Annotated in this window: 106 protein-coding genes, 2 tRNA genes, 2 pseudogenes and 1 riboswitch (2 of these 111 only partly in view); of the genes and pseudogenes, 64 read left to right on the forward strand and 46 right to left on the reverse strand. The window is 64.9% G+C overall.

Features of this window, described 5'->3' with window-relative positions; translation table 11 throughout:
- Positions 1–184, forward strand: the 3' portion of a protein-coding gene (locus JG743_RS13480) for a winged helix-turn-helix domain-containing protein (RefSeq protein ID WP_202300953.1). It extends 158 nt beyond the left edge of the window; only the last 184 of its 342 coding nucleotides appear in the window; its start codon lies off the left edge, out of view; its stop codon occupies positions 182–184.
- 53 nt (positions 185–237) lie between these two features.
- Here JG743_RS13480 and JG743_RS13485 read toward each other — a convergent pair whose 3' ends face one another.
- The 8 genes from JG743_RS13485 to cobF form a co-directional block, all read right to left on the reverse strand.
- A complete protein-coding gene (locus tag JG743_RS13485; RefSeq protein WP_202300955.1) occupies positions 238–1,191 on the reverse strand; it encodes a D-ribose ABC transporter substrate-binding protein in 954 nt (317 codons plus the stop codon).
- Positions 1,192–1,223: 32 nt separating this feature from the next.
- The gene (locus JG743_RS13490) at positions 1,224–2,378 is read right to left on the reverse strand and encodes an ABC transporter permease (protein ID WP_202300957.1); all 1,155 of its coding nucleotides are present in this window, start codon (positions 2,376–2,378) and stop codon (positions 1,224–1,226) included.
- The gene (locus JG743_RS13495; RefSeq protein ID WP_202300959.1) at positions 2,341–3,921 is read right to left on the reverse strand and encodes a sugar ABC transporter ATP-binding protein; all 1,581 of its coding nucleotides are present in this window, start codon (positions 3,919–3,921) and stop codon (positions 2,341–2,343) included. Before JG743_RS13495 ends, JG743_RS13490 begins: the two co-directional genes overlap by 38 nt.
- Positions 3,918–4,577: a DUF2291 family protein gene (locus JG743_RS13500; protein WP_202300961.1), complete on the reverse strand. Its 660-nt coding sequence runs from the start codon at positions 4,575–4,577 to the stop codon at positions 3,918–3,920. The genes JG743_RS13495 and JG743_RS13500 overlap by 4 nt, the downstream gene beginning before the upstream one ends.
- A 323-nt stretch (positions 4,578–4,900) precedes the next feature.
- The gene (locus JG743_RS13505; RefSeq protein WP_202300963.1) at positions 4,901–6,655 is read right to left on the reverse strand and encodes a glycerol-3-phosphate dehydrogenase/oxidase; all 1,755 of its coding nucleotides are present in this window, start codon (positions 6,653–6,655) and stop codon (positions 4,901–4,903) included.
- Positions 6,652–7,428 (reverse strand): DeoR/GlpR family DNA-binding transcription regulator, encoded by a 777-nt coding sequence (locus JG743_RS13510; protein WP_202300965.1) that lies wholly within the window; start codon positions 7,426–7,428, stop codon positions 6,652–6,654. Before JG743_RS13510 ends, JG743_RS13505 begins: the two co-directional genes overlap by 4 nt.
- Positions 7,425–8,960, reverse strand: a complete 1,536-nt coding sequence (locus JG743_RS13515; RefSeq protein WP_202300967.1) for an FGGY-family carbohydrate kinase — start codon at positions 8,958–8,960, stop codon at positions 7,425–7,427. Before JG743_RS13515 ends, JG743_RS13510 begins: the two co-directional genes overlap by 4 nt.
- Positions 8,961–9,430: 470 nt before the next feature.
- On the reverse strand, positions 9,431–10,207 hold the full coding sequence (cobF, locus tag JG743_RS13520) for a precorrin-6A synthase (deacetylating) (RefSeq protein WP_202300969.1): 777 nt from the start codon (positions 10,205–10,207) through the stop codon (positions 9,431–9,433).
- Positions 10,208–10,419: 212 nt separating this feature from the next.
- On the opposite strand from cobF, the gene JG743_RS13525 reads away from it, so the two are divergent.
- The 6 genes from JG743_RS13525 (at position 10,420) to JG743_RS13550 (ending at position 16,031) form a co-directional block, all read left to right on the forward strand.
- Positions 10,420–11,448 carry a DUF4424 domain-containing protein gene (locus JG743_RS13525; RefSeq protein WP_202300971.1) on the forward strand — a complete coding sequence of 343 codons (1,029 nt, stop codon included), beginning with the start codon at positions 10,420–10,422 and terminating at the stop codon, positions 11,446–11,448.
- Positions 11,448–11,966, forward strand: coding sequence for a dihydrofolate reductase (locus JG743_RS13530; protein WP_202300973.1), 519 nt, complete (start codon positions 11,448–11,450; stop codon positions 11,964–11,966). Before JG743_RS13525 ends, JG743_RS13530 begins: the two co-directional genes overlap by 1 nt.
- Before the next feature lie 147 nt (positions 11,967–12,113).
- The gene (hflK, locus tag JG743_RS13535) at positions 12,114–13,229 is read left to right on the forward strand and encodes an FtsH protease activity modulator HflK (protein ID WP_202300975.1); all 1,116 of its coding nucleotides are present in this window, start codon (positions 12,114–12,116) and stop codon (positions 13,227–13,229) included.
- Positions 13,229–14,182 (forward strand): protease modulator HflC, encoded by a 954-nt coding sequence (hflC, locus tag JG743_RS13540; protein ID WP_202300977.1) that lies wholly within the window; start codon positions 13,229–13,231, stop codon positions 14,180–14,182. The genes hflK and hflC overlap by 1 nt, the downstream gene beginning before the upstream one ends.
- 5 nt (positions 14,183–14,187) lie before the next feature.
- Positions 14,188–14,373 (forward strand): DUF2065 domain-containing protein, encoded by a 186-nt coding sequence (locus JG743_RS13545; RefSeq protein WP_126053961.1) that lies wholly within the window; start codon positions 14,188–14,190, stop codon positions 14,371–14,373.
- A 143-nt stretch (positions 14,374–14,516) separates the two neighbouring features.
- On the forward strand, positions 14,517–16,031 hold the full coding sequence (locus JG743_RS13550) for a DegQ family serine endoprotease (protein WP_202300979.1): 1,515 nt from the start codon (positions 14,517–14,519) through the stop codon (positions 16,029–16,031).
- 45 nt (positions 16,032–16,076) lie between these two features.
- On the opposite strand, the gene JG743_RS13555 is transcribed toward JG743_RS13550, so the two are convergent.
- Both JG743_RS13555 and serB read right to left on the reverse strand, forming a co-directional pair.
- Positions 16,077–16,649, reverse strand: a complete 573-nt coding sequence (locus JG743_RS13555; RefSeq protein WP_202300981.1) for a GNAT family N-acetyltransferase — start codon at positions 16,647–16,649, stop codon at positions 16,077–16,079.
- On the reverse strand, positions 16,646–17,533 hold the full coding sequence (serB, locus tag JG743_RS13560; protein ID WP_202300983.1) for a phosphoserine phosphatase SerB: 888 nt from the start codon (positions 17,531–17,533) through the stop codon (positions 16,646–16,648). Before serB ends, JG743_RS13555 begins: the two co-directional genes overlap by 4 nt.
- On the opposite strand from serB, the gene miaA reads away from it, so the two are divergent.
- Positions 17,523–18,488 carry a tRNA (adenosine(37)-N6)-dimethylallyltransferase MiaA gene (gene miaA / locus JG743_RS13565; RefSeq protein ID WP_202302612.1) on the forward strand — a complete coding sequence of 322 codons (966 nt, stop codon included), beginning with the start codon at positions 17,523–17,525 and terminating at the stop codon, positions 18,486–18,488. The genes serB and miaA overlap by 11 nt on opposite strands.
- A gap of 102 nt (positions 18,489–18,590) precedes the next feature.
- A complete protein-coding gene (locus JG743_RS13570) occupies positions 18,591–19,382 on the forward strand; it encodes a GGDEF domain-containing protein (protein WP_202300985.1) in 792 nt (263 codons plus the stop codon).
- A 176-nt stretch (positions 19,383–19,558) separates the two neighbouring features.
- Here JG743_RS13570 and JG743_RS13575 read toward each other — a convergent pair whose 3' ends face one another.
- Positions 19,559–21,388: an ATP-binding protein gene (locus JG743_RS13575; protein ID WP_202300987.1), complete on the reverse strand. Its 1,830-nt coding sequence runs from the start codon at positions 21,386–21,388 to the stop codon at positions 19,559–19,561.
- A 153-nt stretch (positions 21,389–21,541) separates the two neighbouring features.
- On the opposite strand from JG743_RS13575, the gene JG743_RS13580 reads away from it, so the two are divergent.
- The 3 genes from JG743_RS13580 to JG743_RS13590 are packed head-to-tail and all read left to right on the forward strand — an operon-like array spanning position 21,542 to position 23,000.
- A complete protein-coding gene (locus JG743_RS13580) occupies positions 21,542–22,108 on the forward strand; it encodes a helix-turn-helix domain-containing protein (protein WP_202300989.1) in 567 nt (188 codons plus the stop codon).
- A gap of 4 nt (positions 22,109–22,112) precedes the next feature.
- Positions 22,113–22,421, forward strand: a complete 309-nt coding sequence (locus JG743_RS13585; protein WP_202300991.1) for a hypothetical protein — start codon at positions 22,113–22,115, stop codon at positions 22,419–22,421.
- Between the two features lie 51 nt (positions 22,422–22,472).
- Positions 22,473–23,000 carry a GNAT family N-acetyltransferase gene (locus JG743_RS13590; protein ID WP_202300993.1) on the forward strand — a complete coding sequence of 176 codons (528 nt, stop codon included), beginning with the start codon at positions 22,473–22,475 and terminating at the stop codon, positions 22,998–23,000.
- On the opposite strand, the gene JG743_RS13595 is transcribed toward JG743_RS13590, so the two are convergent.
- Positions 22,997–23,887 (reverse strand): LysR family transcriptional regulator, encoded by an 891-nt coding sequence (locus JG743_RS13595; protein ID WP_202300996.1) that lies wholly within the window; start codon positions 23,885–23,887, stop codon positions 22,997–22,999. The genes JG743_RS13590 and JG743_RS13595 overlap by 4 nt on opposite strands.
- Before the next feature lie 97 nt (positions 23,888–23,984).
- Between JG743_RS13595 and tmpA the strand changes: the two genes are divergently transcribed.
- Together tmpA and tmpB are read left to right on the forward strand one after the other, a co-directional pair.
- The gene (tmpA, locus tag JG743_RS13600; RefSeq protein WP_244673136.1) at positions 23,985–25,151 is read left to right on the forward strand and encodes a 2-trimethylaminoethylphosphonate dioxygenase; all 1,167 of its coding nucleotides are present in this window, start codon (positions 23,985–23,987) and stop codon (positions 25,149–25,151) included.
- Positions 25,148–25,738 (forward strand): (R)-1-hydroxy-2-trimethylaminoethylphosphonate oxygenase, encoded by a 591-nt coding sequence (gene tmpB / locus JG743_RS13605; RefSeq protein WP_202300998.1) that lies wholly within the window; start codon positions 25,148–25,150, stop codon positions 25,736–25,738. The genes tmpA and tmpB overlap by 4 nt, the downstream gene beginning before the upstream one ends.
- A 54-nt stretch (positions 25,739–25,792) precedes the next feature.
- On the opposite strand, the gene JG743_RS13610 is transcribed toward tmpB, so the two are convergent.
- Positions 25,793–27,595, reverse strand: coding sequence for an NAD(P)/FAD-dependent oxidoreductase (locus JG743_RS13610; protein ID WP_202301000.1), 1,803 nt, complete (start codon positions 27,593–27,595; stop codon positions 25,793–25,795).
- Positions 27,596–27,962: 367 nt separating this feature from the next.
- On the opposite strand from JG743_RS13610, the gene JG743_RS13615 reads away from it, so the two are divergent.
- The 11 genes and pseudogenes from JG743_RS13615 to JG743_RS13665 all read left to right on the forward strand — a co-directional run bounded on the left by JG743_RS13615 (position 27,963) and on the right by JG743_RS13665 (position 41,099).
- Complete coding sequence (locus JG743_RS13615) at positions 27,963–29,069, forward strand: DUF6600 domain-containing protein (protein WP_244673191.1); 1,107 nt, start codon at positions 27,963–27,965, stop codon at positions 29,067–29,069.
- Positions 29,070–29,374: 305 nt separating this feature from the next.
- Positions 29,375–31,156, forward strand: a complete 1,782-nt coding sequence (locus tag JG743_RS13620; protein WP_202301004.1) for an acetolactate synthase 3 large subunit — start codon at positions 29,375–29,377, stop codon at positions 31,154–31,156.
- 81 nt (positions 31,157–31,237) lie between these two features.
- A complete protein-coding gene (ilvN, locus tag JG743_RS13625) occupies positions 31,238–31,810 on the forward strand; it encodes an acetolactate synthase small subunit (RefSeq protein ID WP_202301014.1) in 573 nt (190 codons plus the stop codon).
- Positions 31,811–31,915: 105 nt separating this feature from the next.
- Complete coding sequence (locus JG743_RS13630) at positions 31,916–32,512, forward strand: LysE family translocator (protein ID WP_202301016.1); 597 nt, start codon at positions 31,916–31,918, stop codon at positions 32,510–32,512.
- 208 nt (positions 32,513–32,720) lie between these two features.
- Positions 32,721–33,998, forward strand: a complete 1,278-nt coding sequence (locus tag JG743_RS13635; protein ID WP_202301018.1) for an efflux RND transporter periplasmic adaptor subunit — start codon at positions 32,721–32,723, stop codon at positions 33,996–33,998.
- Entirely contained in the window at positions 33,995–37,159 is a 3,165-nt protein-coding gene (locus tag JG743_RS13640; RefSeq protein WP_202301020.1) for an efflux RND transporter permease subunit, read from the forward strand. The genes JG743_RS13635 and JG743_RS13640 overlap by 4 nt, the downstream gene beginning before the upstream one ends.
- A 69-nt stretch (positions 37,160–37,228) precedes the next feature.
- On the forward strand, positions 37,229–37,834 hold the full coding sequence (gene nthA / locus JG743_RS13645; RefSeq protein ID WP_202301022.1) for a nitrile hydratase subunit alpha: 606 nt from the start codon (positions 37,229–37,231) through the stop codon (positions 37,832–37,834).
- A complete protein-coding gene (gene nthB, locus JG743_RS13650; protein WP_202301024.1) occupies positions 37,831–38,490 on the forward strand; it encodes a nitrile hydratase subunit beta in 660 nt (219 codons plus the stop codon). Before nthA ends, nthB begins: the two co-directional genes overlap by 4 nt.
- Positions 38,477–38,824, forward strand: a complete 348-nt coding sequence (locus JG743_RS13655) for a nitrile hydratase accessory protein (protein WP_202301026.1) — start codon at positions 38,477–38,479, stop codon at positions 38,822–38,824. Before nthB ends, JG743_RS13655 begins: the two co-directional genes overlap by 14 nt.
- Positions 38,825–38,903: 79 nt before the next feature.
- A pseudogene (fusA, locus tag JG743_RS13660) lies at positions 38,904–39,803 on the forward strand (elongation factor G); the annotation flags it as partial.
- Between the two features lie 168 nt (positions 39,804–39,971).
- A complete protein-coding gene (locus tag JG743_RS13665; protein ID WP_202301030.1) occupies positions 39,972–41,099 on the forward strand; it encodes an ATP-dependent DNA helicase in 1,128 nt (375 codons plus the stop codon).
- A 12-nt stretch (positions 41,100–41,111) separates the two neighbouring features.
- Here the strand turns inward: JG743_RS13665 and JG743_RS13670 are convergent, their stop codons facing one another.
- Positions 41,112–41,516: an STAS/SEC14 domain-containing protein gene (locus JG743_RS13670; protein ID WP_202301040.1), complete on the reverse strand. Its 405-nt coding sequence runs from the start codon at positions 41,514–41,516 to the stop codon at positions 41,112–41,114.
- Positions 41,517–41,658: 142 nt separating this feature from the next.
- Here JG743_RS13670 and JG743_RS13675 point away from each other — a divergent pair, with 142 nt between their 5' ends.
- Both JG743_RS13675 and JG743_RS13680 read left to right on the forward strand, forming a co-directional pair.
- Positions 41,659–42,399, forward strand: a complete 741-nt coding sequence (locus tag JG743_RS13675; RefSeq protein WP_202301042.1) for a pyridoxine 5'-phosphate synthase — start codon at positions 41,659–41,661, stop codon at positions 42,397–42,399.
- A gap of 103 nt (positions 42,400–42,502) precedes the next feature.
- Positions 42,503–44,422, forward strand: a complete 1,920-nt coding sequence (locus JG743_RS13680; RefSeq protein WP_202301044.1) for a potassium transporter Kup — start codon at positions 42,503–42,505, stop codon at positions 44,420–44,422.
- Positions 44,423–44,476: 54 nt separating this feature from the next.
- Here the strand turns inward: JG743_RS13680 and JG743_RS13685 are convergent, their stop codons facing one another.
- Positions 44,477–45,370 carry an SDR family oxidoreductase gene (locus JG743_RS13685; RefSeq protein WP_202301046.1) on the reverse strand — a complete coding sequence of 298 codons (894 nt, stop codon included), beginning with the start codon at positions 45,368–45,370 and terminating at the stop codon, positions 44,477–44,479.
- 137 nt (positions 45,371–45,507) lie between these two features.
- On the opposite strand from JG743_RS13685, the gene JG743_RS13690 reads away from it, so the two are divergent.
- Together JG743_RS13690 and JG743_RS13695 are read left to right on the forward strand one after the other, a co-directional pair.
- Complete coding sequence (locus JG743_RS13690) at positions 45,508–45,918, forward strand: winged helix-turn-helix transcriptional regulator (RefSeq protein ID WP_202301049.1); 411 nt, start codon at positions 45,508–45,510, stop codon at positions 45,916–45,918.
- A gap of 76 nt (positions 45,919–45,994) precedes the next feature.
- Positions 45,995–47,233, forward strand: coding sequence for an FAD-dependent oxidoreductase (locus JG743_RS13695; protein WP_202301051.1), 1,239 nt, complete (start codon positions 45,995–45,997; stop codon positions 47,231–47,233).
- Here the strand turns inward: JG743_RS13695 and JG743_RS13700 are convergent.
- Both JG743_RS13700 and JG743_RS13705 read right to left on the reverse strand, forming a co-directional pair.
- Positions 47,181–47,901, reverse strand: a pseudogene (locus tag JG743_RS13700) (glutathione S-transferase family protein). The gene JG743_RS13695 and the pseudogene JG743_RS13700 overlap by 53 nt on opposite strands.
- A gap of 1 nt (position 47,902) precedes the next feature.
- Positions 47,903–48,208, reverse strand: a complete 306-nt coding sequence (locus tag JG743_RS13705) for a Rieske (2Fe-2S) protein (RefSeq protein WP_202301053.1) — start codon at positions 48,206–48,208, stop codon at positions 47,903–47,905.
- A 98-nt stretch (positions 48,209–48,306) separates the two neighbouring features.
- Between JG743_RS13705 and JG743_RS13710 the strand changes: the two genes are divergently transcribed.
- From JG743_RS13710 to ilvC, 3 genes are all read left to right on the forward strand, one after another.
- Complete coding sequence (locus tag JG743_RS13710; RefSeq protein WP_202301055.1) at positions 48,307–48,765, forward strand: MarR family winged helix-turn-helix transcriptional regulator; 459 nt, start codon at positions 48,307–48,309, stop codon at positions 48,763–48,765.
- A 160-nt stretch (positions 48,766–48,925) separates the two neighbouring features.
- Entirely contained in the window at positions 48,926–49,579 is a 654-nt protein-coding gene (locus tag JG743_RS13715; RefSeq protein WP_202301057.1) for a TetR/AcrR family transcriptional regulator, read from the forward strand.
- A gap of 25 nt (positions 49,580–49,604) precedes the next feature.
- Positions 49,605–50,624 carry a ketol-acid reductoisomerase gene (ilvC, locus tag JG743_RS13720; RefSeq protein ID WP_202301059.1) on the forward strand — a complete coding sequence of 340 codons (1,020 nt, stop codon included), beginning with the start codon at positions 49,605–49,607 and terminating at the stop codon, positions 50,622–50,624.
- An 88-nt stretch (positions 50,625–50,712) separates the two neighbouring features.
- On the opposite strand, the gene JG743_RS13725 is transcribed toward ilvC, so the two are convergent.
- Positions 50,713–50,997, reverse strand: a complete 285-nt coding sequence (locus JG743_RS13725; RefSeq protein ID WP_202301069.1) for a PilZ domain-containing protein — start codon at positions 50,995–50,997, stop codon at positions 50,713–50,715.
- A 154-nt stretch (positions 50,998–51,151) separates the two neighbouring features.
- Positions 51,152–51,733 (reverse strand): BA14K family protein, encoded by a 582-nt coding sequence (locus JG743_RS13730; protein ID WP_202301070.1) that lies wholly within the window; start codon positions 51,731–51,733, stop codon positions 51,152–51,154.
- A 165-nt stretch (positions 51,734–51,898) separates the two neighbouring features.
- Here JG743_RS13730 and JG743_RS13735 point away from each other — a divergent pair, with 165 nt between their 5' ends.
- Together JG743_RS13735 and JG743_RS13740 are read left to right on the forward strand one after the other, a co-directional pair.
- Positions 51,899–53,011, forward strand: coding sequence for an endonuclease/exonuclease/phosphatase family protein (locus tag JG743_RS13735; RefSeq protein WP_202301077.1), 1,113 nt, complete (start codon positions 51,899–51,901; stop codon positions 53,009–53,011).
- Positions 53,012–53,162: 151 nt separating this feature from the next.
- Positions 53,163–53,888: a hypothetical protein gene (locus JG743_RS13740; RefSeq protein WP_202301079.1), complete on the forward strand. Its 726-nt coding sequence runs from the start codon at positions 53,163–53,165 to the stop codon at positions 53,886–53,888.
- Between the two features lie 107 nt (positions 53,889–53,995).
- Here JG743_RS13740 and JG743_RS13745 read toward each other — a convergent pair whose 3' ends face one another.
- Complete coding sequence (locus JG743_RS13745) at positions 53,996–55,066, reverse strand: 1-aminocyclopropane-1-carboxylate deaminase (protein ID WP_202301081.1); 1,071 nt, start codon at positions 55,064–55,066, stop codon at positions 53,996–53,998.
- A 146-nt stretch (positions 55,067–55,212) separates the two neighbouring features.
- Between JG743_RS13745 and JG743_RS13750 the strand changes: the two genes are divergently transcribed.
- A complete protein-coding gene (locus tag JG743_RS13750; RefSeq protein ID WP_202301092.1) occupies positions 55,213–55,686 on the forward strand; it encodes an Lrp/AsnC family transcriptional regulator in 474 nt (157 codons plus the stop codon).
- Between the two features lie 27 nt (positions 55,687–55,713).
- Here JG743_RS13750 and JG743_RS13755 read toward each other — a convergent pair whose 3' ends face one another.
- The 4 genes from JG743_RS13755 to JG743_RS13770 form a co-directional block, all read right to left on the reverse strand.
- Entirely contained in the window at positions 55,714–55,956 is a 243-nt protein-coding gene (locus JG743_RS13755) for a hypothetical protein (RefSeq protein WP_202301094.1), read from the reverse strand.
- Positions 55,957–56,054: 98 nt separating this feature from the next.
- Positions 56,055–57,272 carry an ABC transporter permease gene (locus tag JG743_RS13760; RefSeq protein WP_202301104.1) on the reverse strand — a complete coding sequence of 406 codons (1,218 nt, stop codon included), beginning with the start codon at positions 57,270–57,272 and terminating at the stop codon, positions 56,055–56,057.
- Positions 57,273–57,372: 100 nt separating this feature from the next.
- Entirely contained in the window at positions 57,373–58,077 is a 705-nt protein-coding gene (locus JG743_RS13765; protein WP_202301106.1) for an ABC transporter ATP-binding protein, read from the reverse strand.
- Between the two features lie 4 nt (positions 58,078–58,081).
- Positions 58,082–59,368, reverse strand: coding sequence for an efflux RND transporter periplasmic adaptor subunit (locus JG743_RS13770; RefSeq protein ID WP_202301108.1), 1,287 nt, complete (start codon positions 59,366–59,368; stop codon positions 58,082–58,084).
- Between the two features lie 101 nt (positions 59,369–59,469).
- Between JG743_RS13770 and JG743_RS13775 the strand changes: the two genes are divergently transcribed.
- The 3 genes from JG743_RS13775 (at position 59,470) to JG743_RS13785 (ending at position 61,007) form a co-directional block, all read left to right on the forward strand.
- Entirely contained in the window at positions 59,470–60,375 is a 906-nt protein-coding gene (locus JG743_RS13775) for a PhzF family phenazine biosynthesis protein (RefSeq protein ID WP_202301110.1), read from the forward strand.
- A gap of 56 nt (positions 60,376–60,431) precedes the next feature.
- Positions 60,432–60,737, forward strand: coding sequence for a hypothetical protein (locus JG743_RS13780; protein WP_202301112.1), 306 nt, complete (start codon positions 60,432–60,434; stop codon positions 60,735–60,737).
- A 194-nt stretch (positions 60,738–60,931) separates the two neighbouring features.
- Positions 60,932–61,007: transfer RNA gene (locus JG743_RS13785), tRNA-Lys, on the forward strand.
- A 602-nt stretch (positions 61,008–61,609) separates the two neighbouring features.
- On the opposite strand, the gene JG743_RS13790 is transcribed toward JG743_RS13785, so the two are convergent.
- From JG743_RS13790 to cbiE, 8 genes are all read right to left on the reverse strand, one after another.
- Entirely contained in the window at positions 61,610–61,939 is a 330-nt protein-coding gene (locus JG743_RS13790) for a c-type cytochrome (protein WP_202301114.1), read from the reverse strand.
- 187 nt (positions 61,940–62,126) lie between these two features.
- A complete protein-coding gene (gene cobT, locus JG743_RS13795; protein WP_202301123.1) occupies positions 62,127–63,137 on the reverse strand; it encodes a nicotinate-nucleotide--dimethylbenzimidazole phosphoribosyltransferase in 1,011 nt (336 codons plus the stop codon).
- Between the two features lie 24 nt (positions 63,138–63,161).
- Complete coding sequence (cobS, locus tag JG743_RS13800; protein ID WP_202301140.1) at positions 63,162–63,938, reverse strand: adenosylcobinamide-GDP ribazoletransferase; 777 nt, start codon at positions 63,936–63,938, stop codon at positions 63,162–63,164.
- A gap of 3 nt (positions 63,939–63,941) precedes the next feature.
- A complete protein-coding gene (locus JG743_RS13805; protein WP_202301142.1) occupies positions 63,942–65,255 on the reverse strand; it encodes a cobyrinate a,c-diamide synthase in 1,314 nt (437 codons plus the stop codon).
- Positions 65,252–66,070, reverse strand: a complete 819-nt coding sequence (cobA, locus tag JG743_RS13810) for a uroporphyrinogen-III C-methyltransferase (RefSeq protein ID WP_202301144.1) — start codon at positions 66,068–66,070, stop codon at positions 65,252–65,254. The genes JG743_RS13805 and cobA overlap by 4 nt, the downstream gene beginning before the upstream one ends.
- Complete coding sequence (gene cobM / locus JG743_RS13815) at positions 66,067–66,831, reverse strand: precorrin-4 C(11)-methyltransferase (protein ID WP_202301146.1); 765 nt, start codon at positions 66,829–66,831, stop codon at positions 66,067–66,069. The genes cobA and cobM overlap by 4 nt, the downstream gene beginning before the upstream one ends.
- Positions 66,828–67,214, reverse strand: coding sequence for a cobalamin biosynthesis protein (locus tag JG743_RS13820; protein WP_202301148.1), 387 nt, complete (start codon positions 67,212–67,214; stop codon positions 66,828–66,830). Before JG743_RS13820 ends, cobM begins: the two co-directional genes overlap by 4 nt.
- Entirely contained in the window at positions 67,211–68,452 is a 1,242-nt protein-coding gene (cbiE, locus tag JG743_RS13825; protein WP_202301150.1) for a precorrin-6y C5,15-methyltransferase (decarboxylating) subunit CbiE, read from the reverse strand. The genes JG743_RS13820 and cbiE overlap by 4 nt, the downstream gene beginning before the upstream one ends.
- 1 nt (position 68,453) lies before the next feature.
- On the opposite strand from cbiE, the gene JG743_RS13830 reads away from it, so the two are divergent.
- Positions 68,454–69,221: a cobalt-precorrin-6A reductase gene (locus JG743_RS13830; RefSeq protein WP_202301159.1), complete on the forward strand. Its 768-nt coding sequence runs from the start codon at positions 68,454–68,456 to the stop codon at positions 69,219–69,221.
- On the opposite strand, the gene JG743_RS13835 is transcribed toward JG743_RS13830, so the two are convergent.
- The 9 genes from JG743_RS13835 to JG743_RS13875 form a co-directional block, all read right to left on the reverse strand.
- Positions 69,185–69,949, reverse strand: a complete 765-nt coding sequence (locus JG743_RS13835; RefSeq protein WP_202301161.1) for a precorrin-3B C(17)-methyltransferase — start codon at positions 69,947–69,949, stop codon at positions 69,185–69,187. The two genes, JG743_RS13830 and JG743_RS13835, sit on opposite strands and share 37 nt — an antisense overlap.
- Entirely contained in the window at positions 69,946–70,704 is a 759-nt protein-coding gene (locus JG743_RS13840) for a precorrin-2 C(20)-methyltransferase (RefSeq protein ID WP_202301163.1), read from the reverse strand. Before JG743_RS13840 ends, JG743_RS13835 begins: the two co-directional genes overlap by 4 nt.
- A complete protein-coding gene (locus JG743_RS13845) occupies positions 70,701–71,333 on the reverse strand; it encodes a precorrin-8X methylmutase (RefSeq protein WP_202301165.1) in 633 nt (210 codons plus the stop codon). The genes JG743_RS13840 and JG743_RS13845 overlap by 4 nt, the downstream gene beginning before the upstream one ends.
- Positions 71,334–71,335: 2 nt before the next feature.
- Entirely contained in the window at positions 71,336–72,808 is a 1,473-nt protein-coding gene (gene cobG, locus JG743_RS13850) for a precorrin-3B synthase (protein WP_202301167.1), read from the reverse strand.
- Positions 72,805–76,341, reverse strand: a complete 3,537-nt coding sequence (locus JG743_RS13855) for a cobaltochelatase subunit CobN (protein WP_202301176.1) — start codon at positions 76,339–76,341, stop codon at positions 72,805–72,807. Before JG743_RS13855 ends, cobG begins: the two co-directional genes overlap by 4 nt.
- Before the next feature lie 17 nt (positions 76,342–76,358).
- On the reverse strand, positions 76,359–77,396 hold the full coding sequence (gene cobW / locus JG743_RS13860; RefSeq protein WP_202301187.1) for a cobalamin biosynthesis protein CobW: 1,038 nt from the start codon (positions 77,394–77,396) through the stop codon (positions 76,359–76,361).
- Positions 77,397–77,398: 2 nt separating this feature from the next.
- Positions 77,399–77,827, reverse strand: coding sequence for a DUF1636 family protein (locus JG743_RS13865; protein ID WP_202301189.1), 429 nt, complete (start codon positions 77,825–77,827; stop codon positions 77,399–77,401).
- Positions 77,828–77,865: 38 nt separating this feature from the next.
- Positions 77,866–78,071: riboswitch (cobalamin riboswitch) on the reverse strand.
- Between the two features lie 59 nt (positions 78,072–78,130).
- Positions 78,131–78,823, reverse strand: a complete 693-nt coding sequence (locus tag JG743_RS13870) for a DUF6348 family protein (RefSeq protein WP_202301191.1) — start codon at positions 78,821–78,823, stop codon at positions 78,131–78,133.
- Between the two features lie 54 nt (positions 78,824–78,877).
- Entirely contained in the window at positions 78,878–80,074 is a 1,197-nt protein-coding gene (locus tag JG743_RS13875; protein WP_202301193.1) for a winged helix-turn-helix domain-containing protein, read from the reverse strand.
- A 333-nt stretch (positions 80,075–80,407) separates the two neighbouring features.
- Here JG743_RS13875 and JG743_RS13880 point away from each other — a divergent pair, with 333 nt between their 5' ends.
- The 23 genes from JG743_RS13880 to JG743_RS13990 all read left to right on the forward strand — a co-directional run bounded on the left by JG743_RS13880 (position 80,408) and on the right by JG743_RS13990 (position 105,116).
- Positions 80,408–80,773 carry an NADH-quinone oxidoreductase subunit A gene (locus JG743_RS13880; protein WP_006335683.1) on the forward strand — a complete coding sequence of 122 codons (366 nt, stop codon included), beginning with the start codon at positions 80,408–80,410 and terminating at the stop codon, positions 80,771–80,773.
- A complete protein-coding gene (locus tag JG743_RS13885; protein WP_202301195.1) occupies positions 80,764–81,345 on the forward strand; it encodes a NuoB/complex I 20 kDa subunit family protein in 582 nt (193 codons plus the stop codon). The genes JG743_RS13880 and JG743_RS13885 overlap by 10 nt, the downstream gene beginning before the upstream one ends.
- 4 nt (positions 81,346–81,349) lie before the next feature.
- Positions 81,350–81,955 carry an NADH-quinone oxidoreductase subunit C gene (locus JG743_RS13890; protein WP_202301197.1) on the forward strand — a complete coding sequence of 202 codons (606 nt, stop codon included), beginning with the start codon at positions 81,350–81,352 and terminating at the stop codon, positions 81,953–81,955.
- A 9-nt stretch (positions 81,956–81,964) separates the two neighbouring features.
- Entirely contained in the window at positions 81,965–83,155 is a 1,191-nt protein-coding gene (locus tag JG743_RS13895; protein WP_202301199.1) for an NADH-quinone oxidoreductase subunit D, read from the forward strand.
- The gene (locus JG743_RS13900) at positions 83,156–84,433 is read left to right on the forward strand and encodes an NADH-quinone oxidoreductase subunit E (RefSeq protein WP_202301201.1); all 1,278 of its coding nucleotides are present in this window, start codon (positions 83,156–83,158) and stop codon (positions 84,431–84,433) included. It abuts the gene before it with no gap.
- Positions 84,434–84,443: 10 nt separating this feature from the next.
- Positions 84,444–85,748: an NADH-quinone oxidoreductase subunit NuoF gene (gene nuoF, locus JG743_RS13905; protein WP_202301203.1), complete on the forward strand. Its 1,305-nt coding sequence runs from the start codon at positions 84,444–84,446 to the stop codon at positions 85,746–85,748.
- Between the two features lie 76 nt (positions 85,749–85,824).
- Positions 85,825–86,520 carry an NADH-ubiquinone dehydrogenase gene (locus tag JG743_RS13910; RefSeq protein WP_202301212.1) on the forward strand — a complete coding sequence of 232 codons (696 nt, stop codon included), beginning with the start codon at positions 85,825–85,827 and terminating at the stop codon, positions 86,518–86,520.
- A 75-nt stretch (positions 86,521–86,595) separates the two neighbouring features.
- Complete coding sequence (gene nuoG / locus JG743_RS13915; protein ID WP_202301214.1) at positions 86,596–88,677, forward strand: NADH-quinone oxidoreductase subunit NuoG; 2,082 nt, start codon at positions 86,596–86,598, stop codon at positions 88,675–88,677.
- A gap of 2 nt (positions 88,678–88,679) precedes the next feature.
- Positions 88,680–89,723 carry an NADH-quinone oxidoreductase subunit NuoH gene (nuoH, locus tag JG743_RS13920; protein ID WP_202301223.1) on the forward strand — a complete coding sequence of 348 codons (1,044 nt, stop codon included), beginning with the start codon at positions 88,680–88,682 and terminating at the stop codon, positions 89,721–89,723.
- Positions 89,723–90,214, forward strand: a complete 492-nt coding sequence (gene nuoI, locus JG743_RS13925) for an NADH-quinone oxidoreductase subunit NuoI (RefSeq protein WP_202301225.1) — start codon at positions 89,723–89,725, stop codon at positions 90,212–90,214. The genes nuoH and nuoI overlap by 1 nt, the downstream gene beginning before the upstream one ends.
- A 121-nt stretch (positions 90,215–90,335) precedes the next feature.
- Entirely contained in the window at positions 90,336–90,956 is a 621-nt protein-coding gene (locus tag JG743_RS13930; protein WP_202301227.1) for an NADH-quinone oxidoreductase subunit J, read from the forward strand.
- A 1-nt stretch (position 90,957) separates the two neighbouring features.
- On the forward strand, positions 90,958–91,266 hold the full coding sequence (gene nuoK / locus JG743_RS13935) for an NADH-quinone oxidoreductase subunit NuoK (RefSeq protein WP_202301229.1): 309 nt from the start codon (positions 90,958–90,960) through the stop codon (positions 91,264–91,266).
- A gap of 10 nt (positions 91,267–91,276) precedes the next feature.
- Positions 91,277–93,250 (forward strand): NADH-quinone oxidoreductase subunit L, encoded by a 1,974-nt coding sequence (nuoL, locus tag JG743_RS13940; RefSeq protein WP_202301239.1) that lies wholly within the window; start codon positions 91,277–91,279, stop codon positions 93,248–93,250.
- Complete coding sequence (locus JG743_RS13945; RefSeq protein WP_202301241.1) at positions 93,250–94,755, forward strand: NADH-quinone oxidoreductase subunit M; 1,506 nt, start codon at positions 93,250–93,252, stop codon at positions 94,753–94,755. Before nuoL ends, JG743_RS13945 begins: the two co-directional genes overlap by 1 nt.
- An 18-nt stretch (positions 94,756–94,773) precedes the next feature.
- Positions 94,774–96,210 carry an NADH-quinone oxidoreductase subunit NuoN gene (gene nuoN / locus JG743_RS13950; RefSeq protein ID WP_202301243.1) on the forward strand — a complete coding sequence of 479 codons (1,437 nt, stop codon included), beginning with the start codon at positions 94,774–94,776 and terminating at the stop codon, positions 96,208–96,210.
- Between the two features lie 4 nt (positions 96,211–96,214).
- Positions 96,215–97,036 (forward strand): biotin--[acetyl-CoA-carboxylase] ligase, encoded by an 822-nt coding sequence (locus tag JG743_RS13955; RefSeq protein WP_202301259.1) that lies wholly within the window; start codon positions 96,215–96,217, stop codon positions 97,034–97,036.
- A 34-nt stretch (positions 97,037–97,070) separates the two neighbouring features.
- A complete protein-coding gene (locus tag JG743_RS13960) occupies positions 97,071–98,741 on the forward strand; it encodes a ribonuclease J (RefSeq protein WP_202301261.1) in 1,671 nt (556 codons plus the stop codon).
- A gap of 113 nt (positions 98,742–98,854) precedes the next feature.
- Positions 98,855–99,259, forward strand: coding sequence for a methylmalonyl-CoA epimerase (gene mce / locus JG743_RS13965; protein WP_202301273.1), 405 nt, complete (start codon positions 98,855–98,857; stop codon positions 99,257–99,259).
- Positions 99,256–99,540 (forward strand): DUF1467 family protein, encoded by a 285-nt coding sequence (locus tag JG743_RS13970; protein WP_202301275.1) that lies wholly within the window; start codon positions 99,256–99,258, stop codon positions 99,538–99,540. The genes mce and JG743_RS13970 overlap by 4 nt, the downstream gene beginning before the upstream one ends.
- Before the next feature lie 521 nt (positions 99,541–100,061).
- On the forward strand, positions 100,062–101,390 hold the full coding sequence (gene proS / locus JG743_RS13975; RefSeq protein WP_202301277.1) for a proline--tRNA ligase: 1,329 nt from the start codon (positions 100,062–100,064) through the stop codon (positions 101,388–101,390).
- Positions 101,387–102,688, forward strand: coding sequence for a lipoprotein-releasing ABC transporter permease subunit (locus JG743_RS13980; protein WP_202301287.1), 1,302 nt, complete (start codon positions 101,387–101,389; stop codon positions 102,686–102,688). Before proS ends, JG743_RS13980 begins: the two co-directional genes overlap by 4 nt.
- Entirely contained in the window at positions 102,685–103,368 is a 684-nt protein-coding gene (locus tag JG743_RS13985) for an ABC transporter ATP-binding protein (RefSeq protein ID WP_202301289.1), read from the forward strand. The genes JG743_RS13980 and JG743_RS13985 overlap by 4 nt, the downstream gene beginning before the upstream one ends.
- A 497-nt stretch (positions 103,369–103,865) precedes the next feature.
- Positions 103,866–105,116, forward strand: a complete 1,251-nt coding sequence (locus JG743_RS13990; protein WP_202301291.1) for a site-2 protease family protein — start codon at positions 103,866–103,868, stop codon at positions 105,114–105,116.
- Positions 105,117–105,135: 19 nt separating this feature from the next.
- Here the strand turns inward: JG743_RS13990 and lipB are convergent, their stop codons facing one another.
- Positions 105,136–105,876 (reverse strand): lipoyl(octanoyl) transferase LipB, encoded by a 741-nt coding sequence (gene lipB / locus JG743_RS13995; RefSeq protein WP_202301293.1) that lies wholly within the window; start codon positions 105,874–105,876, stop codon positions 105,136–105,138.
- A 237-nt stretch (positions 105,877–106,113) separates the two neighbouring features.
- Here lipB and JG743_RS14000 point away from each other — a divergent pair.
- Both JG743_RS14000 and JG743_RS14005 read left to right on the forward strand, forming a co-directional pair.
- Positions 106,114–106,198 (forward strand) — tRNA-Leu (locus JG743_RS14000).
- A gap of 252 nt (positions 106,199–106,450) precedes the next feature.
- Positions 106,451–107,434: an acyltransferase family protein gene (locus JG743_RS14005; protein WP_202301295.1), complete on the forward strand. Its 984-nt coding sequence runs from the start codon at positions 106,451–106,453 to the stop codon at positions 107,432–107,434.
- Between the two features lie 138 nt (positions 107,435–107,572).
- On the opposite strand, the gene JG743_RS14010 is transcribed toward JG743_RS14005, so the two are convergent.
- The 4 genes from JG743_RS14010 to JG743_RS14025 all read right to left on the reverse strand — a co-directional run.
- Positions 107,573–110,257, reverse strand: coding sequence for a phosphoenolpyruvate carboxylase (locus JG743_RS14010; RefSeq protein ID WP_202301297.1), 2,685 nt, complete (start codon positions 110,255–110,257; stop codon positions 107,573–107,575).
- A gap of 68 nt (positions 110,258–110,325) precedes the next feature.
- Positions 110,326–111,294: a 2-hydroxyacid dehydrogenase gene (locus tag JG743_RS14015; protein ID WP_202301299.1), complete on the reverse strand. Its 969-nt coding sequence runs from the start codon at positions 111,292–111,294 to the stop codon at positions 110,326–110,328.
- 78 nt (positions 111,295–111,372) lie between these two features.
- Positions 111,373–112,272, reverse strand: a complete 900-nt coding sequence (gene sucD, locus JG743_RS14020) for a succinate--CoA ligase subunit alpha (RefSeq protein WP_202301301.1) — start codon at positions 112,270–112,272, stop codon at positions 111,373–111,375.
- A 14-nt stretch (positions 112,273–112,286) separates the two neighbouring features.
- Positions 112,287–113,250, reverse strand: partial view of a malate--CoA ligase subunit beta gene (locus JG743_RS14025; protein WP_202301303.1) — the 3' portion only. Its footprint extends 221 nt past the window's final position; only the last 964 of its 1,185 coding nucleotides appear in the window; the start codon falls outside the window, past its right edge; its stop codon occupies positions 112,287–112,289.

Below are 113,250 nucleotides of genomic sequence, written 5' to 3' on the forward strand. Positions count from 1 at the left end.
CATGAACCGTGTGTTCGGCAAGCCGCTGGTGTCGGCGCAGACCGGCGGCAAGAAGGGCGGCGGCGCGCAACTGACCGCGGTCGGCCTGGCGGTCGTCAGCCGCTTCCGCGCCATAGAGCGGGCCGCGACATCCGCGGCGGCGCAGCACATGGAGGCCTTGCAGGCGGAAATCGAAGCGGGATGAGCGGCCTGCGGAGATAGGCGAGGGGTGGCCCGAAGGACACCCCTCGTCCGACATCACTCCGAGAGCGTGAACGGAGCGGTGTATTTGTCGACATTGTCCTTGGTGATGAGCAGGCAGTCGAAGAGCTGCTTTTCGGTCGCGGCCCCGGTCTTGCCGGTCTTGATGAAGGAATCGGCCTGCTGAACGGCCTTGGCCGAATAGACGGCCACCGGCTGCAGAACCGTGTACTGCAATTCGCCCGCCTTGATCGCGGCAACCGCGTCCGGCGAGCCGTCGAAGCCGCCGACCTTGATGCTCGACAGTTTCCCGGCCTCCTTCAGCGCGGCTATCGCACCGAGCGCCATCTCGTCATTGCCGCTGGTCACGCCGATGATGTCGGGGTGCGCCTGCAGCAGGCTCTGCATCTTGTCATGGCCCTGGGTGCGGTCCCAGTTGGCGACTTCCGAGCCAACCTTCTTCAGGTCCGGATACTGGCTGATCACGGTCTCGTAGCCGTTGGAGCGCGTCGCGGCATTGTTGTCGGAGGGGGCGCCGAGCAGTTCGACAAAGTTGCCCTTCTCGCCGATGTCGGTCACCCATTGCTGGCCGCCGAGTGCCGCGCCCTGGGCGTTGTTCGACACGAGCTGGGCCTTGGCAAGGCCTTCCTGGTTGATCTCGGCATTGACCAGGAAGACCGGGATGTTGGCGGCGATCGCCTTCTTCACGGCGCCGATCGAGCCGCTGGCGTCGGCCGGGTCGAGGATGATGGCGACCGACTTGTTGGTGATGGCGGTGTCGATCAGCTTGCTCTCGGTGTTGGTGTCGGCCTTCGAGGCGCCGACGGTCGCGGTGTAGCCGAGCTTCTCGGCCTCGGCCTTGGCGACGTTGCCTTCGGTCAGCCAGTAGGGGTTGGCGGGATCGATGACGATGATCGAGATCAGCCCTTCGGCCGATGCGGCGGTCGCGGCGAGCACCGGAGCGGCCAGTGCGAAGGCCGAGAGCATCAGAATTCTTGCACGTCTGTACATTGAGTTCCTCCTTTGGTTAGCGATTGTGCCGGTCAGCCGGCAGTCTTCTCGAGAGCGGGATCGGCCGTTTTGGCCTTGTCCTTTTGTGGAGAAGTGGGCGAGCCGCCGGCCGGGCCCGGAAGCCTGGCGCGGGGGCGATACTGGATGGCGTTGAGCAGCACCGCGAGCACAATGACCGCGCCGGTGAACACTGTCTGCCAATAGGCGGAGACGCCGATGATGACGAGGCCGTCGGACAGGAAGCCGATGACGAAGGCGCCGACCAGCGTGCCACGGATGTTGCCCCGGCCACCGGTGAGCGCGGCACCGCCGATGACGACGGCGGCAATTGCCGTGAGCTCGTAGGAGGTGCCGGCCGTCGGTCCCGCCGAGGTCAGCTCGGAGGACAGGATCAGGCCGGCCACCGCGGCACAGATGCCGGACAGCATGTAGACCGAGATCTGCACCCTTTTTACCGGCACGCCGGAGAGCTCGGCGGCGCGCTCATTGCCGCCGGAGGCGTAAAGCCAGCGGCCGAAGGCGGTGCGGTTGAGGATGATGCTGCCGATCAGGGCGATGACCGCCATCGTCAGCACGCCGACCGGAATATCGAGCAGGCGGTTGAAGCCCAGCCATTCGAAGCCGGTGTTGCTGAGTTCCGGCTTGCCGCCGAGATCGTTGTAGGTGAGGCCGTTGGTCATCAGCAGCGCGGCGCCGCGCACCACGTAGAGCATGCCGAGCGTGGCGACGAAGGCCGGCACCTTCAGCCAGGCGATGAGCACGCCATTGCCCAGGCCGACCAGCGCGCCGAGCACGCAGACCAGCACCGCGACCACCCATACCGGCGGGTAGAGGATGACGCCGAGGGCATTGATCTGCACGCCCTGCATCAGGAACCCGGCGATCACGCCGGAGAAGCCGAGCGTCGAGCCGACCGACAGGTCGATGCCGCCATTGAGGATGACCAGCAGCATGCCGACCGCCAGGATGCCGAAGATCGCGACATGCGAGGCCATGGTCAGGAAGTTGCCCAGCGTGAAGTAATAGGGGGACAGCAGCGAGAAGACGATGATGATCGCAATCAGCGCGAAGAACGCGCGGCCTTCCAGCAACAGCTTGGCCGGGCTGAAGCGGGCCGGGGCCTTCGGACGGGAGCGGCTGCGATCGGGGCTAGCGTCGGTCACGATGGTGGCTCCTGTGTTGCGCATGATCGGAGATCACGGCTTCGCCCGACGCGGCCATGATCTCCTCCTTCGTGGCGTCGGCGCCGAACTCGGCCGAGATCCTGCCGCGATGCATGACGATGATCCGGTGGGCGATGCTCAGGCATTCGCTGACTTCGGAGGTCGAGAAGACGACCGCGAGACCCCTTGCCGCGCGCTCGCTGAGCAAGCGGAACACTTCCGCCTTGGCGCCGATGTCGATGCCCCGGCTCGGCTCGTCGAGCAGCATGACCTTGGGATTGGTGGTCAGCATCTTGCCGATGACGACCTTCTGCTGGTTGCCGCCGGACAGCGATCCGATCGGCGCGCCGCCGCCCGCCGTCTTGACGCGCACATCGCGGATGGATCCCTCGACCAGCGACCGCTCCTGCGATCTGGACAGGAACATTCCCCGGACGAAGGCGCCGATGCTTGCGAGCGAAAGGTTCGCGCCCACCGACATGGTCTGGACCAGGCCGTCGCGCTGGCGATCCTCCGGCACCAGCACCAGGCCCCTGGCGATGCGTTCGGCAATGCCGAGGCGGGAGATGTCGTCGCCTTCGAGCAGGACGCGTCCGCCCGCTGCCTGCAAGCGACCGGCAACGCATTCGAGCAGTTCGGTGCGCCCGGCGCCCATCAGTCCGTAGATGCAGACGATCTCGCCGCGGCGGACCTCGAGCGACAGCCTGTCGACGACCAGCCGTTCGGGGCTTGAGGCATCCGCGACGCTGACTTCGTCGATCGCCAGGGCGACTTCGCCAAAAGCATGGTCCGTCGGCGGCGAGCCGAGGTCGAAATTCTCGCCCACCATGTTGCGGACGATCCATTCGAGGTTGATGTGCCGGGCATTGGCCGTGGCGGTGATCGATCCGTCCCTGAGCACGACGGCGTAGTCGGTGATCTGCAGCGCCTCTTCGAGATGATGCGAGATGTAGACGATCGAGACGCCGCGCGCCGTCAGATCGCGGATCACCCGGAACAGTACCTCCACCTCGGTGGCGCTCAACGCCGAGGTCGGCTCGTCCATGATCAGGATGCGGGAGTCCACCGACAGCGCGCGGGCGATCTCGACGATCTGCTGCTGGCCGAGCCGCAGGTCCTGCACCAGCGTCATCGGATCGATGTCTTCCTCGAGATCGGCCATCAGCGCGCGCGTCTGGCGGGCCTCCTCGGCGAAATCGACACCGGTCGCGCCGCGTATTTCGCGGCCCATGAAGATGTTGTCGCGGACGCTGAGGTTGGGGGCGAGGCTGAGCTCCTGATGGATGATCGAGATGCCGCGGTCGCGGGCATCGGATGAAGAGGAGAAGGTGACCGACTGGCCGTCGAGTTCGATGCTTCCCGAAGTCGGCGTCGTTACACCGGACAGGATCTTCATCAGCGTCGACTTGCCGGCGCCGTTCTCACCGAACAGGGTGGTGACCTTGCCGCGGCGGATGTCGAAATTGACGCCCTTCAGGGCATGCGTGCCGCCATAGGTCTTTACGATGTTGCGGGCCGCAAGCACGGTGTCGCCAGCCGCAGGCTCGAATTCCGGCGCCGCATTCATTGGACGCTCAGCTTCACGGGGGTGACCAGCCAGCCCTTGGGATTGATCAGCTTGAAGACGCCGACCACCGAGATTGTCTTGCCGCCGAGCTTGCTGTTGTCGATGGCCGACAGCACCTGCTTCTTCATCTCGTTGTTCAGGGCCGAGCCGGCGTTCTGGTACTCGATCTGGTTGGTGAACTGGCCGAAGGTGATCGCGCCAGTGGCGTCGCGCAGGTCGGTGCCGTTGATCGCCGGGCCGGTCTGCACGCGAACGACCAGCGTGTCCGGAACGTCAGCGACCTTGATGGTGTAGATGCCGGACTTTCCCTCGCCGACGACACCGGAGAATTTGACCGAGAACTCGGTGCCGACATTGGCCGGCACGCCATACTGCTTCTCCGCCGCAGCCTTGTCCTTGGCGATGGCGGCCGCCAGCGTCGGGGCATCGACGGCGCGCTGCTCGACGCCGGCCTGCACATTCGGAAACTCGGCCTTGCCGAACGCTTCGGGAGAAAAGGCGGCTTTGCGCGAGTCTTCGGCCGAGCCGATCACGACGACCTTGGTGTCGAGGATCATCGCGCCGAGCACAACCAGAACCCCGGCCGCGATGATCATCCAGCGAACACCGGACGGTGCGCGCCGGTTCATCGGGGTGGTGGCAGGCTGTGAACTCATGCGGTGACGACCTGGCTGTGGAGGCGATCAGGGGACGTTCTTTGCTGTTTGGCGCGAAGTGCGACTGGAGCCGGTCCGCGCCGGCGGCCCGTCCGGGTTCTGATTTCCTCCAGCGCGCTCTCAACGCGTAATCGACCATACATCGATGTTAAATTACCGTCAATGACTGTGATACTTTGCCGATTTCGAGGCATGCATGCGCGTAACTCACGACCATTGATCGTACCAATATGTTGATTTTGTTCTATTTTTTCAAATGATGTGAATATCTCACGCATGCTGTGATGCTCTCGGTTTTGTGACGACAAGGCCCATGCCGGGCCTCAGGCTTCCCTGGCGCGAATGTCCCCGGCCTGCGGCTCCGCCTGCAGCCGCATCAAATTGGTGCCGTTGAGCTGCGCGACGACGGCATCGACCTCCGCGTTCGTTCTTTGAGCGCTCCAGCCAAGCGCCTGGCCAGCGACCCTGGCGACCTGCCGCAAGTCGCTCGCCGTCAGCGAGCCGCTTATCGCCAGGGTGGTGCGTCGCATCACGATGTCGGCCAGGTGCTCGACGAACTCGTTTCGGGCGATGTAGTCGATCTCGGAGAGGCTGTAGCCGTTCGAGTCCGGCAAACGATCCTCGTTGTTCGGCGTGCCGTGGTGGCGGGCTATCCGCGATGCCGTCGTGCCGTAGCGCGACAGCAACTGATCGAGGTGGTCCTCGTCGATGCCGGACGCCGAGGCGGCATCGGCCAGCCAGTTCGCCCGTGCCGCCGCATCCGCGGGAAAATCCTTGCCGCCGCCGATCGGCATCGAGCGCGTGCTGGCCTTGCGGCCGCGGCCGAGGCGGTCGAGCACGGTGTCGGCGACTTCCTCGGCGAAGCCGCGAAACGTCGTCCACTTGCCGCCGATCAGCGAGACGATCGGGAACGGGCGCGATGGTTCCGGCTCCGTCACCGGCGCCGAATGGTCGCGGCTGATCAGGCCGGGGATCGAGGCGTTGGACGAGGGCAGGGGGCGTATGCCGCTATAGGCATAGACGATCTGGTCGCGTTCGAAGCGCATGCCGGGCAGGAGCGCGCGCACGCTTTCGAGCAGATAGTCGATCTCCTCCGGCTCGCAGCGGACCGTGTCGGGGTTGTCGGCGGCAAGATCCGTCGAGCCGACAAGCGCCTTGCCGAGATAGTCGTAGACCAGGCAGATGCGGCCGTCGTCGGCCTCGAAATAGAGCATGCGTCCGGCGAGGCTCCGCACCAGTGCGTCATGCTCCAGGAGGATATGCGAGCCCTTGGTGCCGCCGATCATCTTCGACGGCGCGCCGAGCGCGGCGTTGACATGGTCGATCCACGGGCCGGCGGCATTGACGACCAGCTTCGGCCGCAGCGAAAACTCGCCGCCGCCATTGTCCCGCCTGAAGCGCAGCACGCCGTTGGAGGAAGAGACAAGCGAGGTGTAGTTGGCGGCCATGGAGCCGGCATTGGCTTCCAGCCCATCGGCGACCAGCTCCAGCACCAGCCTTTCCGGGTGGCTGATCTTGGCGTCGTAATAGGTGCCGGTGGCGACGATGGATCCGGTCAGCGCCGGCATGTCGCGCAGCGCTTCACCCCGTCCGACCAGCCGGTGGCGTGGCATGACCCGGTGACGCGAGCCGTAGAAATCATAGATCATCAGGCCGATCTTGATCAGGATGGCGCCGCGGCTGCGCGGCGCGCTGGTCGAGCCCAGAAGAGTGCGCAGCGCCGCCCACATGCCCTTGCCCCAGGAAAAGATCGGGATGACCGTGGGCAACGGGCTGACATAGTGCGGCGCGTTCTTGAGTAGCAGGTTGCGCTCCAGCGTCGACTGCGCCACCAGGCCGAATTCTCCGGTCTCCAGATACTTCAGCCCACCATGGATCAGGCGCGAGGGCGCAGCACTTGTCCCGGACCCGAAGTCCGCCTTGTCCACGATGCAGCAGCTGACGCCTTGCGCGCACAAATCGCGAAACAGGCCGGCGCCGTTGATGCCCGCGCCGAGGATGACGACGTCGATGTCGCCGTCTGTCGGCGCGCCGTCGCGCCGCGCCGCGCCGCCAAGGGGTTCGGCCGGTGGCTTCATGACCTCGCCGTATTGACGACGCGCAGTTGCACCCCTGCCTGTTCGAGCTTTTGCGCGTGCTTGTCGCTGATGCCGTCGGTGACCAGCACCGCCTCGAAGCTGGTGAGCTCGTCGAGCACGTGCAGGGCCACCTTGTCGAACTTGGTATGGTCGACCAGCAGCACGCGCTTGATCGCCGCGGCCATCATCGCCTGCTTCACCCGCACCACATGCTGATCCTGGATGAAGGCGGTGGTGCCGTTGATCGCCGAGGCCGAGCAGATCAGCAGATTGGCGCGCAGCCGCGAGATCGCGTTCTCGCAGACGATGCCGATATAGGCGTTGTAGGTGCGGTGGTACTGGCCGCCGAGGCAGATGAAATCGATGTCGTCGACATTGGTGAGCAAGGCAGCGGTCGAGACGCTGTTGGTGATCACCGTCAGCGGCTTGACCTCGAGCAGCAACGGCGCAACCGCGTTCGCGGTGGTCGAATCGTCGAGGATCACCGCTTGCCCAGGCTCGACATAGTCCATCGCGGCGCGCGCCAGCGCGTCCTTCTCGGCCCGCCCCACCGTTACCCGGTAACGGAAGGCGCTTTCGTAAAGGCCCGACGGCTGCACGGTGACCGCGCCATGTAGTTTTCTCAGCACGCCCTGATGCGCCAACTGGTCAATGTGGCGGTGGATGGTCATGCGCGACACGCCGAAATGCTCGACCAGATCGTCGATGCGCACCTGGCCGAGCTTGATGACGTATTCGGCGATCTCCTCGCGTCGTTCGTCGGCCTTGATCATGCTGTGCCCCCGATGGTTTGCCCCGCAAGGCTCTCGATTTCCGCCCATTTCGGCCTGAGCTGTTCGGCAATGCGGCCATAGATGGAATAGCGCTCGTCGAAGGTGGCGCTGCGTGCCGGGTCCGGCCGGTATTCGCGGCTCACCGAGCAGGCGGCGCGCGCGCCCTGTTGCGGCGAAGCGAACAGGCCGACCGCCGCGCCGGCGCAAAGGGCGGCGCCGAAGGCGGCCGCCTCATCGGTCGAGGTGACGGAGACCGGCGCGTTGAGCACATCGGCGAACATCTGCGCGAAGGCGGGATTGCGCGAGCCACCGCCGGTGAGGCGCACCTCGCGGACGGCAAAGCCGTCACGCAAGGCGTCGACATGGGTGCGGTGATTGAAGGCGATCCCTTCCAGCACCGCCTTCAGCATGTCGCCGCGATCGTGCCAGCCGCGCAGGCCGACGAAGCTGGCGCTGGCCGCATTGCCGTAGGGCGAGCCGAACAGAAAGGGATGGAAGAGCAGCGTGGAGGACTTCTTCAACGCGGCGTCGATCTCCGCCGCCAGCCTTTCGTGGATCGAGCCGCCCGTTCTCCTGGCCTCTTCCTGCTCGGCGCGGCAGAGCGTGTCGAGGAACCAGTCATAGTTCGCCGTCGAGGCCGGCGAGATCGACATGTTGTTCCAGCGTCCGGGATCGATAGCATTGCGGCAGAACCAGCGCGGGTCGACACGCGGCTCGGTCGAGACCACTTCATTGATCGAATAGGTGCCGGCGACGATGCTGACGATGCCGTCCTCATGGCCGCCGATGCCCAGCGCGGAGGCGGTGACGTCGTGCAGGCCGCAGGCGACCGGCGTGCCTTCGGCAAGCCCGGTCAGCGCCGCTGCCTCGGCGGTGACGTAGCCGGCGATGTCGGCCGGATGCAGGGCGGGGGGCAGGGCCGCCAACAATTCCTCCAGACCGAAGATGCGCATCGCCTCCGGCGCATAGTTTTGCGTGCGCACATTGGTGAAGGAGGTGCTTGCCTCCGTCAGGTCGGTGGCGATAGCGCCGGTCAGGCAGAAGCGCAGCCAGTCCTTGCAGCCGACAATGTGGCCGATCCGGCCGAAGCGCTCCGGGTCGTTTCTTTTCAGCCAGGCAAGGATGGCCGAAGGCGCCGATGCATGCGGAACCTGGCCGGTCAGGGCGAGCGCCTCGGAAAAGACCGGACCTTGTTCCCACGCCTCGACGATCTCGCCGGCGCGGCTGTCGAGGGACAGGATGCCGGGCCCGAGCGACCGGCGCTCCTTGTCCAGCAGATAGAGCCCGTCGCCATGCGCGGTCGCCGCCACCGCCTTGATGTCGCGCGCCGGCCTGCCGCTCAGCGCGATCGCTTCGCCGATCGCCTCGGCGGTTGCGTGCCACAGGCCCGTCATGTCGCGCTCGACCCAGCGCGGTCGCGGCATCGATTGCGGCACCCGGCGCCGCGCCACCGACAACTGCGAGCCGTCGACATCGAAGACCACCGCCTTCGTCACGGTCAGGCCGTTGTCGATCCCAAGCAGGCTGGCCATTTCTATCTCGTGACCTTCATGGGGACTTATCCTTGTCCTTGCTGGCCGCGGCCGTTTTCGCTGCCGCCTGATTTCGATGCCTTGCGCGAGCCAAGACGTATTGCGTGCCTTTACGACGGCAGGCGGCGTGCCTGCGCATCATTGTCGATGGCGTGAATTTCCTGTCGATGTGCTAGCGTCCCATGAGCGCATGGGCGGTGAAACGAGACGGCGACAGGCTGCTCCAAGGTACCAAACCAACACAAATGACCATACAGCGGTGTTAATTTAACGTCAATATGTGTGATATCTACCTGACTCTGCGCTTCAAGCGAAAACCTGAACGATGATGCGGGTAGCCTAAACCGCTGTTTTTGCTAAATGCGGTCGCATTCCGGACCGTCTCGCGCGGTTTGTTAAGCGCGGCGTGAATTGGCAGCGAACCGTGGGCTTTCCCGACATTCCGGGAACAGCAGCCAGATGGCGATGGGCTAGCTCTCCTCGGGCTCGCCGGGCTTGCGCAGCAGATAGGTGTCCATGATCCAGCCCTTCCTTTGCCGGGCTTCCTCGCGCACCCTTTCGATCTCCGCGCCGACATCGCCGAGGCGGCCGGACAGGATGATCTCGTCCGGCGTGCCGAGATAGGCGCCCCAGTGGATGACGAGGTTCTTGTCGTCCAGCGTGTTGAAGGCGCATTTTCCGTCGAGCATGACGACCGTGCTTCCGGCATTCTCGGGCATGCCCTCTTGCGTCAAGCGGCGGCCGGTGGTGATCAGCACGGGATCGCCGATGCGGTTCAGCGCCATTTTGTGGCTGGCGGCCAGCGCCTGGACGGCGGTGATACCGGGAATGACCTCGAGCGCGAAATCGACATTGGCACGCCGGCGCACCCGCTCGAGGATGCGCAGCGCGCTGTCGTAGAGCGAGGGGTCGCCCCAGATCAGGAAGGCGCCGCAGCCGTCTTCCGCAAGCTGGTCGCGGATCAGGCCTTCATAGATTTCGGCGATCGCCTCGTGCCAGTCGTCGACCGTGGCGCGGTAGGAAGGGGAGGGCTCGGCCCGCACCGGCACGTCGAATTCCACCCGGCGCGATTTCGGGTTGGTGACGAAGCGGTCGCAGATATCGCGGCGCAATTCGGAGAGATCGTTCTTTTTCGCGCCCTTGTCCGGAATAAACAGGACGTCCGCCCGGTTCAGGCCGCTGATGGCCTGGACCGTCATGTGCTCGGGATTGCCGGCGCCGATGCCGATGACCAGAAGCTTGCGCATGGGCGAACTCCTGCCCGATCGCGGCGCCGGTGTCCAGACAGCAGGGAGAAAGCGGCAACAAGACCGCTGAAGGGGCTTTGAAACGCCACATTGAAACGGCTATTTGTCTTGCGCAATTCCGGACGGAAAACCGCTACACACCTTTCCTGGAATTGCTCTAGATGTGGGCGCGCATCCGGCTGGGCCGGCCGTGCCGCCGAAGAGGGGGATCCATGTTCCGCACCATCCTGACCGCAGCGCTGGCTTTATCGGCCGCGCCGGCGTTCGCCAACGATTCGATTGCCGAGCTTGGAACCGGCGGACTGATCCTGTCGCGTAGCGATGCCGTCGCCATGGAGAGCGAGGACCTCTTCATCTCGCAGGAAAAGGTGACGGTCGACTATGTCTTCCGCAACAACACCGACAAGGATGTCGACGCCATCGTTGCCTTCCCGATGCCCGACATCGAAGGCGACCCGAACGAGATGCCGGCGATCCCCGAGGCGCAGAGCGACAATTTCCTCGGCTTCGAGGTGACGATCGACGGCGTCGATGCAAAACCGCAGCTCGAACAGCGGGCCTTTGCGCTGGGCATCGACATCAGCGCCGATCTCAAGGCGCAGAACGTGCCGCTCTATCCGTTCGGCGACGCCGCCAAGGCGGCGCTGGCGAAACTGCCGAAGGCGATCGCCGAGGATTGGGAGAACCGCGGCATCATCATCGAGGATACCGCCGACGACGGCTCAGGCATGCAGACCGCCTACGCGCCGTTCTGGCAATTGCGCTCGACCTATTGGTGGCGCTCGACCTTTCCGGCCAGCAAGGCGGTGCATGTCTCGCACCGCTACAAGCCGAGCGTCGGCGGGACCTCTTCGGTCAGCTTCTTCTATGACGGCCAGTTCCAGGGCCAGTATGCGACCTACAAGACCCGCTACTGCATGGACGAAGGCTTCGAGAACGCCGTGCGTAAGGCAGCCAAGGACAATCCCGACGGCTACCCGCAATATTTCGAAAGCAGGATCGCCTATATCCTGACCACGGGGGGCAACTGGGCCTCGGGCAGTATCGGCGATTTCAAGCTGACGATCGACAAGGGCAGCCCGAAGAACCTAGTCTCCTTCTGCGGCGACAATGTCCGGAAGGTCGGACCGACGACTTTCGAGATGACGGCCAAGGACTTCTATCCCGAGCACGACATCGACATCCTTCTGCTCGAGCCGTCGGACGACGCGAGCGGCGGCGACAGCGGGAATGGCGGCTGATGGACATCGCGATCTACGTAGCCATCGCCGAGAACGGGGTGATTGGGCGCGAAGGCGGCCTGCCGTGGCGGCTTTCCACCGATCTCAAGCGCTTCAAGGCCGACACGATGGGCAAGCCGATCATCATGGGCCGCAAGACCTATGAAGGCATCGGCCGGCCGCTGCCGGGCCGGCTCAACATCGTGGTGACGCGCGACAAAGCCTGGCGGGCCGAAGGCGTCGAAACCGCGCATTCGCTGGGCGAGGCGGTCACGCTCGCCAAGGTGCGCGGGCGCTGCATGGCCGGCGTCGACGAGATCTGCGTGGTCGGCGGCGGCGAGATCTACGCCCAGGCATTGCCGCTGGCCGACCGGCTGTATGTCACCCATGTGCTGGCCAGCGTCGAGGGCGATGCGCATTTTCCGCCGATCGACCCTGACCTGTGGCGCGTCGCCAGAGCCGAGGACGTTCCGGCCGGCGAGAAGGACAGCCACGCGACCCGCTATACGGTCTACGAACGCCGTCGCGACGCAAACTGAAGACGACAAAGGGTCGCTAGCGGTCCAAAACGGACGGCCGGCCGGCAGATCGCGTTGAAAGCGCGTCGTGGCGTCCCTATAGAAGGATGACATTGGAAATTGCGCCGTCAGGCCGGCGCTGAGGGAATTCCAAGCGAAAGGACATTCATGCCCTGGAACGACAAGAGCGGTGGCGGCGGCCCATGGGGCGGCGGCGGCAATCAGGGTCCCTGGGGGCAGGGGCCCAAGGGGCCCAGCGGCCCGCAGGGCTCACCTCCCGATCTGGAAGACATCATCCGCCGCGGCCAGGACAGATTGCGGCGTGCCCTGCCGGGCGGCGGCGGCGCCAGCCCCGCCGTATTCGGACTGATCGCAGCGGCGCTCGTCGTGCTGTGGGCGTTCAAGGCGGTCTACACCGTGCAGCCCGACGAGGTAGCGGTCGAGCTGCGCTTCGGCCAGCCGAAGGCAGAGCTGTCGCAGCCCGGCCTGCATTTCCACTGGTGGCCGGTCGAGACCGTCGAGACCGCCAACATCGCCGAGCAACTCGTCGATATCGGCGGCGGCGCGAGCGGCAGCAACAGTTCCGGGCTGATGCTCTCGGGCGACCAGAACATCGTCAACGTGCAATTCTCCGTCGCCTACCAGGTCTCCGACCCGAAAGCCTATCTGTTCGACGTGTCGGATCCGGACGGCATGCTGAGGCAGGTCGCCGAAAGCGCCATGCGTGAAGCCGTCGGCCGGCGGCCGGCGCAGGACATCTTCCGCGACGATCGCCAGGGCATTGCCGCCTCGGTGCGCGAGATCATCCAGACGACGCTGGATGGCTACAAGGCCGGCCTCAACGTCAACGCGGTCTCGATCGAGGATGCGGCGCCGCCGCGCGAAGTGGCCGACGCCTTCGACGAGGTGCAGCGCGCCGAGCAGGACGAGGACAAGTTCGTCGAGCAGGCCAACCAGTATTCCAACCAGAAACTCGGCCAGGCACGCGGCGCGGCCGCTCAGATCCGCGAGGACGCGGCAGCCTACAAGAACCGCGTCGTGCAGGAGGCCGAGGGTGAGGCGCAGCGCTTCATCTCGGTCTATGACGAATATGCCAAGGCGCCCGAGGTGACGCGCAAGCGGCTTTACCTGGAAACGATGGAGAGGGTGCTGAAGAATTCGAACAAGGTGATCGTCGAGCAAGGCAACGGACAAGGGGTCGTTCCCTACCTGCCGCTGCCGGCACTGCAGCAGAAAGCGCCGGCGCCGGGCACCTTTGGCGCCACGACGGGAGGAAACCAGTGATGGCCAACCGCCTCCCCATCATCGCCGTCATCGCCGCGGTCATTTTGTTCTTGATCTATTCCTCGGTCTTCGTGGTCAACGCGCGCCAGCAGGCGCTGGTGCTGAGGTTCGGCGAGATCGTCGACGTCAAGACCGAGCCTGGCATTTATTTCAAGGCGCCCTTCGCCTTCTTCGATGCCGACAGCGTGCAACTGATCGAGAACCGCGTGCTGCGTTTCGACCTCGACAACATCCGTGTCCAGGTGTCGGGCGGCAAGTTCTACGAGGTCGATGCCTTCATCGCCTACCGCATTTCCAACCCGCGTGTGTTCCGTGCCGCGGTGTCCGGCAGCATCGAGCTTGCCGAGCAGCGGCTGAGGACGCGTCTCGATGCGGCGCTGCGCCGTGTCTACGGTCTGCGCGACTTCGAGGCCGCGCTCTCCGAGGAACGCGCCGTGATGATGCGCGAGGTGCGCGACCAGCTCAGGCCCGACGCCACCTCGCTCGGCCTCGAGATCGAGGATGTGCGCATTCGCCGGACCGATCTGACGGCCGAGGTTTCGCAGCAGACCTTCGACCGCATGAAGGCCGAGCGTCTCGCCGAGGCCGAGCGGCTGAGGGCCCGCGGCAACGAGGCGGCGCAGCGCATCAAGGCCCGCGCCGACCGCGAAGTGGTCGAGATCGTCGCCGAGGCGCAGAAGGAATCGGAGATCCTGCGCGGTGAGGGCGAAGCCCAGCGCAGCGCGACCTTCGCCTCTGCCTACCAACGCGACCCGGCCTTCTTCGAGTTCTACCGCTCGATGAACGCCTATGGCACGGCGCTGGACAACACTGGGACGACGATGGTGCTGTCGCCGGAATCCGAGTTCTTCCGCTATTTCCGCGACCCGAACAGCACGGAGACACCGGCAAAGCCAACGGCGCCGCAGCCGGCGCCGGCAACGCCGCCGACGCAATCCGGCACCGTCCAGTAGCGCCGGTGCAGGATTTTCTTGCGGCAATAGGCCTGGTCCTCGTCGTCGAGGGCCTGGTCTATGGCGGGTTTCCTGGCTTGGCCAAGAAACTCGCCACCGAAGTCCTGTCGATGCCGGAGACGGCGCTGCGTATCGCCGGGCTGGCGGCGATCGCCATCGGTGTCGGCATCGTCTGGCTGGTGCGCGGCTGACGAAATTTCTTGGTGCCGGCGTAACGGACGATTTATCCTCTGCCGATAGCCATAGCCGCAAACGTGCCGTATTTCTTGCCAACATGTCGCAACACGGCGTTTTTGCGGAAGCGCTTTCTTTCAGAAACACCGGGAGGCCCTCGATGACACCCAACACCCTTCTGCGCGTGGCCAGGCGGACGCTTGTCGCCGGCGCAGCGGCGCTGCTCGTCGGCACCCTCGTTGTCCCGTCCACCGTCACGCCGACCGTCGCCGCCGACGGACCGGCTTCGGTCGCCGACCTCGCGCAAGGTCTGCTGGGCGCCGTCGTCAACATCTCGACCTCGCAGACGGTGAAGGGCACGGAGGGACCCGGCGCGGTGCCGATGCCGCAATTGCCCGAGGGTTCGCCGTTCCAGGATTTCTTCGACGACTTCTTCAAGAACCGCGGCGGCGACAAGGGCGGCGGCGGCCAGAAGGTGCAGTCGCTGGGCTCCGGCTTCGTCATCGATGCCGAGCAAGGCATCGTGGTGACCAACAACCACGTCATCGCCGACGCCGACGACATCGAGGTGAACTTCTCGGACGGCGTGACGCTGAAGGCGACGCTGGTCGGCACCGACACCAAGACCGACGTCGCCGTGCTCAAGGTCGATCCGAAGGGCCACAAGCTGACGGCGGTGAAGTTCGGCGATTCCACCAAGATGCGCGTCGGCGACTGGGTGATGGCGATCGGCAATCCGTTCGGCCTTGGCGGCACGGTGACGGTCGGCATCGTCTCGGCGCGCAACCGCGACATCAATTCCGGCCCCTATGACGACTTCATCCAGACCGATGCAGCGATCAACCGCGGCAATTCCGGCGGGCCGCTGTTCAACAGCGCCGGCGAGGTCATCGGCATCAACACGGCGATCATCTCGCCGTCGGGCGGCTCGATCGGCATCGGCTTCTCCATCCCCTCGCAACTCGCCTCGGGCGTCGTCGACCAGCTTCGCCAGTTCGGCGAAACGCGGCGCGGCTGGCTTGGCGTGCGCATCCAGCCGGTGACGGATGACATCGCCGAAAGCCTCGGCATGGCGACAGCCAAGGGCGCGCTGGTGGCCGGCGTCATCAAGGGCGGACCGGTCGACAACGGCACGATCCTGGCCGGCGACGTCATCATCAAGTTCGACGGCAAGGACATCCACGAGATGCGCGACCTGCCGCGCGTCGTCGCCGAAAGCCCGGTCGGCAAAGCGGTGGACGTGATCATCGTGCGCAAGGGTGTCGAGCAGACGGTGAAGGTGACGCTCGGCCGGCTCGAGGACGGCGAAAAGCTGGCGAGCGGCGAAGACGGCAGCACCGACCAGGACAGTGGCGACAAGGCGCCGGCGGTCTCGACGGCCTCCGTGCTCGGCATGACGATCGGCGAGCTCAACGACGAGACGCGGACCAAGTTCGGCATCGCCGCCGATGTCTCCGGCGTCGTCATCACCGACGTCACCAAGGATTCGGCCGCGGCCGAGCGCGGCATCCAACCCGGCGAGGTGATCACCGAGATCGCGCAGGAATCGGTTGCGACGCCGAAAGACGTTATGGACCGGATCGGCGCGCTGAAGGAGCAGGGACGCAAGAATGCATTGCTGATGCTGGCGTCGAAGACGGGTGAGTTGCGGTTCGTGACAATCCGGATGGATTGAGTCCGGAAAATCGCACAACCGACTGAGTTTAAATGAAAAGGGCGGCTAGCGAGCCGCCCTTTTTCGTGCCCGCCAGTCCTTGCGCGACAGAGCGTACAGGACATGTCGCTTGAGATGCGGGTGGCTGTCAGGGATGGATGGGTGGTCGAAATCGCGAGCCGGGTCAGGGCTCATGCCAAGACGCTCCATGACGGCCGTCGAGCGGCGGTTGGCCGCGACGGCGAAGGAGACGATTTCGTCGCGGTCAAGCGTTTCGAAGCCAAAGGCGAGCCAGGCTTCGGGGGCCTCGGTGACATAGCCCTTGCCCCAGAATTCCGGCGCCAGCCGCCAGCCGATCTCGACCGTATCGGAAGGCATGGACGGCACGTGAGCGGTCTCCAAGAGGCCGACAAAGCCAATGCATTCGCCCGTAGCAGCAATCTCGGCGGCGGCAAAACCAAAGCCGTCCTCGGCGATCCAGCCCCGAAATTCGTCCATCTTGGCATCCGTCTCGGCGCGGTCGCGGCGGAACGGAAAGAACTCCATCACGCGCTCGTCCGAATTGATGCGATGGAAGAGCTCGCGATCGCGGTCCTCCCAGTTGCGCAGGATAAGGCGCTCGGTGCGGATCGGCGTCACGCTGCGAATTCCTCGCGGCGGTAGCCTTGCAGATAAAGCAGCGCCGTCAGGTCGCCATGGTCGATGCGGACCTTGGCCTCCGCCGCCACCGCAGGCTTGGCGTGCAGGGCGACGCCGGTGCCGGCAAGGCGGATCATGTCGAGATCGTTGGCGCCGTCGCCAACGGCAAGCGCATCGGCCGGCGAGAGGCCAAGGCGGGCGGCAATTTCGAGCAGCGCCTCGGCCTTGGCGGCGCGGCCGAGGATCGGCTCAGCGACCAGCCCGGTGAAACGGCCGTGCTCCTCGATCAGGCGGTTGGCGCGGTTTTCCTCGAAGCCCAGCATGGCGGCGATGCGGCTGGTGAAGACATTGAAGCCGCCGGACACAAGCGCGGTCCAGGCGCCGTTGGCCCGCATGGTGCGCACCAGCGCGAGGCCGCCGGATGCCAGCGTCAGCCGGTTCTCGATGAGATGGTCGACCACGGCGGTATCGAGGCCTTTCAACAGAGCGACGCGCTCGCGCAGGGCCGGCTCGAAGGCGATCTCGCCGTTCATCGAGCGCGCGGTGATTGCCGCGACGCGGTCCTTGACGCCGATCTCGTCGGCCAGTTCGTCGATGCATTCCTGGTCGATCATCGTCGAATCCATGTCGGCGATGAGGATCTTCTTGCGCCGGCCGTCGGCCGGCTGGACGATCACGTCGACCGGGTGCGAGGCGAGCGCGGCGCGCAGGGCGGTGGCCGCTTCGCCGGCGTCGGCCGTCTCCGGCAGGACGAGATCGCAGGCGATGTCCTCGGCCAGCCAGCGAACAGCGCTTGCGCCGACCGACCGTGAGGCCATATTCGCAAGCGTGGCCGAGACGGCGCGGCCTTCGGGATGGGACACAAGCGTGGCGATCAGTGGCATCGAGACTTCCGGACAGGCGGGCGAGGGCCGCGTGAAGAACGCGATCCTGATAGCCGGGCCGACCGCCAGCGGCAAGTCGGCGCTTGCGCTGGATCTCGCCGAGCGCCAGGGCGGCGTCATCGTCAACACCGATTCCATGCAGGGCTATTCTGTGCTCGACGTGCTGACGGCGCGGCCGAGCCCGGCCGATCTTGCCCGCGCGCCGCATTGTCTCTACGGCCATGTCCATCCCTCGGTCGCCTATTCCACTGGCGCCTGGCTGCGCGACGTGACGAAGCTGATCGACGACGGGGCGCTCGCCGCACAGCCGGTGATTTTCGTCGGCGGCACCGGGCTCTATTTTCGCGCACTGGCGGAAGGGATTTCGGACATGCCGGACATTCCGCCGTCGATCCGCGACCGCTGGCGCTACGAGCTCAAGGAGCAGGGTGCAGAGAGGCTGCACCGCATCCTGATGCGCGAGGATTCTGCGGTCGGCATGCAGCTCAGGCCGACCGACGGCCAGCGCATCGTGCGGGCGCTGGAAGTGCTCGACGCCTCGGGCCGTTCCATCGCGGAATGGCAGGCGGCGCGCGGCCAGCCGCTGATCGACCGCGACAGCGCGCGTTTCCTGGTGATCGAGCCGGACCGGGCGGAGCTGGTCGGGCGGATCGAGACGCGGTTCGACCGCATGCTCGACAAGGGCGCGCTGGAGGAGGTCAAGCAGCTCATGGCGCTCGGCCTTGATCCCGACCTGCCGGCGATGAAGGCAATCGGCGTGCGCGAGTTGCAGGCGGCGATGGCCGGAGAGATGGGCTTCGCAGAAGCAATTGAGCGCGCCAAGATCGCGACGCGGCAATATGCCAAGCGCCAGGCCACCTGGTTCCGCCATCAACTGGGTCCGGAATGGCGGCGCCTGCATTCAGTCGGCGGCGCGATGCCCGCGATTGATCTCCGGCCGCTAATGCAATCATAAAACTAAAACAAAAACCGGACATTCTCGCTCAGGTTGTCCGGGTTAACCCTCCGTAAGGCCCTGCATGGCATAAGGTCCTTGGGAAGTTTCCACGGGGAGCAGATGCGTTTCCATAAGGCGGAATCCGCTTTTTTCGTCTTTATTTTCGTGATCCTGGCCGCCGGCCTGGTGACGCTGCACGCCTATGGTCTCCTGCAAGCCATCGCCACCGACCTGGATACGGCTTCCCGCATCGAAAAGATCAGGTATCTCAACAGACTGCTGTTCGCGACCGGCGTGCTGCTGGCGACCGCGCTGTTCTTCGGCGTGTTCTTCATCTATCCGCTGATCCGCCGGCAGGCGACGGAAGAAGGCAAGTTGCGCGCCATGACGGTCTCGCTCAGCGCGCGTTCGGAAACGCTGGAGCACGCGGCCCTGACCGACGGGCTGACCGGCATGCAGAACCGGCGCTATTTCGACGACGCGCTGAAGGAATATCTCGAGGAGTTCCGCCGCATCGAAAAGCCGGTCGGGCTGATGATCCTCGATCTCGACCATTTCAAACAGGTCAACGACACGCATGGCCACGATGTCGGCGACGAGGTGCTGAGGGCGGTCGCCGGCTGCCTGAAAGGCATGACGCGCTATCACGATGTGGTGGCGCGGCTCGGCGGCGAGGAGTTCGCCGTGGTGACGCCGAACATGGACGCCGAACTGCTGGCCAAATTCGCCGAGCGCATCCGCAAGGCGATCGCCAACATGTCGGTGCTGTCGGGCAATGTGCGCCTGAAGATCACCACCAGCGTCGGTCTCGCCGTCTGGGACCGCAAGGAAACGGCCGAGGACTTTTATCGTCGCGCCGACCGCCAGCTCTATGAGGCGAAGAGGCAGGGACGCAACCGCGTCTGCGCCTAAATCCCGGAGAGAATTCATGAGGCCGGCCGACTGACGCGGCTTTCTCGACTTCCGGTGCTCACGGACTTCATGTCCGCTCCGCTCCGGGTTCTCGAAAGCCAAGTCATTCAATCCGGCCTGATGAATTCTCTCTCGGGATTTTCCGAACTCCTGTTCCGAACCGAACGGAGAACAGATCAATCGTTCTGTGGGCGCATGCCGAAGGTTGCGGGTTTGAGGCCGTAGCGCGTGTCGAAGTCCTCGTCCGGCTGCATGCGCGGGGCGGCTGGCTTGCGATAGTCCGGGTCGCCGGCCTGGCGGGCCGTGTCGACGACCTCGGCGAAGGCCATCTGCTGCTGCGGCTTCGGCACGTTGCGCAGCCGCTCGACGATGGCGGCGAGATCGACGTCTTCGCCGGTTTCGGACGGCACCGCTTTTTCGCGCGTGCCGGTGCCCGGAATGAGCTCCTGCGCCAATTTCTCGAACTTCAATCGCATGGTCGTCGCCACGCCCTCGCCGAAGGCAATGGCTTCGCGCTGGCCCATCGAAGACAGGAAGGCCAGCGTCGAGGCCGAGGAATCGGCGATCGCCGAACGGATGATCGCCTGGTCCTGCTCGTTGGCCAGCCGCATGGCGAAGAAGGTCGAGCATTGCGACAGGATGGTCGGGTCGAGCTCGCCCGGGCGCTGGGTGACGACGCCGAGATAGCAGCCGTATTTGCGGCCCTCCTTGGCGATGCGCGACAGTGCGTGCCTGGTCGGCGCGAAACCGAGCCGGGGATCGGCCGGCATGTAGCGATGCGCTTCCTCGCACAGCAGCAGCAGCCGCAGCCGCCCCTCGCTCCACAAAGCGAGGTCGAAAGCCAGGCGCGCCAGCACCGAGCAGACGGAATTGACCACTTCGGATGGCATGCCGGCCATCTCGAAGCAGGTCACCGGACGGCCATGGTTCGGCACGCGGAAGATATTGCCGATCGTCTCGTGGATCGTGTCCTCGATCAGGCGCGAGTTGAACATGAAACGGTAGCGGGGATCGGACGCCGCCGATTCGATGCGCGTCTTCAGCGATTTCAGCGTCGGACGGTCGTTCTTGCTCTCGAGCATGCCCATGCGCTCGTCGATCTGCTTGATGAGATCGGCGATGCGGTAGGGCACCGGCGTATCGGCCGTCAGCGCGTCGCTGCCGCGCCTCAGATAGGTGCCGGAACCGGGGTTGCGATAGAGGTTCTTGGCGGCGGGGATGAGATCGCGCAGCACATCGACTTCCTCAGGCTCCGTCTCGCGCCCGCGAAACAGCACCTCGGCGAACTCTTCCAGCCTGAACATCCAAAAGGGCAGGTCCAGCGTCTTGGAATCGACCCTGACGCAATATTCGGGCAACGAGGCGGCGAACTCGTTGTGCGGGTCGAGGATGAGGATGCGCAGATCGGGCCGAGCCTCGATCGACTTGCGCAAGAGCAGCGACACGGCTGTGGACTTGCCGACGCCGGTGGTGCCGACGATGGCAAAGTGGCGCGCCAGCACATCGTCGATGGCGATGTTGGCGTCGATCGCCTCGTCCTGCGAGAGCGTGCCGATGGTAATCGAATGCCGCCCGGCAAGGTCGTAGACAGCCTGCAGGTCGCGGCTGCGGATGCGGTGCGCAATGGCGCCGATATGCGGATAGGTGGTGATGCCGCGGTCGAAGACCGGCTTGGCGCCCGGCTCTGGGCCGTCACGCACTTCGCCGATCAGCTCGATGCTGACCTCGATCGGGTTCTGGCCCTCATTGCTCCAGGCGCGGTCCGACTTGCCGATTTCATAGACAAGGCCGACGGTTCGCGTCGAGCCGAGATTGATCGAGATCATCTTGCCGACGGTCCATAGACCGGTGACCGTGCCTTCGACATCGTCGGCGTAGGCGCTGATGGTGGCGCGCGCGCCGTCGCATTGCACGACATTGCCGAGAATGCGCTTGTCGTTCTGTTCCCTGTTGCGGCGCTCCTGCGAGATCGCTTCCCCCACGGAGGCTTCGCGTTCGACAAACATAGATGGCCTGATCCCCATTCCCTCGGCGTTCAACCTACACAGTTGAGGTTAAGCCGGGGTGAGGTCGGATGGTGTAGGCGGCGTTAAGAGGACCGCGAAGATTCGATCAAACGCTCCCTTTCATTCGGTGTTGTGGTTCGGTATATTGAACGAATGAATGATATAGCGAATAACATTTCATCCAGCCTCGGCAACAGGATACGCTCGGAACGGACCTTGCGGGGCTGGTCTCTGGCGGAACTCGCGGAGCGTTCCGATGTGTCGAAGGCAATGCTCAGCACCATAGAGCAGGGCAAGACCAGCCCGACCGCGGCGCTGCTGGTGCGTATCGCGGCGGCCTTCGGCATGACGCTGTCCACGCTCATTGCCCGGGCGGAACTCAAAGGCGGCGGCCTGCTGCGCGAAAGCGAGCAGCCGGTGTGGCGCGATCCGGCCACCGGCTATGTCAGGCGGCACCTGTCGCCGGTGTCGGAGATGCCGCTCGAACTGATCAAGGTGCGGTTGCCGGCAGGCGCGAGCGTCAGCTTTCCCGCGGCGTCCTACGCCTTCATCAAGCAGCAGATCTGGCTGATCGGCGGGCGGCTCGATTTCACCGAAGGCGATGTCGTGCACAGTCTTCGGCCCGGCGACTGCCTGGCGCTCGGCGCGCCGTCCGACTGCACCTTCCATGCCCCGGGTCCGGACGCCGCCGACTATCTGGTCGCGCTGGTCAGGGGCTGACGGCATGGCTCGACGTCCCCGACGCTCGCACAATGGCGGGCCGCCGCTCGACGACTATGACGGTCCGCCCTGGGGCAAGGGCGATGCCTACATCTTCCTCGCCTGGCAGGCCGCCCATGCCAAGGCCTGGAAGGCGCCGAGCCGCGACGTCATGCTGATGCGGCTGGACAGGGCCGAGCGGCTCGGCCTGACCTACGAGGAATACACGCTCGAGATCCTGGAGCGCGGCCGACACCTCGGGGAAGACGACACCGAACGGATCGCCGAAATCCGCTGCGCCAGGAAGCGAAGGCGGTTCAGCCATTTCTCGTGACGCCAGGTTTTCCGCGCCACCGAAATTCACCTCCAGGGAATATTCCGCACCATGAGTTCCATAGAAATCAGCATCCTGAGTGAGGCGGCCGAGACGGAGAAACTGCTGGCTACGCTTCTTGTCGACACCGTGGCCGGCGGCGGGTCGGTGAGCTTCATGCACCCTTTGGCGCCAGATGCCGCGGAGGCCTTCTGGCGGAAGTCGCTTGCGGCGGCGGCGCGAGGCGAAAGGGTGGTACTGGGCGCATGGGATGGCGAGGTCCTTGCCGGCACGGTCACCTTGCTGCTCGACTTCCCTCCCAACCAGCCGCACCGAGCCGAGATCGCCAAGCTGATGACCCGCATCGACCGTCGCGGCCAGGGCGTGGCGACCCGCCTGATGCGGGCCGCCGAAGACATCGCCGTGGGGAGAGGCCGCACCTTGCTGGTGCTGGACACGGCAAGCGAGGACGGAGCTTCCGGCCTTTACGAGAGACTGGGATTCAGGCTGACCGGCGAAATCCCGGACTTCGCGCTGAAGCCGCATGGCGGATTGACCGGCACGCTGATCTACTGGAAGCGGATTGGCGGATTGGGCTAACCCGGCGCTGACCTGCCTCCGTCCAGGCGTGACAGCAGCCACAGGCGAAAGTCCTGTTCGGCGCGTGTCAGCCGCGCGGACGAAGCGCGTGTCAGGAAATGGCCTGAGCTGCTGGAAAGCTCGAAGCCGGAAAGCGCCACGAGCGCCTTGCTGGCAAGTGCCGAATCGATCAGCGGCCTGGAGCCCAGCAGGACGCCGGCGTCGGCCTTGGCCGCCTCCATGGCGGCGACGAAACTGTCGAAGCGATGCGAACGTCCGGGATGTCCCGGCACGCCGGCGGCGGCAAACCATTCGGCCCACATTTCGCGAGCCCCGGCGACCAGGAGCAAGGGCAGGGAAGTCCACTCCGCATTGCCGGCAAGGGCCGGGGAGGCCACCGGCACCAGCCGCTCGACCGTCAGCCTGTCCGCCTCGCGACCGGGGAAATTTCCGTTGCCGAAGCGGATGTCGAGCACCGAGCCCGGCTGGTCGTAATCGGTGGGGCGGTGAATGGTCACGACGTCGAGCTGGATCCGCGGCAGGGCTCTCGCCAGGTCGGGCAGCGCGGGCACGAGCACCAACAGGGCAAAGGAGATCGGCACCCGTATCGTCACGGTCTGGACGGCACGCGGCTCGAACAATTCCGTGGTGCTGTTACCGATGGTGGCGAAGGCCGACTGGATGTGTGGAAGGTAGGCGGCGCCTTCCGGCGAGAGCGCCACACCGCGGGCAAGCCGCAGGAACAGCCTGGTCTTCAGCCGTTGCTCGAGGGCGCGAATGTGCTGGCTGACGGCGGCTTGCGTGAGTCCGAGCTCGGCCGCGGCGGCGGTGAAGTTCGACTGCCGCGCCGCCGCCTCGAAACTGCGCAGCCAGTCGAGCGGAGGCAAGGTGTCGACAGCTCTAGCCATTAGAAATCCATAGTCATAGTCCGAAAAATGATAATTTGAGTTATGGCTTTGAAGTCACCATCATGCAACCGAAACCCTGCCGATACGGCGCGGAAAGATGGAGCTTCTGGATATGCTGACCAAGGCGCTGATCGGCGACGAGGGACGGACGGTCGAACTTGCCTGGGAGAACGGGACGCGCACCCGGTTTCATGCCATGTGGCTGCGCGACAATGCATTGGACGATAAAACGCGCAGCGCCGGCAACGGGCAGCGCCTGATCACCATCCTCGACATTCCGGCCGAGACGCGGATCGCGGCGGCCTCGATCAAGGGTGGCGCGCTGGAGATCGGCTTCGTGCCCGAGCAAAAGACCGTCAGCTTCCCGGAAGCCTGGCTGTACGCGCATGCCTATGACCGCGTCGAGCTGCGCAAGGGTGGCTGGACGGCCGACGTGGTTCAATGCTGGACCAGGGCGACGATGCAGAATTCGGTGCCGCGCGGGGCGTACGCGGCTGCCCGAAACGATCGCACCGTCCTCAGGGAATGGCTTTCGGCCGTGAGGACCTACGGTTTTGCGGTGATGGATGGCCTGCCGGCGGAATCGGGCGCGCTGTGCAAGGTGTCCGACCTGTTCGGCTATATCAGGGAGACCAATTACGGGCGCTGGTTCGAGGTGCGTGCCGAGGTCAATCCGAACAACCTCGCCTATACCAATCTCGGCCTGCAGGCGCATACCGACAATCCCTACCGCGATCCGGTGCCGACGTTGCAAATCCTTGCGTGCATCGAGAACACGGTCGAGGGCGGCGAGTCCAGCGTCGTCGACGGCTTCGCCGTTGCGGCCGCCCTGCAGGCCGAAGATCCGCAAGGGTTCCGGCTGCTGAGCTCCTACCCGGCGCGGTTCGAATATGCCGGCTCGTCGGGCGTGCGGCTCAAGGCCAAGCGTCCGATGATCGAGCTCGGACCGGATGGCGAGCTGATCTGCATCCGCTTCAACAACCGCTCGCTGGCACCGACGGTCGACGTGCCCTTCGCGGAGATGGACAAATATTACGCGGCCTATCGCCGGTTCGCCGAGCTGATCGAGGATCCGGCCTTCGAGGTGACGTTCAAGCTGGAAGCCGGGCAGGCCTTCATCGTCGACAACACCCGCGTCATGCATGCGCGCAAGGCGTTCTCCGGTTCCGGCAAACGCTGGCTGCAGGGCTGCTACGCCGACAAGGACGGGCTGCTGTCGACACTGGCGGCGATCGAGCACGATTTCAGGGAGGCGGCGGAATGAGCGGACAGGAGCTGAACGCGGGCAACATCGTCGAGTTCATCGCCGACATTTTCGAGCGGCGGGGCGCGGAGTCCTATCTCGGCGAACCGGTCACCATGTCCGAGCATATGCTGCAGGGCGCGTGGCTCGCCGAGCAGGACGACGCGCCGGAGGAACTGGTGGCGGCGGCACTGCTGCACGACATCGGCCACTACACCAGCGAGTTCGGCACCTATTCGCCCGACGATGTCGAGGACAAGCATCATGATGAAGCCGGCGGCGAGGTGCTGGCGCCGTTCTTCCCGCCGGTCATCGTCGAATGCGTGCGCCTGCACGTCTCGGCCAAGCGCTATCTCTGCGCGACGGACCCGACCTATTTCGGCAAGCTCTCGCCGGCATCCGTGCACACGCTGTCGCTGCAGGGCGGCCCGATGAGCGCCGAGGAGGTGGCCGAGTTCCGCAGAAACCCGTTTCATGAGGCAGCGGTGCGCGTCCGCATCTGGGACGAGGGCGGCAAGGTCGCCAACATGAAGACGCGGGCGTTTCGCGACTACGTGCCGCTGCTGGAACGGGTGGTGAGGAAGTTCGCCGCTGTAGGGGCCGCCTGATACAGGCGGGAGGTACGGCGTGGCCGCACCTCCTGTTGTGGCGTAGCGGCAGGCCTATCCCTTGTGATGAACCTGCTGAAGCCCGTAGACCGGCGTCGGGATGCCTTCGAGCCGTGCCTTCAACTGCAGCGACAGGAACTGCGAATAGTGGCGTGACTGATGCAGGTTGCCGCCGTGGAACCAGAGCGCCTCCTGCTGCGTCGGCTTCCACATGTTGCGCAGCTCGCCTTTCCAAGGGCCGGGATCCTTGGTGGTGTTGGAGCCGAGACCCCAGCATTTGCCGACCTTGTCGGCGACTTCCCGGGAGATCAGGTCGGCCGCCCAGCCATTCATCGAGCCGTAGCCGGTGGCGTAGACGATGAGGTCGGCCGGCAATTCCGAGCCGTCGGAGAACAGGATCGAATGCTCCCTGATCTCCTTCACCTCGACGCCGCTTTTCAGCTTGATCGATCCGTCGATGATCAGGTCGGACGCGCCCACGTCGATGTAGTAGCCGGAACCGCGCCTGAGATATTTCATGAACAGGCCGGACTCGTCGTCGCCCCAGTCCAGCATGAAGCCGGCCTTTTCCAGGCCCTTGTAGAAGGCGGCATCGCGCTTCTTCATCTCGGCGTAAGCCGGGATCTGGAATTCGTGCAGGATCTTGTAGGGCAAGGACGCAAATATCAGATCCGCCTTGGCTGTCGTCATGCCGCTCTGGACGGCCTTTTCGGAGTAGAGCGAACCCAGGCCTATCTCCATCAGCGTGTCGGATCTGGAGATATGGGTGGTCGAGCGCTGCACCATGGTGACGTCGGCGCCGGCTTCCCAAAGTGCCGCGGCGATATCGTGGGCCGAATTGTTCGAGCCGATGACCACGGCCTTCTTGCCGGCATAGGCATCGGGGCCGGGATGCTTCGAGGAATGGTGCCGATCGCCCTTGAAGCTCTCCATGCCCTTGAAGGCCGGCATGTTGGCCTTGCTGGACATGCCGGTCGCCAGCACCAGCTGCTTCGGCCTTAGTGTGATGTCCTTGCCGTCGCGGCGGACGACGACGGTCCATTCCTTCTTCTTGTCGTCATAGGAGGCGCTCCTGGCCTCGGTCGAGGACCAGTAATTCAGCTCCATGACCTTGGTGTACATTTCCAGCCAGTCGCCGATCTTGTCCTTGGGCGAGAAGACCGGCCAATTCCTGGGAAAATCAATATAGGGCAGATGGTCGTACCAGACCGGGTCGTGCAGGCAGAGCGACTTGTAGCGCTTGCGCCAGCTGTCGCCGGCACGTTCGTTCTTCTCGACGATGATGGTGGGCACGCCGAGCTGGCGCAACCGTGCGCCGAGCGCGATGCCGCCCTGGCCGCCGCCGATGATGAGCGTATGCGGCTGCGTCTTGAAACCGAGTTCGGCCGCTTCCTTCTCGCGCTCCTCCTTCCAGGTCGGACGGTTCTTGCCATGGCCGTGCTTGGCGCCCAGCGGCCTGGCGAAGCCGGCGGGCTCCTCGTGGCCCTTCAACTCCACCATGGTGGTGAGCAATGTCCAGATCTTGCCGTCCTTCAGCCTGATGTGGCCGAAGCCGCGCGCCACCGCCGTCTCGAAGCGGATCCAACCTTCCAGCACCCCGCCGTTCTCGCTGGCATCCTCGCCGTCGGCGATCGCCCAGTTCGAAGGTTTGGTCTTCGCCAACTGACTCACCAGCATGTCGCGCACCTGGTCGCGGCCTTCCATCGTCTTGATGTTCCAGGTGAAGGCGACGAGATCGCGCCAGTAGCAGTCCTCCTGGAAGCAGGCGACGGCCCTGTCGATATCGCCGGCGGCAAGTGCTGCGCCAAACTGGTCGAGCAGGTCGGAAAGCTTCTTGTTCGGGGCCTTGTCGAGCATCAGTTCCTCCGGTCTTGGGATCGCTTCTTGGTCGAGCGCTAGGGCCGGATCGCCCAGTCCGGCATGCGCAAGTATTTCGGCAAAACTGTTCTCGCGTCATGCCCTCCAATAGTTTGGCGTGTTTTCAATGGTTTGAACCGAAAAGGGGGAACATGGCGCGACGCTCCATCGGTCGCGCAATCGTGATCGGCTATTGCCGTATTGCGGCCATCGCGGCTGACGACAACGGTCACGGGGGCGAACGGGATGCAGAACTTTGGAGCGCATCATGCAGGCAAGCCCGATCCATCCACTCGCCCGGCGCGGGCTGGCGGCGGCCGTCGCGGTCACCTTGGCTTTGGGCGCGACCATCGCTGCCCCGTTGGCGGTGCCGTCCTACCTGGGCGCGCATGCGGCCGTGGTTTCCGTGACCGTCCGCGAGCGGCTCGCGACTTACGGCGGATGGCGCACTTCCAGCCGCTTCGGCGAAGTGTGGGTGCCGTCCGTCCGGTCCGAGTGGCGACCCTACACCGAGGGCAGATGGGTCTGGACCGACGAGGGCTGGTACTGGGAGTCGGCCGAGCCGTTCGGCGACATCGTCTTCCACTATGGGCGCTGGGCGTATGATTCTGAATTCGGCTGGGTCTGGCTCGCCGGCTACGAATGGGCTCCGGCCTGGGTGGTGTGGCGCCAGGGCGGCGATGACATCGGCTGGGCACCGGCGCCGCCGCGTGTTGCAGATGTCGCGTTCGACGAGGATTGGTGGTGCTTCGCGCCGGTGGCGGCAATCGGCGCGGCCGATCTCGTCACCGTCGTGCGGCCCGTCAGGGAAAACGTCACCATCATCCGCAACACGACCATCATCAACCAGACCGTGGTCGTGAACAACGCGCCGCGGGCGCGGCTCGGCAACCAGGTGGTCGCGATCAACGCAGGGCCGCGCCTGCCGCAGCTTCCCAAGGCGGTCGTGACGTCGATCAAGGCGGCGAAGATCGTCCCGCCGCGCAAGGGCGACTTTGCCGAGGCCCGGCTCGATCCATCGCAGGGCGAGGCGGTCAAGATGCTGGCCGGCAACGCCGCCTTGCCGACGCAAGGTGCGGCGCCAGCAATCGCGAACATGCCTGTCGTCGTGGGCCATGGGCCGAAAAAGTTGCCGGGCGTGAGGACGATTTCGCCGGCCGGATCGATTGCCGAGGATGCCTCCAATCCGAACAACAAGAAGCGCAAGGGGGTGATCGCCGGCAACGGCGTCGAGACGCTGCAGACCCAGATGGTCCCCGGCGGGAAGCGTGTCTATGTGCGGTCGAAACCCGCAGAGGTGCTGCCGCAACAACGTTTCGCCCATGCGCCTCCCAATCATCAGCAAATGATGGTGATGCATACGCCGCATCGCGGTCCGGAGAAGGTCGCGCCGCATCACCCGCCTATGGCGGTTGAGGCCAGGAAGGTACTGAAATGCGATCCGCATAGTCAGCATTGCAAGCCGCCGGGCTGATTGCCGATACGTCGGCTCTGCAAATCGACAGAGGCAAACCGAGGCTGGCTCCCGGCTGGCATGCGCGCCGCATCCTCAGTCTGGATCATTTTCCCCGTTGACAGGCCGGGTTTCCCGCCTCTACTGTCCGCCACCATGAAAACGGCACTCATTCTCGTAGGAAAGCGCGTGGGCAAGGCGGTGTAACCGCCGGGCGAAAACCTCCCATGCGCACACACAGGCTCCCTCGGGGGCCTTTTTTATTGCCCAAAATCCAACTAAACGACCAGCAATCGCCAGACGGCGGACAGTACGGGACCAGACCGATGAGCAACGAGCGAAACGAGCGGCGCGAAATGACGGGCGCCGAGATGGTGGTGCAGGCGCTGAAGGACAACGGCGTCAAGCACGTCTTCGGCTATCCGGGCGGCGCGGTCCTTCCGATCTATGACGAGATATTCCAGCAGGACGAGGTCGAGCACATCCTGGTCAGGCACGAGCAGGGCGCCGGCCATGCGGCGGAAGGCTATGCGCGCTCGACCGGCAAGGCCGGCGTTTTGCTGGTCACGTCCGGCCCCGGCGCCACCAATGCGGTGACGCCGCTGCAGGACGCGCTGATGGATTCGATCCCGCTGGTCTGCCTGACCGGCCAGGTGCCGACCTCGCTGATCGGCTCCGACGCCTTCCAGGAATGCGACACCGTCGGCATCACGCGGCCCTGCACCAAGCACAACTGGCTGGTGAAGGACGTCAACGAGCTCGCCGCCACCATCCACGAAGCCTTCCATGTCGCGACCACGGGGCGTCCCGGCCCGGTGGTCGTCGACATTCCGAAGGACGTTCAATTCGCCAAGGGCGTCTATGTGCCGCCGCAGACGGCGCCGCGCACCAGCTACCAGCCGAAGGTCCAGGGCGACCTGGAAAAGGTCAAGGCGGCGGTCGAGCTGATGGCGAGCGCAAAGAAGCCGATCATCTATTCGGGCGGCGGCGTCATCAATTCCGGCCCGGAGGCGAGCCATCTGCTGCGCGAGCTGGTCGATCTCACCGGCTTCCCCATCACCTCGACGCTGATGGGGCTCGGCGCCTATCCGGCCTCGGGCAAGAACTGGGTGGGCATGCTCGGCATGCACGGCACCTACGAAGCCAACATGGCCATGCATGATTGCGACGTGATGATCTGCATCGGCGCGCGCTTCGACGACCGTATCACCGGGCGGCTGACCGCCTTCTCGCCGAACTCGAAGAAGATCCACATCGACATCGATCCGTCCTCGATCAACAAGAATGTCCGCGCCGACGTGCCGATCCTCGGCGATGTCGGCCGCGTGCTGGAGGACCTGGTGCGGTTGTGGCGGGCGACCGCCAAGGCCGACAAGAAGGCGCTCTATCCGTGGTGGGAGCAGATCGCCAAATGGCGGGCGCGTGACTCATTGGCCTACAAGCCGAACGCCGACGTGATCATGCCGCAATACGCCATCCAGCGGCTCTATGCGCTGACCAAGGACATGGACACCTACATCACCACCGAGGTCGGCCAGCACCAGATGTGGGCGGCGCAGCACTACCATTTCGAAAAGCCAAACCGCTGGATGACGTCGGGCGGGCTCGGCACGATGGGCTACGGACTGCCGGCGGCGCTCGGCGTGCAGATCGCGCATCCCAACGCGCTTGTCGTCGACATCGCCGGCGATGCCTCGGTGCAGATGACGATGCAGGAGATGAGCACGGCGGTGCAGTACAATGCGCCGATCAAGATCTTCATCCTCAACAACCAGTACATGGGCATGGTCAGGCAGTGGCAGCAGCTGCTGCACGGCAATCGGCTGTCGCATTCCTACACCGAGGCGATGCCCGATTTCGTCAAGCTGGCGGAAGCCTATGGCGGCCACGGCATCCGCTGCGACAAGCCGGACGAGCTGGACGACGCGATCAAGGAAATGATCTCGGTGAAGAAGCCGGTGCTGTTCGACTGCCGCGTCGCGACGCTCGCCAACTGCTTCCCGATGATCCCGTCAGGCAAGGCGCATAACGAGATGCTGTTGCCCGACGAGGCGACCGACGAAGCAGTGGCCAACGCCATCGACGCCAAGGGCAGGGAACTGGTGTAGCCGGCGGGCCAGGCAGGGCGTCGGAAGAAGCCGTGCGCAAACAGAGAATTAGATCCAAGAGTTGAAATCGAGATTCATCCCATGAACGCACAGCTGCAACCGACCGGCTCCGCCTATTTCATCGCCAAGGAAACGGAAAAGCCGGAAAACCACACGCTCTCCGTGCTGGTCGACAACGAGCCGGGCGTGCTTGCCCGGGTCATCGGCCTGTTCTCCGGGCGCGGCTACAACATCGAGAGCCTTACCGTCTCCGAGACGGAGCATGAGAAGCATCTGTCGCGCATCACCATCGTGACGCGCGGCACGCCGCATGTGCTGGAGCAGATCAAGCACCAGCTCGAGCGCATCGTGCCGGTGCATCGCGTGGTCGACCTCACCGTGCGCGCGCACGAACTCGGCCAGGAGCGGCCGCTCGAGCGCGAACTGGCGCTGGTCAAGGTCGCCGGCACCGGCGACAGCCGGGTCGAGGCGCTCAGGCTGGCCGACGCCTTCCGCGCCAGCGTCATCGACGCCAACACCGAGCACTTCATCTTCGAGATCACCGGCAAGGGCACCAAGCTCGACCAGTTCATCGCCATCATGAAGCCGCTCGGCCTGGTCGAGATCTGCCGCACCGGCGTGGCGGCGATGAACCGCGGCCCGCAGGGCATGTGAGCTCGCACCGTTTCATCTTTCTCTCTGGTCCGGCAGTCGCCGGTCGGTGGCTTTTGCGCGCCTGCTAAAAAAGGACAATAAGACTGACGTTTCTGGGAGGATATCATGTCCCTCGACGCATTCCTTGCCCTTTTGGTCTATGCCCTCGTGACTTCGATCACACCGGGACCGAACAACCTCATGCTGCTGGCATCAGGGGTCAATTTCGGCATTGTCCGGACGGTGCCGCATATGCTGGGCATCAGCATCGGCTTTCTGGTCCTGCTGTTGGCCGTCGGCTTCGGGCTGGGCGCGGTGCTGACGGCGTTTCCGGCGTTGCACACGGCGCTGAAAATAGCGGGTGCCGTCTACCTGCTCTACCTCGCCTGGAAGATCGCCATGTCGCGCTCGATGGGCGACAAAGGCGCGGCGGAAGCGAAGCCGATGCGCTTCATCGATGCCGCCGCATTCCAGTGGGTGAACCCGAAGGCGTGGGTGATGGCGATCACCGCGATGGCCGTCTACACCAATCCAGACCACCCGTTCATCTCGGTTCTGCTGATCTCGATCGCCTTCACCATCGTCAACCTGCCCAGCGTCTCGGTGTGGGCGGGCTTCGGCACGGCCCTGCGTGGCTTCCTGTCGGATCCCGTGCGGCTGAAATGGTTCAACATCGCCATGGGTCTTTTGCTGGCGGCGACCTTGTGGCCGATGCTGCGCTGAGGCACGGGCAGCGGTTACTTCGTCGCATCGGAAAGCCGACTGCACAGCGATTGTGCACTGCACATTAAATCTTCGTAATGCCGTGTTTTGGCCCTTTTCCGCCAAAGCCTTGTCCTATCTATTTCGGCGAAATCCGCGGCAAGGCGCCGTGGATCGAGCTGAAATAGACCACCGGGTTCGGCGTGTCGGGTGAGAGGGCTGGTTGTCGATGCGCGGAAAAGTCGTCTTTGCGCTGATTGCGTTGGCCTGCGTCGCGGCGGCCGGTCTCTACCTTTCGCCGACGGTGCTGGGGAAGGTCCAGCAGCTGATTTCGGGCCAGCAGGCCGCCAAGGGTGGCGCGGACAAGACGGCCAAGGCACCGGACAATGCAAAGGGCGGCGGCGCTGGCGCGCATTCGGCCTCGATCGTCTCGGCGACCGCCACCACCGCCGATTTCCCGATCCGCCGCTATGCCATCGGCTTCGTCTCTTCGCCCGCGGTGGTCAGCATCAATGCCCGGGTCTCCAGTCAGATCGTATCGATCGCGGTCAAGGACGGGCAGATGGTCAAGGCCGGCGACCTGCTGTTCTCGCTCGATGATCGCTCGCTCAAGGCGCAGCTCGCCAAGGATCAGGCGACGCTCGTCAAGGACCAGGCCATGCTGGTCAGCGCGCAAGCCGACCTGCAGCGCGCCAAGGACCTTGTCGCCAAGCAGGCCGGAACGCAGCAGACCTACGATCAGGCGCTGGCCGCGCAAAAGGCGGCTGCCGCAACCATCGACGCGGACAAGGCCACCATCGACGCCGACACCGTGCAGTTGAGCTACGCGACGATCTCGGCGCCGATCTCGGGCAGGCTGGGCGCCGTCAATGTCTCGGTCGGCGATCTCGTCACCACCAGCAACGGCAACAGCAGCAGCTCGACCCCGCTGGTGACGATCACGCAGATGGATCCGCTGCAGGTGAATTTCACCCTGCCGGAGAGCAACCTAGCCCTGCTGCACAAGGCACTGGCCGACCCGCAGCAAGGCGACGTGACGCTGACCAAGGACGGCGATCCGACGCCGATCGGCAAGGGCACGCTCGACTTCGTCGATTCCAGCGTCGACACCGCCTCGGGCACCATCGCCACTCGCGCGAGCATTCCCAACCCGGATCTTTCACTGTGGCCCGGGCAATATGTGAACGTCGTGCTCGACGCCGGCACGATGCCGCAAATGACCTCGGTTCCGACGGTCGCGGTGCAGCCCAGCCAGAAGGGGCCGTTCGTCTACGTTATCAAGCCGGACAATACGGTGGAGATGCGCCCCGTCCAGGTGGCGCTGACCGAGGGTGATAACAGCGCCATCAGCCAGGGCCTCAAGGGTGGTGAGAAGGTGGTCGTCGAGGGCCAGACCAGACTGAAGGACGGCGCGGCCGTGCATGAGGGCAAGGCGTCCAGCAATGGCGGCGGCCAGGGCGCACCCAAGGTCGCGGAAGCCGGCAAGGCGGGCGGGGCCAGCCAATGATCTCCGAATTCTGCATCCGCAGGCCCGTCGCCACCCTTCTGATGTCGTTCGCTCTCGTGCTGGGCGGGCTGTTCGCCTACAAGTTCCTGCCGGTCGCGGCGCTGCCCAGCGCCGAATTTCCGGTGGTCAACGTCTCCGCCCAACTGGCCGGCGCCTCGCCGGAGACCATGGCCACATCCGTCGCGACGCCGCTGATCAAACAGTTCGCGACGATCGCGGGCATCGATTCCATCTCGACCACCAACTCGCTCGGCCAGACCTCGATCGCCATCCAGTTCGTGCTCAACCGCGACATCGACGCCGCTGCAGCCGACGTTCAAGCAGCGATCGCGCGCACGCAAAGATCGTTGCCGCCCGAGATGACGGCGCCGCCGAGCTATCGCAAGGTCAATCCGGCCGACGCGCCGATCCTTTTGATGTCGCTGGTCAGCGACACGGTTCCAATGACCGATCTCGATGCCTTCGCCGAGAACGTCATTTCGCCGTCGCTGTCGACCATCGACGGCGTGGCGCAGGTCTCGATCTTCGGCCAGCAGAAATACGCCGTGCGCATCCAAATCGATCCGACCGCGCTCGCCGCGCGCGGCATTTCGATCGACCAGTTGCAAACGGCGGTCGCCTCGGCCAACAGCAACACGCCGCTTGGCGTGCTGCAGAATGACAAGCAGCAACTGACCATCACCGCCAATACCCAGCTGACCGACGCGGCGGGTTTTGCGAATCTCATCATCGCCACCAAGGACGGTCACCCGGTACGGCTGGGCGATGTGACCCGCGTCGTCGATTCGGTTCAGACCACGACGACAGCGAGCTGGTATGACGGCACCCGCGCGATCATCATGGCCGTGCAGCGCCAGCCGGACGCCAACACGGTCGACGTCGTCGACAAGGTCAAGGCGATGTTGCCATCCTTCCAGGACCAGATGCCGGCGGCCGCCTCGATCAAGCTGCTCAACGACCGGTCGACTTCCATCCGCCAGGCCGTCGATGACGTGCAGTTCACCCTGCTTTTGACCATCGCGCTGGTGGTGATGGTGATCTTCGTCTTCCTGCGCCGCATCACGGCGACGATCATCCCGGCCGTTGCCGTGCCGATCTCGCTGATCGCGACGCTCGGCGCGATGTTCCTGTTCGGCTTTTCCATCGACAACATCTCGCTGATGGGGCTGACACTCGCCGTCGGCCTGGTCGTCGACGACGCCATCGTCATGCTGGAAAACATCTTCCGGCATATGGAGGAAGACGGGCTCTCGGCCTTCGACGCGTCACTGAAGGGCGCGCGCGAAATCGGCTTCACCATCATCTCGATCTCGATCTCGCTGGTGGCGGTGTTCATCCCGGTGCTTCTGATGGGCGGCGTCATCGGTCGCATCTTCAACGAGTTCGCGGTCGTCGTGACTGTCGCCATCCTGGCGTCAATGTTCGTCTCGCTGACGCTGACGCCGATGCTGTGCTCGCGGCTGCTTTCGGTCTCGAAGGCGGACAGGGAAGCCCACGGGGACGGCCACAGGCATGACTTCGTCACGCGCGGCTACGACTGGCTGCTGAGCTTCTGCCTGCGCCACACTTTCCTGGTGTTCCTCGTCTTCATTGGAACCGCGGCAGCGTCGGTCTGGCTGATCCAGGTCTCGCCAAAAGGCTTCTTCCCGCAGGAGGATATCGGCCAGATATCGGTGACGACGATCGCCCGCCAGGACATTTCGTTCGACGCCATGGCGAAGCTGCAGGGCCAGGTGGCCAGCGTCTTCTCGCATTCGCCTTATGTCGATCATGTGGCCTGGTCGGCGGGCAGCGGCAACAACGCGCTCAACCAGGGCCAGCTGTTCGTGCAGCTCAAGGACAAGGACAAGCGCCCAGACATCGACAAGGTGCTCTCCGATCTGCGCAAGCAACTGGGTGGCGTGGCCGGCATCGAGACCTATATGCAGCCGGTGCAGAACCTCAGGCTGGGTTCCCGGTCGTCGGCCAGCGCCTACCAGCTCGTGGTTCAGGGCCTCGATACCGGCCAGACCGATATCTGGGCACAGAAGCTGAACGACGCGATGGCGGCCGACCACACGTTTTTCACCGATGTCACCAGCGACCTGCAGAACAATGCCCTGCAGGCGTCGCTGGTGGTGGACCGCGACAAGGCCGCCCAGCTCGGCATCGATACCGATACGCTGCGCTCCGCCCTCTATGGCGGTTTCGGCACCGACCAGGTCTCGACGATCTTCGGCTCGGCTGACAGCTACGCGGTCATCACCGAGCTCGACCCGAAGATCGAATGGTCGCCGGAGCGTATGCTCGCCATCCAGGTGAGGACGGCGAGCGGCAGCCTGGTGCCGCTCGGCGCGTTCGCCCATGTCGACCGCACGGCCGGCGCGCTCACCGTCAACCAGCTCGGCCAGCTTCCGGCGGTGACGATCTCCTACAACCTGCCGCAAGGCGTGGCGCTGGGCGACAGCGTGACCCGCATCGACCAGTTGAAGGAGCAGATCGGCATGCCGACAACGATCGGCACCAGCTTTGCCGGCACCGCCAAGACCTTCCAGGATTCGCTCGCCAACCAGGGCCTGCTGATCGGCGGCGCGATCCTGACCATCTATATCGTGCTCGGCATGCTCTATGAGAGCTTCATCCATCCGCTCACCATCCTCACCGGCCTGCCGTCGGCGGTACTCGGCGCGGTGCTGGCGCTGCGGTTTGCGGGCATGGACCTTTCGGTGATCGCGGTGATCGGCATCCTGATGCTGATCGGCATCGTCAAGAAGAACGGCATCATGATGGTCGACGTGGCGCTGGAGCTTCGGCGACAGGGCATGTCCGCCAAAGAGTCCATCCACAAGGCCTGCCTGATGCGTTTCCGGCCGATCATGATGACGACGCTGGCGGCTCTCATGGGCACGTTCCCGATCGCGCTCGGCACTGGCGCCAGCGCCGAACTGCGCCAGCCACTCGGCGTTGCTGTGGTCGGCGGCCTGCTCGCCTCGCAGGCGCTGACGCTTTTCGTGACGCCGGTGATCTACGTCTATTTCGAGAATTTCTCGGGCTGGCTGCTCGGCTTCTCCTCGAAGAAAAGCCGGCCGTCGCCGCGGACAGACGAGCCCGCGGAGCAGCCCTCGCTGTTCGATCCGGAGGAAGGTCGAATTATCCAGCTCCAGAATGCCGCGGCCGAATAGTTCGACCTCAGCTTTCTGGCCCAAGCCGTCATGCTTGCGGCCACATGCCAGCGATTCTAGTCTGGGGTCATGTCCCATGATCATGACCATGACAACGAGCTCGATCCGTTTGCGGCGCGCGTGCGCGCGCTGGAGACGATCCTGACCGAGAAAGGCCTGATCGATCCGGCCGCGATCGACGTCATCGTCGACACCTACGAAACCAAGATCGGGCCGCGCAACGGCGCCAGGGTGGTGGCGAAGGCCTGGACCGACCCAGCCTATGCCGACTGGCTGAAGCGCAATGCGACGGCGGCGATCGAATCGCTGGGCTACACCGGCCGCCAGGGCGAGCACATGCAGGCCGTCTTCAACAGCGAGGACACGCACAATCTCGTCGTCTGCACGCTTTGCTCCTGCTACCCGTGGTCGGTGCTCGGCCTGCCGCCGGTCTGGTACAAGGCGCCGCCCTACCGCTCGCGGGCGGTGATCGATCCGCGCGGCGTGCTGGCGGAATTCGGCCTGACCTTACCCACCGACAAGAAGATCCGCGTCTGGGATTCGACCGCCGAGCTGCGCTACCTCGTCGTGCCGATGCGGCCGAAGGGCACCGATGGCTGGAGCGAGGAACAACTCGCCGGGCTGGTTAGCCGCGATGCGATGATCGGCACTGCGCTGGCGAGGGAGCCCGAATGAACGGACCGCAAGATCTCGGCGGGCAGATGGGGTTCGGGCCGGTCGCGCCCGAGAAGGACGAGCCCTATTTCCATGCCGCCTGGGAGAGGCGGGCGCTGGGCGTCACGCTGACCGCCGGCGCCATGGGCGCCTGGAATATCGACGAGAGCCGGCACGCGCGGGAATCGCTGCATCCGGCCGACTACTATTCGTCGAGCTACTACCAGATCTGGATCAAGGCGCTGGAAGTGCTCCTGAAGCGCCACGGCTTCGTTACGGAGAGCGATCTCAAGGCGGGCAAGGCGGTCGATCCGGCAGCGACTCCCAAGAGGGTGCTGAAGGCGGAGAACGTGCCGGCGGCGCTGGCCAAGGGCGGGCCTTGCAACCGGCCGATCGCCACGCCGGCGCGCTTCAAGGCCGGCGAACGGGTGCAAACGAAGAATTTCAACCCGACCGGCCACACGCGGCTGCCACGCTATGCGCGCGGCAAGCAAGGCACCGTCGAGGCGGTGCGCGACAACTTCGTCTTTCCCGACAGCAATGCGCATGGGCGAGGCGAGAACCCGCAATGGGTCTATACGGTGGTCTTCGACGGCACGGAGATCTGGGGCGAAGGCGCCGACCCGATGCTCACCGTGTCGATCGACGCCTGGGAAAGCTATCTTGAGCCGGCGTGAAGACCTGCCGGCGGGCTTCGACGAGCCGGTCTTCGCCGAGCCGTGGCAGGCCGAGGCCTTCGCCATGACGGTGGCGCTGCACGACAAGGGGCTGTTTTCCTGGAGCGAATGGGCGGATGCCCTGGCCGCCGAAGTGAAGAGGCCGGATGCCGCAAGCGACGGCCACGACTATTACGAGCACTGGCTGGCGGCCCTGGAAAGCCTGCTGTCGGCCAAGGGCGTCGCCGGCAAGAACGATGTCGATGCGCTTGCCGCGGCCTGGGAGCGCGCGGCACATGCCACCCCTCACGGCAAGCCGATCCTGCTGGAGAACGATCCTGGGTCGATCCCTTAGGGTGATGGCGACCAGCCAGACCCGGCTTGGATTTGGCCGACTACCGGTTGCAGACGTCTCGTCGACCTGCAACCATATGGTCATGATGGAAAAGTCCGCCGCGCCATGGCCTTTGCTGCAAATTGCGATCGAGCCAAAGAGGAGGGTCGATCAAGAGAAGCTGCTTGTCGCCTTGTCCGGACTTGCGGACGAAGGTCCCGAACTGCGCATTACACAGGACGAGGAATCCGGCCAGATAATCATCGGCGGCAGGGACGAACGCCACCTGGAGATCGTGGTCGGCCGCGTGATCGACGAGTTTGAGATCGGCGTGAATGTCGGTGCTCCGCAGGTGGCCTATCGCGAGACGATCACCCACACCCGCGAACAGGACTACACGCACAAGAGCATATTCGGCGGCAAGGGACAGTTCGCCCGCGTTAAGATTGTGTTCGAGCCGGACTCGTACAACGCTGACTTCGTTTTCACATCCAGGATTGTCGGTGACGCGGTTCCGAACCAATACGTGGCGGGGGTCGAAAAGGGGCTGCGCAGCGTATTGTCGGCGGGGCCGTTTGCAGGCTTCCCAATGATAGGCGTCAAGGCGACCTTGGTGGACGGCGCCTGTCACGAAACCGACTCTTCGGCTTCTGCTTTCGAGATCGCCAGTCGCGCCTGCTTCAGGGAAGCAGCGCCCAAACTTGGCGTGCGACTGCTCGAGCCGATCATGAAGGTAGAGGTGGTGACGCCGGAGGATTATGTCCGCGACATTGCCAGCGACCTGAAGAGCCGTCGCGGCAAGATCGAGAGTCAAGAAACCCGGGGGATGGAAGTCGTCGTCAATGCGCTCGTGCCGCTCGCAAACATGTTCAAGCTGGAGGATACGCTCCGGTCGCGTTCGAAAGGGCAAGCGCGCGTCAGTGTCAGCTATGCCGGATACGTTCCTGTCCCCCTTCCACCCGACGATCGCGACCCGCCGGCCGCGATGGCCCTTGCCTGATCTCCACGCCGTTCGAATCCAGCCGAGACGCGATAAGATTTGTTCCCTTTACGTTCTTGTTGGCGCCTGATAATTTGAACCGTCGTAGACGCCGAGTTCACCACCGGCGGCGGTCGATATGGTGGCGGCTGTCTTGTCTTTCCCTCGCGAATCCGGTCTGTCGAGCCGATGGAATTCTCCCCCCAACAGGACGAGGCTCTGAAAGCGGTCGCGCGCTGGCTCAAGGAAGGCCGGCCGCAGATCTTCCGGCTGTTCGGCTATGCCGGCACCGGTAAGACGACGCTGGCGCGCTATTTCGCCGAGCATGTCGACGGCCAGGTTCAGTTCGCCGCCTTCACAGGCAAGGCGGCGCAGGTGCTGCGCTCCAAGGGCGCAGTCAATGCCCGTACCATCCATTCGCTGATCTACAGGCCGAAGGGTGAGGAATCGGTCTCGGACGAGGTGACCGGCAAGACCTCGATCTCGCCGACCTTCTCGCTCAACCGGCAAAGCCCAATCGCGCGCGCCAAGCTGGTCGTCATCGACGAATGCTCGATGGTCGACGAGCAGCTCGGCCGCGACCTCATGAGTTTCGGGACGCCGATCCTGGTGCTCGGCGATCCGGCGCAGCTGCCGCCAATTTCGGGTGGCGGCTTCTTCACAGAGCACGAGCCGGATGTGCTGCTCACCGAGATCCACCGCCAGGCGCGCGACAATCCGATCATCCGGCTGGCGCTCGACGTGCGCGAAGGCCGCGAGTTCATGCGTGGCGACTACGGCACGGTGCAGGTCATCGGCAAGGAGGACGTCAACCAGGAGCTGGTGCTGAAGGCCGACCAGGTGCTGGTCGGCACCAACCGCACGCGCCGGCGCTATAACCAGCGGCTGCGCGAATTGAAGGGGTTCAACGCCGACTTCCCGCAGGCCGGCGACAAGCTGGTCTGCCTGCGCAACGATCCCGCCAAGGGCCTGCTCAACGGCTCGCTGTGGAAGGTCATGACCTCGTCGCGCGAGACGGTGAAGCCCGGCATCAATCTCCTGGTGTCGCCGGAAGAAGACGATCCGGATCGTGGTGTCGCCAAGATCAAGCTGCTCAAGGCCGCATTCGAGGATCCCGACGCGGAGATCCCCTGGCAGCAGAAGAAGCGTTTCGACGACTTCGACTATGGCTATGCGCTGACCGTGCACAAGGCGCAGGGCTCGCAGTGGAACGACGTCGTGCTGTTCGATGAAAGCTGGGCGTTCAAGGAAACGCGCCAGCGTTGGCTTTATACCGCGATCACGCGGGCGGCGGAGCGGCTGACCGTCGTCAGATAGGCCGATTTGGCATCAGCGGCGACCGATCGGCCTGGCGCCGAGCCAGCGCCAGGCATCTGCCTCGTCTTCCGCCTCGAAATGCCGCAACTCGAAGGGCAGGGGCGCGGCGAAGAAACCTTGCGCGTAAGGCACCCAGTCGGGCTCACCGACCGCGGCGCAGCGACGGACATGCTCCAGCGCGTGGGCCGTGCCCTGCTTGACGGTGTCATCCAACACATTGGCCCAGTCGACGCCTTCGTGGTCCACCATGCGCACCAGAACGTCGATTTTGGGGTGAAGCGCATAGGCCGCCTCGAGCAGGCCGAACAGGTTTTCCGCATCGGCTGGCGCGACATGGCCGACCACATCGATGGCGAACAGCGTGTCGCGATCGGTGTCGATACGGCGGATTGCCGGCACGGCGTCGAGAAAATTCAAGGCGCTATTCCATTGCTGGACATCGTTCCTCCCACTGGAACACCCGAAACCCTCTGTCTGTTCCCGCCAAAGACGCTATAGATGCGCGCGATCCGTGCCGGGGTTGCCTCTCGGCCGCCCAGAAGGAGCCAGACCCGAAGCCATGCCCGCCAAGCTCTCCGTGAACCTCAACGCCATCGCCATGCTGCGCAACCGCCGCGACCTGCCGTGGCCGAGCGTCATCGGGCTCGGGCGTATCGCCCTTGCCGCCGGCGCGCATGGGCTGACCGTGCATCCGCGACCCGACGAACGGCACACGCGGCGCACGGACCTGCCTCAGATCAGGGCGCTGATCGACGACGAGTTCCCGAAAGCGGAATTCAACATCGAGGGCCACCCCACCGAGGAGTTCCTGGCGCTTGTGGAACAGCACCAGCCTGACCAGGTGACCTTGGTGCCGGACGATCCGAGCCAGGCGACGTCGGACCATGGCTGGAACTTCATCGCCGACGCGGCGTTCCTCACTCCGATCGTCAAGCGGCTGAAGAAGGGGGGCTTTCGCGTGTCACTGTTCTCCGATTCGGATCCCGGTGGCATCAATGCCGCCCGCGACACCGGCGCCGACCGTGTCGAGCTCTATACCGGCCCCTACGGCAGTTGCCATTCCGATTCCGCAAAGGCGGCCAAAGAGCTGGAAAGATTGGGAAAAACCGCCGATGCGGCGTTTGCCGCCGGGCTGCAGGTCAATGCCGGGCACGACCTGACGGTGGACAATCTGCCGGCGCTGGCCAGGCGCATTCCGGCATTGGCCGAAGTGTCAATCGGACACGGGTTGACAGCCGATGCGTTGGAGTATGGCATGGCCGGAACGGTGGGGCGGTTCCTCGGGGCTTGCGGGTGGTAGAGAGGCTAGCCTCGCGTTGCCGGCATGGGAGCCATTACGCGACGGCACTTGATATTGCATCGCAGCAAGCGTAGAGCACCGCGCGTTTATCGGAGTGTCGTTTATGGCCCTTGCCAACACTGGTAGTGAGGCAGAACCCGTCGACCAATCGAGCCATCCAGAAATCGAGCAGCACAGCACCAAGGTTCTGATGCTGGGCGCACTGGGTGTCGTCTATGGCGATATCGGCACCAGCCCGATCTACGCGTTCCGCGAGGCGCTGGTGGCGTCGTCGGGCGGCGAAGTCGCTGAGCGCGGCGACATTCTCGGCGTCCTGTCGCTGATCATCTGGTCGCTGACCATCATCGTCACCATCAAATACATCATGTTCGTGCTGAGGGCCGACAACCGCGGCGAGGGCGGGGTGCTGTCGCTGATGGCGCTGGCGCGCGGCAGCTTCCCGACGCGGTCGGCAATCATCCTCGGCGTCGGCATTGTCGGCGCTTCGCTGTTTTTCGGCGATGCGGTGATTACGCCGGCGATCTCGGTGCTGTCGGCGGTCGAGGGCATGAACGTCGTAACTCCCGCGTTCCAGCCCTATGTGGTGCCGCTGACGCTGGTCATCTTGGCGATCCTGTTTTCGGTGCAGCGGTTCGGCACTGGCGGTGTCGCGTTGATCTTCGGCCCGATCACCGCGGTCTGGTTCCTGGCGATCGGCCTGTCCGGCCTCAACCACATCATCGACGATCCCGAGATACTGCTGGCGGTCAGCCCGCATTACATCGTCGCCTTCCTGATCCATTCGCCCGATGTGGCCTTCGTCACCATCGGCGCCATCTTCCTTGCCGTCACAGGCGCCGAGGCGCTCTATGCCGACCTCGGCCATTTCGGCCGCAAGCCGATCGTGCTCGCCTGGCTGGCGATCGTTTTTCCATGCCTGCTGCTCAACTATGCGGGGCAAGGCGCCTTCGTGCTGGCGAAGAACGGCGTTGTCGGCCATCCATTTTTCGAAATGAACGAGGGCTGGACGCTGATCCCGATGGTGGTGCTGGCGACCGCTGCGACCGTGATCGCCAGCCAGGCGGTGATCTCCGGCGCCTTTTCGCTGACCAGGCAAGCGGTGCAGCTCAACATGCTGCCCAGACTCGAGATCCTGCACACGTCGGAAAAGCAGTCCGGGCAGATCTACATGCCGCGCGTCAATCTGCTGCTGGCACTGGTGGTGATGCTTTTGGTGGTCGGCTTCGGCGAATCCAGCAAGCTCGCCTCGGCCTACGGCATCTCGGTGACCGGCAACATGCTGGTGACGACGGTGCTGCTCTACGTCGTCATGTCGCGCATCTGGAAATGGCAGTCGTGGCTGGCAATCAGCCTGACGGCGCTGTTCGCCTTCATCGACATCGGCTTTTTCGCCTCCAACATCGTCAAGGTGTTCGAGGGCGGTTGGGCGTCGTTGGCCGTAGCTTTCGCAATCATCATGGCCATGTGGACCTGGGTGCGCGGCAGCCGCTATCTCTTCGACAAGACGCGCCGCAACGAGATCCCGCTCGATTTCCTGGCCGGCAATCTGTTGAAGAAGAAGCCGCAGCTGGTGTCCGGCACGGCCGTGTTTCTGACCAGCGATCCGCTGAGCGCGCCGACCGCGCTGATGCACAGCCTCAAGCACTACAAGGTGCTGCACGAGCAGAACGTCATCCTGTCGGTGGTGACGGCGCCGCAGCCGGTGGTGCCCGACAGCGACCGCGTCAAGATGGAGACGGTCAACGAGCTGTTCATGCGGGTGACGCTGACCTTCGGCTATATGGAGCAGCCCAACATTCCGCGCGCGCTTGCCATCTGCCGCAAGCAGGGCTGGAAGTTCGACATCATGACGACGTCCTTCTTCCTGTCGCGGCGCTCTCTCAAGGCCTCGCCCAATTCCGGCATGCCTCTTTGGCAGGATCGGCTGTTCATCGGCCTGGCCCGCACGGCGGCCGATGCGACAGAGTATTTCCAGATTCCCACGGGCCGGGTCGTGGAGATCGGCACGCAGGTGGCGATTTAGTAGCGTCGCAAAGGCCGTGCCGCGCGGCACGGCCTTCGCACAGAATGCGTCGCCTCAGCCGGCGAGCGCGGCCTTGTTGGTTTCGAGGAACTGCTTCAGCGATTGCGGCTTGCGTCCCGACAGCGTCTCGATCGCGTCCGTCACCATGCCGATGCGGCCGGAGCGGGTGTTGGCGTCGAAGGAAACGATGACGCGGGCGAATTCCTCGGGAACGCCGGCCGCCTTCACGCCTTCGGTCAGGGCCTCGTCGGGCAGTTGAATGACGTCCAGCGGCTTGCCGGTGACCTCGCTGACAAGGGCGGCGATCTCGCTCGTCGTATAGGCTTGCGGGCCGGTCAGCGTGTAGATCCGGCTTTCGGTCGAGCTGGAAGCGAGGCCGGCGGCAATCGCGGCGGCCATGTCGTCGCGCGCGGCATGGGCGATGCGCCCGTCACCCGCCGACGTGTACCACTTGCCCGAGGCGATGGCGTGCGGCAGCGCCAGGAACAGGTTCTCCTGGTACCAGCCGTTGCGGAAGATCGTGTAGGCAATTCCGCTCGCCTTGATCGCCTGTTCGGTGCCGTAGTGGTCGCCGGCAAACAGTACCGGCGAGGCCGGCTCCGGGTTGGGCATCGAGGTGTAGAGCAGATGCGAAACGCCGGCCGCCCTGGCGGCGGATACCGCGGCCTGATGCTGCTTGAGGCGCCGGCCGCTCTTGAGGTCGAGGTCGCCGGTCGAGATGATCAGCACGCGGTCGGCGCTCTTGAAGGCCTGTTCCAGCGAAACCTGATCGTTGAAGTCGGCTGCCCTGACGGTGATGCCGAGAGCCGCGAGATCGGCGAGGCTTTCGGGATTGCGCGTGGTGGCGATGATGCGCGCCGGCGCAATCTTCTGCGCTTCCAGCAGATGGCGGAGGACGCCGCGGCCAAGCTGGCCGGATGCGCCGGTGACGAGAAGGGTTTCGGTCATGGGAAGATCCTGATTTTGCGCCGAAGCGGCGGGTGCTCGTTATGGTCTCAAAAAGAGACCAGCACTAAATTAGGAATTGACCCGTTGCCGTAAAGAAGGCAGTTTTCAGGGAGGTAGGCACACGCAGGGAACCAGCAATGGACGGCAAGATCGTCAATCTGAAATCGAAGATCGAGATCTACAAAGCCATGACGGACGGCGCCAATTTCGCCGATTGCCCGGTTCGCGACGTCATGCAAGGCATTAACGGCAAATGGAGCCCGTTGCTGGTGATGGCGCTTGCGGAAAAACCCTATCGCTTCGGTGAACTGCGGCGGCTGGTGCCCGACATCTCGCAGCGCATGCTGACCCAGACGCTGCATGAGCTGCAGCGCGATGGCTACGTCCATCGCGAGGTGTTCCCGACCAAGCCGCCAAGTGTCGAATACAGCCTGACCGATCTCGGGCGTTCGATGTTCGGACCCTTGTACCAACTCGTCCAGTGGGCCGAACTCAACCATGACGCGGTGCGCGAAGCGCGGGCCGAATTCGACGCCGCGCAGGCCTGAGCCGCGATGCGTCAGCGCGGTGGCTTGATTTAGCCATGCCGCTGAAGGATTGTCCGGCCTTCGGGCTGGGCGGGCAATGCAAGAATCTCTCGATATCGCTATTGCCGGCGCCGGGCCGGCCGGGCTGGCCACGGCGCTCTATCTCAACCGGGCAGGGCACCGCGTCACCGTCTTCGAGCGGTTCGATGAGCCGAAGCCGGTCGGTTCCGGGCTGATCCTGCAGCCGACCGGGCTCAGCGTGCTGGCCGAGCTTGGCGTGCTCAACGACATCCTCTCACTGGGCAGCCGCATCGACCGGCTGCATGGCGCCGACGCCGGCAGCGGCCGAACGGTGCTTGACGTCCGCTACGACGCCCGGCGCGGCGGCCGCTTCGGGCTGGCGGTGCATCGTGCGGCGCTGTTCGGCGTGCTGTTCGGCGCCGCCCGGCGCGAGGCGATCACCATCGAGACCAATGTCGAGATCGAGGCGCTAGAGACCGGCGAGAGCGCGATGCTGGTCTGCGGCAAGGGACGCAAAGCCGGCTCGTTCGACCTGATCGTGGATGCCAGCGGCGCGCGCTCGAAGCTGCGCCAGGGCCTGAACGATCCGGCCGAGGCGCGGCCGCTGGCCTACGGCGCGTTCTGGACCTCCCTCGGCTGGAAGGGCGAGGGCTTTGACGAGAACGCCTTGCTGCAGCGCTACGACAAGGCGAGCGTGATGGTCGGCGTGCTGCCGATCGGCCGGCCCGAGCCCGGCGCCGAGAAGATGGCGGCCTTCTTCTGGAGCCTGAAGCCGGCGGATGTCGAAAGCGTCCGAGCCGCGGGGCTCGACGCGTGGAAGGCGAGGGTGGTTTCGCTGTGGCCGCAATGCGCTGCCTTCACCAGCCAGATCGACAGTTTCGAGCAGCTGTCGCTGGCGCGCTACGGCCACCACACAATGCGGCTGCCCTTCGGTCGGCGGCTGGCGGTGATTGGCGATGCCGCGCATTCGACCAGTCCGCAGCTTGGCCAGGGCGCCAACATGGCGCTGCTCGACGCGGCGGCACTCAGCCACGCGCTGTCGCGGGCGGGCAGCATCGATGCGGCGCTGGAGGCCTATGCCAAGGCGCGGCGCTGGCATGTGCGCGTCTTCCAGGCGCTGTCGCTGGCCTTCACGCCGTTCTATCAGTCGGATTCCGTGGCGCTGCCTTTCATCCGCGACCGGCTGGTGGCGACGATCGCCAAAATCCCGCCAGCGCCACAGTTCCTGGCGTCGATGGTGGCCGGAACGGTGATCGATCCGTTCAGGCGTATCGGGCTTCAGGAAGCGCGGTGGCCTGATCGCCCTGCCGGATGATCTCAGACAAATGCGAAGCCTTGGCGCGCAGGAAGGCCTCGAGGCGCTGCGGGTAATCCTGGTCGACCGCTTCCTCCACCGACCGCCGTTCGCCCAGTGCCTGGCGCCAATGCGCGACCATCGGCTTTTCATCGAGGATGCCGAAATCGCCGATCCGGTCGAAGACGTCGAAATAGCGGAAGATCGGTCCGTAGACGGCGTCGACCAGTGAAAAATGCGCACCGGCGAACCAGGAGCCCTGGCTTGTGCGGCCTGTCAGTTCCGCCTCCAGCCGATCGAACATCGCCGACAGCCCGCTGGCTTCGGCTTGGAAAGCGGCCTCGCTGGAAGCGGAGTAGAACCGGCCGATGGCGTTCAGAATGGCCGAGCCGAACTCGATCCAGGCGCGGTGCCGGGCGCGGGTCAGCGGGATGCAGCGGATTGGCTTCGGTTTCCTCGAGGAATTCGAGGATCACCGCCGATTCGAAAATCACCGTTTCCTCGCCGTCCTGATGGACGCGCAGCAGCGGCACCTTGCCGAGCGGCGAGATCGCCCTGAACCAGGCCGGCTTGTCGGCGAGATCGATGGTGATGCGCTCGAACGGCACGCCCTTCTCGGTAAGTGAGATCGCCGCGCGCTGCACATAGGGGCACAGATGATGGCTGACGAGGGTGAGCTTGCCGGCCATCTTACTCTCCCCAGACATAGTTGAGTGCGCCGTCCTCGACGCGGGTCGAGAGGAACATCAGGCGTGCGTTTTTCGGCGCCGGGCCTTCGAGGCGGTCGCCGCTCGCCATGTCGAAGGATGCGCCGTGCCATTGGCAGACGAGCTTGCCGTCCTTGCAATCGAGGGGTCCGCCAAAATGCAGGCAGGCGTTCGCCGCCGCGCGGACGCGGTCGCCGCTGCGCCAGACATGCACCTCGCGGCCGAAGAACGGGGCAATCAGGCTGCCCGTCTCCGGGATGTCGGCGATCTTGCAGATTTCGTGCTTCATCGGATTTGCCTTTCATGCCGATGCAATTGCATCTATATAGATGCAGATGCATTGATCGTCAAGCTTGATGCAATTGCATCTACCTCCTATGATCGGGAATGACCGAGAAAGCCTCCCCTTCGCCGGCCGCTATCAAGGCCTGGGCCCGCCTGATGCGCGTTTCACGCCAGCTGGTGGAAAAGGTCGAGGATACGCTGAAGGAGAACGGCCTGCCACCGCTTGCCTGGTACGACGTGCTGCACGAGCTTGCCGAAGCGGGCGAGGGCGGGCTGCGGCCGTTCCAGCTGATCGAGCGGACCTTGTTCGCGCAATACAACATCTCGCGGCTGCTCGCCCGGCTCGAGGCCCACGGCCTGGTCGAGAAGCTGCCGGTGGCCGATGACGGCCGCGGCCAGACCATCCGCATCACCGGCAGCGGGCGCGAGACGCGCCGCCGGATGTGGGCCGTCTACGGGCGGTCGATCGCCGAGCTGGTGGGCGACAGGCTTGCGGTCGTGGAACTGGAAATGCTGGCGGGCCTGCTCGGGCGGTTGCGCGATCCGCCTGCCGGCGACTGAGCCAACCCAAACCTGGCGGTTTGCGCGCTGCATTCGGATACCAAAATGATTTTCTCCATTTTCTCCTTGCGTCGGGAGCAGGATTGCGCAATAAGCCGAACCGTAACGTACGGTACTCCGCTGGAAGCGGACGTGACCTCTCATCAGGCGAGAAAGAAACGTGTTGCAGGCGGGCGCCGACATCGACAGCAGCGAGACGCTGACGGAGCGGCAGCAGGCCGTTCTGGATGCAGCGCTGCGCCTGCTGGTCGAGGAGGGCGACAGCCTGACCATGACCGCGGTGGCGCGGCGGGCGAGCTGTTCTAAGGAAACGCTCTACAAATGGTTCGGCGATCGCGACGGGCTGTTGACGGCGACGGTGCAATGGCAGGCCTCCAAGGTGCGCGTGGCGCCGGTCGACCGCAAGGGTCTCGACCTTGCCTCGCTGACGGCAAGCCTCGAACGCTTCGCCTCGGACTGGTTGAAAGTGATCTCCAGCGATACATCGATCGCGCTGAACCGGGTGGCGGTCGGCCATGCCGGCTCCGGCAAGGACGATCTCGGCGCCATCGTGCTGCAGAACGGACGCTTCGCGCTGGCCAGGCGCCTGAAGCCGGTGCTGGAAGCCGGCCGGCAGGCCGGGCTGCTCGACTTCGCGGACGCCGAGACGGCATTCCGCAGCTTCTTCGGGCTGGTCGCCCGCGACGTGCAGATCCGTCTGCTGCTCGGGGACCGGCTGGAATTGACTGAGGCGACTATCGGCGGCGATGCCGTCCGGGCGACGCAGCAGTTTCTCGCTCTCTACGGAGCAAAAACCGGGCCGCAAGGCCTCTGATCTTCAAACGGGAAGGAAGACGAAAATGCGTGTCTATTACGATCGTGACGCCGATCTCAACCTGATCAAGGGCAAGAAGGTTGCCATCATCGGCTATGGCAGCCAGGGCCGGGCGCATGCGCTCAACCTCAAGGAGTCCGGTGTCAAGGAGATCGCCATCGGCCTCAAGGCCGGCTCGGCAACCGCCAAGAAGGTCGAGGCCGACGGGCTCAAGGTGCTGAGCGTCGCGGACGCCGCCAAATGGGCCGACCTGATGATGATGGCGACGCCTGACGAGCTGCAGGCCGACATCTACAAGAACGAAATCGCGCCGAACATCCGTGATGGCGCGGCGATCGCCTTCGCGCATGGCCTCAACGTGCATTTCGGCCTGATCGAGCCGAAGTCGACCGTGGACGTCGTCATGATCGCGCCGAAGGGGCCGGGCCACACGGTGCGCGGCGAATACCAGAAGGGCGGCGGCGTGCCGTGCCTGGTCGCCGTCAACCATGATGCTTCCGGCAACGCGCTCGACCTGGCGCTCTCCTACGCCTGCGGCGTCGGCGGCGGCCGTTCGGGCATCATCGAGACCAATTTCCGCGAGGAATGCGAGACCGACCTGTTCGGCGAGCAGGTGGTGCTGTGCGGCGGCCTGGTCGAGCTGATCCGCGCCGGCTTCGAGACGCTGGTGGAAGCCGGCTACGCGCCGGAAATGGCCTATTTCGAGTGCCTGCACGAGGTGAAGCTGATCGTCGACCTGATCTATGAGGGCGGCATCGCCAACATGAACTACTCGATCTCGAACACCGCCGAGTGGGGCGAATATGTCTCTGGCCCGCGTATCATCACCGCCGAGACCAAGGCCGAGATGAAGCGCGTGCTGAAGGACATCCAGACCGGCAAGTTCACCTCGGAATGGATGCAGGAATACCGTGCCGGCCTGGCGCGCTTCAAGGGCATCCGCCGCAACAACGACAGCCACCAGATCGAAGAGGTGGGTTCGAAGCTGCGCGCTATGATGCCGTGGATCGCCAAGAACAAGCTGGTCGACAAGGCCAAGAACTAATTCGAAATCTCAAGATTGCGCGATGGAGCCGGCGGAGCAATCCGCCGGCTCTTTCGTGCCAGCTTGTCGGTTAGCCAGAGGCGGAGCTTCAGCCGTAATGCCAGTGCGGCTTCGGCTCGGTGCCGGCGAACTCGACGCCGATGCGGTCGTCGCGGCGCCAGCGCACCACGGCCTTGTAGCCAATGCCGTCGGTCGGCACATAGAGCAGGAACTCGTCGGGCACGCGCGCCTCGATTGGCACTTTCAGCTCGGCGCCGCCGGGATGCATGTTGCGCAGCGTGCACTTGACCTCGGAATTGGCGATGCCGGTCAGGATCGACGCGCCTTTCAGCACGCGCTGCCTGCGCTTGTCCCTGTGTTCGTCCTCGGCCATGGCATTCCGCTTGCGGGCGATCCGCTCCGCCCATTCGATAGACCCGGCTGATGAACAGCGCGTTAGCGCCGGTGGTGTCTGGCGGGTGCCCCCAAGGCAAAAAACGGCGCCGCGAGGCGCGACGCCGTTTGAGCATTCTTCGATCCGTTGCCGCTCAGCTATACGGCGACCAGCACTGCTGGCGCGGCCCGTTATAGGGCTGGAACGTATTGTCCCAGGCCCGGTACGAACGGTAGCGGTCGTAGCACCACTGGATGTGCGCGTTGGACAGACGCTGCGTGCGGTAGATGCGGCGGGGCTGATAGTAGCGCGGATAGGGATCGTAATAGTTGCCGTAGGCCAGACTGCCCAAGCCCAGGCCGAGGCCCAGGCCCAAAATGGCGGCATCGGAGTCCCTGAAATGACGGCGATGATGGTGGCGTCTCCAGCGCCAGTCGTCGCCATCCCAGTTACGATCACCGTCCCAATTGCGGGAGAAATTGCGCTCGCGGAAATTGCCGGACCGCCACCGCCCATCGCGGTTGCGCCAGCGCCATTCCTCATCGGTGTATCGCCGGTCATTGTTGCCGCCAGCCCACTCGTCACGGACGGGCGTTACTCCAGGCGCAACGACGCTGGTCGGCACCGACAGGTCCGGTTGCAGGATCGGGGCGGCGAACGACGGAGCCGTCAGACCCGCCACAAGTCCCAGGGTCATCAGCCCTGATCCGAGGGAAGACAAAAAGAGCGTTTTCATAGCACACTCCGAAGATTTCAGGCCCCACGCCCAGAATACCCCGGGAAGAGGCCTATTCATGGACCTTGCCGTCTGAACGGCGGATGAACGGAAAGGTTCCGTCAACCATGACGGGCGCCTAGAGGCTCTTGTCTTCACCGGTACTTGCAGGCAATGGTCACGGCCATGTCGCTGCGCCTTGCTACCTTCAATGTCGAGAACCTGATGAACAGGTTCGATTTTTCCGGCTACCGCAACCAGCTCAATGAAGACCGGGCGCTGGCGCTGTTCGATATCCGGAGCGAGGCCGAGTACAAGATGCTGGAGCAGGCGCGCGCCATTGCCCAGTCCGACGATACGCGCCAGCTCACCGCGCTGGCGATCGCCGCCACCCGTGCCGACATCATCTGCATGCAGGAGGTCGACAACATCGAGGCGCTGAAGGCCTTCGAATATGGCTACCTGTTCAAGATGGTCGGGCAGGGCTACCGGCAGAAATACACCACGGCCGGCAATGATACGCGCGGCATCGACGTTGCCGTGATGATGCGCAGCGAAACGGCTGAGGGCCAGCCGATCGAATTCGTGCGCATGACCAGCCACGCCCATGTCACCTTCGAGCAGTTCGGCCTGTTCACGCCGGAACTGGCGGCGCTCGGGCACCAGGCCATCGAACGCATCTTCCGCCGTGACTGCCTCGAGGTAGACCTGAAGATCGGCGGCGTGCCGCTGACGCTCTATCTCGTCCATTTCAAATCGATGGGCTCGCCGCGCAACGGCCTCGACGGACGCGAGGCGACGATGCCGCTGCGCGTCGCCGAGGCGCAGGCGGTGCGCCGCATCATCGAGGAGCGCTTTGGCAAGGACCACGCCGCCGACAAGCGCTGGGCGATCTGCGGCGACATGAACGACTACCGGCAGCGCGTGAAGATCGAGGGCGACAGCGTCGACGGCTACCGTTTCCACGTGATCGACGAGAGCCAGTCCTGCATCAATGTCCTGACCGCCGGCGGCTTTTGCGAAAACGTCGTCGAGCGGCGGCCGGAGATGGACCGCTGGAGTTTCTATCACACGCGCGGGCCGGAAGAGCGTCACCTCTGCCAGCTCGACTACATCCTGTTGTCGAAGGCGCTGGCGGCGAAGAACGCGACCGCTATTCCCGACATCGTCCGCGCCGGCCAGCCTTGGCGCACCATATTTCCGGCGGGTCAGGAAGTGGAGCGCTTTCCGCGCGCCGGATGGGACCGGCCGAAGGCGTCCGATCATTGCCCGGTGGTGGTCGCGCTGGACATGGCCTGAGCTGTGTTGATATTCAGGTGAGGCCGGCCTGCAAATGGCGGTTTTCTCCGCTTCCGGTGCTCACGGACCTGATTGTCCGCTCCGCTCCGGTTCTCGAAAACCACCATTTTCGGCGCGGCCTGACCTGTATCTCAACACACCTCAGAGCAAGATGAATTTCGACCTGCCGCGCAATGTCATCCTGCCGGTCGACGATGTCGATGTCCGGCTCGATCCCGGACCACATCCGTTCGAGCGTGATAACGCCAAGGCGATCGCCGAGAACTGGCGGCGCGAGATGGGGGCCAACCCGGCGCTGTACGACGGCACGGTGGTGCTGCTTTCGGCGCTCGCCTATCGCGACAGCCGGCTCGTCGGGCGCTGCCACGCGGTGAAGTATTCGACCTTCATGCTGTGGCGCAAGAACCGCGACGTGGCCGGCGCCGAGCATGCCTATGCGCATGCCGTGCTGGTCGCCGGCGACAATGCGCTGGTGGCGATCCGCATGGGCGGGCACACGGTGAACGCCGGCCGCGTCTATTTCGCCGCCGGTTCGTTCGAGCCGGTCGATTTCCGCGACGGCCTGGTCGATGTCGACTTCAACATGATCCGCGAGGTGCGCGAGGAGACCGGCCTCGACCTGTCGGGCGCCGAGCGCGGCAGGCGCTACCATGCGCTGTCGACGCCGAGCGGCACCGTGATCTTCCGCCGCTACCGGGTGAGCGAACCCGCCGACGAGATCGCGCGGCGCATCAGCGCCTTCGTTGCCGCCGAAGCGGAGCCGGAGATCGATGGCCCGGTGATCGTGCGCCATGCCACCGACCTGCCGGACGGGCTGATGGGGCATATGAAGCCGCTGATCGAGTGGCACTTCGCTCACCGCGGCGAGAGCCCCTAAAGCGCGTCGTGTCGAGACGGATTCGGGCGACGCGCTTTAGGTCTTTGTTTTATGCAGGTCGTCTTCCCAAAACCGCTGCACACTTTTGGGCGACATGCATCTAGTCCTCAGGGGAAGAGCGGCGGCAACGCGTCGTCCAATGCGCTTTCTCGGGTGCCGCCGTCATCCTTGTAGTAATAGCTGTAGCCGTTGATGGCCGGCGCGCCACCGAGATGCGCGTAGAGGATTCTCGATCCCTCGGGAAAGAAGCCTTTCCTGGTCAGGTCGATCAGGCCCTGCATCGACTTTCCCTCGTAGACCGGGTCGGTGATCATGGCCTCCGTGCGGGCCGCCAGCCGGATTGCGTCGTTTGTCGCCTCCGACGGAACGCCATAGGCCGGATAGGCATAGTCGGGGTTGATCACGATCTCGTCCTCGCGCACGGCGCGGCCGAGCCCGACCAGGGTAGCGGTGTCGTCGACGATACGGCGCACCTGCGCGCGTGTCTGGTCGAGCGTCCCGGAGGCGTCGATGCCGATCACCCGATCGGCGCGGTCCTGCGCGGCGAAGCCGACGATCATGCCGGCCTGCGTCGAGCCGGTCACCACGCACACGATTATGTAGTCGAAGGTGAAGCCGAGTTCGGCTTCCTGGGTGGCAACCTCCTCGGCGAAGCCGACATAGCCGAGCCCGCCGAACTTGTGCACCGAAGCGCCGGCCGGGATCGGGTAGGGCCTGCCGCCGGCGTCCCTGACCGACTGGATCGCGTCCTCCCAGCTCCTGCGGATGCCGATGTCGAAGCCGTCGTCGACGAGCCGGCTGTCCGCGCCCATCAGGCGCGTCAGCAGGATGTTGCCGACCCGGTCGTAGACCGCGTCATAGTGGGGCACCCATTTCTCCTGGATCACCACGCACTTCATGCCGATCTTGGCGGCTGTCGCGGCTACCATGCGCGTATGGTTCGACTGGACGCCGCCGATCGACACCAGAGTGTCGGCGCCGGAGCGAAGAGCGTCCGGCACGATGTATTCGAGCTTCCGCAGCTTGTTCCCGCCCATGGCGAGCCCGGAATTGCAATCGTCACGCTTTGCGTAGACCTGCACCTTTCCGCCCAGCGCCGCGCTCAGCCGCGGCAGATGCTCGATGGGCGTCGGACCGAAGGTCAGCGGATAGCGTTCAAACTTCGCCAGAAGTGACATCGATCTGTCTCCGTTTTTTGTCGTTTTCGATGCGTTGATAGTAGGCTCAGTCCGGCGAAAGGTGCTCTCGAACTTGCCGACAGAATTTTCACATCTCCCGGATATCTGCGATATGATTGAGCTGTTCGTTCATATGAGCTGGCAAAATGGAAGAATCTTCCGAGACTCTGGACCGCATCGACGTCAGGATCCTGCGCGCCCTTCAGGCCGAGGGACGACTTACCAATGCGGAGCTGGCGGCGCGCGTGAACGTCAGCGCCGCCACCTGCCACAGGCGCACGCAACGCCTGTTCGAGGAGGGTTACATCACCGGGGTCAGGGCGGAAATCGCGCCCGCCACGGTGGGGCTTGGCGCGCTGGTCATGGTCGGCGTCGTGCTCGACCGCTCGACACCTGAAAGCTTCGCCGCTTTCGAGGAAGCCGTGCTCAGGCTCAAGGAGGTTCTCGACTGCAATCTCGTGGCCGGCGACTTCGACTATCTGCTGAAGATAAGGGTTCGCGACATGGCGGATTTCAACAAGCTCCACGGGCAGAAGCTGATCGCGCTACCGGGCGTAAGGCAAACCCGGACTTTCTTCGTCATGAAGGAGGTCAAGGAGAATGCGCGACTTCCGTTTTGACAGGCCGCGGCGCAAGAGCGGGCTGGGTCAGCGCTGCCCCTTGTCCTGCAAAGCCCTGCGATCGTTGCGGGCGGCGACGAAAAACAGGATGACGCCGAGGCCAAGCAACGCGCCCATCGCCATTCCCATGGTCTGGCCGACGACCTCCTGGAAATTCGCGGCGACACGATCGGGGTTCTGGATGCCGTAGCGGGCCAGGTACCACCACAGGCCAGCCAAGCCGGCCTCGATGATCGCCAACACCAGGATCAGCCGCGCCTTCTTGCTCATTTGCATCTCCCCCGTCTGCCAAGGTTACTGCAGTAGCATTGCCGGATGCGCGGCGACAGAGGGCAGCGAGGCCGCATTCCGGCAGCGGTTCAGCCGCCTCACTCGTGCCGCAGCGCCTCGATCGGGTCGAGCCTTGCGCCGCGCAGCGCCGGGAAGAAGCCGAACACCATGCCGATCAGCGCCGAGAACCCGACGGCGAGCAGGATGACGGCGGGGCTCGGCGCGAAGGGAATAGTCAGCGCCACCGACGCGATGGCGGCGAGCGAGAGCCCGATCACAATGCCGATGATGCCGCCGAGCAGCGACAGCACCGTCGCCTCGACCAGGAACTGGATCAGGATGTGCTTCTCATGCGCGCCGATCGCCAGCCTGATACCAATCTCGCGCGTGCGCTCGGTAACCGAGACCAGCATGATGTTCATGATGCCGATGCCGCCGACAAGCAGGCTGACGCCGGCGACGGCGCCCAGCATGCCGGTCATCGTGGTGGTGGCGCTGGCCATGGCATCGGCGATCTGCGTCATGTCGCGGATCGAGAAATCGTCATCGCGGTCGGGTGTGACGCGGCGCGTGTCGCGCAGGATGTCCTCGACGCGCGGCTGCAATTCGGTCGTCGGCGTCCGGTCGTCGGCGGCAATGTAGATGGAATCGATGTCGCGGTTGCCGGCGATGCGGCGTTGGTAGGCGGCAAGCGGCATCAGCACGACATTGTCCTGGTCCTGGCCGAAGCCGGTATAGCCCTTGGGCTCCAAGAGGCCGATGATTTTACAGGAGGTGCGGTTGACGCGGATGATCTCGCCTTCCGGATCGCCGGCGCCGAAGAACTGCTGGCGCACCGTCTCGCCGACCAGGCAGACGCCCGCTCCGGCACGGGTCTCGGAATCGCTGAACGGGCGCCCGGAGACCAGCTTCCAGTCGCGGGCGTCGAGATAGGCGCTGTCGGTGCCGGTTACGCCCGATGTCAGGCTCTCGGTGCCGAAGATGACGCGCACCTGCTTTTGCGAGGCGGGCGAGATGGCGCGGGCGCCGTCGAGATGCTTGACGAGCGCGGCAAGATCCTTCTCGGCGAGGGGACGCGTGACCTGCTCGGGCCCGCCCGGTCCGCCGGGGCCGGCCGGACGGCCGGAGCGGACGACGAGCAAATTGCTGCCGAGCTTGGAAATGTCCGACTTGACCTTCTGGGTCGTGCCGGAGCCGATGGTCAGCATGGCGATTACGGCGGCAACGCCGATGACGATGCCGAGCAAGGTCAGGAACGAGCGCAGCACATTCCTGCGGATCGAGATCAGCGAAAGGCGGACGGTTTCCCAGATCATGGCCAGAGCCTTCCATCCCGACAGAGCCGGGATGGGGCTCTATCTTTTTGGTTGGCCATGATCTTTCCCGAAAACCGGATTCCACTTTGCGGGATCATGGCTAGGCCGCTTCCAGCGTTGCGCTGTCCGAGGCTACGTGGCCGTCGAGGAAGCGGATCGTGCGCTCGGCATAGGCCGCCACGTCGGCCTCGTGCGTGACCATGACGATGGTCAGGCCGAGCTCGGCGTTGAGCCTGGTCAGGAGATCCATGATCTCGTGCGTGCGGGCGGTGTCGAGATTGCCGGTCGGTTCGTCCGCAACGAGCAGCGTCGGCCTGGTAACGATGGCGCGCGCGATCGCCACCCGCTGCTGCTGGCCGCCGGAAAGCTCGGCCGGCGTGTGGTGTTCGCGCCCGACCAGGCCGACCTCGGCCAGCGCCTGCATGGCGAGCTCGCGGCGCCCGCGCGCGGCGACGCCGCGATAGATCAGCGGCAGCTCGACATTCTCCGCCGCCGTGGTGCGCGGCAAGAGATTGTAGCCCTGGAAGACAAAGCCGACATAGAGGTTGCGCAGCATGGCGCGGCGGTTGCGGTCGAGCCGCCCGGCATCGATGCCCTCGAAACTGTAGGTCCCGACCGTCGGCGTATCGAGGCAGCCGATGATGTTCATCGCCGTCGACTTGCCGGAGCCGGACGGACCCATGATGGCGACGAACTCGCCCTTGCGGATGGCGAGATCGACGCCGGCCAGCGCATGCACGCGGGCCTCGCCCTGGCCATAGGTTTTCCAGACCTTGTCGAAGGCAATCAGCGTGGAGCCCGACACGGCATCAGCTCCGCTGCTGCGAGCCGGTGATGACCTGCGCGCCCTCGTCGAGACCGGACGTGATCTCGGTCAGCTCGCCGTCGGTGGAACCGACCTTGACGTTGACCGCGTGCGGTCGACCATTTTCCAGCACATAGAGCGTACGCGAGCCATCGGTCGGTCTCGGCGCTGCGTCGCGCTGACGGCCCGGACGGCCCAAGCGGCCGGTGAACAGGTCGCGCAGGCTCCACGTGCGGGCGGCGGGCGGCGCCGGCCGGTAACGGAAGGCGGTGGCCGGCACGGTGAGCACGCCCTTGGCCTGTTTGGTGACGACCGAGACGGTGGCTGTCATGCCGGGCCTGAGCAGCAGCTCGCTGTTGTCGACCTCCAGCCGTGCATTGTAGGTGACGACGCCGTCAGTGGTGACGGAGGCATAGGAGATGTCGCGGATCTCGGCGTCGAAGGGCCGCTCCGGAAAGGCATCGACGGTGAAGCGGGCGTGCTGGCCGGGCTTGACCGAGCCGATATCGGCCTCGTCGACCGCTGCCTGAAGCTCCATGTTTCTGAGGTCGGCGGCAATGACGAACAGCACCGGCGCCTGCAGCGAGGAGGCGACCGTCTGGCCGGGGTCGACCGAGCGCGTGAGCACGATGCCGTCGATCGGCGCGTAGATGGTGCTCTTGGCAAGGTCGGTCTGCTGCGCCTTGAGGTCGGCATTGGCGATGGCAAGGTTGGCCTCGGCGCTGTCGAGAGCCGCCTTGGAGCGGTCGCGGGTTGCGGTCGCCGCCTCGAGAGACTGGTCGGTCGCCATGCCGCGCTTGGTGAGCTCGTTCGCGCGTGTCAGCGCGTTCTCGTTCTCCTTCAGCGTCACGGTGGCGTCCTCGACATTGGCCGCGGCTGCCTTGGCGGAAGCCTGGGCGCGCTCGATCTGAACCTCCAGCTTGGCGGTGTCGAGCGTCGCCAGCACGTCGCCCTTCTTGACCTGCTGGTTCTCCTCGACCGCGACCGAGCGGACGACGCCTGAAAGCTCGCTGGAGATATCGACCTGCGTCAGCGGCTGTAGTGTGCCGGTGGCCGAGACCTGGATGGTGAGGTCGGCAACGGCCGCCGGCACCGTGGTATAGTCGATCTTGGCCGGAGAGCCGGCGTACCACTGATAGAAGGCACCCGCCGCGGCGACGGCGATCAGCGCCAGCAGGGCATACAGCCAACCGCGCCGGCGCGTCCTGCGCAGGCCGTTGCGGTCGAGGCCGAGCGCCGTCTCGATGGCGGAATCCGATTCCGTCTTTGGCGGATTGACAACCTGGTCCACGCTGGACCCCTATAATGCGCAATGTCCCTGTCTGTGCACAGATCAGGCTTTGCGGTTCGAATTACAAATTAAATTTCGCCCATGTTGGGATTGAGGCAAGAATGAAAACCCGGAATTACTTGCTCTACGATGTCTTCACGACCGAGCGGCTGGCCGGCAATCCCCTGGCTGTCGTCCTGGACAGCAAGGGGCTGGACACGGCGGCGATGCAAGCCATCGCGCGCGAATTCAATCTTTCCGAAACGGTGTTCGTGCTGCCGCCCGACAACGCCAAGCACCGTGCACGCATCCGCATCTTCACGCCCGACTATGAGATGCCGTTCGCCGGCCATCCGACCGTCGGTTCGGCGATCGCTCTCGCGGATATGGCCGGCGAGACCGCCGGCATCTTCGTGCTTGAAGAGAATATCGGCCTGGTGCGCTGCGCGGTGAGCAAGCATGACGGCGCCACCTTCGCCGAGTTTGACCTGGCGAAGCTGCCGGAGCCGCTGGAGCTCTCCGCCGACCCGGTGGCGATTGGCGCGGCGCTCGGCCTGGCACCGCACGAGATCGGCTTCGAGAATCACCGCGTCTCGTTCTGGTCGGCCGGCGTGCCTTACGTGACCATCCCCGTCGCCAATCTGGAAGCGGCGGCGCGGGTCAAGCTGGACAACCAGGCCTGGTCGGAGCTGGCGCCGCGCAAGAGCGAATGGGCTTTCGCCAGTCCTTACGTCTATTGCCGCGAGACGGTGAACCACGAGAGCGCCTTCCATGTGCGCATGATCGTGCCCGGCAGCCCCTCCTATGAGGACCCGGCGACCGGTTCGGCGGCGGCCGCCTTTGCCGGCGCCATCATGCATTTCGACGGCCCGACCGACGGCATTTCGCAGCTCTGGATCGAGCAGGGGCTGGAGATGAGCCGGCCATCGCGCATCCGGCTCGAACTCACTGTCGAGGCCGGAAAACTGGCCTCGGCCCGGATCGGCGGCAACGCCATCAAGGTGGCCGAAGGCAAGCTGTTCGTCTGAACGCGCGCATTGGTCCGGCTGCAGGAGCCGGCGCGTTCGGGCGAGAGGGGAAACAGATGGGTTGGGCGACAGGATATATTGCGCGCCTGCAGTCAGGAGAAACGGTCCAGTTTCGTCCGCGCGGCCATTCGATGAAAGGCAAGATCGAGAGCGGTCAACTCTGCACGGTCAAGCCAGTAACCGATGCGAGCGTGCTTGGCGTTGGTGACATCGTTCTGTGCCGTGTCGGCGGGGCTCAATATTTGCATCTGGTGAAGGCCATGAGAAACGGTCAGTTCCAGATCGGCAATAATCGAGGCGGCATCAACGGATGGATAAGCCCGAACGCAATCTTCGGCATTTTGATCGAAGTGGCCGACTGAAATCGCATCTGCACGTTTGGCGCCTGAGCGCGAACGCCGTCCTCAAAAACACGGTCATCCGAACTACCGGCTCCGGTTTCGCAAGAGCGCTCAAAATCAAAGGCAGGCGATTTGTCGGGAAATGATTCAAGCAGGGCTAGACACGGCGGAGATCGGCGGCTATATGCCGCCAACGCTGGGTTTACCGGCCGTGTGGGTGTGTAGCTCAGTTGGTAGAGCAGCTGACTCTTAATCAGCGGGTCCACAGTTCGATCCTGTGCACACCCACCAAATTCCCCTTCTAAATCAATTGGATATTGTTTCGCGAGGCCCGGATAGCCCCGCTGCAATCCCCAATTGGTAGACTCGCGCGCTGCATCGGCAGTTAGTGTCTCCATCAGCCAAAAAAGGGAGGGAGGCCTCGAACCGGGAGGAACGATGTTGCCTGTTCAAAAAGAAGACTTTCGAACGAACAGAGCCGACTATGTGATTGCGAGGTGTGGCCGATCGGCCGCTGACGATGATCGCGATGAGCTACTGGCAAGAAAACAGTCCCTGTGCCTAAGAGAGAGGCGAGCCGCCAGATTGGCCGCAAATCCATGTGAAAGCTTGCCACCGAGAGCCAGACCACTCGGTCGACACTGACGGTTCGTGGGTAACCTACGCGATCACGCCATACGAGAACGGGCCGCCTATTAAGCCCGCCACTGGCCGGCGCCTTACCCCCGCCCAACAGGTGCCGGCCATCTTTCCTACGGCCGGCAGAAGGGCTGCATAAGAGCATCGTCGGCCCGCTAATATCGCCATAGTGCGATGACTATCGCTCGCTCCAGGTTCTATATGAGGCGCTGTTGAAGACGGTGCGAGAACAGTTGTCGATCCGCGCAATCGACTTACTTGTCACTGGGAACTTCGACGGTGATCTTGATCCCGGCATAGTAGGCCGCAACATTGGCGATATCTTCATCGCTCAGGCTCTTGATGACCTGCGACATCATTTGACTCTTGCGCTCTCCGGCCTTGTAAGTCATCAGCGCGTGGACGAGATAGTCGTACTTCTGCCCGGCGAGATTGGGCGCGTAATTCAGTTTGCTGAGGCCATCCGTGCCGTGGCACACTTGGCATTGCACCATGACTTTCCGGCCGGCAGCGCTGTCGCCTGCTGCGTGCGCAAATGACGAGGTGGCCACGAGAGCAGCCAGGCCAAGGATCAAGCCACGCATACTATGCTCCGCGAATGCTCCGTCGTCCGTGGCCTTTTTAGATCGAACGACAAGGCACCCTACACCCGGCGAGACGGCATAGCGAATCTTCCATGGTGGAGGATCGGAAATTCATGCTGACATATAGCCCCGCCAGCGCGCGACTCTGTCACTAGACGAACGACCCATGGCGCAATGCCATCGATATCTATTTCTCCGAAACCCCAGCCTCGGCGAAGCTTGCCATGCGGGCGTGGCATTCCAGCGCCGAACGCACGATGTTGACTGCGAGGCAGGCGCCGGAGCCTTCGCCGAGCCGCATGCCGAGATCGAGCAGCGGCGGCAGGCCGAGTGATTCGAGCAGGCGGCGGTGGCCGGATTCGGCTGAGACATGGGCCGCTATGGTGTGTGCGAGGCCGGTCGGGTGCAGCCGTGCCAAGGGCGCCGCGGCGGCGGTGCAGACGAAGCCATCGAGCAGCACCGGCACATTGTTGTGGCGCGCGGCGAGCGTGGCGCCGAAGATGGCGGCGAGCTCGCGGCCGCCAAGCGCGGCGGCGATCTTCAGCGGATCGGACAGCGCGTCGGCATGGCGCTTGAGGCCCGCCTCGATCGCAGTGACCTTGCGCTTGAGGCCGGCGTCGTCGACGCCGGTGCCGCGCCCGGTCCATTTTTCCGCGCCGCCACCGAACAGGCCGGCCGAGATGGCTGCCGCCGGCGTGGTGTTGCCGATGCCCATCTCGCCGAAGCAGACGAGATCGAGGTCTTTCGTCACAGCGTCGTAGCCGGCCGAGACGGCGGCGAGGAAGGTCTTTTCGTCCATCGCCGGCACTTCAGTGAAGTCGCCGGTCGGATGGTCGAGGTCGAGTGGGATGACGTCGAGCTCGGCGCCGGCGATGCGGGCGAGCTGGTTGATGGCGGCGCCGCCGCCGGCGAAATTCGCCACCATCTGCACGGTGACTTCAGACGGGAAGGCCGAGACGCCCTGCGCGGTGACGCCGTGATTGCCGGCAAAGACGAAGACCTTCACCTTGTTCAGCTTCGGCATGTCGCGGCCCTGCCAGCGCGCCAGCCAGGCGGCGATGGTCTCCAGCCGGCCGAGGCTGCCTTGCGGCTTGGTCAGTGTGTCCTGGCGGCGAGCGACGGCATTGGCCGCGGTGTCGCTGCCTGCGGAAAGGTCGAGGCAGGCGGCGCGCAGGTCTTCGAGGGATTTGAAGGACATGGGGGCAAGGTCTCCAAAAGAGAGTCAGGACAGGGATACGGACGCGACGAGCAGGATTGCGATCTCGCCGAGTTGTTGAAGCGCGCCGACGGTGTCGCCGGTCTGGCCCTCGATCTGGTTGAGGCACAGCGCGTGGAAGGCGGCGAAGACCAGGCCAAGCAGGATCAGCGCGAAAACCGCACCGCCAAACCCAAGCAAGAGGAGCGGTATCGCGCCGAGCACGGCGCCGGCTATGGCGGTTTCGACCGAGACGGTGCCGGCGCCGGCCGAGAGGCCGTCGGACCGCGCCGGGGGCAGGAGATGCATGAAGGCGCCCAGCAATCCGCGCGAAGCGGCATGTGCGGCAATGAGGGCCAGGAGCGCCTGCGTGGGGTCGGCAAATTCAGAAATCGCGCTCCAGCGGACCAGCAGTGACAGAGCCAGCGCCGATGCGCCATAGGCGCCGATGCGGCTGTCTCGCATGATCTCCAGTTTCCGACTGCTCGACTTGCCGCCACCGAAGCCGTCGGCGACATCGGACAGCCCGTCCTCGTGCAGGCAGCCGGTGGTGAGCAATGTTGCCGCAAGCGCAAGTGCTGCCGCCGGACCCATGGCAAGCCCGAACCGTTCCGCCGTGGCGTAGACGACCGCGCCGATCAGGCCGACAGCAAGGCCGGCGACGGGGGCGGCCCAGATAGCGGCGGCGAGGCTGCGCCCGCGAAAATCAAAGACGGGCAGCGGCAGCCTTGTGAAGAAGACCAGGCAAAGCGCGATGTCGTCGAGAATTTGCCGGAGCGAAAGGGTCACGTTCTGGAGCTTCATGCCTCAGCCCCTCGCAATGGCGTGGAAGAAGGTGCCGCTGACATGGCCGCGCCGGTAGCCGGAGGCGCCGAGCGGATTGCCCTGGCCGTCGGCGAGATCGGCCAGCGGCTCGTCATTTCCGGTAGCGGTCATCTGGGCATAGTGGAATTCATGGCCGCGGATCAGCATGCCTGCGGCTCCCAGCGGGCAGCCGGCGCGCAGGCGTGCCTCGCGGTAGCCGAGATTCATCTTGCGCTTGGCGAAGCTGGTCGAATGGCCGAGCAGGCCGAGCATCTTGTGCGTCTCGCCGGCCGCATCCTCCAGCGTCTCGCCCAGCACCATGAAGCCACCGCACTCGCCATGGACAGGCTTTGTCGCGGCGAAGCGCGCCATTCCCGTCCGGAAGTTCGTGGCCGCCGCCAGCCTGCCGGCATGCAGTTCGGGATAGCCGCCGGGCAGCCAGCAGACATCGCAATTCTCATCGGGCGCCTCGTCGGCGAGCGGCGAGAAGGGGATGATCTCGGCGCCGGCCTTGCGCCAATGCGTGGCGACATGCGGATAGAGGAAGGTGAAGGCGGCATCCTCGGCCAGCGCGATACGTTGGCCGGGGGGATGAAGCGCGTCGCCGAAATCGCCCGCCATCGGCGCCAGCGGAGTTGCCAGCGCCATGATGGCGTCGAGGTTGAGCGACTTCTCGGCCATGTCGGCCAGCCGATCGAGATGCGCCATCAGGTTCTCATACTCGCCGGCCTGGACGAGGCCGAGATGCCGCTCCGGCAGGTTGAGCGTTGGATCGCGCAGGATGGCGCCGACCACCGGCAGGCCGATCGCCTCGATGGCGTCGCCTGACAGCCGCCGGTGGCGTTCGCTGCCGAGCCGGTTGAGGATGACGCCGGCCATGCGCACGTCCGGGTCGTAGGTGGCAAAACCCTTGGCGACCGCCGCTGCAGTGGTCGATTGACCCGATACATCGAGCACCAGCAGCACCGGCAGGCCGTAGAGCCGGGCGAGATCGGCGGCCGAGCCCGTGCGGCCTTCCGGCGCGGGGATGCCGTCGAACAGGCCCATGGCGCTTTCGAGGATGACGAAATCGGCATCGCCGGCCGCCTGGGTGGCGAGCGCGTTGAGCAGGGCAGGCGGCATCGCCCAACTGTCGAGGTTGACGCCGGACAGGCCGGTGGCGGCGGTATGGAAGCCGGGGTCGATGTAATCGGGCCCGGACTTGGCGCCGCGCACCTTCAGGCCGCGCCGGGCCAGCGCGCGCAATATGCCGATGGTGACGCTGGTCTTGCCCGATCCGGAGCGCGGCGCGCCGATGATGATGGCGCGTGCCGTCATGTTCCACCCGCCAGTGCCGCGCGCATGGCGACGATACCGCCGACGACGATCAGCGCCGGCGAAGCCAGGCCGGCTGCCGCGGCCTCCTCGGCGATGGTGGCGAGCGTGGCGACGACGGTGCGCTCCTGCGGCGTCGTCGCGGAAACGATCACCGCGGCCGGCGTCGACGGCGCCAGTCCGCCTTCCAATAACGAAGCGGCGATCCGCGGCAGATTGGCCATTCCCATATAGACGACCACCGGCTGGCCGGTGCGAGCAATCGCCGCCCAGTCGAGATCGTCATCGGTGCCGGCGGCATGGCCTGTGGCCAGGATGACCGCCTTGTTGATGCCGCGCATGGTGGCGGGAATGCCGGTGGCGGCGAGCGCGCTGAGGCCGGAGGTCAGGCCGGACAGCACGCGGAAAGGAATAGCCTCCCGCGCGAGTGCCAGCGCCTCTTCGCCGCCGCGGCCGAAAATGTAGGGATCGCCGCCCTTGAGACGGACAACGCGGCGGCCTTCGCGCGCCAGCCGCACGAGCAGGGCGGTGATATTGTCCTGCTTCATCGATGGCTGGCCGCCGCGTTTGCCCGCGTAGAAGAGCTCTGCACCTTCCGCGACCGCGACAACGTCGGGCGAGACCAGCGCATCATAGACCAGCGCATCGCACTGCCCGAGAGCGGCCAGCACCTCTAGCGTCAGGCAGCCCGGGTCGCCGGGACCGGCGCCAGCCAGCCAGACATGGCCGGGCTCCAACTCGCGCGGCTTGAACTTCAGCCGCGCCAGCGCCTGCTCCACCGTGGCCTGTCCGTTTCTGTTGTTGGCGCTGCCGTTCACAATCCGTCCCGTCCGCGAAAACGCCGCTGGTAGTGGGCGTCGTAAAGTGAGCTTTCGCCGAAATCCTGGGCGGCGAGCGCGCTGCCGACGAAGATGATCGCCGTGCGCTCCATCGGATCTTCGGCCAACTGCGCCTCGATGCTGGCGAGCGTGCCGGTCAGTACGCGCTCGTCCGGCCAGGAGGCGCGGAAGACGACCGCCACCGGGCAGTCGGCGCCGTAGAGCGGCGTCAGCTCGGCGACGATCCGGTCGATGGCGTGGATGGCGAGATGGATGGCAAGCGTCGCCCCGGTGCGGCCGAAGCCGGCCAGCGTCTCGCCGGGCGGCATCTTCGAGGCGCGGCCGGAGACACGGGTGAGCACCAGGCTTTGCGCGAGTTCGGGAATGGTGAGCTCGCGGCGAAGGGCCGCCGCCGCGGCGGCGAAGGAAGGCACGCCCGGCGTCAGCGTGTAGGGGATGTTGTGCTTTTCCAGCCGGCGGATCTGCTCGGCCACCGCGCTCCAAACCGAAAGGTCGCCGGAATGCAGGCGGGCGACATCCAGGCCGGCCGTGTGGGCGGCGACATATTCGGCCTCGATCTCATCGAGCGACATCGGCGCCGTGTCGATCAGTTTGGTGCCGGGCGCGCAATGTTCCAGCAGTTCGGGCGCAACGATCGAGCCGGCATGGAGGCAGACCGGGCAGCTTGCCAGCAGCCGGCTGCCGCGCAGAGTGATGAGGTCGGCCGCACCGGGGCCGGCGCCGATGAAATGAACGGTCATGACGCATCTCCACCGAGCGCGATGGCGCAGGTGACAGGACCGAGCACCGTGCGCGGCCCGAGCAGTTTTGCGCCGTTGCCGGCGGCGGCCAACGCCGCAGCTTCCGAAACCGAAGGCGTGCCGGCCTTCGACTGCGACAGGGCGGAGCGACTGAGCGTGCCGGATGATGCGGCTTGCAATGCATCGTCCGAGACGACGATCACAGGCAAAGCGAGGTCGCGGCCGGCGAGGAAGATCGCTTCCTCGTCGCGTTTGATTTCGCCGGTCGCCAGCGCCGACAGCGCCGTCATTGCCAATCCATGCGCTTCGAGCGCGGTCTCGACGGCGGCGCGCACGTCGCTGGCTGTCACACCCTTCCGGCTGCCGATGCCCGCGATCATCATGGCTTCACCCAGCTCCATTGGGTGACCGGCATGGCCGGCCGCCAGGCCTGCATCGAGCCCACCGGCGAGGCCCGGGAGATGGCGATGCGCGTGAGATCGCCACCGTGCTTGATGTGCTGGGCAAGCAGCAGCGTCTCCATCTCCAGCGTCACCGCGTTGGCGACAAGCCGGCCGCCGGGGCGCAGCGCCTTGATCGCCTTCTCCAGCACGCCGGCGTCGCTGCCGCCACCACCGATGAAGATGGCGTCTGGTGTATCCAGCTTCGCCAACGCCTTGGGCGCCGAGCCCTCGATCACGACAAGGCCAGGCACACCGCAATGCGAGGCATTGTGACGAATGCGTGCGGCGCGCGTCGCGTCGGCCTCGATGGCGATGGCGCGCAGGGAAGGGTGGGCAAGCATCCATTCGATGCCGATCGAGCCCGAGCCGGCGCCGATGTCCCACAGCAGTTCGCCGCGCCTTGGCGCCAGCGCCGAGAGCGTGACGGCGCGGACCTCGCGCTTGGTGATCTGGCCGTCATGTTCGAACAGGTGGTCGGCGAGGCCTGATGTCAGCGGCAGGATGCGCGCATCTGGTGTCGATTCAATTTCCAGCGCCAGCACGTTGAGCGGATTGATGTTTTTGAGATCGAAGGCATCGGCCCTGGCTGCGCGCGCGCTTTCTTGCGGGCCGCCGAGCGCTTCGAGGACTGTCAGCCGCGACGGACCGAAGCCAAGTTCTTCGAGCAGCCGGGCGATAGCCGCCGGCGCGTCGCCGTCGGATGTCAGCGCCAGGATGCGCGCGCCGGACTGAAGCAAAGGCCGGATCAGGTCGATCGAATGCCCGTGCAGCGAGATCGCCTCGACATCCTGCAGCGCCCAGCCGAGGCGGGACGCCGCCAGCGACAGCGACGACGGCGCCGGCAGGACAAGCATGTGCTGCGACTTGACCTTGCGCGCCAGCGTGACGCCGACGCCGTGGAAGAACGGATCGCCGGAAGCGAGCACGCAGACATTTCTGCCTTCGAGCGCCAGCACGTCGCGCATCTCGGCGTCGAACGGCGTCGGCCATTGGCGGGCCTCGCCCTTGGCAAGGGATGCGACGAGCGCGAGGTGCCGGTTGCCGCCGAAGATGAATTCGGCTTGCGCTATGTGCTTCTTGGCCTCGTCGCCGAGACCCGCTACACCGTCCTCGCCGATGCCGACCACCGTTAGCCATTTTGGCGTGAGCTTTGCGGCGCGCGAACCCTTAGCAGGCATAATGACCCACCGCATTCTGATCCTCGGCGGAACCACCGAAGCCCGGCAACTGGCGGGAAGACTGGCGGCGCGCGCCGATCTTTCGGTCACGCTGTCGCTGGCCGGCCGCACCGAAAGCCCCGTCGCGCAAGGCGTGCCGGTGCGCATCGGCGGCTTCGGCGGCGCGGACGGATTGGCGGCTCATCTCGGCCGGGAAAAGGTCGACCTGTTGATCGACGCCACGCATCCTTACGCGGCGCGCATTTCGGCTAACGCCGCTGAAGCGGCCCGGCAAGCCGGCGTGCCGATCCTTGCCTTGCGGCGTCCCGGCTGGGAACCCTTGGCGGGCGACCGTTGGACGCTGGTCGACAGCGCGGCGGAGGCGGCCATGGCGCTCGGCAAGGCGCCACGCCGTGTCTTCCTGGCGATCGGCCGACAGGAGGCCGGCGTCTTCGAAGCCGCTCCGCAGCACCATTATCTCATTCGCAGCGTCGACCCGGTCGAGCCGAAGCTGGCTGTGCCCGACGCTATCTATCTGCTGGCGCGCGGGCCGTTTCCGGAAGCGGACGAACGCGCGCTGCTGCAAAAACACGGGATCGATGCCGTCGTGTCCAAGAACAGTGGTGGCGAAGCGACCTACGGCAAGATCGCCGCGGCGCGGGCGCTTGGCATCGAAGTGGTCATGATCCGTCGACCGTCCGTGCCGGACGTTCCGTCGGCCGAGACCGTCGATCAGCTGGCCGCCGAGGTCGATCATCTTTTCGCGCCCGTTGCCGAGCGTGGCGTGTAGACCAAAGCGGGCCGCTCACCGCGCTTGATGATCCGGGTCTCGGGCGAACCGATGATGATGCAGGTGGCCATGTCGGCCTTTTCCGCATCGGCGTCCGCCAGCAGATGCACGTCGATACGCTCGTCCGGCCGGCCAGCGGCGCGGCCGAAGATCACCGGCGTGGTGCCGGGCAGGATTGCTTTCAGGCATTCGAAGGCGCGGCCGAGCTGCCAGGGGCGCGCCTTGCTGATCGGGTTGTAGAGTGCGATGACGAAGCCGGCGCCGGCGGCAGCCAGCAGGCGCAGCTCGATCAGCTCCCAGGGTTTCAGATTGTCGGAGAGCGAGATGGCGCAGAAATCGTGGCCGAGCGGTGCGCCGATGCGTGCGGCGACCGCAAGCATGGCGGTGACGCCTGGAACGACCGCGAGGTCGATTGCGCGCCATTCCTTGGGGCCAGCCTCGATCGCCTCGCACACCGCCGCCGCCATGGCGAATACGCCGGGGTCGCCGCCGGAGACCACGGCGACGTCGTGGCCCTCGGCGGCTTTCGCCAGCGCCTCGTTGGAGCGAGCGAGCTCCTCTCGATTGTCGGAGGCGATGCGGGTCTGGTCGGGGCGAAGCTCGAGCCGTTCGAGATAGGGTTTGTAGCCATAGAAGAATTTGGCTTCGGCCACGGCACGGCTCGCTTGCGGCGTGACCTGATCGGCATTGCCGGGCCCAAGGCCGATGACGGTGAGGCGGCCGCTCATGCCTTGGCTCCGGCGGCACCTGACCGGGCCGACCAGCCGGCGACGAGCACGATGGCGAAATAGGGTGCCTTGTCGTCCGGCTTCTCGGCGAGCCGCATGGAGACGCTGCCCGGCATGGTGCCGCGCTCGACATAGACGGCTTTCGTGAGCTTGCCGGTCGCCTGCAGCGCACGGCGGATTTTCGGCAGGTTGCGGCCGACCTTCATGATCACGGCGGCATCGGTGTCGGCCAGGCGTCGCGTCAGCTCGAACTCGCTCATCGTGCCCGGCAGGACGGTCAGCACATCGTCGCCCTGGACGATCGGCAGGCCGGTCGCCGACCAGCATCCGGACATGGCGGTGACGCCCGGAATGACCTCGGTCGGGAAGCGATGCGCAAGGCGCACATGCAGGTGCATGTAGGAGCCATAGAACAGCGGGTCGCCTTCCGACAGCACCGCCACCATCCGGCCGGCGTCGAGATGCTCGGCAACCTTCTCAGCTGATTCCTCGTAGAAATCCGTGATCTGCGAGCGATAGTCGTCGTGATCCTTGTCGATCTCGGTCGTCACCGGATAGAGCAGCGGCAGCTCGATCATATCCGGCCGGAAGCGCGCCTCGACGATGGCGCGGGCGTTGCTGTTGTTGCCGCGCTTGGCGAAATAGGCGACGACGTCGGCCTCGGCCAATGCCCGGGCAGCCTTCAGCGTCAGAAGTTCGGGGTCGCCGGGACCGGTGCCGACGCCGACCAGACGGCCTTTTGCAATCGCGTTCACAGGCCTGGCCTCGCCAATGCGTTGAGGGCCGCGGCGGTCATGGCGCTGCCGCCAAGCCTGCCGCGCACGATGGCGTAGGGTACGCCATAGGAGTTCTCGGCCAGCGCGTCCTTGGATTCGGCGGCGCCGACGAAGCCGACCGGCATGCCGATGATCGCCGCCGGCTTCGGCGCGCCGTCGCGCAGTTTTTCCAGCAGATAGAAGAGCGCGGTCGGCGCGTTGCCGATGGCGACCACCGATCCGGCCATGCGCTCGCCCCAGAGGTCGATCGCAGCGGCAGAGCGGGTGTTGCCGATCTTCCTGGCGATCTCGGCGGTGCGCGGGTCGCGCAGCGTGCAGATCACCTCATTGCCTGACGGCAGCCGGGCGCGGGTGACGCCGTGGGCGACCATCTCGGCATCGCAGAAGATCGGCGCGCCGGTCGACAAGGCGGCGCGCGCGGCGGCGACGAAATCGGTGGAGAAAACAAAGTGGCTGGCGGCTTCGACCTGGCCGCAGGCATGGATCATGCGGATCGCGACATCGGCCTCGGCGTCCGAAAAGCGCGACAGGTCGGCCTCGGCACGGATGATGGCGAAGGAGCGCTCGTAGATCGCTGTGCCGTCATGGATATAGTCGTAGGCCGCCATGCTCATTCCTGTCGGTAGATTTCGGCGATGCCGGTCGCGCCAAGCCTTGTCAGGCAAGCGGCGGCGGTCTCGCCTTGGAGTCGTTGCTCGCGGAGTGCGGCAAGGATGCCGCCTATGCCGCGCGCGGCGTCATAGCCCGGCCTGTATCCGGCAGGAAGGGCTTTTGCCGTCGCGTTCACGACAAGTCCGGCTCCGTTTTCGTCGCCGACCAGGGTCAGCGCTGCCGAGCCTGGATGCGCGCAGCCTTTTGCGCAGCCTGAAATGTGCAGGCTGAGCGAGGTGTCGAGGAGGTCGCCATCTTGTGCCGCGATGGCCTCGGCGATGTCGCGCGTCGCGATGCGGCCGGAGGCGCAGGCGGGCATTCCAGGGCAAGCGGCAATGCGGGTGCGCGAGTCGGCGGCGTCGGTGACGAAGCCGAGGGTGGCGGCGGAGTTTTGCAGCGAAGAGCAGGCGGATGGGATGAGGCCGAGGAAGAGCAGGGCACGGCCGGGTGCCAGGCGGATTTCGGTGGCGCCGAGGGCGAGGGCGTGTTGGGCGAGGTCGATAAGATTTGGTGCCGGCATGCTGCCGAAGGGCAGGCCGATGCCGAGGGCATGGCCGCTGATCATGTCGAAGAGGCCAATAGGCGAGCCATGGCGCTCTACGGCGCCCCCCTCTGTCCTGCCGGACATCTCCCCCACTTGGGGGGAGATTGGCAGCTTGGGCGCCGCCTCATCACCTTCAGCGTTGGTGATTGGCGAAACCGCGGGCGACAGCGCAATCTCCCCCCTAGTGGGGGAGATGTCCGGCAGGACAGAGGGGGGCGCGAAGGAATGCCAACCTGCGAGGGAGGCCAACTGCCTATCCGACAAATCCCGCGTGTGCGCTTCGCGGCCCTTTTCAGCGACCATCCTCAGAGTTGCAACGGTGATATCGCGGGCCGCATCTTCATCGACCACCGCGAGCGGCCTCGCGCTTCGGCCGTCACCGGCAACCGATACGCTCCACCGGACGCCGGCCGTGGCCGGGACTGCCTTCAGCCGCACGTCGGCCGTCATTGCGTCCATGGTCAACTGCCCGCCGCCGTCGACCACCACCGACACTTTCGGCCCCAGCCGTTGCGTCAACCCCGCTTCATCAATCGCCACCCTGATCCGCTCAGCCAGCGGGCGCGGATCGGCAATCTCACGCGGGTCGAGGCCCGCCAGCGGCCCGATCTCGACCGGCACGCCGCTGCGCACGGCAATGCCCAGCGCATCCACCTCTGCCGCCAGCAGCCGCGCGCTTTCCGCGGTCAGGCCGCGGATCTGCAGGCTGCCGCGCGCTGTCACTTCCATGATGCCGTTGCCGTGGCGCAAGGCGGATTCGCCGAGTCCGATCAAAAGCTTCGGCGACATTCCTCCAGCAACCGGATTGAGCCGCGCCAGCAGCCCGTCGCCGGTCTGCATCGGGGCGCTGAGGGCAGGGCAGGCGCCGCGGCGCGAGAAAGCGTTCATGCCGCCACCCGCTGGGCTTCGGCGATCAGCGCCGCGAGATCGTCGTCGATCGAATTGCGCAGCGGATGCCACAGCCCGCGGCGTCGCGCCGATAGCAGCCGCTCCGCGATGACCTTCGCGGCGGCCGGATTCTCGCGCAGGATGAAGGCACGGACGTCCGCATCGCCAAGATAGGCGTCGTGCACAGCCTCGATCAGAGCGCCCGATATGGCATGCGTGGTCTCGGCGAAGCCGACGAGGCGGTCGACCGTCTCGGCGAATTCGGAGGCGCCGCGCGGACCATGCCGCATCTGACCGGCAATGAAGCGCGGGTTGACAGCACGGGCGCGCACCACGCGGGACACCGCTTCGCCGACCGAGCGCGGCTTCGGCTTTTGCGGGTCCGTGGTGTCGAGCACGATAACGTCGGCATTCCGACCAAGTGCTGCAAGGGCGGCGGAAAACCCGCCGATGAAGGCAACGTCGGCCGAGCCTTCGAGAATGTCGCGGCCGGGGTCGTCGCCGGTGTGGACGAGAAGATCGGCCTCGGCGATGCGGCCTTCGAAAGCGCCGGGCGCGGACATGGCTTCGCCGTTCGCGCCGCCATAGGCGTGCGAGGTGGCGTCGAGATAGGCACGACCGATTTCCTCACGCGCGGCCCAGTCGCCGCTCGACAAAAGCTCCTCGACGCCGGCGCCGTAGGTGCCGGGCGAAGTGCCGAAAATGCGCGGGCCGACCTTGCCCTCGGTGCGGGTCGCCGCTGCGAGCGGGTTTTCGGAATCGTCCTCGTCGCGGCTGGCGACGGCGTTGGCGGCGGCATCGATCAGCGCGATCTGGGTCGGGAACATGTCGCGGAACAGGCCGGAAATGCGCCAGGTGACATCGACGCGCGGGCGGCCGAGCGCCGCCGGCGGCAACACCTCGATGCCGGTGACGCGGCCGGTGGCGGCATCCCATTGCGGCCGGCAGCCCATCAGCGCCAGGCCTTGCGCGATCTCCTCGCCGCCGGTGCGAAGCGAGGCCGAGCCCCAAAGGTCGATGACCAGCGAGCGCGGCCAGTCACCATGGCTCTGCATGTAGCTGCGCACCACTTCTTGCGCTGCCGCCTGTCCGAGCTCATAGGCGGTCGGCGTCGGCATGGTGCGGGGATCGGCGGTGAAGAGGTTGCGGCCGGTGGGCAGCACGTCGGAGCGGCCGCGCGCCGGCGCACCGGCCGGACCAGCCTTGATGTGGCGGCCATCGAGCGCGGCGAGCAGGGCGGCCCTTTCGGCTTCGGCGCTTCGCCTGCGCAGCGGATCGGCCTCGCCCCCCGGCGCGCGGCCGTAGACATGCAGCCCGTCCTTGACGGCGAAATCCTTGAGGTCGCAGAGCCAGGCGTCGATGCGGCGCAGCGCCTCGTCCGGCGCGTCGGTGCCGGCAACGCCGGCCTCAGAGGCAAGCCCGGTTTGCCGCGCGGTCTCGACGATCAGCTTCGCCAGCCTGTCGCGGCGGCGGCGGTCGAGCCCATCGGCCTGGGCGTATTCGTCGACCAGCCGTTCCAGCCTCTGCTGGTTCTCGTCCAGCCCGGCGCCGGTCAGCGGCGGCGGCAGATGGCCGAGCGTCACGGCGGCGATGCGCCGCTTGGCCTGCGCCGCCTCGCCGGGATTGGAGACGATGAAGGGATAGATGACCGGCAGCGCGCCGGTGACGATCTCGGGGAAACAGATATCGGAGAGCGCGACGGTCTTGCCCGGCAGCCATTCCAGCGTGCCATGCGCGCCGACATGGATGAGGGCATGCACGCCGAGCGATCTGCGCAGCCAGAGGCCGAAGGCGATCAATTCGTGGCGGGGAGGGAGGGTTGGGTCGTGATAGTCGGCGCGGCGGTCGGCCGAGCGGCCACGGTCGGGGGCGAGCGCCACGGTGATGTTGCCGAAGGTCGCGGCGCGGAAGGGGAAGCGGTTTTCGCCAATGTGCCGCGAAGGCCGGCGTTCTGTCGCGCCCCCCTCTGTCCTGCCGGACATCTCCCCCACGAGGGGGGAGATCATGCCGTCATCGCCACTTTCGCCAATTACCGCCGTTTCAAGGGGAGAGCCGGCGCCAGAACTGCCAATCTCCCCCCAAGTGGGGGAGATGTCCGGCAGGACAGAGGGGGGCGCCTCGCTTAAACCTATCTTGTCTGCCTTGCCCCAAGCAGCTTCCACCGCAGCCATTGCCGCGCTGGGCAACTTTGTCGAGAGCGAGACATAGTCCTCCAACTTCAACCCTTGCCCACCCACCTCCAGCGCATCCAGCAACGCGCGCGGCGATTGCGGAATCCCTTCAACGGCGTAGCCCTGCTCCCTCAGGTCGTGCAGCATGGCGAGCACGCTGGACGGCACATCGAGACCAACGGCGTAGCCGGTGCGGCCAGGGGCGCTCGGATAGTCGGGGATCAGGATGGCCAGCTTTCGATCCGCTCTTGCCGTCCGCTGCAGGCGGATGAATGCCTCGATGCGTGTGGCGACTTGCGCCACCCGGTCCGCCTCCGGCCGGTTTGCAAAGGCGCGAAAGGCCAGCGCCGGATCGGTCTCAATCTCGCCCTTGAACGAGATCGCGCCGGCCAGAATGCGGCCGTCGAACTCGGGCAGGACGACATGCATCGCAAGATCGGCCGGCGCCAGGCCGCGCTGGTTCTTCTCCCACACCTCGCGCCTTGTCGTTGCGACGATGACTTGGAACACCGGCACGCCGGCTCGGTCGAAGAGCGTTTCGGCGCCCGGTTCGGCGCCGGAGGCGAAGGCGGTGGCGGTGACGATCGCTGCCGGTTTCAGCGATGCAAGCGCATTCTCCACAAAGGCGAGGGACGCCGGGTCCTTGAGGCTGGAGACGAAGATCGGGGCCGGCGCCATTCCGCGCTGCCTGAGCGCCTCGACAAGCGCATCGATCGGCGCGACATCGGCGGCCAGCAGCATCGAACGGTAGAACAGGATGGGGATGACTGCTTCTTCTTCCTTCCCGACGAAGGGAAGGGAGACCACACCGTGTCCAGGTTCGTAGTACCCCGCCTTCGGCACGCTGACCGGCTCGGCCACCGCCGTATCCGACCCCGCCAGCCGCGCCAGCCTCTTCACCAGCGCCGCCATATTGGTCGGCCCGCCTTCGCGGAAATAGCCGAGCAGGCTGTCCAACTCGGCGCGTGGCAGGGTCGAGCCCTCGATCAGGCGCAGATCCTCGTCATGGCTCTCGCCGGGCAGTAGCGCCAGCTTGATGCCGCGTTCGCGCGCAACCGCGGTGAGCTGGTCGCAGCCATAGCGCCACCAGTCATAGCCGCCGAGGATGCGGACCAGGATCACCCTGGCATGGCGGGCGACGCTGTCGATCCAGAGGTCGACCGACATGGGGTGGCGCAGGTCGCGCAAGGCGGCAAGCCGCATCGCGGGCAATCGCTCGGAGTCGGCCTTCCACGCTGTTGCCAGTCCCGAGAGGTCGCTGTCGGTGAAGGACAGCGCCACGACATCCGCAGGCGTCTGCCTGAGATCGACAGGCTCGGCGAGATCGTCGAGCGAGGCGGATGTGGTGGTGAGGATGTGCATGGCGGTTCGGGTTTGCCTCAGCCGGCGAGGATACGCTCGATCGCCGGGCGGTTCAGGCCCTTGAGGCCGATGACGACGAGGCGCGAGCGGCGGTCGTCGTCCGCCGTCCAGGCGCGGTCGTAGTAATGATTGACGCGCGGACCGACCGCCTGCAGCAGGAGCCGCATCGGCTTGCCGCCGACCTCGACGAAGCCTTTCACACGCAACACATTCTCTTCTTCCGCGGCGGTGGCGACGCGCTTTGCCAACTCGTCCGGATTGGCGATCGAGGGAATGTCGACAATGAACGTGTCGAAGTCGTCATGCTCGTGGTCGAATGCACCGTCATGATGGGATTTGCGGTTCTCGATGTCGTCCTCGACGGCGAGACCGAGCCCCAGCAGTATGGAGGGATCGACCTTGCCGTGAGACGTCGGCACGATCTTCACGGCGCGGGCGGAGTGTTCGTTGACGATGGCGTTGGCGCGGGCTGAGCCGGCGGCGTCCATCAGGTCGCTCTTCGACAGGATGATCAGGTCGGCGCAGGCGATCTGGTCCTCGAAGACCTCCTCGACCGGATCGTCATGGTCGAGCGTCGCGTCGGCGGCACGCTGCGCCTGCAAGGCGTCCATGTCGTTGGCGACGCGGCCTTCGGCCAATGCCGGGCCATCGACCACGGCGATCACGCCATCGACGGTGACGCGGCTTTTCACTGTCGGCCACTGGAAGGCCTGGACCAGCGGCTTGGGCAGAGCGAGGCCGGAGGTTTCGATCAGGATGTGGTCGACTTTCGGCGTCAGCGACAGGATCTGGTCGAGCGCGGGCACGAAATCGTCGGCCACGGTGCAGCAGATGCAGCCATTGGCCAGTTCGACGATGTTCTCCTCCGGACAGGTGTCAATGCCGCAGCCCTTGAGGATCTCCCCGTCAATGCCGATGTCGCCAAACTCGTTGACAATGATCGCGATACGCTTGCCGCCGGCGTTCTCCAGGAGATGGCGGACCAGCGTCGTCTTGCCGGCGCCGAGGAAGCCGGTGACGACGGTGCAGGGGACGCGGGAAACGGAAGCGGTCATGGTCAGTCCTTAAGGAGGTCGAGGGGAGGGATGCGGGCGACGAGGCCGCGTTTCAGCGAATCGGGGCGGCCGCGCCAGGGGATGAGGCCGTCGGTCGAGGTGGCGAAGAGTTTGGCGCCAGCAACAAGATCGGCGCCGCTGCTGGCAGTGAGGTCGCCAAAAACGTAGCTCCAGCAGCCGTCGCGAAGGATCGCGGCGCTCAGGCGGCGCTTGCAATTGCCAAGGCATTCGATGGTACGGATGCGGATGTTTTCATCCGCTGCAGCGCGGCGCGTGTCTTCGGCAAGCAGCGCGCCGGCGCGGGGATGGGCATCGGAGCCGGTTTCGTCGCGACAGTACGAGCAGACAATGACGGTGACGCCGGCCAGATCGTCGTCATGGCCGGACAATGCGTCCGCTCTATCAGCCGAAAAACTGCTGTCGCGCTCCAAATCAGGCTCCTTGCCCGGAAAACCCGCCAGGCGATCGGATTCTTTTGTCTCAGACGGCAGGTCTCCTGGCTCGCGGGTCATCGCCTTGGTTGCCGCCTTCCCGGGAACATCCCAGTGGTTTTCGGCCGAGGCTCGTCGCTTACAGTTGCGGGGACAGCCGCGGAATTGGGATCGTCGATCCCGCACCGCATTCCCTCTTGGCCCCAGCCGTTGCGGGCAGGGGACCGTCTGTTGTGGATTTAGGCTTTTGGGGGCAGCGGTGTCAACGCGCGGCTACGACACCGCGATGTCGGCCAGAGGCTGTCATGTGCCGCCAATCGGCAGAGCCAGAATAACTTGCCTGACTGCTTGATAACCATCGCCATGGTCCCAGTCATGGCTGAGGGCTAGATCCTGTCCTTCTTGCCAAACCTTATTGTCCAGAAGGACCTCGGCACAAATAAGCTCGCCCTTTAAAGCTGCAAAAAAAGTGCGTACAAAATGACTGCCGGGCGAAACGGAGGCCGTGAACAGCTTTTCCAGTTTGGCATAGAATGTTGGATAACTCCGGTTCAGCGAACATAGCTCGGTGGTGGCCTGGGAAATGACCGGTCCGCCATAGATTTTCCAGCGAGCATTTTTTTGCCATATCTTCCAATCGGGACTGCTTTTCTGCCAAACCTCTACTTCTGCCTGCATGTTGTCGCAGACATGATCAGCCAGCCCCTCGATGGCCACGTGGAAAACGCCGCGGAGAAATTTTTCAAACGCCTGATTTAATTCTTGTTCGCGCGTGTCACCGAAGCCAGCAAAGGATTCAATGACTGGCTGAACATCAAGCAGTGGAGAAAAAATGTAGATTTCGAGGACCAGCCGGCCAGCTCCCGTCTCGAACACCTCAGCCTCAAACCGAAGTTGCCCCGACTGTAGCAAAACGTCCTGATCTCTACGCACTGCATCGATTCCATGCGCAATCAATGCGCCATGGATCATGTCGAGCACTTTGTCCGATGCCATTGCACAACCTACGAGGCTTATTGGAGGGTCTATGACAGACGCTGCAGGGGTTGCCTATCTTATCTCGCCAGCCAGCGCCGGCCCCAAATCGCCGGCCGGCGTCACTTCGATGCGCTCGAGCCCGAGCCAGCCCTGCATCTGTTTCAGCTCTTCAAGCAACTGGGCGGCGGTTTCCGGCGGAGCGCCGGCCTCGGCATAGGCGGCATGGACACGCAGCACGCTGGCCGGGCGGTCGGCGCGCAGGTCGACGCGGGCGACGATCCGGTCGCCGAGCAGGAAGGGCAGGACGTAGTAGCCATACTGGCGTTTTTCGGCCGGGGTGTAGATCTCGATGCGGTAGCGGAAGTCGAAGAGCTTTTCGGTCCGCGTGCGCTCGAAGACGACCGGATCGAACGGCGCGAGCAGGGCACGCGCCTCGATCTTGCGCGGGAAACGGGCGTCCTTGTGCAGATAAGCGGTCTTGTCCCAGCCCTCGACCCGCACAGGCAGCAGCTCGCCCGCCTCGACCAGCTCCTCGATGCGGTCCTTCACGTCGCCCGGGGCGAGGCGGAAATAGTCGCGCAGGTCGCCATAGGTGGCGATGCCATGGGCGCGGGCGGAAATGCGCAGCAATTCGCGATGCGCGTCCTCGACCGTGGGAACCGGCAGGTCGAGCACAGCCTGCGGCAGCACGCGTTCGGGCAGATCATAGTAGCGCTCAAAGCCGCGCCGGTAGGCGGTGGTGATGCGTCCGGCCCAGAACAGCCATTCAAAGGCATGCTTGGCCTCGCTCCAGCCCCACCAGCCGCCATTGCCCTTGTGGCCTTCTATGTCGGAGGCGGCGATCGGCCCGCGTTCGGCGACCTGCCCGTAGATCTCCTCGATCATCTGGGCCCGCTCGCGCCCCCATTTGGCGAGGCCCGAATACATTTCCTCGCCTTGCTCGGCCCGCTGCATGCGCCAGCGCAGCAGCGGATAGGTCTCGACCGGCAGGAAGGAGGCCTCGTGCGCCCAGTATTCGAAAACCTTGCGTTTGCGCGTCACGGCGGCATCGTCGAGCAGCGCCAGCGGATACGGGCCGAGGCGCGAATAGAGCGGCATGTAGTGGGCGCGGACCACCGCGCTGACGGAATCGATCTGCAGCAGGCCGGTCCGGGAAAGCACGCGGGCGAGATGGCGGCGATCCGGCGTGCCGCCCGGTTGCGGGTCGGTGAATCCTTGCGCGCCGAGTGCGATGCGCCTGGCCATGCCAAGAGATATTTTTTCCTTCATCCAGAAGCCTTGCCCTGATCCGTCTGCCCGAATTTCCGGTCCCTGATTCCGGCCATGCTAGCAGGCAAATGGCGGGAGATATGTCAGGAGAAAAAAGTGGAGTAAAAGGTGAAGGAAATCAAACAGGAGCGGATCGGACCAGTTTCTTCCGATAAGCCGTCCAGCGCCGCGTTTTGAACAAGGTTTGACTTGCTTCGCCGAAAGCGCTGCGCTAACCCTCGCCGCGTTGCAGCATAGGCCCTTAAAACGGTTCAGCGGTGAATCTGTCACGCTTCCGCAATAGGATCGGTTGCTGTAATCAACGTGGATTGGCAGCCAACGGAAAGCCGCAGCATGAACGCACTTTTGAGTTCGTATCTGCCCATCGTCCTGTTTATCGGCGTGGCCCTGGTCGTCGGCCTGGCGCTGCTCGTGGCGCCGTTCCTGGTGGCCTACCGCAATCCCGATCCGGAAAAGCTTTCCGCTTATGAATGCGGCTTCAACTCGTTCGACGACGCCCGCATGAAGTTCGACATCCGCTTCTACCTGGTGTCGATCCTGTTCATCATCTTCGACCTCGAGGTCGCCTTCCTGTTCCCGTGGGCGGTGTCCTTCTCGAAGATCGGCATGCTCGGTTTCTGGTCGATGATGGTGTTTCTGGCCGTGCTGACCATCGGCTTTGCCTATGAATGGAAAAAAGGAGCGCTGGAATGGGATTGAACGACAGTTCAGGCACCCTCGTCGCGCCGAAGCCCAAGGGTATCATCGATCCCAACACCGGCCGGCCGGTGGGGCAGGATGACCCGTTCTTCCTCGAGATCAACGACGAGCTGGCCGACAAGGGCTTCCTCGTCACCTCGACCGAGGCGCTGATCACCTGGGCGCGCAGCGGCTCGCTGATGTTCATGACCTTCGGTCTCGCCTGCTGCGCGGTCGAGATGATCCACACCTCGATGCCGCGCTATGACTCGGAGCGGTTCGGCGTCGCGCCGCGCGCGTCCCCGCGCCAGTCCGACATCATGATCGTCGCCGGCACGCTGACCAACAAGATGGCGCCGGCGCTGCGCAAGGTCTACGACCAGATGCCGGAGCCGCGCTACGTCATCTCGATGGGCTCGTGCGCCAATGGCGGCGGCTACTATCACTATTCCTATTCGGTGGTGCGCGGCTGCGACCGCGTCGTGCCCGTCGACATCTATGTGCCCGGCTGCCCGCCGAGCGCGGAAGCGCTGCTTTACGGCATTCTTCTGTTGCAGAAGAAGATCCGCCGCACCGGCACGATCGAGCGGTGAACCGATGAGCCAGAAGCTGAACGAACTCTCGACCTATCTGGGCGAGAAGCTGACCGGCCGGGTTGGCGATGCGGTGCTGGCCTATGGCGAGCTCACCGTCTCCGTCGAGTCGAGCGACCTGATCGAGGTGGCGACCTTCCTGCGCGACGACCAGCGGTGCCAGTTCATCTCGATCATCGACGTCTGCGGCGCCGACTATCCGTCGCGGGCCAAGCGCTTCGATGTCGTGTATCACCTGCTGTCGCCGAAGCAGAATGTGCGCATCCGCCTCAAGGTCCAGGCCGATGAGGAGACGCTGGTTCCCTCGCTCACCGCCGTCTATCCCGGCGCCGACTGGTTCGAGCGCGAGACCTACGACCTCTACGGCGTGCTGTTCTCGGGCCATCCCGACCTGCGCCGCATCCTCACCGACTACGGCTTCGAGGGGCACCCTCTGCGCAAGGATTTCCCGCTGACCGGCTTCGTCGAGGTGCGTTACGACGACGAGGCCAAGCGAGTCATCTACGAGCCGGTCGAGCTCAAGCAGGAATTCCGCAATTTCGATTTTCTCTCCCCATGGGAAGGCACGGATTACGTGCTGCCGGGGGATGAAAAAGCCAAGACGAATTGAGGCGCCAGAATGGCTGAATCCTCCGTCCGCAACTTCAACATCAACTTCGGACCGCAACATCCAGCGGCGCATGGCGTTTTGCGCCTGGTGCTGGAATTGGACGGCGAGGTGGTCGACCGCGTCGATCCGCATATCGGACTGCTGCATCGCGGCACCGAAAAGCTGATCGAGGCCAAGACCTACCTGCAGGCGGTGCCTTATCTCGACCGACTCGACTATTGCGCGCCGATGAACCAGGAGCACGCCTTCGCGCTCGCCGCCGAACGGCTGCTCGGCATCGAGGTGCCGAAGCGCGGCCAGCTGATCCGCGTGCTCTATTCCGAGATCGGCCGCATCATGTCGCACATCCTCAATGTGACGACGCAGGCGATGGACGTCGGCGCGCTGACGCCGCCGCTGTGGGGCTTCGTCGAGCGCGAAAAGCTGATGGTGTTCTACGAGCGCGCTTCGGGCTCGCGCATGCATGCGGCCTATTTCCGCCCCGGCGGCGTCCACCAGGACCTGCCGCAGAAGCTGGTCGAAGACATCGGCAAGTGGATCGATCCGTTCCTGAAGTCGATCGACGACCTCGACGCGCTGCTCACCCCCAACCGCATCTTCAAGCAGCGCAATGTCGATATCGGCACCGTGTCGCTGGCCGATGCCTGGGCCTGGGGTTTTTCGGGCGTGATGGTGCGCGGCTCTGGTGCTGCCTGGGACCTGCGCAAATCGCAGCCCTATGAATGCTATTCCGAGATGGATTTCGACATCCCGATCGGCAAGAACGGCGACTGCTACGACCGCTACCTCGTGCGCATGGAAGAGATGCGCCAATCGGCGAAGATCATGCGCCAGTGCGTCGATCTCTTGCTCGGCAAGGAAAGCACGGGACCGGTGTCGAACCTCGACGGCAAGGTGGTGCCGCCGAAGCGCGCGGCGATGAAGCGCTCGATGGAAGCGCTGATCCATCACTTCAAGCTCTACACCGAAGGCTACCGCGTGCCGGCCGGCGAGGTCTACGCCGCCGTCGAGGCGCCCAAGGGCGAGTTCGGCGTCTATCTGGTCTCCGACGGCACCAACAAGCCTTACCGCTGCAAGCTGCGTGCGCCCGGCTTCGCGCATCTGCAGGCCATGGATTTCCTGTGCCGCGGCCACATGCTGGCCGACGTCACCGCCGTGCTTGGCTCCCTCGACATCGTGTTTGGTGAGGTCGATCGCTAAATGTCAGTCCGCCGTCTCGCAGATGCCAGCGTCCAGCCAGCCTCCTTCGCCTTTAACAGGGCGAATACGGCGGCGGCCAAGCAGTGGATCAAGAAATATCCGAAGGGCCGCGAGCAGTCGGCGATCATCCCGCTGCTGATGTTGGCGCAGGAGCAGGAAGGCTGGGTCACCAAGGCGGCGATCGAGACGATCTCCGACATGCTCGGCATGCCGCGAATCCGCGGGCTCGAGGTCGCGACCTTCTACACGCAGTACCAGCTCAATCCGGTCGGCACCCGCGCGCATATCCAGGTCTGCGGCACCACGCCCTGCATGCTGCGCGGCTCGGAAGCGCTGATGGATGTCTGCCGCTCCAAGATCCACCATGACCAGTTCCACACCAACGACAAGGGCACGCTGTCGTGGGAGGAGGTCGAATGCCTTGGCGCCTGCGTCAACGCGCCGATGGTGATGATCTTCAAAGACACGTTCGAGGACCTGACGCCGGAGCGGCTGGCCGAGATCATCGATCTTTACGAGGCCGGCAAGGGCGCCTCCGTGGCGCCTGGCCCGCAGAACGGCCGCACCGGCTCGGAGCCGGCTTCCGGCCTGACGACGCTGAAGAGCGAAAAGGCGATCCTTAAGTCGACGCGCGAGAAGGAAGCCAAGGCTGCGGCCAAGGCCGCCAAGGCCGCGCCGGATGCGATAATCGCGGCGCCCGTGCCGGCGCCGGCTCCTCCCGTGGCGCCGTCGAAGGCCAGCAAGCCGACGACCGATGCGCTCGAGACCAGCCCGGCACTGAAAACACCGTCGCCGGTCAAAGTCGCCCCTGCGGTGGAAAAGGCGGCGAGCGTCTCCGCGCCGCGGCATTCGGCCGTCAATGCCAACAAGGCCGCGCCGGAAGTCGAGGGTATCTCGAAGCAGCGCAGCGGTCCGAGGGCCAAGGCCGAGCCGGCTCCCGCCTTCAAGGCGCCGGAAGCCAAGACACCAGCCGCCAAGCCGGCAAAGCCTTCGCTCGAGGACAAGAACCGCCCGGCCGGCATCGACAAGCCGGCGCTGGTCGACGACCTCAAGCTGATCTCCGGCGTCGGTCCGAAGATCGAGGGCACGCTGCATTCGCTGGGCATCTTCACCTTCGCGCAGGTCGCGTCGTGGAAGAAGGCCGAGCGCGAGTGGGTGGACGCCTATCTCTCCTTCCATGGCCGCATCGAGCGCGACGACTGGGTCAAGCAGGCCAAGGCGCTCGCCAAGGGCGGGGTCGCCGAATACATCCGCGTCTTCGGCAAGAAGCCGGTCTGAGGGACGAACAATGCTTCAGGACAAAGACCGCATCTTCACCAACATCTACGGCCTGTTCGACAAGTCGCTCGCCGGGGCGATGGCGCGCGGCGCCTGGGACAACACGCCAGGCATCGTCGCCAAGGGGCGCGACTGGATCGTCAACGAGATGAAGGCGTCGGGGCTGCGCGGCCGCGGCGGCGCCGGCTTCCCGACCGGTCTGAAATGGTCGTTCATGCCCAAGCAGAGCGACGGCCGGCCGAGCTATCTGGTCATCAACGCCGACGAATCCGAGCCCGGCACTTGCAAGGACCGCGACATCCTGCGCAACGACCCGCACACGCTGGTCGAAGGCGCGCTGCTCGCCGGCTTCGCCATGGGCGCGATCGCCGCCTACATCTACGTGCGCGGCGAGTTCATCCGCGAGCGCGAGGCGCTGCAGCGGGCCATCGACGAGGCCTACGAGGCCAAGCTGATCGGCAAGAACAACACGTCCGGCTACGACTTCGACGTCTACATGCATCATGGCGCCGGCGCCTATATCTGCGGCGAGGAGACGGCGCTGCTCGAAAGCCTGGAAGGCAAGAAGGGCCAGCCGCGGCTGAAGCCGCCGTTCCCGGCCAATGTCGGCCTCTATGGCTGCCCGACGACGGTCAACAACGTCGAGTCGATCGCGGTCGCGCCGACCATTCTGCGGCGCGGTGCTGCCTGGTTCTCGTCCTTCGGCCGGCCGAACAATGTCGGCACCAAGCTGTTCTGCGTCTCCGGCCACGTCAACAATCCGTGCACCGTCGAAGAGGCGATGTCGATCCCATTCCGCGAACTGATCGACACGCATTGCGGCGGCATCCGTGGCGGCTGGGACAATCTGTTGGCGGTCATTCCGGGCGGCGCTTCGGTGCCGCTGGTGCCGGCCGAGCAGATCATCGACACGCCGATGGATTTCGACGCGCTGCGCGACCTGAAATCGGGCCTCGGCACGGCGGCTGTCATCGTCATGGACAAGTCGACCGATATCGTGAAGGCGATCGCCAGGCTTTCCTACTTCTACAAGCACGAAAGCTGCGGCCAATGCACGCCGTGCCGCGAAGGCACCGGCTGGATGTGGCGGGTTATGGAGCGGCTGGTGCGCGGCGAGGCGCAGAAGCGCGAGATCGACATGCTGCTCGACGTCACCAAGCAGGTCGAGGGGCACACGATCTGCGCGCTGGGCGACGCGGCGGCATGGCCGATCCAGGGCCTGATGCGGCATTTCCGCGGCGAGGTGGAGCGCCGCATCGATGAGTTTTCGCGCAACGCGCACCGGGTGGAGCCGGTGATGGTGGCGGCGGAATAAGGTTGGAATTGCGGGCGAAAGCCCGGCGACAGGAATAGCGGGCGGGGCATACGAAGAAACGACCAGGAGACACTCGATGGCGCTGTATTCGATACCCTATGCACTGATACCCGACATGGACCAGTTGGAGAAGATGAACCAGGATCTGACCAGGATGATGCCGAAGGAGATGGCCAGCGCCGTCAATCTCCTGGCGCACCCTGTCGCCGGTGTCGCCGCCATGTCGGCGATCAGCATCGGGCTGGCCAATCATGCCCTCGGCGTCTGGCTGGGCGCGCTTTCCGGCGCGACCGAGGCCTCGCAGCGGCTGTTCCAGCCGATCGTCGACGATTTCGAGGCCAGGAGCGAAGAGCTGGAGCAAGCCCAGAAGACCTCGTCCAAGGCACGCAAGGCGACAAAGACGCTGATCGCCGAGGCGCAGACCTTCGCCAGGGATGTGACCGACATTGCCCAGGCAGCCGTCGAAAAGGCGCAGGACACCACCGGCGCCGACACTGTCGCAAGCAGTGCTGCGACCGGGCTGATGCCGGAGGATTTCAGGCAGCCCAAGGCCATGGACCGGCCGACGGAGCCGGCTGATCTCAAGGCGATCTCGGGCATCGGCCCGAAGCTGGAGAAGGTGCTGAACGGCCTCGGCGTCTGGACATACGGCCAGATCGCTGCCTGGACGGCGGAAGAGATCGCCTGGGTCGAGGACTATCTGTCGCTCGCCGGCCGCATCGGCCGCGACGACTGGACCGGCCAGGCAACGGCACTGGCCGCCAAGGGTTGAAATTCAATGCCGGGCGCGGTTTTGGTCGCGCCGGGAAATCGGGATTGCGGGACGTCCGCAGAGGTTTGAGGCGAGATGGCAAAGCTCAAGGTCGACGGGAAAGAGATCACTGTACCCGACCACTACACGCTGCTGCAGGCGGCCGAGGATGCCGGCGCGGAAGTGCCGCGCTTCTGCTTCCATGAGCGGCTGTCGATCGCCGGCAACTGCCGCATGTGCCTGATCGAGGTTAAGGGCGGCCCGCCCAAGCCACAGGCCTCCTGCGCCATGGGCGTGCGCGACCTGCGCCCCGGACCGAACGGCGAGCCGCCGGAAATCTTCACCAACACGCCGATGGTCAAGAAGGCGCGCGAAGGCGTGATGGAATTCCTGCTGATCAACCATCCGCTGGATTGCCCGATCTGCGACCAGGGCGGCGAATGCGACCTGCAGGACCAGGCGATGGCCTTCGGCGTCGATTCCTCGCGCTATCACGAAAACAAGCGCGCGGTGGAGGACAAGTATATCGGGCCGCTGGTGAAGACGGTGATGAACCGCTGCATCCACTGCACGCGCTGCGTCCGCTTCACCACCGAGGTCGCCGGCATTTCCGAGCTCGGCCTGATCGGTCGTGGCGAGGATGCCGAGATCACCACTTATCTCGAACAGGCGATGACCTCGGAATTGCAGGGCAATGTCATCGACCTCTGCCCGGTCGGAGCGCTGACCTCCAAGCCCTTCGCTTTCCAGGCACGCCCGTGGGAGCTGACCAAGACCGAATCGATCGACGTCATGGACGCGGTCGGCTCGGCGATCCGCGTCGATTCCAGGGGCCGCGAGGTGATGCGCATCCTGCCGCGCGTCAACGAGGCGGTGAACGAGGAATGGATCTCGGACAAGACCCGGTTCATCTGGGACGGCCTGCGCACGCAGCGCCTCGACCGCCCCTATGTGCGTAAAGACGGCAAGCTCGTGCCGGCAAGCTGGGCGGAAGCCTTCGCGGCGATCAAGGACGAAGTGTCGAAGACCACGCCCGAGCGGATCGGCGCGATCGCCGGCGATCTCGCAGCGGTCGAGGAAATCTATGCGCTGAAGCTCCTGATGGCCGCGCTCGGCTCGAAGAACGTCGACTGCCGCCAGGATGGCGCCGCGCTCGATCCTTCACTCGGCCGCGCCAGCTATATCTTCAACCCGACCATCGAGGGCATCGAACAGGCTGACGCGGTGCTGATCATCGGCGCCAATCCGCGTTTCGAGGCCTCGGTGCTCAACGCCCGTATCCGCAAGCGCTGGCGCGTCGGCAACCTGCCGGTCGGCGTCATCGGCGAGATCGGCGACACGCGCTACGACTACGAGCAGATCGGCGCCGGTCCGGAATCGCTGAAGGACCTGGCTGACGGCAACGGTAAGTTCTTCCAGGTGCTGAAGAACGCGACGCACCCGCTGATCATTATCGGCCAGGGCGCGCTGGCGCGGGCCGATGGTGCGGCCGTGCTCGGCCAGGCGGCCAAGCTGGCCGCCGCGGTCAATGCCGCCCGTGCCGACTGGAACGGTTTTGCCGTGCTCCACAATGCGGCGGGCCGCGTCGGCGGTCTTGACCTCGGCTTCGTGCCGGGCGAGGGCGGCAAGAGCGTCGTCGGCATGCTCGGCGAGACGGATCTTTTGTTCCTGCTCGGCGCCGACGAGATCGACATGGCCAAGACCGGCGGGGCTTTCATCGTCTATATCGGCACGCATGGCGACGCCGGCGCGCACCGCGCCAACGTCATCCTGCCGGCCGCTGCTTACACGGAAAAGTCCGGCACCTACGTCAACACGGAAGGTCGCGTGCAGCAGACCAATCGCGCCGGTTTCGCGCCGGGCGACGCGCGCGAGGACTGGGCGATCCTCAGGGCATTGTCGGATGTGCTCGGCAAGAAGCTGCCGTTCGATTCACTTCCGCAACTGCGCGCCAAGCTCTATGGCGAGTATCCGCATCTCGCCCGCATCGACCAGGTTCTGGCTGGCAGCGCCGACGACGTCGCCAAGGCGGCGAAGCTCGGTGGCCGGCTGAACAAGGGCACCTTCACCTCGCCGGTGAAGGATTTCTACCTGACCAACCCGATCGCGCGGGCCTCTGCCGTGATGGCGGAATGCTCGGCGCTGGCCAAGAGCGGCTTCAAGCAGGCGGCGGAATAAGCATGGAAACCTTCTTCTCCTTCTACGTGCTGCCGGCGCTGATTATCCTGCTGAAGTCGGTCGTGCTGATCGTCGTGCTCTTGATCTTCGTCGCCTACATCCTCTACGCCGACCGCAAGATCTGGGCGGCGGTGCAGTTGCGCCGCGGCCCGAACGTGGTTGGCCCCTGGGGCACGCTGCAGGCTTTCGCCGATCTATTGAAATTCGTCTTCAAGGAGCCGGTGATCCCGTCCGGCGCCAACAAGGGCGTCTTCCTGCTGGCGCCACTTGTGTCGGCTGTGCTGGCGATTTCCGCCTGGGCGGTCATTCCGGTCAACCAGGGCTGGGCGATCGCCAACGTCAATGTCGGCATCCTTTATGTCTTCGCCATCTCCTCGCTCGAGGTCTATGGCGTGATCATGGGCGGCTGGGCGTCCAATTCGAAATATCCGTTCCTCGGCGCGCTGCGCTCCGCCGCGCAGATGGTGTCCTACGAAGTCTCGATCGGCTTCGTCATCGTCACCGTGCTGCTCTGCGTCGGCTCGCTCAACCTGTCCGACATCGTCATGTCGCAGCATGATGGGCTGGGCACGCGGCTCGGCCTGCCCAACACCTTCCTCGACTGGCACTGGCTGTCGCTGTTCCCGATGTTCGTCATCTTCTTCATCTCGGCGCTGGCCGAGACGAACCGGCCGCCCTTCGATCTGGTGGAGGCCGAATCGGAACTGGTCGCCGGCCACATGGTCGAATATTCGTCGACGCCGTTCCTGCTCTTCTTCCTTGGCGAATATGTCGCCATCGTCCTGATGTGCGCGCTGGCGACCATCCTGTTCCTGGGCGGCTGGCTGCCTCCGTTCGACTTCGCCCCCTTCACCTGGGTGCCGGGGCTGATCTGGTTCGTGCTCAAGGTCTGCCTGGTGTTCTTCGGCATTTCCATGGTCAAGGCGTTCGTGCCGCGCTACCGGTACGACCAGCTCATGCGGCTGGGCTGGAAGGTCTTCCTGCCGATCTCGCTGTTCATGGTCATCGCCACCGCCGCCTTCCTCAAGCTCACGGGATTTGCGTGATGTCCGCTCTTACCCAAGCCGCAAAAGCGCTGCTGCTGAAGGATTTCGTCAGCGCCTTCTTCCTGTCGATGCGCCAGTTCTTCGCGCCGAAGGAGACGATCAACTATCCGCACGAGAAGGGGCCGATCAGCCCGCGCTTCCGCGGCGAGCATGCGCTGCGCCGCTATCCGAACGGCGAGGAGCGCTGCATCGCCTGCAAGCTGTGCGAGGCGATCTGCCCGGCGCAGGCCATCACCATCGAGGCAGGCCCGCGCCGCAACGACGGCACGCGCCGCACCGTGCGCTACGACATCGACATGGTGAAGTGCATCTATTGCGGCTTCTGCCAGGAAGCCTGCCCGGTCGACGCCATCGTCGAGGGGCCAAATTTCGAATTCGCGACGGAGACGCGCGAGGAGCTCTACTACGACAAGGACAGGCTCTTGGCGAACGGCGATCGCTGGGAACGCGAGCTGGCGCGCAACATCGCGCTGGATGCGCCCTATCGCTGACATTTGACGCATGGACGGGGCGAGGGGCCTCGTCTAAGGAACACGCAACTTGCCGGCCGGAGGCGGCGGCAGATATCGAACAGGACGAACGCCTGTTTGGACAGGAACCCGGGGGAACCCCATGCTGAGTGGACTAGAGGCGGCTTTCTTCTACCTCTTCGCCTTTGTCGCGGTGGCGTCGGCCTTCATGGTCATTTCGGCGCGCAACCCCGTGCATTCGGTGCTGTTCCTGATCCTGACCTTCTTCAACGCCGCCGGCCTGTTCATGCTGACCGGCGCCGAGTTCCTGGCGATGATCCTGCTCGTCGTCTATGTCGGCGCGGTCATGGTGCTGTTCTTGTTCGTCGTCATGATGCTCGACGTCGACTTTGCCGAGATGAAGGAAGGCGCGCTGCAATACGCGCCGATCGGCGCGCTGGTCGGGCTGATCCTGGCGGCGGAGCTGATCGTCGTGCTCGGGGGCTACAGTTTCGCGCCGCAGCTGGCCTCGACGGTGGCCAAGCCCATTCCGGATCTCGCCCAGCGCACCAACACGGCCGCGCTCGGCGACATCCTCTACACGGACTACCTCTACTACTTCCAGATCGCCGGCCTGGTGCTTCTGGTCGCCATGATCGGCGCCATCGTGCTGACGCTGCGCCACAAGCCGGGCGTCAAGCGTCAGTCGATCGCAGCCCAGGTCGGCCGCACGCCGGCGACGGGCATGGAAATCCGCAAGGTCAAATCGGGCGAGGGCATCTGAGATGGTCGTCGGCATCGCGCACTACCTCACCGTATCGGCGATTCTGTTCACGCTCGGCGTGTTCGGCATCTTTTTGAATCGCAAGAACATCATCGTCATCCTGATGTCGGTCGAACTGATCCTGCTTGCGGTCAACATCAATTTCGTCGCCTTCTCGGCGGCGCTCGGCGATCTCGTCGGACAGGTGTTCGCGCTGTTCGTGCTGACGGTCGCCGCGGCCGAGGCCGCGATCGGTCTTGCCATTCTCGTCGTCTTCTTCCGCAACCGCGGCTCGATCGCGGTCGAAGACGTCAACATGATGAAGGGTTGACGGGGCAGTCATGTATCAAGCGATCGTCTTCCTTCCGCTGCTCGGCTTCCTGATCGTCGGCCTGTTCGGCACGTCGCTCGGCGCCAAGGCGTCCGAATACATCACCTCCGGCTTCCTGGTGATTTCGGCCGTGCTGTCGTGGATCGCCTTTTTCTCCGTCGGCTTCGGCGAGGGCGAGGTGTTCACCGTGCCGGTGCTGCGCTGGATCCAGTCGGGCGGGCTCGACGCGTCGTGGGCGCTGAGGATCGACACGCTGACGGTGGTGATGCTGGTCGTCGTCAACACCGTCTCGGCGCTGGTCCACATCTACTCGATCGGCTACATGCACCACGATCCGAACCGGCCGCGCTTCTTCGCCTATCTGTCGCTGTTCACCTTCGCCATGCTGATGCTGGTGACGGCCGACAATCTGGTGCAGATGTTCTTCGGCTGGGAAGGCGTCGGTCTGGCCTCCTACCTGCTGATCGGCTTCTGGTACAAGAAGCCGTCGGCCAATGCCGCGGCGATCAAGGCCTTCGTCGTCAACCGCGTCGGCGATTTCGGCTTCGCGCTCGGCATCTTCGGCGTTTTCGTGCTGTTCGGCTCGGTCAATCTCGGCACCATCTTCGCCAATGCGGCGACCTTCATTCCGGCCGAAGGCGCGCCAGAGGGCGCCGCAGTGCTTACCTTCCTCGGCCATGCTCTGGACAAGCAGTCGGCGATGACCGTGGTCTGCCTGCTGCTCTTCATGGGCGCGATGGGCAAGTCGGCGCAGGTACCGCTGCACACCTGGCTGCCCGACGCCATGGAAGGCCCGACCCCGGTCTCGGCGCTGATCCATGCCGCCACCATGGTGACGGCTGGCGTGTTCATGCTGGCGAGGCTCTCGCCGCTGTTCGAGCTGTCGCATTCGGCACTGACGGTCGTCACCTTCATCGGCGCCTTCACTGCCTTCTTCGCGGCCACCGTCGGCCTCGTCCAGAACGACATCAAGCGCGTCATCGCCTATTCGACCTGCTCGCAGCTCGGCTACATGTTCGTGGCGCTGGGTGTCGGCGCCTACGGCGCGGCGATCTTCCATCTGTTCACGCACGCCTTCTTCAAGGCGCTGCTGTTCCTCGGCTCCGGCTCGGTCATCCACGCCGTCTCCGACGAGCAGGACATGCGCAACATGGGCGGCCTCAGGACGCTCATTCCGAAGACCTACTGGATGATGGTGATCGGCACGCTGGCGCTGACCGGCGTCGGCATCCCGGTGACGGTCATCGGCACCGCCGGCTTCTTCTCCAAGGACGCCATCATCGAAAGCGCCTTTGCCAGCCACAATCTGTTTGCCGGCACCGCCTTCGTGCTGCTGGTCGTCGCCGCGGCATTCACCTCCTTCTACTCCTGGCGGCTGATCTTCATGACCTTCCATGGCGAGCCGCGCGCCAGCCACGAGGTCATGCACCATGTCCATGAATCGCCGCCGGTGATGCTGGTGCCGCTGTTCATCCTGGCGGCCGGCGCGCTGTTTGCCGGCATCATCTTCCATGGCGCCTTCATCGGCGAGGGCTATGCCGAGTTTTGGAAGGCGTCGCTGTTCACGCTGCCGGAAAACCACATCCTGCACGAGATCCACGAATTGCCGCTGTGGGTCGAACTGGCGCCGTTCATCGCCATGGTCATCGGCTTCGGCGTCGCCTGGAAATTCTATATCCGTTCGCCGGAATTGCCGGGCAGCGTCGCTGCCAACCATCGCCTGCTCTACGCCTTCCTGCTCAACAAGTGGTATTTCGACGAGCTCTACGACTTCCTGTTCGTGCGGCCGGCGAAGCGCCTCGGCAGGTTCCTGTGGAAGACCGGCGACGGCGCCGTCATCGACGGGCTCGGGCCTGACGGGATTTCGGCGCGCGTCGTCGACGTCACCAACCGCGTCGTCAAGCTGCAGACCGGCTACCTCTACCACTACGCCTTCGCCATGCTGATCGGCGTTGCCGCACTCGTCACCTGGATGATGCTCTGATGACCGCCTGGCCAATCCTCTCGCTGGTCACCTTCCTGCCGCTGGTGGGGGTGCTGCTCATCCTGTTTATCAACGATGACAGTGAAAACGCGCGCCGCAACATCCGCGCCATCGCGCTGTGGACGACGGGCATCACCTTCATCATCTCGCTGTTCATCTGGAAGGGTTTCGACAATTCGCAGGCCGGCTTCCAGTTCGTCGAGAAGTTCGCCTGGCTGGATTCCGGCATCTCCTACCATATGGGCGTCGACGGCATCTCGATGCTGTTCGTCATCCTCACCACCTTCCTGATGCCGCTCTGCATCCTGGCCTCGTGGGAAGCGATCGAGAAGCGAGTCAAGGCCTACATGATCGCCTTCCTGCTGCTGGAAACGCTGATGATCGGCGTGTTCTGCGCGCTCGACATCGTGCTGTTCTACGTCTTCTTCGAAGCTGGCCTGATCCCGATGTTCATCATCATCGGCGTCTGGGGCGGCAAGCGGCGCGTCTACGCCTCGTTCAAGTTCTTCCTCTATACGCTAGCAGGCTCGGTGCTGATGCTGCTCGCCATCATGGCGATGTTCTTCCAGTCCGGAACCACCGACATCACGACGCTCCTGACGCACAACTTCCCGGCCAACATGCAGACCTGGCTGTGGCTCGCCTTCTTCGCCTCCTTCGCGGTGAAGATGCCGATGTGGCCGGTGCACACCTGGCTGCCGGACGCGCACGTCGAGGCGCCGACGGCGGGCTCGGTGATCCTGGCCGCCATCCTGCTGAAGATGGGCGGGTACGGCTTCCTGCGCTTCTCGCTGCCGATGTTCCCGCTGGCGTCGGAGATGTTCGCGCCGCTGGTGTTCACGCTCTCGGTCGTCGCCATCATCTACACCTCGCTGGTGGCGCTGATGCAGGAGGACATGAAGAAGCTGATCGCCTATTCGTCGGTCGCCCATATGGGCTTCGTCACCATGGGCATCTTCGCCATGAACCAGGAAGGGGTGCAGGGCGCGATCTTCCAGATGCTCAGCCACGGCCTCGTGTCGGGCGCGCTGTTCCTTTGCGTCGGCGTCATCTACGACCGCATGCACACGCGCGAGATCGACGCCTATGGCGGGCTGGTCAACAACATGCCGAAATACGCCACCGTGTTCATGGTCTTCACCATGGCCAATGTCGGCCTGCCCGGCACCAGCGGCTTCGTCGGCGAGTTCCTGACCATGCTCGGCGTGTTCCGGGTCAACACCTGGGTGGCGTTCTTCGCCGCCACCGGCGTCATCCTGTCGGCCGCCTATGCGCTCTGGCTCTATCGCCGGGTGATCTTCGGCGCGCTGACCAAGGACAGCCTGAAGGGCCTGCTCGACCTCTCCACGCGCGAGAAGGCGATCATCTATCCGCTGGTGGTGCTGGTCATCTTCTTCGGCGTCTACCCGGCGCCGGTCTTCGATGCGACGGCCGCTTCGGTCAAGGCGCTCGTCACCAACGTCACCGCATCCATCAATACCGCGCAGACCGCGGCGGCGAACTGACCGGGGATATCGCGAACCATGACGTCGGACCTTCTCTCCAGCCTTTCGCTCTCGACGCCGGAGCTTATCCTCGCCATCGGCGCGCTGGCGCTGTTGATGGTGGGCGCCTATTCGCGCTCCGACACGACCATGACGGTGACCGGCCTTGCCGTTGCCATACTGGTGCTCGCCGGCTTCTGGGTGGCCACTTCCAGCGGGCAGGGCACGGCCTATGGTAGCGCCTTCGTCCAGGATTCCTTCGCCCGCTTCATGAAGATGCTGGCGCTGATCGGCTCGGCGGTGACGTTGGTCATGTCAATGCGCTTCGCCAAGCAGGAGCATTTCGACAAGTTCGAATATCCGGTGCTGATCCTGCTCTGCACGCTCGGCATGATGCTGATGATCTCGGCCAACGGCATGATCGGGCTCTATCTCGGCCTCGAATTGCAGTCGCTGGCGATCTACGTGCTGGCGGCGATCAACCGCGACAGCGTCCGCTCGACCGAGGCGGGCCTCAAATATTTCGTGCTCGGCGCGCTGTCGTCGGGCATGCTGCTCTACGGCATCTCGCTGATCTACGGCTACACCGGCAACACCGGTTTCCAGGAGATCGCCAGCGCCCTCGGCAGCGGCGAGCGCCAGCTCGGCCTGGTCTTCGGCCTGGTCTTTGTGCTGGCCGGCCTCGCCTTCAAGATCTCGGCGGTGCCGTTCCACATGTGGACGCCGGACGTCTATGAGGGTGCGCCGACCCCAGTGACGGCCTTCCTGGCGGCGGCGCCGAAGATGGCAGCGATGGCACTGATCGTGCGCGTCACCATGGGCGCGTTCAAACCGATCGCGTCGGACTGGCAGCAGATCATCGTCTTCATCTCGATCGCCTCGATGGCGCTCGGCGCCTTCGCGGCGATCGGCCAGACCAACATCAAGCGGCTGATGGCCTATTCCTCGATCGGTCACATGGGCTACGCGCTGGTCGGTCTTGCCGCCAACAGCCAGGCCGGCGTGCGCGGCGTCGCCATCTACATGCTGATCTATCTGGTGATGACGCTCGGCACCTTCGCCTTCATCCTCGCCATGCGGCGTAAGGAGGGTAATGTCGAGCAGATCAGCGATCTCGCCGGCCTCGCCTCGACCAATCCGATCATGGCGACGATCCTCACCATCCTGATGTTCTCGCTGGCCGGCATTCCGCCGCTCGCCGGCTTCTGGGGGAAGTGGTACGTCTTCCTCGCCGCCATCAACGCCAATCTCTACGCGCTGGCGATCATCGGCGTTCTGGCCTCGGTGGTGGGCGCCTACTATTATCTGCGCATCATCAAGATCATGTGGTTCGACGAGCCGGTCGGCGGTTTCGTGCCGATGGCCAGCGAACTGCGCCTCGTGCTTGGCGTCAGCGGCGCCTTCGTGCTGTTCTACGTGCTGATCGGCGGGCCGATCGGCACCTATGCCGAAGCCGCGGCGAAGACCTTCTTCTGACGGGATGGCGTTTCGGCTGGCTCCAACCGCGGCGTCGGAAGGGTTCCGGCTCGAAGCCCATGACACGGTCGGCTCGACCAACGCGCTGGCGCTCGCCCATGCGCGGGAAGGGGATCCGGGCAAGCTCTGGGTCGTCTCCAAGAAGCAGGAAAGCGGGCGCGGCCGGCGCGGCCGGGCCTGGGCGACGCCCGAAGGCAATCTGGCGGCTACGCTGCTTCTGGTCACCGGCGGCGAGTTGCGGCTTGCCGCGACGCTCGGCTTCGTCGCCGGACTGGCGCTTGCCGACGCGCTCGATGCCGTGGTGCCGCAAGGCCGGATCGCGATCGGCCTCGACGGCGCCAGTCAGGGCAAGAACCGCTTCGAGCTGAAATGGCCGAACGACGTGCTCGCCTCCGGCGCCAAGCTTGCCGGCATCCTGCTGGAATCGGCGCTGCTCGAGGGCGGCCGCGCCGCGGTCGCGGTCGGCATCGGCGTCAATGTGGTGGCATATCCCGAGGATTTGCCGTATCCGGCAACATCGCTGCGCGCGCTTGGCGCAGCCTGCGATGCCGAAACCCTGTTCCTGGCGCTGTCGGATGCCTGGAACGAGAATGCCAGGGTGTGGGACGAAGGGCGCGGGCTTGCCGCCATCAGACGGCGCTGGCTGGCGCGCGCCGCGGGGCTCGGCGGCGAGGTTGCTGTCAGGGTTGACGGTAATGTGGTGCGCGGGACGTTCGAGACCATTGACGAGGACTGCCGTTTCGTGATCCGCGACGATGAGGGATCTGTCGTGACGATCGCCGCCGGCGACGTGCATTTCGGCGCTGTCGCGTCGGCTCAGAGATAACGGGCTGGCCTGGACGGCCAGGAAGGGAAGAAACATGGCGAAAGCGGAAAACGCCGAACTCGTCTTCGTGCCGCTTGGCGGCGTCGGCGAGATCGGCATGAACTTCGCCCTCTATGGCTACGGGCCGGCCGATGCGCGCGAGTGGATCGTCGTCGATGTCGGCGTCACCTTTCCCGACGCGGCGCATCCCGGCGTTGACCTGATCCTGCCCGACACCCGCTTCATCGAGGAGAACCTCGACAAACTGCGCGGCATCGTCATCACCCACGCGCATGAGGACCATTACGGCGCGCTGCTGGACATCTGGCCGCGGCTGAAAGCGCCGGTCTGGATGACGCCGTTCACCGCCGGCCTGCTGGAGGCCAAGCGGCAGGGCGAGCAGAACGCGGCGAAGGTGCCGGCGATGATCTACCGGGCCGGCGAGAAATTCACCATCGGGCCATTCGAGATCGAGGCCATCCCGGTCGCCCACTCCATCCCCGAGCCGATGTCGCTGGCCATCACCACGCCGGCCGGCACCGTCATCCATACCGGAGACTGGAAGATCGATCCGGAGCCGACGATCGGCCCGAAGACCGACGAGGCGCGCTTCCGCGCCTATGGCGACAAGGGCGTGCTGGCGCTGATCTGCGATTCCACCAACGCGCTGCGGGAGGGGGAGTCACCGTCCGAGGTTGCGGTCGGCGAGGGGCTCAAGGGCGTCATCCAGAGCGCCAAGGGCCGCGTCGCCGTCACCACCTTCTCCTCCAATGTCGGCCGCATCGTTTCCATCGCCAGGGCGGCGCGCGATGCCGGGCGCCAGTGCCTGGTGCTCGGCCGCTCGCTGAAGCGCGTCATCGATGTCGCCGGCGAGCTCGGCTACATGGATGGGCTGCCGGAATTCATCGCCGAGGAGGACTACGGCTTCATCCCGCGCGAGAACCTGGTCATCATCTGCACCGGCAGCCAGGGCGAGCCGCTGGCCGCGCTTGCGAAAATGTCGCGCGACGAGATGAAGTCGGTGGCGCTGACGGCCGGCGACACGGTGGTGTTTTCCTCGCGCACCATTCCCGGCAACGAGAAGGCGATCCTCGAGATCAAGAACCGCCTCATCGACCAGGGCATGAAGATCATCGAGGATGGCGACGCGCTGGTGCATGTCTCCGGCCATCCGCGCCGCAGCGAATTGCGCAAGATGTATGAATGGGTGCGGCCGCAGATCGGCGTGCCGGTGCATGGCGAGGCGGCGCATCTGGTGGCGCAGGGCTCGCTGATGTCGATGTCCGGCATCGGCCAGGTGGCGCAGGTGCGCGACGGCGACATGCTGAGGCTCTATCCGGGCGCGGCCACCATCATCGACCAGGTGCCGTTCGGCCGCGTCTACAAGGACGGCCGGCTGATCGGCTCCGACCAGGCCATGGGCATTCGCGACCGGCGCAAGCTGTCCTTTGCCGGCCATGTCGCGGTCAACGTCGTGCTCGACGACAAATACGAGCTTGCCGGCGATCCCGACCTGGTGGCGATCGGCGTTGCCGAAGCGGACGCCAGGGGCGAGACGCTGGAGGACCTTATGCTCGATGCGGCAATCGGCGCCGTGGACTCGATCCCCCGTCAGCGCCGAAAAGACCTCGACCTCGTGCAGGAGGCGGTGCGTCGCGCGGTGCGCGGCGCCGCCAACGAAGCCTGGGGCAAGAAGCCGCTGGTGACGGTGTTCGTCACGCGGTGACGAACAAGGGAATAGGGGAGTAAGGCAGTAGGGCAGTAGGGAAAAGGTGATCAAGCCGACATTTTCCCTTACTGCCGTACTGCCCTATTGCCTTACTGCCTTGAGGAAAACCAATGCTCGGACGCCTCAACCATGTCGCGCTGGCCGTGCCGGATCTGGCAGCGGCGATCGCCGCCTATCGCGATAGGCTCGGCGCGCGACTGAGCGCGCCGCAGGCGCTGCCGGAACATGGGGTCACCGTGGTGTTCGTCGACGTCGGCAACACCAAGATCGAGTTGCTGGAGCCGTTGGGCGAGAACTCGCCGATCGCGGCGTTCCTGGACAAGAACCCCTCGGGCGGCATGCACCATGTGTGCTATGAGGTGGACGACATCCTGGCCGCGCGCGACCAGCTCAAGGCCAGCGGCGCGCGCGTGCTGGGCGACGGCAACCCGAAGACCGGCGCGCACGGCAAGCCGGTGCTGTTCCTGCACCCCAAGGACTTCTTCGGCACGCTGGTCGAACTGGAGCAATCATGAGCTGGGTTTCGTTCATCGCGCTGTTCTTCGCCACCTGGTGGGTGGTGCTGTTCGCCGTGCTGCCGTTCAGCCTGCGCACGCAGGACGAGGACAAGGACGTGACGCTGGGCACCGTTCCGAGCGCGCCGCGCGGGCCGCATATGCTGCGCGCGGTGTTCCGCACGACGATCGCCACGCTTGTCCTGCTCGGGATATTTTACGGTATCACGCGCGGCCTGGGCCTCGGCATCGACGACATCCCGCACATCGTGCCGGACTTCAACCAGACGCCCAAGCACTAAGGGCGCCTAGTCCGCCCGTAGTCATCCCGTTCGCGCTGCCGGAAATCTATAGCCGGCTGTCGAACTCCCGTTGCGATGACGCAGGGTAAAGCAGTTTGGCAACCTGCCAGGCTAAGCAGATGATTGCACAAAAAAAATGCAAGGCACGAGGCCTTGCAATTTAAACGCGTCCGATCTGTTTCCGGTGTCCGGCGGCAGCGAGTGACCGCGCCTAGATCGCATCCTCCCAAGACTTTGACCGCGTAGGAGAGCAGATTATTTTCCGCTCTCTCGGTTATCGGGGCACACTAGCCTAAGGCAGATGAAATTGTCACGAAGAATTTTGCCCGCAAACGGGCAATATCGTGCTGCAGTGCACAATAGTACGGCAGGCCTTGCTTGTGAAACGATCAACCGGGCGTATGCGGCACTTCGGCAACCCGTTCGGGTTTCCAATCCGCCATGAAATGGCTATGAAGCCGGGGCAAGCAGCCCATGCCGCGCCGATTCCGGCGAGGCCATCCTCTCTTACGGACCAGTCCATGCGTTTGTCGCGCTATTTCCTGCCCATTCTCAAAGAAAATCCGCGTGAGGCCGAGATCGTCTCGCACCGGCTGATGCTGCGCGCCGGCATGATCCGCCAGCAGGGGCAGGGCAGCTTCTCCTGGCTGCCGCTCGGCAAGCGGGTGCTGGACAAGGTTTGCCGGATCATCCGCGAGGAGCAGGACCGGGCGGGCGCCCTGGAGATCCTGATGCCGACCATCCAGTCGGCCGAGCTGTGGCGTGAAAGCGGCCGCTACGACGACTATGGCAAGGAGATGCTGCGCATCAAGGACCGGCAGGAGCGCGAGATGCTCTACGGGCCGACCAACGAGGAGATGGTCACCGAGATCTTCCGCGCCTATGTGAAGTCCTACAAAGACCTACCGCTCAACCTCTACCACATCCAGTGGAAGTTCCGTGACGAGGTGCGGCCGCGATTCGGCGTCATGCGCAGCAGGGAATTCCTGATGAAGGACGCCTATTCCTTCGACCTCAACTATGAGGGCGCCAAGGCCGCCTACAACCGGATGTTCGTCTCCTATCTGAGGACGTTCACGCGCATGGGGCTGCAGGCTATCCCGATGCGCGCCGACACTGGGCCGATCGGCGGCGACCTCAGCCACGAATTCATCATCCTGGCCGACACCGGCGAGAGCCAGGTCTTCTGCCATCGCGACTATCTTTCGCTGGCCGTGCCGGGGGCGAAGACCGACTTCGCCAACGACGCCGAGATCGCCGACATCGTCAAGACGTGGACGACGCCTTATGCCGCCACCGACGAAATGCATGACGAGGCGGCCTGGGAAAAGCTCTCCGAGGGCGACAAAGTCTCGGCGCGCGGCATCGAGGTCGGCCATATCTTCCATTTCGGCGAGAAGTATTCCATGCCGATGGGCGCCAAGGTGACCGGCCCCGACGGAAAGGATCATTTCGCCTCGGGCGGGTCCTACGGCATCGGCCCGTCGCGGCTGGTCGCCGCGATCATCGAGGCGAGCCATGACGACAACGGCATCATCTGGCCCGACGCGGTGGCGCCGTTCGACGTCGGCCTGATCAACATGAAGGCGGGCGACACCGAATGCGACCGCGTCTGCGACGAGCTTTACGACGCGCTCTCCGCCGCCGGCAAGGACGTGCTCTATGACGACACCGACCAGCGGCCGGGCGGCAAGTTCGCCACCGCGGACCTGATCGGCCTGCCCTTGCAGGTGATCGTCGGGCCGCGCGGCGTGGCCGCCGGCGAGATCGAGATCAAGAACCGCCGGACCGGCGAGCGCGAGACGCTGCCGGTCGAGGCGGCGAAGAAGCGCCTCGGTATCGCCGCATGAGCCAAGCGGCAGCAGCCAAAGCCCCGGCCGTCAAAGCCCCAGCGGCTGGCGCCTTTTCGGTGTTCGAGCGCATGGTTGCGTGGCGCTACCTGCGCTCGCGCCGCAAGGAGACGGTGATCTCGGTCATCGCCTCGATCTCTTTCCTCGGCATCATGCTGGGGGTGGCGACGCTGATCGTCGTCATGGCGGTGATGAACGGGTTCCGCGCCGAGCTGCTGACCCGCATCCTCGGCGTCAACGGCCATCTGATCGCGCAGCCGCTCGATTCGCCGCTGGAGGACTATGCCCAGGTGGCGAGCCGGATCAACGGCGTGGCCGGCGTCAAATATGCCATTCCGCTGATCGACGGCCAGGTGCTGGCGCAAGGCAATGTCGGCGGCGGCAGCGGCGCACTGGTGCGCGGCATTCGCGGCGAGGACCTCGGTAAGATCTCGATCGTCTCCAGCAATATCAGGCAGGGCACACTCGACGGCTTCGACACCGGAGAGGGCGTGGCGATCGGCAAGCGCATGGCGGAGAATCTCGGTCTCGTGCTCGGCGACACCATCACGCTGATCTCGCCTGAAGGCGACGTGACGCCGCTTGGCACGACGCCACGCATGAAGGGCTACAAGATCGCGGCGATCTTCGAGGTCGGCATGTCGGAGTATGACAGCTCGATCGTCTACATGCCGTTTTCGGAGGCGCAGCTCTATTTCAACATGGACGGCCGGGCGCAGACCATCGAGATCTATGTCGACAATCCCGACGATGTCGACGCTCTGAAGCCGCTGGTCGAGCAGGCGGCGCAGCGGCCGATCGACCTTGTCGACTGGCGGCAGCGCAACGAGACGTTCTTCTCGGCGCTGCAGGTCGAGCGCAACGTGATGTTCATGATCCTGACGCTGATCGTGCTGGTGGCGGCGCTGAACATCATTTCCGGCCTGGTGATGCTGGTGAAGGACAAGGGCCATGACATCGCCATCCTGCGCACGATGGGTGCCTCGCGTGGCGCCATCCTGCGCATCTTCCTGATGACGGGGGCGGCGATCGGCGTCACCGGGACCGTCGCGGGCGTCCTGCTCGGCGTCGTCATCTGCCTCAACATCGAATCGATCCGCCAGTTCTTCTCCTGGATGACGGGCAGGATCCTGTTCAATCCCGAGCTCTATTTCCTCAGCCAATTGCCGGCGAAGATGGACCCGCGCGAGACGACCTATGTCGTCATCATGGCGCTGGTGCTCTCCTTCCTGGCGACGGTGTTTCCGGCATGGCGGGCGGCCCGCCTCGATCCGGTCGAAGCCTTGAGGTACGAGTGATGGCCGAGGCCATTATCGAGCTGAAGAGCGTCGAGCGGCACTATGTCCAGGGGCCGCGCAAGCTCACCATTTTGAACGGCGCCGACTTTTCGCTGCGGCGCGGCGAGATGGTGGCGCTGGTGGCGCCGTCCGGCACCGGCAAGTCGACGCTGCTGCACACGGCCGGGCTGCTTGAGCGGCCCGACGCCGGCGACGTGATCCTGAGCGGGCGCGCCTGCGGCCGGCTCTCCGACGAGGAGCGCACTGCCATCCGCCGCAACGATGTCGGCTTCGTCTACCAGTTCCATCACCTGCTGCCGGAATTTTCCGCGCTCGAAAACATCATGATGCCGCAGCTGATCAAGGGGCTGACGCGCAAGGAGGCGGCCGAGCGGGCAGCGCAGCTGCTCGACTACATGCAGATCGGCAAGCGCGCGCAGCATCGCCCGTCGGAGCTCTCGGGCGGCGAGCAGCAGCGCGTGGCAATAGCGCGCGCCGTCGCCAACGCGCCGCTGGTGCTTTTGGCCGACGAACCGACCGGCAATCTCGACCCGGTTACCGCTTCCTATGTGTTCGAAGCGCTGGAGGCGCTGGTCCGGCAATCGGGCCTCGCGGCGCTGATCGCCACCCACAATCACGAGCTGGCATCGCGCATGGACCGTCGGGTGACGTTGGCCGAGGGCAAGGTCGTCCCCCTTTAGGACGGCACATTGATATTCAGGTGAGGCCGGCTTGCAAACGGCGGCTTCCTGCGCTTCCGGTGCTCACGTACTTTGAGTACGCTCCGCTCCGGTTCTCGGAATCCACCATTTTCAGCTCGGCCTGACCTGAACCTCGACGTGCCTTGGCTGGCGCCGGCAATTCATTGGCCAGCGCAGGCATACATCCCGTCAACCTTTCCTTAACCCTGCCGAATTGAGTGCCCGGAATTTCCGGTAGCGCCTTTTTGCGATCGTTGACATTCGAACAAAATTAGAACAAAATACGAACATACTAACAACTGGAGAGAGTTATGACGGACCTTGTTCAGGATGTTGTGTCGCTCGTGTGCATGAGCACGTTTCTGATTTCCATGGCGATCTGGATCGGCGCCATGTGAGAACCACGCCTTGCGGCGGGTTGCCGCGAGCGTTCCGATGTTAAGCTTTTCTTGTTCGCCCAGACGCTAGGCTGCCTCCCGAAGACAGGGAGCAATACGGTGTCGCCGATCGTGATGGCCATCCTCCTGGCCGGCAATCTCGGACTGATCTTTCTGCTGATGACCGCGCCGCTCGGCTTGCGCACGGTCACGGTCTCTCGGCTGGTGGCGGCGGACCGCCATCGGCTCTGGCAGGCGCTGTGGCCGTTCGGCAGCGATGCCGGCTGGTCGGGCGAGATCGTTTCCGCGCAGGCACTGGACGGGGAGGGTATGGTTCGGATCGGCCTGTCCTGGGAAGGCCGCGACGGCCAGCCGATCGAACGCAAGGTCGCGCTTGAGGATGTCGTCGAGGCCAGCCGCTTTTCCATGCGCGTGCTCGACGATTCTTCGCTAGATGCCTCGTTCTGGGCCAACTATCGCGAGACCACCGAGCTCACGGCCGAAGTTGGCGCTACCCGGGTGAGCCTCAGCCAGACCGATCGCTACCGCGGCGTCGCCTTCCTGATCTTCCGCTATTTCGCCATGCGTCGCGAACTCGGCAAGCTGCAACGCTGGGCAACGACCGGAGAGTATCGCAAGGGCGGCTGGTTCGAGCACCCGCTCAGCCAGATCGGATTCGCCCTCCTGTCGGCCTTTATCCTGTGGCCGTTCTTCGGCCTCAACCTCGGCGGTCTGGCGCTGGCCGCGATCCTGACCTCGGTGGTCGCCTTGCATGAGCTCGGCCACATGGCGGCCTTCCGGCTGATGGGGCACCGCAAGGCGCGCATGATCTTCATCCCACTGCTCGGCGGCATCGCCATCGGCGGCAGGCCCTATGACAGCCGCTTCGAGGTGGCCTTCGTCGCCCTGATGGGCGCCGGTTTCTCGGCCTTCCTGGTGCCTGTGCTGATCGCTGCGAGCGGACTTGCCAGAGGCGAGGGGCATGGCGCTGCCGCGGCGCTGCTGGCGACGCTCGCCGGCTTTTCCGCGCTCTTCAATATCGCCAATCTGGTGCCGGTGTGGAAGTTCGACGGCGGCCAGGTGCTGCGCCAAATCTGTCCCGGACCGATCGTGCTGGCGCTGGCGTCGTTCCTGCTGCTGTCGGCCTTGCTGGCGCTCGGCTGGCAGGCCGGCTTTTCGCCGGGTTTCCTGCTTGCGGCCGGCGTCGTGTTCCTGATCCTCAGCCTGCTCACCATGGGCAGCGCGGTGAAGCCGCGCCATGAGCTGAAGCCGATCCGCACCTTTGACCGTTTTGCCATGGCCGGCGCGCTGCTCGCGGTCTTCGCCATCCACGGCTACGGCGTGCTGTGGGCGTCGGCGCAATTGATCTGAGCCGAACCCGGCGCGGGCCTCAGCCGGCCTTGCGGATCGCCTCGACGGCTGAAGCGGCGGGGCCGAACACATGTTCGAAAGCGGATTTCAGCGCGAGATCGAGGTCGGCCATGGTCACGGGCAGGCCGAGGTCGACCAGGCTGGTGACGCCGTGATCCTCGACGCCGCAGGGCACGATGCCGCTGAAGTGCCCGAGCTCCGGCTCGACATTGATGGCGATGCCATGAAAGCTCACCCAGCGCCTCAGCCTTATGCCGATGGCGGCGATCTTGTCCTCGGCCGGCGTGCCATCCGCCAGGGCAGGGCGGTCCGGCCGCACCACCCAGACGCCGACGCGGTCCTCGCGCCGTTCGCCCCGCACGTTGAAGGCGGCTAGCGTCGCGATGATCCACTCTTCGAGCGCGGCGACGAAGGCGCGCACGTCCTCGCGCCGGCGCTTGAGGTCGAGCATGACGTAGGCGACCCGTTGGCCGGGGCCATGATAGGTGTACTCGCCGCCGCGCCCGGCGGAAAAAACCGGAAACCGGTCCGGCTCGATCAGGTCCTCGCTGCGGGCGCTGGTACCGGCCGTGTAGAGCGGCGGATGCTCGACCAGCCACACCATCTCGCCGGCGGCTCCGCTGCGGATCGCCTCGGCGCGCGCCTCCATGAAGGCGAGCGCGTCGGGGTAGGCGGTAAGGCCAGGCTCGATCCGCCACTCGACTGGGGCTGAACCGGGGAGCGGCAGGAACGACGTGGCGATCTGGCTGCGTTCTGGCATGATAAATCTCTTGTGCCCCCTCATATGGCGGCAATGGGTGAAAACGTCCAGTTCCCCGGCATTTTTCGAAGCTGTGGAGCGTTGTGCCGACAGCTTTGTCAGATGCATGTCGTTCCCCCAAAACCGCTACGCACTTTTGGGCGACATGCATTGGCGAATATTCCGCACGGCGCACTTGTTTCGCCGGAAACGATTTGCTACAGGCCCCGAGCCGGTTCGTTCCGGCTCCTACCACGTGCGGTCGTGGCGGAATTGGTAGACGCGCAGCGTTGAGGTCGCTGTGGGGCAACCCGTGGAAGTTCGAGTCTTCTCGACCGCACCAAAATCACCCTGTTGAATTGCAACGGTTGCGGACACTAGCCCGACCAGCCGCCGCGACGTTGGCAGCCTGCCCGGTCAGGCTGCTGTCTGAGGTGTATGCGCCGCTTCGGGGGCGAATTTTCTGCGTTGCTGATGTCAAGCGCTGCAACCTGTGAGAAACGGTTGTCGTTGCAAATAAAATTCAACCGCCGGGAAACCCAATCTAAAGAATGTCAAAGTACCTTCGCCAGCTGTTCCGGCGGAGGTTTCCTTTTTGCCTTACAATCCTGCACTGGACGGACTACGCGCAATCAGCATCCTGGCTGTTTTGGGCTACCACTGTCAGGTTCCGCTGCTGGATGGCGGCTTCTTCGGCGTCGATCTGTTTTTTGTGCTCAGTGGCTTTCTGATCACCACGATGCTGCGCAACGAACTCGACGCGACCAAAGGCATCGATCTCGGCCGCTTCTACTGGAACCGGCTGGTGCGCCTCACGCCCCCTCTCTATCTGATGCTGGCCGCAATCCTGCTCATCGGTCTGGAGACGCCTGGAAAAACCCTCGTCGCGGCCATCTACCTGACCGACTTCTTCGCGCCCTATGAGCACTTCTACGGTGTCCTGCGGCACACCTGGTCGCTGGCGGTGGAGGAGCAATTCTATCTGGTGTGGCCGTTGCTGCTGGTAGGCATATTGCGCCTGCCTCGACCGGTTGCCGTGGTTGCCGCCATGTTCTGTATCGCGACCGCTTGGAGAATCCTGCTGGTGCAGGAATTGCCGGGCGAATGGGTCTATTTTCATCCCGACGCCCGTCTGACCGGCTTGCTCCTGGGGGCGATCGTGGCTTTGGCAAAGCCGGAATTCAGGGACGTGTCGCTGCTCAACAGCATCGGCAAAGCGGCCGCGGTCGCGATCCTGCTGCTCATCGTGGCCTCGCGGATATATACGCCGATGTCACTGCTGATCACCCAGCCTCTGGTCGAGGTTTCGGCAGCCGCGCTGATTGTCGCGGCGACGGACGGTCGGAGCGAAATTCATCGTCTTCTGTCCCATCCTATCCTGGTGCGGATCGGGGTGCTCTCCTACTCGCTCTATCTTTGGCATTACCCGATCGCCAACGTCATGCGGCAATCCTACGACTGGCCTTCAGCCCTGTTCGTAACGGCTGTTTTGTCTATGGCTCTCGCAACCCTGACGCACAGTCTTGTCGAGATACCGATGAGAGCGTTTCGTTTGCGACAGCGCGTCGTTGCAGGCTGATTCTGCTGCAACGACTCAGCGAAGCTGATCGCGGCCGGCATGGCCCATATGGCCGGCCCGTCGACGCCGAAATCCCGGCGGTGGGCGATGGTCCTGGACGATGACGCGGGTTATGCAGGTAGTTCGGCGAAACCGGGCCTATCCCGTCCACCCCAGGCCAGCCGAGATGCAATTGATCGATACGAGCAGGGCGTCGGTCGCCCGCTTTTGATCCATCGTCCCGGTATTTGCCCGGACTTCACGCAGCAGATCGACCTGCAGCCGGTGAATGTCGTCCATCTGTCGCCTCAGATTGTCGAAACGCCGCTTGAACATCGGAAAGCGCGCGGAGAGATCGCCTCCCGTGAGGTCACCGATCAGGCGCCGCGTCAACTCGTATTCGGCGGCGATGCGGGCGTGGATACGCCCGGCCGCATCGCTGTCGGACACCAGCCGGGCGTAGAGCCCCGCGATCTCCATGTCGGACTGGTAAAGCGTCTTCTCGGCCTCGTCGACGATCAGGCGGAAGAAGCGCGAGTGCTCGAACATGCGGGTGAGAAGCTCGCGCCCGGCCTCGCCGCGCACCGTGACGAAGGAGCTCAGCGCGCTGCCGATGCCATACCAGCCGGTCAGCAGATGACGGTTTTGGCTCCAGGCGAACACCCATGGAATGGCGCGCAGGTCAGCAATGCCGCTGGCGCCGAAACGGCGATCCGGCCGCGAGCCCATTTTCAAGAGCGCCAGCTCCGCGACCGGGCTCGCCTGGTTGAAATAGTCGAGGAAGCCGGGCTCAGCCATCAGCCTGGCATAGGATGCCTGCGACATGCCTGCCAGCGCTTCCAGCGCTTCGTTGAACTCCGGCGCGTCCTTCAGCTCGACATCACCGGGCGATCCGACACTGTGGGCCAGCACGCCAGCGGCAAGAACCTCGAGCTGGTTGAGGCCAGTGCCGCGATTGGCGAATTTCGACGATACGACCTCGCCCTGCTCGGTCACCCGCATGGTTCCGGCGACGGTGCCTTGCGGCTGCGCCGCGATCGCCCGGCCGGTCGGTGCGCCGCCACGGCTGACGGAGCCGCCGCGGCCGTGGAAGAAGCTGATCCTGACCTTATGCTTGCGCCCGACTGCGGCGAGGCGCTTTTGCGCTTTCGCCAGTTCCCAGTTGGAAGCCAGGAAACCGCCATCCTTGTTGGAATCCGAATAGCCAAGCATGATTTCCTGGCGCGCGCCGAAATCCCGCACCGTCCTCCTCACCAGCGAGACGCCGAGCAATCCGTCCAGGATACCTGGCGCGGCTTGCAGGTCGGCGATGGTCTCGAACAATGGCACGATCCGCAGCCTGATTGTGCCGCCGCCACCCGGCGCGCTTGAAAGACCGCAATATTGCGCCAGCAGATAGACCGCCAGCAGATCGTCGGCCGAGCGGGTCATGCTGAGAACGAACGCGCCGACGGCGTCGCCATCGGCGCCCGAGATTTGCTCGCGGATGACGGAGAATGTCGAAAGCAGTTCAGCTGCTTCAGGCGAGAGCCGGCCTGCGTCGATCTCCAGCCGTTCGCCCTGGCTCAAGGCCACGCGGATGCGCGCCGACCATTGCGGCGTGCCGGCGGTCACCGGGTCGGCGGGATCTGTCAGCGCGAACAGCTCGGCCAGCACCCGGTTGACGACCGTTGAGTTCTGCCGGATGTCGAGCGAGACCGTACGGAAGCCGAAGCTGGCGACTTGCCAAAGCAGAGGCTGGACGAAACGCCTGGCGACCGCGCGCCCGCCGATCGCTTCGAGAACGCAAGACAGGCCGTTCAGATCGGCACGAAACGCCTCGGCCGACAGGTATGCCGCCGAACAGCCGTCTCGCGTGGCCACAAGCCGGGCAAGCAGGGCCGAAGCGAACTGGCGAAGCGGTTCGTCAGGGTTGCGGGCGGCGATCTCGTGCGACTGCCCGCTTTTGTCGAGCGCCGCCTGCAGCACCGGCTTGAAGCTGGCCGGCAGGTCAATGACGTTCGAGCTGGCGCTGAGCACCGTCACCAGCCGCTGCACCTGCGCCAGATACCAGCCTATGGCGGTATTGCGGTATTCGGCCATGGCATGGGCGGTGACCGCGGCCGTCACATTTGGATTGCCATCGCGGTCGCCGCCGATCCACGAAGCATAGCGCATGAAGGAGGGAATTGTGATCGGCTTGCCCGGATAATGACGCTCGAAGGCGTCCTGAAGCTTGCCATAGAGCTGCGGCGTCGCCTCGAAGATGACTTCGCGAAAGAAATGCAGGCCCCAGGCGATCTCGCGCTCGACCGTCGGGCGCTCCAGCCGCAGCTCGCCCGTCATCCACAGCAGCTCGATCTCGCTTTCCAGATCGGCGACCAGCAGGTCGCGTTCGCGCGGCGCCCAGCGCGGCTGGTCGAGCTCGGTCAGCTTGCGATAGATGCGGCGGTGGATCTCCAGCACCGTGACGCGCTTGGCTTCCGTCGGGTGCGCGGTCATGGTCGGGCCGACGCAAAGCTCGCCGAGCGCCACCTGGACTTCTTCCGCCGAGTGACCCTTCGCCGCCATCTGGGCGATCACGTTGGCGAAGGATCCGGGCACTTCGTCGACACCCGCGCCTTGTTCAAGTTCGCGGCGCGCCCGCATGGCAAGCAACTCGTCGGCAATCGCCAGCAACTGGAACCATACGCCGCTCGCCTGGAGCGCCGGGATACGCTGCTCGGGGGCGAGGGAGACAAGCGACCTGCGTCCGCTCAGAACGGCGGCGATCTCGGGCTCGCGCGCGCTTGCGACTTGAAGCAGCAGGCGCAACAAAAGGCTGCGCTCATCCTCACGAAACTTGATGCGTCTGCTCTGTTCCAAAGCGCTCTCCTGATCCGTCCGCATCGGCTGCCGCTGGAGCCGCGCCCTGAATCGAGCGGCGCCGGCTGTCAGGCGACCCGATCGGGGACCGGGCGCCCCTCGAAGAAGGCGGTCAGGTTCTCCACCACCTTCATGCCCATGGCCACCCGCGTTTCCTCGGTCGCGCTGCCGAGATGCGGCAACAGCACGACGTTCTCCAACCGCTTCAACGCCTCCGGGACGGCCGGTTCGTCGGCAAAGACATCGAGACCGGCGCCGGCGATCTCGCGCCTTTCCAGTGCACCGATCAGGGCATCCTGGTCGACGACGTCGCCGCGTGCCGTGTTGATCAGGAACGCGCCGCTCATCATCGATCGCAGGCGCCGGGCATCGATGAGGTGGCGGTTTTCCGCGCCGCCCGGGCAATGCAGCGACACGAAGTCCGACACCGCGAGCACATCGTCCAAATTTGGCATCTGCACCGCGCCCACGGCGCGCGTCTCGTCATCATCGACCGGCGAGCGGTTGAAGAACACGATCTTCATGCCGAAGCCGAAATGCGCGCGCCTGGCTGTCGCCTCGCCGATGCGCCCCATGCCGACAATGCCCAAGGTCTTGCCCGACACCTTCGCGCCGGCCATATGGGTCGGCGACCAGCCGCGCCATTCCCCGGCCCGCAGCTGCCGCTCGCCTTCACCGGTCCGGCGCGCGACAGCCAACATCAGGCTAAGGGCGAGGTCGGCTGTGCAATCGGTCAACACGCCCGGTGTGTTGGTCACCACGATGTCGCGCTCGCGGGCCGCCGCGACATCGATATGGCTGAAGCCGACGCCGAAATTGGCGATGATCCGGGTGCGGGCGTCGCCGTCGGGAAACACCGCAGAAGGCAAGCGGTCGCTGACCGTTGCCAGGATCGCGTCAAAATCCGCGAAGGCGGACGTCATCGCGGCAGGGCTCAGCGGCGTATCGCCGGCGTTGAGCGTGGTGTCGAAGCGCTCGGCGAGGATCGCTTCGACGGCGGCCGGCCATTTCCGGGTGACAATCAAACGCGGTTTCATCGAATTTCTCGCCGGTCAAGGAGTCGCCGCGATGCTTGCGCCGACCCACACTTCATATCTTGCGGGCCTTGCCGGCTGTCAGGCCGCCTTCTTGGTCCGCGCCAGCGTATCGGCCACGACCTCGCCGAACGAAGCTGGAGTCGGCACGATGACGACGCCGGCTTCCTTCAGGATCTCGACCTTTTCCTGCGCCGACTCGCCGAAGGCGGAGATGATCGCGCCGGCATGGCCCATGCGCCTGCCTTTCGGGGCGGACAGCCCGGCGATGTAGGCGATCAGCGGCTTGCGCATGTTGTCGCGCGCCCAGATCGCGGCTTCGGCTTCCTGCGGTCCGCCGATCTCGCCGATCATAACCACGGCGTCGGTCTCGTCGTCCTGCTCGAACAGTTTCAGAATGTCCTTGAAGGACGAGCCGTTGATCGGATCGCCGCCGATGCCGACGCTGGTCGACACACCGATGCCCAGCGCCTTCATCTGCGAGGCGGCCTCGTAGCCGAGCGTCCCGGAGCGGCCGACGATGCCGACGCGGCCGGGGAGATAGATGCTGCCGGGCATGATGCCCATCAGCGCCTGTCCTGGCGTGATCATGCCGGCGCAGTTTGGGCCGATCAGGCGCATACGGTCCTCGAAGCGATAGCGGCGCATGTAGCGCTTGACCTGCATCATGTCCTGCGAGGGGATGCCGTCGGTGATGCAGACGCAGAGCTTTATGCCGGCGTCGGCCGCCTCCATGATCGAATCGGCGGCGAAGGGCGGCGGCACGAAGACGATGCTGGCCTCGGCGCGGGTTTCGCGCACCGCCCCCTTGACGGTGTTGAACACGGGCAGGCCGAGATGCGTCTGTCCGCCCTTGCCGGGCGTGACGCCGCCGACAAGCTTGGTTCCGTAGCGCTTCATGTCCTCGGCATGGAAGCTGCCGATCTTGCCGGTAAAACCCTGGACGATGACGCGTGTGCTGCGGTTGAGCAGGATTGCCATTTTCTCGACCTCCCTCAGGCTGCTTTTTTCTTTTTCGCCGCGCGCCAGGCGGCGACGGCCTTCTCGGCGGCTTCTGCCAGCGTGTCGGCGACGATCACCTTCTCGCCGGAATCGGCCAGGATACGGCGCCCTTCCTCGACCTTGGTGCCGGAGAGCCGCACCACCAACGGCACGTCGACGCCGACTTCGCGGATCGCCTTGATCACGCCCTCGGCGACCCAGTCGCAGCGGTTGATGCCGGCGAAGATGTTGACCAGGATGGTCTCGACATTCTTGTCGCCGAGCACGGCGCGGAAGGATTTCGCCACCCGCTCGGGCGAGGCGCCGCCGCCGATGTCGAGGAAGTTGGCCGGCTCGCCGCCGGCGATCTTGATCATGTCCATCGTCGCCATGGCGAGGCCGGCGCCGTTGATGATGCAGCCGATGTTGCCGTCGAGGCCGACATAGGAGAGGCCGCGGTCGCTGGCGAAGGTCTCGCGCGGGTCTTCCTGGCTCTTGTCGCGCAGCTCGGAGATCTCCGGCCGGCGGAACAGCGCGTTTTCGTCGAACGACATCTTGGCGTCGAGCGCGACCAGGCTGCCGTCGCGGGTCACCACCAGCGGATTGATCTCCAGCATCGAGGCGTCATAGTCGCGGAACACCTGGTAGCAGCCCATGATCGTTTCGGTGGCCTTGCCGATCAGGTTGCTTTCGAGCCCGAGGCCGAAGGCGATCTCGCGCGCCTGGAACTGCTGCATGCCGACACCGGGATCGACGGTGGCGCGGATGATCGAACCCGGCGCCTTCTCGACGATGTCCTCGATCTCCATGCCGCCGGCGGCGGACGCCACGATCATGACACGCTCCTCCTTGCGGTCGAGCACGAAGCCGACATAGAGCTCCTGCGCGATGTCGACCGCTTCCTCGAGGTAGAGGCGCGAAATCAGCTTGCCGCGCGGGCCGGTCTGCTGGGTCACCAGCTTGCGGCCGAGCATGGCT

It is taken from the genome of Mesorhizobium sp. 131-2-1, assembly GCF_016756535.1.
Classification (GTDB): domain Bacteria; phylum Pseudomonadota; class Alphaproteobacteria; order Rhizobiales; family Rhizobiaceae; genus Mesorhizobium.

Excerpts from the sequence above, each read along its gene's own strand:
- nuoL (WP_202301239.1), top strand. The coding sequence starts at position 91,277 with ATGTATCAAGCGATCGTCTTCCTTCCGCTGCTCGGCTTCCTGATCGTC.
- JG743_RS13640 (WP_202301020.1), top strand. The coding sequence starts at position 33,995 with ATGATCTCCGAATTCTGCATCCGCAGGCCCGTCGCCACCCTTCTGATG.
- JG743_RS13595 (WP_202300996.1), bottom strand. The coding sequence starts at position 23,887 with ATGGCTAGAGCTGTCGACACCTTGCCTCCGCTCGACTGGCTGCGCAGT.
- JG743_RS13635 (WP_202301018.1), top strand. The coding sequence starts at position 32,721 with ATGCGCGGAAAAGTCGTCTTTGCGCTGATTGCGTTGGCCTGCGTCGCG.
- tmpA (WP_244673136.1), top strand. The coding sequence starts at position 23,985 with ATGGAGCTTCTGGATATGCTGACCAAGGCGCTGATCGGCGACGAGGGA.
- JG743_RS13805 (WP_202301142.1), bottom strand. The coding sequence starts at position 65,255 with ATGACGGCACGCGCCATCATCATCGGCGCGCCGCGCTCCGGATCGGGC.
- JG743_RS13585 (WP_202300991.1), top strand. The coding sequence starts at position 22,113 with ATGGCTCGACGTCCCCGACGCTCGCACAATGGCGGGCCGCCGCTCGAC.
- JG743_RS13900 (WP_202301201.1), top strand. The coding sequence starts at position 83,156 with ATGTCAGTCCGCCGTCTCGCAGATGCCAGCGTCCAGCCAGCCTCCTTC.
- JG743_RS13705 (WP_202301053.1), bottom strand. The coding sequence starts at position 48,208 with ATGAAGCACGAAATCTGCAAGATCGCCGACATCCCGGAGACGGGCAGC.
- ilvC (WP_202301059.1), top strand. The coding sequence starts at position 49,605 with ATGCGTGTCTATTACGATCGTGACGCCGATCTCAACCTGATCAAGGGC.
- JG743_RS13880 (WP_006335683.1), top strand. The coding sequence starts at position 80,408 with ATGAACGCACTTTTGAGTTCGTATCTGCCCATCGTCCTGTTTATCGGC.
- JG743_RS13495 (WP_202300959.1), bottom strand. The coding sequence starts at position 3,921 with ATGAATGCGGCGCCGGAATTCGAGCCTGCGGCTGGCGACACCGTGCTT.
- cobW (WP_202301187.1), bottom strand. The coding sequence starts at position 77,396 with ATGACCGCTTCCGTTTCCCGCGTCCCCTGCACCGTCGTCACCGGCTTC.
- JG743_RS13665 (WP_202301030.1), top strand. The coding sequence starts at position 39,972 with ATGGAATTCTCCCCCCAACAGGACGAGGCTCTGAAAGCGGTCGCGCGC.
- JG743_RS13870 (WP_202301191.1), bottom strand. The coding sequence starts at position 78,823 with ATGGCATCGGACAAAGTGCTCGACATGATCCATGGCGCATTGATTGCG.
- JG743_RS13690 (WP_202301049.1), top strand. The coding sequence starts at position 45,508 with ATGGACGGCAAGATCGTCAATCTGAAATCGAAGATCGAGATCTACAAA.
- JG743_RS13505 (WP_202300963.1), bottom strand. The coding sequence starts at position 6,655 with ATGAAGCCACCGGCCGAACCCCTTGGCGGCGCGGCGCGGCGCGACGGC.
- proS (WP_202301277.1), top strand. The coding sequence starts at position 100,062 with ATGCGTTTGTCGCGCTATTTCCTGCCCATTCTCAAAGAAAATCCGCGT.
- JG743_RS13970 (WP_202301275.1), top strand. The coding sequence starts at position 99,256 with ATGAGCTGGGTTTCGTTCATCGCGCTGTTCTTCGCCACCTGGTGGGTG.
- JG743_RS13530 (WP_202300973.1), top strand. The coding sequence starts at position 11,448 with ATGGACATCGCGATCTACGTAGCCATCGCCGAGAACGGGGTGATTGGG.
- JG743_RS13675 (WP_202301042.1), top strand. The coding sequence starts at position 41,659 with ATGCCCGCCAAGCTCTCCGTGAACCTCAACGCCATCGCCATGCTGCGC.
- JG743_RS13695 (WP_202301051.1), top strand. The coding sequence starts at position 45,995 with ATGCAAGAATCTCTCGATATCGCTATTGCCGGCGCCGGGCCGGCCGGG.
- tmpB (WP_202300998.1), top strand. The coding sequence starts at position 25,148 with ATGAGCGGACAGGAGCTGAACGCGGGCAACATCGTCGAGTTCATCGCC.
- JG743_RS14015 (WP_202301299.1), bottom strand. The coding sequence starts at position 111,294 with ATGAAACCGCGTTTGATTGTCACCCGGAAATGGCCGGCCGCCGTCGAA.
- JG743_RS13820 (WP_202301148.1), bottom strand. The coding sequence starts at position 67,214 with ATGATGATCGCGGGCATCGGCAGCCGGAAGGGTGTGACAGCCAGCGAC.
- JG743_RS13725 (WP_202301069.1), bottom strand. The coding sequence starts at position 50,997 with ATGGCCGAGGACGAACACAGGGACAAGCGCAGGCAGCGCGTGCTGAAA.
- JG743_RS13885 (WP_202301195.1), top strand. The coding sequence starts at position 80,764 with ATGGGATTGAACGACAGTTCAGGCACCCTCGTCGCGCCGAAGCCCAAG.
- nuoH (WP_202301223.1), top strand. The coding sequence starts at position 88,680 with ATGGAAACCTTCTTCTCCTTCTACGTGCTGCCGGCGCTGATTATCCTG.
- cobS (WP_202301140.1), bottom strand. The coding sequence starts at position 63,938 with ATGAAGCTCCAGAACGTGACCCTTTCGCTCCGGCAAATTCTCGACGAC.
- mce (WP_202301273.1), top strand. The coding sequence starts at position 98,855 with ATGCTCGGACGCCTCAACCATGTCGCGCTGGCCGTGCCGGATCTGGCA.
- nthB (WP_202301024.1), top strand. The coding sequence starts at position 37,831 with ATGAACGGACCGCAAGATCTCGGCGGGCAGATGGGGTTCGGGCCGGTC.
- cobT (WP_202301123.1), bottom strand. The coding sequence starts at position 63,137 with ATGTCCTTCAAATCCCTCGAAGACCTGCGCGCCGCCTGCCTCGACCTT.
- JG743_RS13550 (WP_202300979.1), top strand. The coding sequence starts at position 14,517 with ATGACACCCAACACCCTTCTGCGCGTGGCCAGGCGGACGCTTGTCGCC.
- JG743_RS13515 (WP_202300967.1), bottom strand. The coding sequence starts at position 8,960 with ATGGCCAGCCTGCTTGGGATCGACAACGGCCTGACCGTGACGAAGGCG.
- JG743_RS13875 (WP_202301193.1), bottom strand. The coding sequence starts at position 80,074 with ATGAAGGAAAAAATATCTCTTGGCATGGCCAGGCGCATCGCACTCGGC.
- cobF (WP_202300969.1), bottom strand. The coding sequence starts at position 10,207 with ATGCGCAAGCTTCTGGTCATCGGCATCGGCGCCGGCAATCCCGAGCAC.
- JG743_RS13685 (WP_202301046.1), bottom strand. The coding sequence starts at position 45,370 with ATGACCGAAACCCTTCTCGTCACCGGCGCATCCGGCCAGCTTGGCCGC.
- JG743_RS13710 (WP_202301055.1), top strand. The coding sequence starts at position 48,307 with ATGACCGAGAAAGCCTCCCCTTCGCCGGCCGCTATCAAGGCCTGGGCC.
- JG743_RS13740 (WP_202301079.1), top strand. The coding sequence starts at position 53,163 with ATGAATTTCGACCTGCCGCGCAATGTCATCCTGCCGGTCGACGATGTC.
- JG743_RS13835 (WP_202301161.1), bottom strand. The coding sequence starts at position 69,949 with ATGAGCGGCCGCCTCACCGTCATCGGCCTTGGGCCCGGCAATGCCGAT.
- JG743_RS13525 (WP_202300971.1), top strand. The coding sequence starts at position 10,420 with ATGTTCCGCACCATCCTGACCGCAGCGCTGGCTTTATCGGCCGCGCCG.
- JG743_RS13845 (WP_202301165.1), bottom strand. The coding sequence starts at position 71,333 with ATGGCGGCCTACGACTATATCCATGACGGCACAGCGATCTACGAGCGC.
- JG743_RS13580 (WP_202300989.1), top strand. The coding sequence starts at position 21,542 with ATGAATGATATAGCGAATAACATTTCATCCAGCCTCGGCAACAGGATA.
- nuoF (WP_202301203.1), top strand. The coding sequence starts at position 84,444 with ATGCTTCAGGACAAAGACCGCATCTTCACCAACATCTACGGCCTGTTC.
- JG743_RS13955 (WP_202301259.1), top strand. The coding sequence starts at position 96,215 with ATGGCGTTTCGGCTGGCTCCAACCGCGGCGTCGGAAGGGTTCCGGCTC.
- JG743_RS13960 (WP_202301261.1), top strand. The coding sequence starts at position 97,071 with ATGGCGAAAGCGGAAAACGCCGAACTCGTCTTCGTGCCGCTTGGCGGC.
- JG743_RS13490 (WP_202300957.1), bottom strand. The coding sequence starts at position 2,378 with ATGCGCAACACAGGAGCCACCATCGTGACCGACGCTAGCCCCGATCGC.
- JG743_RS13730 (WP_202301070.1), bottom strand. The coding sequence starts at position 51,733 with ATGAAAACGCTCTTTTTGTCTTCCCTCGGATCAGGGCTGATGACCCTG.
- JG743_RS13500 (WP_202300961.1), bottom strand. The coding sequence starts at position 4,577 with ATGAGTTCACAGCCTGCCACCACCCCGATGAACCGGCGCGCACCGTCC.
- JG743_RS13980 (WP_202301287.1), top strand. The coding sequence starts at position 101,387 with ATGAGCCAAGCGGCAGCAGCCAAAGCCCCGGCCGTCAAAGCCCCAGCG.
- cbiE (WP_202301150.1), bottom strand. The coding sequence starts at position 68,452 with ATGCCTGCTAAGGGTTCGCGCGCCGCAAAGCTCACGCCAAAATGGCTA.
- sucD (WP_202301301.1), bottom strand. The coding sequence starts at position 112,272 with ATGGCAATCCTGCTCAACCGCAGCACACGCGTCATCGTCCAGGGTTTT.
- JG743_RS13895 (WP_202301199.1), top strand. The coding sequence starts at position 81,965 with ATGGCTGAATCCTCCGTCCGCAACTTCAACATCAACTTCGGACCGCAA.
- serB (WP_202300983.1), bottom strand. The coding sequence starts at position 17,533 with ATGCCACTGATCGCCACGCTTGTGTCCCATCCCGAAGGCCGCGCCGTC.
- JG743_RS13610 (WP_202301000.1), bottom strand. The coding sequence starts at position 27,595 with ATGCTCGACAAGGCCCCGAACAAGAAGCTTTCCGACCTGCTCGACCAG.
- JG743_RS13680 (WP_202301044.1), top strand. The coding sequence starts at position 42,503 with ATGGCCCTTGCCAACACTGGTAGTGAGGCAGAACCCGTCGACCAATCG.
- JG743_RS13590 (WP_202300993.1), top strand. The coding sequence starts at position 22,473 with ATGAGTTCCATAGAAATCAGCATCCTGAGTGAGGCGGCCGAGACGGAG.
- JG743_RS13575 (WP_202300987.1), bottom strand. The coding sequence starts at position 21,388 with ATGTTTGTCGAACGCGAAGCCTCCGTGGGGGAAGCGATCTCGCAGGAG.
- ilvN (WP_202301014.1), top strand. The coding sequence starts at position 31,238 with ATGAACGCACAGCTGCAACCGACCGGCTCCGCCTATTTCATCGCCAAG.
- JG743_RS13620 (WP_202301004.1), top strand. The coding sequence starts at position 29,375 with ATGAGCAACGAGCGAAACGAGCGGCGCGAAATGACGGGCGCCGAGATG.
- JG743_RS13630 (WP_202301016.1), top strand. The coding sequence starts at position 31,916 with ATGTCCCTCGACGCATTCCTTGCCCTTTTGGTCTATGCCCTCGTGACT.
- JG743_RS13890 (WP_202301197.1), top strand. The coding sequence starts at position 81,350 with ATGAGCCAGAAGCTGAACGAACTCTCGACCTATCTGGGCGAGAAGCTG.
- JG743_RS13830 (WP_202301159.1), top strand. The coding sequence starts at position 68,454 with ATGACCCACCGCATTCTGATCCTCGGCGGAACCACCGAAGCCCGGCAA.
- lipB (WP_202301293.1), bottom strand. The coding sequence starts at position 105,876 with ATGCCAGAACGCAGCCAGATCGCCACGTCGTTCCTGCCGCTCCCCGGT.
- JG743_RS13745 (WP_202301081.1), bottom strand. The coding sequence starts at position 55,066 with ATGTCACTTCTGGCGAAGTTTGAACGCTATCCGCTGACCTTCGGTCCG.
- JG743_RS13510 (WP_202300965.1), bottom strand. The coding sequence starts at position 7,428 with ATGATCAAGGCCGACGAACGACGCGAGGAGATCGCCGAATACGTCATC.
- JG743_RS13780 (WP_202301112.1), top strand. The coding sequence starts at position 60,432 with ATGGGTTGGGCGACAGGATATATTGCGCGCCTGCAGTCAGGAGAAACG.
- JG743_RS13485 (WP_202300955.1), bottom strand. The coding sequence starts at position 1,191 with ATGTACAGACGTGCAAGAATTCTGATGCTCTCGGCCTTCGCACTGGCC.
- JG743_RS13790 (WP_202301114.1), bottom strand. The coding sequence starts at position 61,939 with ATGCGTGGCTTGATCCTTGGCCTGGCTGCTCTCGTGGCCACCTCGTCA.
- JG743_RS13570 (WP_202300985.1), top strand. The coding sequence starts at position 18,591 with ATGCGTTTCCATAAGGCGGAATCCGCTTTTTTCGTCTTTATTTTCGTG.
- hflK (WP_202300975.1), top strand. The coding sequence starts at position 12,114 with ATGCCCTGGAACGACAAGAGCGGTGGCGGCGGCCCATGGGGCGGCGGC.
- JG743_RS13735 (WP_202301077.1), top strand. The coding sequence starts at position 51,899 with ATGTCGCTGCGCCTTGCTACCTTCAATGTCGAGAACCTGATGAACAGG.
- nthA (WP_202301022.1), top strand. The coding sequence starts at position 37,229 with ATGTCCCATGATCATGACCATGACAACGAGCTCGATCCGTTTGCGGCG.
- nuoI (WP_202301225.1), top strand. The coding sequence starts at position 89,723 with ATGTCCGCTCTTACCCAAGCCGCAAAAGCGCTGCTGCTGAAGGATTTC.
- nuoK (WP_202301229.1), top strand. The coding sequence starts at position 90,958 with ATGGTCGTCGGCATCGCGCACTACCTCACCGTATCGGCGATTCTGTTC.
- cobM (WP_202301146.1), bottom strand. The coding sequence starts at position 66,831 with ATGACCGTTCATTTCATCGGCGCCGGCCCCGGTGCGGCCGACCTCATC.
- nuoG (WP_202301214.1), top strand. The coding sequence starts at position 86,596 with ATGGCAAAGCTCAAGGTCGACGGGAAAGAGATCACTGTACCCGACCAC.
- JG743_RS13760 (WP_202301104.1), bottom strand. The coding sequence starts at position 57,272 with ATGATCTGGGAAACCGTCCGCCTTTCGCTGATCTCGATCCGCAGGAAT.
- JG743_RS13910 (WP_202301212.1), top strand. The coding sequence starts at position 85,825 with ATGGCGCTGTATTCGATACCCTATGCACTGATACCCGACATGGACCAG.
- JG743_RS13945 (WP_202301241.1), top strand. The coding sequence starts at position 93,250 with ATGACCGCCTGGCCAATCCTCTCGCTGGTCACCTTCCTGCCGCTGGTG.
- cobG (WP_202301167.1), bottom strand. The coding sequence starts at position 72,808 with ATGAACGCTTTCTCGCGCCGCGGCGCCTGCCCTGCCCTCAGCGCCCCG.
- nuoN (WP_202301243.1), top strand. The coding sequence starts at position 94,774 with ATGACGTCGGACCTTCTCTCCAGCCTTTCGCTCTCGACGCCGGAGCTT.
- JG743_RS13930 (WP_202301227.1), top strand. The coding sequence starts at position 90,336 with ATGCTGAGTGGACTAGAGGCGGCTTTCTTCTACCTCTTCGCCTTTGTC.
- JG743_RS13750 (WP_202301092.1), top strand. The coding sequence starts at position 55,213 with ATGGAAGAATCTTCCGAGACTCTGGACCGCATCGACGTCAGGATCCTG.
- JG743_RS13775 (WP_202301110.1), top strand. The coding sequence starts at position 59,470 with ATGAAAACCCGGAATTACTTGCTCTACGATGTCTTCACGACCGAGCGG.
- hflC (WP_202300977.1), top strand. The coding sequence starts at position 13,229 with ATGGCCAACCGCCTCCCCATCATCGCCGTCATCGCCGCGGTCATTTTG.
- JG743_RS13855 (WP_202301176.1), bottom strand. The coding sequence starts at position 76,341 with ATGCACATCCTCACCACCACATCCGCCTCGCTCGACGATCTCGCCGAG.
- JG743_RS13755 (WP_202301094.1), bottom strand. The coding sequence starts at position 55,956 with ATGAGCAAGAAGGCGCGGCTGATCCTGGTGTTGGCGATCATCGAGGCC.